The sequence below is a fragment of the Novosphingobium sp. 18050 genome, from assembly GCF_902706195.1.
In the GTDB taxonomy this organism is placed as follows: domain Bacteria; phylum Pseudomonadota; class Alphaproteobacteria; order Sphingomonadales; family Sphingomonadaceae; genus Novosphingobium.
This window is the reverse complement of sequence record NZ_CACSJO010000020.1, coordinates 1-95,095: the sequence shown is the minus strand read 5'-3', so window position 1 is coordinate 95,095 and position 95,095 is coordinate 1. Positions and strand designations below refer to the sequence as shown.

The 95,095-nt window shown below is 64.1% G+C and carries 87 protein-coding genes and 5 pseudogenes; 51 read left to right on the top strand and 41 right to left on the bottom strand.

Annotated elements, in window-relative coordinates; translation table 11 throughout:
- The 3 genes from istA to GVL61_RS18125 form a co-directional block, all read right to left on the bottom strand.
- A partial coding sequence (istA, locus tag GVL61_RS18135; protein ID WP_159982069.1) for an IS21 family transposase occupies positions 1 to 693 on the bottom strand: 693 nt, incomplete at its 3' end.
- Between the two features lie 320 nt (positions 694 to 1,013).
- Entirely contained in the window at positions 1,014 to 1,514 is a 501-nt protein-coding gene (locus GVL61_RS18130; protein ID WP_159982060.1) for a cupin domain-containing protein, read from the bottom strand.
- 100 nt (positions 1,515 to 1,614) lie between these two features.
- Positions 1,615 to 3,708: a catalase gene (locus tag GVL61_RS18125; RefSeq protein WP_159982059.1), complete on the bottom strand. Its 2,094-nt coding sequence runs from the start codon at positions 3,706 to 3,708 to the stop codon at positions 1,615 to 1,617.
- A gap of 248 nt (positions 3,709 to 3,956) precedes the next feature.
- Here GVL61_RS18125 and GVL61_RS18120 point away from each other — a divergent pair, with 248 nt between their 5' ends.
- Complete coding sequence (locus GVL61_RS18120) at positions 3,957 to 4,235, top strand: hypothetical protein (RefSeq protein ID WP_159982058.1); 279 nt, start codon at positions 3,957 to 3,959, stop codon at positions 4,233 to 4,235.
- A 28-nt stretch (positions 4,236 to 4,263) separates the two neighbouring features.
- Positions 4,264 to 4,551, top strand: a complete 288-nt coding sequence (locus tag GVL61_RS18115) for a UvrB/UvrC motif-containing protein (RefSeq protein ID WP_159982057.1) — start codon at positions 4,264 to 4,266, stop codon at positions 4,549 to 4,551.
- 19 nt (positions 4,552 to 4,570) lie between these two features.
- Here the strand turns inward: GVL61_RS18115 and GVL61_RS18110 are convergent, their stop codons facing one another.
- The 4 genes from GVL61_RS18110 to GVL61_RS18100 all read right to left on the bottom strand — a co-directional run bounded on the left by GVL61_RS18110 (position 4,571) and on the right by GVL61_RS18100 (position 8,257).
- Positions 4,571 to 5,083 carry a DUF1543 domain-containing protein gene (locus GVL61_RS18110; protein ID WP_159982056.1) on the bottom strand — a complete coding sequence of 171 codons (513 nt, stop codon included), beginning with the start codon at positions 5,081 to 5,083 and terminating at the stop codon, positions 4,571 to 4,573.
- Positions 5,080 to 6,750, bottom strand: a complete 1,671-nt coding sequence (locus tag GVL61_RS18105) for an FAD/NAD(P)-binding protein (protein WP_159982055.1) — start codon at positions 6,748 to 6,750, stop codon at positions 5,080 to 5,082. Before GVL61_RS18105 ends, GVL61_RS18110 begins: the two co-directional genes overlap by 4 nt.
- An 82-nt stretch (positions 6,751 to 6,832) precedes the next feature.
- Positions 6,833 to 7,009 (bottom strand): hypothetical protein, encoded by a 177-nt coding sequence (locus tag GVL61_RS24805; protein WP_200844846.1) that lies wholly within the window; start codon positions 7,007 to 7,009, stop codon positions 6,833 to 6,835.
- Between the two features lie 210 nt (positions 7,010 to 7,219).
- Entirely contained in the window at positions 7,220 to 8,257 is a 1,038-nt protein-coding gene (locus GVL61_RS18100; RefSeq protein WP_159982054.1) for a PHB depolymerase family esterase, read from the bottom strand.
- A 50-nt stretch (positions 8,258 to 8,307) separates the two neighbouring features.
- Here GVL61_RS18100 and GVL61_RS18095 point away from each other — a divergent pair, with 50 nt between their 5' ends.
- A complete protein-coding gene (locus GVL61_RS18095) occupies positions 8,308 to 9,084 on the top strand; it encodes a PepSY-associated TM helix domain-containing protein (RefSeq protein WP_159982053.1) in 777 nt (258 codons plus the stop codon).
- 207 nt (positions 9,085 to 9,291) lie between these two features.
- Here the strand turns inward: GVL61_RS18095 and GVL61_RS18090 are convergent, their stop codons facing one another.
- A complete protein-coding gene (locus GVL61_RS18090) occupies positions 9,292 to 9,525 on the bottom strand; it encodes a hypothetical protein (RefSeq protein ID WP_159982052.1) in 234 nt (77 codons plus the stop codon).
- Between the two features lie 220 nt (positions 9,526 to 9,745).
- On the opposite strand from GVL61_RS18090, the gene GVL61_RS18085 reads away from it, so the two are divergent.
- The 5 genes and pseudogenes from GVL61_RS18085 to GVL61_RS25460 all read left to right on the top strand — a co-directional run.
- A complete protein-coding gene (locus GVL61_RS18085) occupies positions 9,746 to 9,925 on the top strand; it encodes a hypothetical protein (protein WP_159982051.1) in 180 nt (59 codons plus the stop codon).
- Between the two features lie 99 nt (positions 9,926 to 10,024).
- Positions 10,025 to 10,288, top strand: coding sequence for a DksA/TraR family C4-type zinc finger protein (locus GVL61_RS18080; RefSeq protein WP_159982050.1), 264 nt, complete (start codon positions 10,025 to 10,027; stop codon positions 10,286 to 10,288).
- Entirely contained in the window at positions 10,288 to 10,542 is a 255-nt protein-coding gene (locus GVL61_RS25090) for a hypothetical protein (RefSeq protein WP_235037777.1), read from the top strand. Before GVL61_RS18080 ends, GVL61_RS25090 begins: the two co-directional genes overlap by 1 nt.
- Positions 10,487 to 10,840: an alpha-ketoglutarate-dependent dioxygenase AlkB gene (locus tag GVL61_RS25085; protein WP_235037775.1), complete on the top strand. Its 354-nt coding sequence runs from the start codon at positions 10,487 to 10,489 to the stop codon at positions 10,838 to 10,840. The genes GVL61_RS25090 and GVL61_RS25085 overlap by 56 nt, the downstream gene beginning before the upstream one ends.
- Before the next feature lie 30 nt (positions 10,841 to 10,870).
- Positions 10,871 to 11,014: pseudogene (locus tag GVL61_RS25460) on the top strand (transposase); the annotation flags it as partial.
- A gap of 134 nt (positions 11,015 to 11,148) precedes the next feature.
- Here GVL61_RS25460 and GVL61_RS18065 read toward each other — a convergent pair.
- From GVL61_RS18065 to GVL61_RS18055, 3 genes are all read right to left on the bottom strand, one after another.
- Positions 11,149 to 11,688, bottom strand: coding sequence for a lipocalin family protein (locus GVL61_RS18065; RefSeq protein ID WP_159982049.1), 540 nt, complete (start codon positions 11,686 to 11,688; stop codon positions 11,149 to 11,151).
- A 150-nt stretch (positions 11,689 to 11,838) separates the two neighbouring features.
- The gene (locus GVL61_RS18060) at positions 11,839 to 12,303 is read right to left on the bottom strand and encodes a hypothetical protein (RefSeq protein ID WP_200844845.1); all 465 of its coding nucleotides are present in this window, start codon (positions 12,301 to 12,303) and stop codon (positions 11,839 to 11,841) included.
- Positions 12,304 to 13,088: 785 nt separating this feature from the next.
- Positions 13,089 to 13,442 (bottom strand): hypothetical protein, encoded by a 354-nt coding sequence (locus GVL61_RS18055; RefSeq protein ID WP_159982047.1) that lies wholly within the window; start codon positions 13,440 to 13,442, stop codon positions 13,089 to 13,091.
- Positions 13,443 to 14,023: 581 nt separating this feature from the next.
- On the opposite strand from GVL61_RS18055, the gene GVL61_RS18050 reads away from it, so the two are divergent.
- The 4 genes and pseudogenes from GVL61_RS18050 to GVL61_RS25080 all read left to right on the top strand — a co-directional run bounded on the left by GVL61_RS18050 (position 14,024) and on the right by GVL61_RS25080 (position 17,632).
- Positions 14,024 to 14,764 carry a Crp/Fnr family transcriptional regulator gene (locus GVL61_RS18050; protein WP_159982046.1) on the top strand — a complete coding sequence of 247 codons (741 nt, stop codon included), beginning with the start codon at positions 14,024 to 14,026 and terminating at the stop codon, positions 14,762 to 14,764.
- A 255-nt stretch (positions 14,765 to 15,019) separates the two neighbouring features.
- Positions 15,020 to 16,906 (top strand): molecular chaperone HtpG, encoded by a 1,887-nt coding sequence (htpG, locus tag GVL61_RS18045; protein WP_159982045.1) that lies wholly within the window; start codon positions 15,020 to 15,022, stop codon positions 16,904 to 16,906.
- A gap of 59 nt (positions 16,907 to 16,965) precedes the next feature.
- Positions 16,966 to 17,467: pseudogene (locus GVL61_RS18040) on the top strand (histone deacetylase); the annotation flags it as partial.
- Positions 17,468 to 17,521: 54 nt separating this feature from the next.
- Positions 17,522 to 17,632, top strand: a complete 111-nt coding sequence (locus GVL61_RS25080; protein ID WP_235037776.1) for a 3-keto-5-aminohexanoate cleavage protein — start codon at positions 17,522 to 17,524, stop codon at positions 17,630 to 17,632.
- Here the strand turns inward: GVL61_RS25080 and GVL61_RS18035 are convergent.
- Positions 17,629 to 18,096 carry an Lrp/AsnC family transcriptional regulator gene (locus tag GVL61_RS18035; protein WP_159982044.1) on the bottom strand — a complete coding sequence of 156 codons (468 nt, stop codon included), beginning with the start codon at positions 18,094 to 18,096 and terminating at the stop codon, positions 17,629 to 17,631. The genes GVL61_RS25080 and GVL61_RS18035 overlap by 4 nt on opposite strands.
- 133 nt (positions 18,097 to 18,229) lie before the next feature.
- Between GVL61_RS18035 and GVL61_RS18030 the strand changes: the two genes are divergently transcribed.
- The gene (locus GVL61_RS18030) at positions 18,230 to 20,575 is read left to right on the top strand and encodes a transketolase (RefSeq protein ID WP_159982043.1); all 2,346 of its coding nucleotides are present in this window, start codon (positions 18,230 to 18,232) and stop codon (positions 20,573 to 20,575) included.
- Positions 20,576 to 20,578: 3 nt separating this feature from the next.
- Positions 20,579 to 20,746 carry a hypothetical protein gene (locus GVL61_RS18025; protein ID WP_159982042.1) on the top strand — a complete coding sequence of 56 codons (168 nt, stop codon included), beginning with the start codon at positions 20,579 to 20,581 and terminating at the stop codon, positions 20,744 to 20,746.
- Between the two features lie 400 nt (positions 20,747 to 21,146).
- Here GVL61_RS18025 and GVL61_RS18020 read toward each other — a convergent pair.
- Positions 21,147 to 21,408 (bottom strand): annotated as a pseudogene (locus tag GVL61_RS18020) (transposase); the annotation flags it as partial.
- 114 nt (positions 21,409 to 21,522) lie between these two features.
- Between GVL61_RS18020 and GVL61_RS25455 the strand changes: the two are divergent.
- Positions 21,523 to 21,660: a transposase gene (locus tag GVL61_RS25455; RefSeq protein WP_368667131.1), complete on the top strand. Its 138-nt coding sequence runs from the start codon at positions 21,523 to 21,525 to the stop codon at positions 21,658 to 21,660.
- A gap of 770 nt (positions 21,661 to 22,430) precedes the next feature.
- Here the strand turns inward: GVL61_RS25455 and GVL61_RS18010 are convergent.
- Positions 22,431 to 24,953 carry an ATP-binding protein gene (locus GVL61_RS18010; protein WP_235037770.1) on the bottom strand — a complete coding sequence of 841 codons (2,523 nt, stop codon included), beginning with the start codon at positions 24,951 to 24,953 and terminating at the stop codon, positions 22,431 to 22,433.
- A gap of 4 nt (positions 24,954 to 24,957) precedes the next feature.
- Positions 24,958 to 26,436: an ATPase domain-containing protein gene (locus GVL61_RS18005; protein ID WP_235037774.1), complete on the bottom strand. Its 1,479-nt coding sequence runs from the start codon at positions 26,434 to 26,436 to the stop codon at positions 24,958 to 24,960.
- Positions 26,437 to 26,957: 521 nt separating this feature from the next.
- Here GVL61_RS18005 and GVL61_RS25075 point away from each other — a divergent pair.
- Positions 26,958 to 27,185: pseudogene (locus tag GVL61_RS25075) on the top strand (IS481 family transposase); the annotation flags it as partial.
- On the opposite strand, the gene GVL61_RS17995 reads toward GVL61_RS25075, so the two are convergent.
- Complete coding sequence (locus tag GVL61_RS17995; protein WP_159982040.1) at positions 27,182 to 27,637, bottom strand: hypothetical protein; 456 nt, start codon at positions 27,635 to 27,637, stop codon at positions 27,182 to 27,184. The pseudogene GVL61_RS25075 and the gene GVL61_RS17995 sit on opposite strands and share 4 nt — an antisense overlap.
- 41 nt (positions 27,638 to 27,678) lie before the next feature.
- Positions 27,679 to 29,052 carry an SRPBCC family protein gene (locus tag GVL61_RS17990; RefSeq protein WP_200844843.1) on the bottom strand — a complete coding sequence of 458 codons (1,374 nt, stop codon included), beginning with the start codon at positions 29,050 to 29,052 and terminating at the stop codon, positions 27,679 to 27,681.
- Positions 29,053 to 29,201: 149 nt separating this feature from the next.
- Between GVL61_RS17990 and GVL61_RS17985 the strand changes: the two genes are divergently transcribed.
- The 6 genes and pseudogenes from GVL61_RS17985 to GVL61_RS17960 form a co-directional block, all read left to right on the top strand.
- A complete protein-coding gene (locus GVL61_RS17985; protein WP_159982039.1) occupies positions 29,202 to 29,900 on the top strand; it encodes a TetR/AcrR family transcriptional regulator in 699 nt (232 codons plus the stop codon).
- A 164-nt stretch (positions 29,901 to 30,064) separates the two neighbouring features.
- Complete coding sequence (locus GVL61_RS17980; protein ID WP_159982038.1) at positions 30,065 to 30,877, top strand: TauD/TfdA family dioxygenase; 813 nt, start codon at positions 30,065 to 30,067, stop codon at positions 30,875 to 30,877.
- A 43-nt stretch (positions 30,878 to 30,920) separates the two neighbouring features.
- Positions 30,921 to 31,673, top strand: a complete 753-nt coding sequence (locus GVL61_RS17975; RefSeq protein WP_200844842.1) for an SDR family NAD(P)-dependent oxidoreductase — start codon at positions 30,921 to 30,923, stop codon at positions 31,671 to 31,673.
- Between the two features lie 464 nt (positions 31,674 to 32,137).
- Positions 32,138 to 34,420 carry a TonB-dependent receptor gene (locus GVL61_RS17970; protein ID WP_235037769.1) on the top strand — a complete coding sequence of 761 codons (2,283 nt, stop codon included), beginning with the start codon at positions 32,138 to 32,140 and terminating at the stop codon, positions 34,418 to 34,420.
- Positions 34,421 to 34,446: 26 nt separating this feature from the next.
- Complete coding sequence (locus GVL61_RS17965) at positions 34,447 to 34,875, top strand: nuclear transport factor 2 family protein (protein ID WP_159982037.1); 429 nt, start codon at positions 34,447 to 34,449, stop codon at positions 34,873 to 34,875.
- Positions 34,871 to 35,769 (top strand): annotated as a pseudogene (locus GVL61_RS17960) (IS3 family transposase); the annotation flags it as partial. The gene GVL61_RS17965 and the pseudogene GVL61_RS17960, both read left to right, overlap by 5 nt.
- Positions 35,770 to 35,805: 36 nt before the next feature.
- Here the strand turns inward: GVL61_RS17960 and GVL61_RS17955 are convergent.
- Genes GVL61_RS17955 through GVL61_RS17930 form a run of 6 tightly spaced genes read right to left on the bottom strand, consistent with a single transcriptional unit; the run spans position 35,806 to position 42,312 of the window.
- Complete coding sequence (locus GVL61_RS17955; protein WP_159982036.1) at positions 35,806 to 37,083, bottom strand: Xaa-Pro peptidase family protein; 1,278 nt, start codon at positions 37,081 to 37,083, stop codon at positions 35,806 to 35,808.
- 13 nt (positions 37,084 to 37,096) lie between these two features.
- Complete coding sequence (locus GVL61_RS17950; RefSeq protein ID WP_159982035.1) at positions 37,097 to 38,071, bottom strand: hypothetical protein; 975 nt, start codon at positions 38,069 to 38,071, stop codon at positions 37,097 to 37,099.
- Between the two features lie 9 nt (positions 38,072 to 38,080).
- Positions 38,081 to 38,896 carry an alpha/beta fold hydrolase gene (locus GVL61_RS17945; RefSeq protein WP_159982034.1) on the bottom strand — a complete coding sequence of 272 codons (816 nt, stop codon included), beginning with the start codon at positions 38,894 to 38,896 and terminating at the stop codon, positions 38,081 to 38,083.
- An 11-nt stretch (positions 38,897 to 38,907) separates the two neighbouring features.
- Positions 38,908 to 40,311, bottom strand: coding sequence for an LLM class flavin-dependent oxidoreductase (locus GVL61_RS17940; RefSeq protein WP_200844841.1), 1,404 nt, complete (start codon positions 40,309 to 40,311; stop codon positions 38,908 to 38,910).
- A gap of 19 nt (positions 40,312 to 40,330) precedes the next feature.
- The gene (locus GVL61_RS17935; protein ID WP_159982033.1) at positions 40,331 to 41,503 is read right to left on the bottom strand and encodes a Xaa-Pro peptidase family protein; all 1,173 of its coding nucleotides are present in this window, start codon (positions 41,501 to 41,503) and stop codon (positions 40,331 to 40,333) included.
- Complete coding sequence (locus tag GVL61_RS17930) at positions 41,494 to 42,312, bottom strand: alpha/beta fold hydrolase (RefSeq protein ID WP_159982032.1); 819 nt, start codon at positions 42,310 to 42,312, stop codon at positions 41,494 to 41,496. The genes GVL61_RS17935 and GVL61_RS17930 overlap by 10 nt, the downstream gene beginning before the upstream one ends.
- Positions 42,313 to 42,471: 159 nt before the next feature.
- On the opposite strand from GVL61_RS17930, the gene GVL61_RS17925 reads away from it, so the two are divergent.
- From GVL61_RS17925 to GVL61_RS17915, 3 genes are all read left to right on the top strand, one after another.
- Positions 42,472 to 43,881, top strand: a complete 1,410-nt coding sequence (locus GVL61_RS17925) for an MFS transporter (RefSeq protein ID WP_159982031.1) — start codon at positions 42,472 to 42,474, stop codon at positions 43,879 to 43,881.
- 131 nt (positions 43,882 to 44,012) lie between these two features.
- Positions 44,013 to 46,418: a TonB-dependent receptor gene (locus GVL61_RS17920; RefSeq protein ID WP_159982030.1), complete on the top strand. Its 2,406-nt coding sequence runs from the start codon at positions 44,013 to 44,015 to the stop codon at positions 46,416 to 46,418.
- A gap of 32 nt (positions 46,419 to 46,450) precedes the next feature.
- The gene (locus GVL61_RS17915; RefSeq protein ID WP_159982029.1) at positions 46,451 to 46,960 is read left to right on the top strand and encodes a hypothetical protein; all 510 of its coding nucleotides are present in this window, start codon (positions 46,451 to 46,453) and stop codon (positions 46,958 to 46,960) included.
- Positions 46,961 to 46,983: 23 nt separating this feature from the next.
- On the opposite strand, the gene GVL61_RS17910 is transcribed toward GVL61_RS17915, so the two are convergent.
- Positions 46,984 to 47,871, bottom strand: coding sequence for a LysR family transcriptional regulator (locus GVL61_RS17910; RefSeq protein ID WP_235037772.1), 888 nt, complete (start codon positions 47,869 to 47,871; stop codon positions 46,984 to 46,986).
- Positions 47,872 to 47,956: 85 nt separating this feature from the next.
- On the opposite strand from GVL61_RS17910, the gene GVL61_RS17905 reads away from it, so the two are divergent.
- Positions 47,957 to 49,318 carry an MFS transporter gene (locus GVL61_RS17905; protein WP_159982027.1) on the top strand — a complete coding sequence of 454 codons (1,362 nt, stop codon included), beginning with the start codon at positions 47,957 to 47,959 and terminating at the stop codon, positions 49,316 to 49,318.
- A 48-nt stretch (positions 49,319 to 49,366) separates the two neighbouring features.
- Here the strand turns inward: GVL61_RS17905 and GVL61_RS17900 are convergent, their stop codons facing one another.
- Together GVL61_RS17900 and GVL61_RS17895 are read right to left on the bottom strand one after the other, a co-directional pair.
- Complete coding sequence (locus GVL61_RS17900; RefSeq protein WP_159982026.1) at positions 49,367 to 50,752, bottom strand: FAD-dependent oxidoreductase; 1,386 nt, start codon at positions 50,750 to 50,752, stop codon at positions 49,367 to 49,369.
- Positions 50,749 to 51,600 carry an alpha/beta fold hydrolase gene (locus GVL61_RS17895; protein WP_159982025.1) on the bottom strand — a complete coding sequence of 284 codons (852 nt, stop codon included), beginning with the start codon at positions 51,598 to 51,600 and terminating at the stop codon, positions 50,749 to 50,751. The genes GVL61_RS17900 and GVL61_RS17895 overlap by 4 nt, the downstream gene beginning before the upstream one ends.
- 137 nt (positions 51,601 to 51,737) lie before the next feature.
- On the opposite strand from GVL61_RS17895, the gene GVL61_RS17890 reads away from it, so the two are divergent.
- The 5 genes from GVL61_RS17890 to GVL61_RS17870 all read left to right on the top strand — a co-directional run bounded on the left by GVL61_RS17890 (position 51,738) and on the right by GVL61_RS17870 (position 58,002).
- Positions 51,738 to 52,124: a hypothetical protein gene (locus GVL61_RS17890; RefSeq protein WP_159982024.1), complete on the top strand. Its 387-nt coding sequence runs from the start codon at positions 51,738 to 51,740 to the stop codon at positions 52,122 to 52,124.
- Entirely contained in the window at positions 52,121 to 53,239 is a 1,119-nt protein-coding gene (locus GVL61_RS17885) for a class I SAM-dependent methyltransferase (RefSeq protein ID WP_159982023.1), read from the top strand. The genes GVL61_RS17890 and GVL61_RS17885 overlap by 4 nt, the downstream gene beginning before the upstream one ends.
- Complete coding sequence (locus GVL61_RS17880; protein ID WP_159982022.1) at positions 53,236 to 54,123, top strand: alpha/beta fold hydrolase; 888 nt, start codon at positions 53,236 to 53,238, stop codon at positions 54,121 to 54,123. The genes GVL61_RS17885 and GVL61_RS17880 overlap by 4 nt, the downstream gene beginning before the upstream one ends.
- A complete protein-coding gene (locus GVL61_RS17875; protein WP_159982021.1) occupies positions 54,117 to 55,133 on the top strand; it encodes a phosphotransferase enzyme family protein in 1,017 nt (338 codons plus the stop codon). Before GVL61_RS17880 ends, GVL61_RS17875 begins: the two co-directional genes overlap by 7 nt.
- 475 nt (positions 55,134 to 55,608) lie before the next feature.
- Complete coding sequence (locus GVL61_RS17870; protein ID WP_159982020.1) at positions 55,609 to 58,002, top strand: TonB-dependent receptor; 2,394 nt, start codon at positions 55,609 to 55,611, stop codon at positions 58,000 to 58,002.
- 132 nt (positions 58,003 to 58,134) lie between these two features.
- Here the strand turns inward: GVL61_RS17870 and GVL61_RS17865 are convergent, their stop codons facing one another.
- The 7 genes from GVL61_RS17865 to GVL61_RS17835 form a co-directional block, all read right to left on the bottom strand.
- Positions 58,135 to 59,085 carry an alpha/beta fold hydrolase gene (locus tag GVL61_RS17865; protein ID WP_159982019.1) on the bottom strand — a complete coding sequence of 317 codons (951 nt, stop codon included), beginning with the start codon at positions 59,083 to 59,085 and terminating at the stop codon, positions 58,135 to 58,137.
- 29 nt (positions 59,086 to 59,114) lie between these two features.
- Positions 59,115 to 60,002, bottom strand: coding sequence for a helix-turn-helix domain-containing protein (locus GVL61_RS17860; RefSeq protein WP_159982018.1), 888 nt, complete (start codon positions 60,000 to 60,002; stop codon positions 59,115 to 59,117).
- A gap of 236 nt (positions 60,003 to 60,238) precedes the next feature.
- Positions 60,239 to 61,111 carry a helix-turn-helix domain-containing protein gene (locus GVL61_RS17855; RefSeq protein WP_159982017.1) on the bottom strand — a complete coding sequence of 291 codons (873 nt, stop codon included), beginning with the start codon at positions 61,109 to 61,111 and terminating at the stop codon, positions 60,239 to 60,241.
- A gap of 110 nt (positions 61,112 to 61,221) precedes the next feature.
- A complete protein-coding gene (locus GVL61_RS17850) occupies positions 61,222 to 62,598 on the bottom strand; it encodes an FAD-dependent oxidoreductase (protein ID WP_235037768.1) in 1,377 nt (458 codons plus the stop codon).
- Complete coding sequence (gene leuD, locus GVL61_RS17845) at positions 62,595 to 63,209, bottom strand: 3-isopropylmalate dehydratase small subunit (protein WP_159982016.1); 615 nt, start codon at positions 63,207 to 63,209, stop codon at positions 62,595 to 62,597. The genes GVL61_RS17850 and leuD overlap by 4 nt, the downstream gene beginning before the upstream one ends.
- Positions 63,209 to 64,651: a 3-isopropylmalate dehydratase large subunit gene (locus GVL61_RS17840; protein WP_200844847.1), complete on the bottom strand. Its 1,443-nt coding sequence runs from the start codon at positions 64,649 to 64,651 to the stop codon at positions 63,209 to 63,211. The genes leuD and GVL61_RS17840 overlap by 1 nt, the downstream gene beginning before the upstream one ends.
- Entirely contained in the window at positions 64,651 to 65,820 is a 1,170-nt protein-coding gene (locus tag GVL61_RS17835) for a CaiB/BaiF CoA-transferase family protein (RefSeq protein WP_159982014.1), read from the bottom strand. Before GVL61_RS17835 ends, GVL61_RS17840 begins: the two co-directional genes overlap by 1 nt.
- Before the next feature lie 200 nt (positions 65,821 to 66,020).
- Here GVL61_RS17835 and GVL61_RS17830 point away from each other — a divergent pair, with 200 nt between their 5' ends.
- The 6 genes from GVL61_RS17830 (at position 66,021) to GVL61_RS17805 (ending at position 70,917) form a co-directional block, all read left to right on the top strand.
- The gene (locus GVL61_RS17830) at positions 66,021 to 66,824 is read left to right on the top strand and encodes a GntR family transcriptional regulator (RefSeq protein ID WP_159982013.1); all 804 of its coding nucleotides are present in this window, start codon (positions 66,021 to 66,023) and stop codon (positions 66,822 to 66,824) included.
- 128 nt (positions 66,825 to 66,952) lie between these two features.
- Positions 66,953 to 67,906, top strand: coding sequence for a hydroxymethylglutaryl-CoA lyase (locus GVL61_RS17825; RefSeq protein ID WP_159982012.1), 954 nt, complete (start codon positions 66,953 to 66,955; stop codon positions 67,904 to 67,906).
- Positions 67,903 to 68,613, top strand: coding sequence for an isochorismatase family protein (locus tag GVL61_RS17820; RefSeq protein ID WP_200844840.1), 711 nt, complete (start codon positions 67,903 to 67,905; stop codon positions 68,611 to 68,613). The genes GVL61_RS17825 and GVL61_RS17820 overlap by 4 nt, the downstream gene beginning before the upstream one ends.
- Positions 68,610 to 69,533 (top strand): polysaccharide deacetylase family protein, encoded by a 924-nt coding sequence (locus tag GVL61_RS17815; protein ID WP_159982011.1) that lies wholly within the window; start codon positions 68,610 to 68,612, stop codon positions 69,531 to 69,533. The genes GVL61_RS17820 and GVL61_RS17815 overlap by 4 nt, the downstream gene beginning before the upstream one ends.
- Entirely contained in the window at positions 69,530 to 70,447 is a 918-nt protein-coding gene (locus GVL61_RS17810) for a polysaccharide deacetylase family protein (protein WP_159982010.1), read from the top strand. The genes GVL61_RS17815 and GVL61_RS17810 overlap by 4 nt, the downstream gene beginning before the upstream one ends.
- Positions 70,444 to 70,917 (top strand): nuclear transport factor 2 family protein, encoded by a 474-nt coding sequence (locus tag GVL61_RS17805; protein ID WP_159982009.1) that lies wholly within the window; start codon positions 70,444 to 70,446, stop codon positions 70,915 to 70,917. Before GVL61_RS17810 ends, GVL61_RS17805 begins: the two co-directional genes overlap by 4 nt.
- 86 nt (positions 70,918 to 71,003) lie before the next feature.
- Here GVL61_RS17805 and GVL61_RS17800 read toward each other — a convergent pair whose 3' ends face one another.
- The gene (locus tag GVL61_RS17800; RefSeq protein WP_159982008.1) at positions 71,004 to 72,155 is read right to left on the bottom strand and encodes an MFS transporter; all 1,152 of its coding nucleotides are present in this window, start codon (positions 72,153 to 72,155) and stop codon (positions 71,004 to 71,006) included.
- 205 nt (positions 72,156 to 72,360) lie between these two features.
- Here GVL61_RS17800 and GVL61_RS17795 point away from each other — a divergent pair, with 205 nt between their 5' ends.
- The 8 genes from GVL61_RS17795 (at position 72,361) to GVL61_RS17760 (ending at position 82,153) form a co-directional block, all read left to right on the top strand.
- Positions 72,361 to 73,116 (top strand): SDR family NAD(P)-dependent oxidoreductase, encoded by a 756-nt coding sequence (locus tag GVL61_RS17795; RefSeq protein WP_159982007.1) that lies wholly within the window; start codon positions 72,361 to 72,363, stop codon positions 73,114 to 73,116.
- A 54-nt stretch (positions 73,117 to 73,170) separates the two neighbouring features.
- Entirely contained in the window at positions 73,171 to 74,538 is a 1,368-nt protein-coding gene (locus GVL61_RS17790) for a RidA family protein (RefSeq protein ID WP_159982006.1), read from the top strand.
- Positions 74,539 to 74,653: 115 nt separating this feature from the next.
- A complete protein-coding gene (locus GVL61_RS17785; protein WP_159982005.1) occupies positions 74,654 to 76,975 on the top strand; it encodes a TonB-dependent receptor in 2,322 nt (773 codons plus the stop codon).
- Between the two features lie 26 nt (positions 76,976 to 77,001).
- Positions 77,002 to 78,174 carry a class I SAM-dependent methyltransferase gene (locus GVL61_RS17780; protein WP_159982004.1) on the top strand — a complete coding sequence of 391 codons (1,173 nt, stop codon included), beginning with the start codon at positions 77,002 to 77,004 and terminating at the stop codon, positions 78,172 to 78,174.
- On the top strand, positions 78,171 to 78,491 hold the full coding sequence (locus GVL61_RS17775) for a hypothetical protein (RefSeq protein ID WP_159982003.1): 321 nt from the start codon (positions 78,171 to 78,173) through the stop codon (positions 78,489 to 78,491). The genes GVL61_RS17780 and GVL61_RS17775 overlap by 4 nt, the downstream gene beginning before the upstream one ends.
- 17 nt (positions 78,492 to 78,508) lie before the next feature.
- On the top strand, positions 78,509 to 79,894 hold the full coding sequence (locus tag GVL61_RS17770) for an MFS transporter (RefSeq protein ID WP_159982002.1): 1,386 nt from the start codon (positions 78,509 to 78,511) through the stop codon (positions 79,892 to 79,894).
- On the top strand, positions 79,891 to 81,363 hold the full coding sequence (locus tag GVL61_RS17765; protein WP_159982001.1) for an amidohydrolase family protein: 1,473 nt from the start codon (positions 79,891 to 79,893) through the stop codon (positions 81,361 to 81,363). The genes GVL61_RS17770 and GVL61_RS17765 overlap by 4 nt, the downstream gene beginning before the upstream one ends.
- A 16-nt stretch (positions 81,364 to 81,379) precedes the next feature.
- Positions 81,380 to 82,153: an SDR family oxidoreductase gene (locus GVL61_RS17760; RefSeq protein ID WP_159982000.1), complete on the top strand. Its 774-nt coding sequence runs from the start codon at positions 81,380 to 81,382 to the stop codon at positions 82,151 to 82,153.
- A 316-nt stretch (positions 82,154 to 82,469) separates the two neighbouring features.
- On the opposite strand, the gene GVL61_RS17755 is transcribed toward GVL61_RS17760, so the two are convergent.
- The 3 genes from GVL61_RS17755 to GVL61_RS17745 form a co-directional block, all read right to left on the bottom strand.
- Entirely contained in the window at positions 82,470 to 83,672 is a 1,203-nt protein-coding gene (locus tag GVL61_RS17755; RefSeq protein ID WP_159981999.1) for an NAD(P)/FAD-dependent oxidoreductase, read from the bottom strand.
- A 28-nt stretch (positions 83,673 to 83,700) separates the two neighbouring features.
- The gene (locus GVL61_RS17750) at positions 83,701 to 84,471 is read right to left on the bottom strand and encodes an arylmalonate decarboxylase (RefSeq protein ID WP_159981998.1); all 771 of its coding nucleotides are present in this window, start codon (positions 84,469 to 84,471) and stop codon (positions 83,701 to 83,703) included.
- Between the two features lie 113 nt (positions 84,472 to 84,584).
- Positions 84,585 to 86,048, bottom strand: coding sequence for an aldehyde dehydrogenase family protein (locus GVL61_RS17745; RefSeq protein WP_159981997.1), 1,464 nt, complete (start codon positions 86,046 to 86,048; stop codon positions 84,585 to 84,587).
- A gap of 164 nt (positions 86,049 to 86,212) precedes the next feature.
- Between GVL61_RS17745 and GVL61_RS17740 the strand changes: the two genes are divergently transcribed.
- The gene (locus tag GVL61_RS17740) at positions 86,213 to 86,500 is read left to right on the top strand and encodes a DUF1330 domain-containing protein (protein ID WP_159981996.1); all 288 of its coding nucleotides are present in this window, start codon (positions 86,213 to 86,215) and stop codon (positions 86,498 to 86,500) included.
- Between the two features lie 4 nt (positions 86,501 to 86,504).
- On the opposite strand, the gene GVL61_RS17735 is transcribed toward GVL61_RS17740, so the two are convergent.
- From GVL61_RS17735 to GVL61_RS17725, 3 genes are read right to left on the bottom strand one after another with little or no spacing between them, the layout of a single operon-like run.
- Positions 86,505 to 87,431 carry an alpha/beta fold hydrolase gene (locus GVL61_RS17735; RefSeq protein WP_159981995.1) on the bottom strand — a complete coding sequence of 309 codons (927 nt, stop codon included), beginning with the start codon at positions 87,429 to 87,431 and terminating at the stop codon, positions 86,505 to 86,507.
- Complete coding sequence (locus GVL61_RS17730) at positions 87,428 to 88,498, bottom strand: DUF3089 domain-containing protein (RefSeq protein WP_159981994.1); 1,071 nt, start codon at positions 88,496 to 88,498, stop codon at positions 87,428 to 87,430. The genes GVL61_RS17735 and GVL61_RS17730 overlap by 4 nt, the downstream gene beginning before the upstream one ends.
- A gap of 2 nt (positions 88,499 to 88,500) precedes the next feature.
- Positions 88,501 to 90,744, bottom strand: a complete 2,244-nt coding sequence (locus GVL61_RS17725) for a TonB-dependent siderophore receptor (protein ID WP_159981993.1) — start codon at positions 90,742 to 90,744, stop codon at positions 88,501 to 88,503.
- 198 nt (positions 90,745 to 90,942) lie between these two features.
- Between GVL61_RS17725 and GVL61_RS17720 the strand changes: the two genes are divergently transcribed.
- The 5 genes from GVL61_RS17720 (at position 90,943) to GVL61_RS17700 (ending at position 94,815) form a co-directional block, all read left to right on the top strand.
- Positions 90,943 to 91,986: a class I SAM-dependent methyltransferase gene (locus GVL61_RS17720; protein ID WP_159981992.1), complete on the top strand. Its 1,044-nt coding sequence runs from the start codon at positions 90,943 to 90,945 to the stop codon at positions 91,984 to 91,986.
- A complete protein-coding gene (locus tag GVL61_RS17715) occupies positions 91,983 to 92,279 on the top strand; it encodes a hypothetical protein (protein WP_159981991.1) in 297 nt (98 codons plus the stop codon). Before GVL61_RS17720 ends, GVL61_RS17715 begins: the two co-directional genes overlap by 4 nt.
- Before the next feature lie 127 nt (positions 92,280 to 92,406).
- The gene (locus GVL61_RS17710; protein ID WP_159981990.1) at positions 92,407 to 93,321 is read left to right on the top strand and encodes a polysaccharide deacetylase; all 915 of its coding nucleotides are present in this window, start codon (positions 92,407 to 92,409) and stop codon (positions 93,319 to 93,321) included.
- Entirely contained in the window at positions 93,318 to 94,190 is an 873-nt protein-coding gene (locus tag GVL61_RS17705) for an oxaloacetate decarboxylase (RefSeq protein WP_159981989.1), read from the top strand. Before GVL61_RS17710 ends, GVL61_RS17705 begins: the two co-directional genes overlap by 4 nt.
- Positions 94,180 to 94,815 carry an isochorismatase family protein gene (locus GVL61_RS17700; RefSeq protein WP_159981988.1) on the top strand — a complete coding sequence of 212 codons (636 nt, stop codon included), beginning with the start codon at positions 94,180 to 94,182 and terminating at the stop codon, positions 94,813 to 94,815. The genes GVL61_RS17705 and GVL61_RS17700 overlap by 11 nt, the downstream gene beginning before the upstream one ends.
- An 86-nt stretch (positions 94,816 to 94,901) precedes the next feature.
- Here GVL61_RS17700 and GVL61_RS17695 read toward each other — a convergent pair.
- Positions 94,902 to 95,095 (bottom strand): transposase (locus tag GVL61_RS17695; protein WP_159981987.1); only part of this gene is annotated, 194 nt, incomplete at its 5' end.

Here is a 95,095-nt window from a genome sequence, read left to right as displayed (position 1 = left end):
GAAGTCGGTCTCGAACAGATAGTGGCTGGCCATGGCGGCAAACCTCGCGTTGACCTGCCGTGTCTTCCCGGTCCCGATCTTGTCGACAGCGGTCCTCATATTGTCAAAGATCCCGCGCTGGGGCACGCCGCCCAGCACCCGGAACGCCTGTGTAAGCGCGTCGAACAGCATCTCATGGGTCTGGAGCAGATAGGCTCGCACGATGAAGGCGCGGCTATGCGCAAGCTTGGTGTGGGCGACCTGCAGCTTGGTCACCTTGCCGTCCAGCACGGCGTAATCCTCACTCCAGTCGAACTGGAACGCTTCGCCGGGCTGAAAGACCAGGGGCACGAATGTCCCACGCCCGCTGGTCTGCTGCTCATACTGCAGCTCGGTCCGCCATCGTCGGGCAAAAGCTGCAACCCGGTTATAAGAGCCATCGTATCCCAGCTTCACCAGATCGGCGTACAACTGCTTGGCGGTCCGCTTCTGCTTGCGGGATTTCTTGGATTCCACCCGCAGCCAGGCCGTCAGCTTCTCGGCGAAAGGGTCGAGTTTGCTGGGCCGAACCGGGATCTTGAAGGTGGGCTCAACAGCATCGGAACGCAGGTATTTACGGATGGTGTTGCGAGATAGGCCGGTCCGACGCTTGATCTCCCGAATGGAGATCTCCTGCCGAAAATGCCACCGGCGGATCACACTGAGTAAGTCCATGTCGATCACTCCACGACCCTCCGACTGGCAGCCGGAGGCGAGGGAAACATGGGTCAATTCTCAATGGTAATTTATACGCCCCCCGGGTCACATCTCAGTGGCAATCAACATTTGCACAGCAACGACAGCGCGATCGCCAAACCCTGCGGCCATGCCCGATAGGTCAGAGCGAGGGCGGGGCGGCGCACTTCCTCCTCTCCCTGGAGGCGTGCCATCTCATGAACGATCTTGATGAGCCTGCGCACCTTTCCTCGACGGCCTTCGTTTCGTCTGCGTCGAGTCCGGCTTGAAATCCGCCGTGTGAGAACTGTCGGTCCCGGTCATCGCCAGTGATCGACGAGAGGACCGCTTGTCCCCCAGACGGGATCACACGGCGGGAAGGCCAACGTGACCATACGGGCGCGGGCCTCGTCAGACGGTGCGTCGGGGCAGATGTCCCATTTCTGTCCGCCCGGATAGCCGCCGACGACGAGGAACTCTTCGGCGGCGGCGAGGCAGCGATGGCCCGTTCCCGCCGGCAATAGCACGGCATCGCCGGCAGTCACCTCGATCTCGCGGCCACCGGGTCCGCCTATGACCAACTGTGCCGAGCCGGACGCCACCCCGAGAACTTCATGGGCGGTGGAGTGATAGCGATCGTACTCATAGATGCCGCCGCGCCACTGGGCTGGCCAGCCGTTGTGCGCGAACGCTCCTTCAAATGCAGCGGCAATGTTCTCGCAACTGCCGGCATCCACGGCCTGGCGATAGACGATGACCGGAAGCCTGCCATTGTTTGGTACCCAATCGCGCTCTTCCAGATGAAACACTTCGATTTGCATTGCCGCTCCATTAGCCTTCGCGGATTGTCATTATGGTGGGGGACCGGTGAGTGAGCGACGCAGCTTGGTCGCAACCAGATGCCCCATCTTTGTTTGCGCTTCAGGCCAGCATGCGCACCTTGGGTTCGCGGTCCCAGTAGCGTTTGCCTGCGGCGCCAGCGAATTTAGCGGCATCGACTACGCCTTCGTCAGACTCGACGCCTGCCTTGTCCAGCAGCGGCGCGGCGCTTTCGCTGAAGCCGATCGCCTTGAGATGCGCGAACGCGTCCATCACGAACTGCACGGCTGCGCCTTCCTTGAGCAGCATCGCGCAGCCCTCGTCGGAAAGTAGCACAGCCACCGCATCGAACAGAACAGAGGGAGAGCCTGCGAGTTGGCCATCGGCGGCCATGACCTTGCCATCCGATAGCTTCGCACCGCCGACTTTGGGGGCGACGACGAAGGGCGTGCCGCCGCCTTTCTTGACTGCCGTGATGACGCTGTGGACGGCATTCGCATCCGATCCGTCGGCGATGAGAATGCCAAACTTTCGGCCCTGCAACGTGTCCTTTTCATGTGGACCACGCACGAGGCGCAGGGCAGGCGACAGTTCCATGTCCTTCACCGGGGCGGCCGGCTTCGAAGCCTGGGGCACCGGCATGGCGAGGCCGTCTGCCACGCGGCCGGCAAGCTCAGGGTCAACGTTCACAAGGTTTGCCAGAACGCGAGTGCGCACATGTTCGAGGCTTACCTTGGACAACTCGAACACGATCGCCGAGGCGAGGTGGGCCTGCTCCGCCGGGTCGAGCGAGCGGAAGAACAGCCGTGCCTGGCTGTAATGGTCAGCGAAGCTCTCGGGCCGGATGCGCAGCTTGCCGCCCTGCTCGCCCTGTTCGGGACGGCCTTCGAAGCTGGTGAAGCCGGTTGCGGGGCATTCGCGCGGACCGCCTTCCTCGCCTGCCTGCGCCAGACTGTTCGGCTCGTAATTGGCGCGGCCGGTGGGGGTGGTCATCTGCATCTGGCCGTCGCGCTGGAAGTTCCCGAACGGGCACTTGGGGGCGTTGACCGGGATCTGATGGAAGTTGGTCGAGCCAAGCCGCTTGAGCTGCGTGTCGAGATAACTGAACAGGCGGCCTTGCAGCAGTGGATCGTTCGAGAAGTCGATGCCCGGTACGATGTTGGCTGGGCAATAGGCTACCTGCTCGGTCTCGGCGAAGAAGTTGTCGGGGTTGCGGTCCAGCACCATGCGGCCGATCGGGCGGACGGGCAGCACTTCTTCCGGGATGATCTTGGTGGAATCCAGCACGTCATAGGGCAGGCTGTCGGCGAACTTCTCGTCGAAGGCCTGGATGCCCAGTTCCCATTCGGGGAAGTCGCCGCTGGCGATCGTCTCGAACAGGTCGCGGCGCTGGAAGTCGGGATCGGCGCCGGCGATCTTCACCGCCTCGTCCCATAGGGTAGAGGAGAGGCCCTGCTTGGGCTTCCAGTGGAACTTGACGAAGGTAGATTTGCCCTTGGCATTGACGAGGCGGAAGGTGTGGATGCCAAAGCCCTGCATGTGGCGCAGCGTGCGCGGGATCGCGCGGTCGGACATGGCCCACATGATCATATGCGTGGTTTCGGGCATGAGGCCGACGAAGTCCCAAAAGGTGTCATGCGCTGAAGCGGCCTGCGGGTAGCCGCGGTCGGCTTCCATCTTCACGGAGTGGATGAGGTCGGGGAATTTGATGGCGTCCTGGATGAAGAACACCGGGATGTTGTTGCCGACAAGGTCCCAATTGCCCTGCTGGGTGTAGAACTTCACCGCAAAGCCGCGCACGTCGCGCGGCGTATCGACCGAGCCGGCGCCGCCGGCCACGGTCGAGAAGCGGGTGAACAGCGGCGTCTTCTCGCCCGCGCGCTGGAACAGGTCTGCGCTGGTGATGTCGGAGAGGCTTTCGAACAGTTCGAAATACCCGTGCGCCGCCGAGCCGCGCGCGTGGACGATGCGCTCGGGGATACGCTCGTGGTCGAAGTGGAAGATCTTTTCGCGTAGCACGAAGTCTTCCAGCAGCACCGGTCCGCGTGCGCCGGCCTTAAGCTGGTTCTGGTTGTCGGAGACCGGGATGCCCTGATTGGTGGTGAGTATCGCATCGCTGCCTTTGCCGGCCTGCTGGTGGGTCTCACCGCCGTTGCCGTCTTTCGTCGAGATCCGGGCTTTTGGGGTCTTGGCCATGGTTCGCTCCTCGATTTTGTCTTTTCCCTTTTGAGAACCGGCAACGCGGCAGTGGGATGCAGCTAGATACAAATAATTGAAGCCAACCCACCGGCTGAGCCGGGAAGAGCGCGTGTTGCATCGCGCACCCACATGCCCACAGCAACGTTTCGTCCCTTGCCTGCCACGTGCGGTCGGCAAGGCATCTGGCTGCGGAAACACAAGCCTTGGCTCGCGGCTTTTCCGGGTGGCATCGTGGAGAAAGCATCATGAACAGTGACAGCGAATTCAAACCTCAGAATTCTCGCAAGATAACCAGTTCTGGCGGGACGCCCCGCAAGCTACCGAGAGAGCAGGAGGACGCCGAAGGTATCCGCTCGCTCGAGGAAGAGCGGCGCAATCCGGGCGCGAACCTCCGCGGGAGCGGCGGTGCGGGTGCAAATCCGGTGCAGGCCGAAAAGGGCTTAAAGGACGAACGTGCCTATCGGGAAAGCGGCGTCCAGGCCGGTACACAGCGCGACCCTGCGCATCGTGAGGAAGATGGCTGATATCTCCTCGCACGGAGAAGGTTGCGACATGGCGGACACTGTCGAAAACCTGCATTTACGAATGGAGGAGGCAGCCAAGGCGCTCGATTTCGAGGAAGCCAGCCGCCTGCGCGACCAGATCAATCTCATTCGCGGGGGTGCGTCAGCGGACGATGCCGCGCATTCCGATCTGTCCGGTCTGATCCGCCAGCAGCCGGGGGCAATGGGGCTGGGGACGAACCATCGCAGGTTGGCGCCCCCGCCGGACTGGAAGCCTCCGAGCAAACCCGACCCAATGACGCGCGTTTCTTCCCGCAAGCGCACCAAAGGCGCCTGATGGCGCGGCTAAGGCAGCGCTACGTCGCTTTGCGGATCGGGATATATTTGCTGGTGAAAGCCGGCTGGCCCTGTCCGACAATAGAGGTGAGGTGCACGAAGAGACGCTCTCCTGCCGGGCCATCGCTCAGACAGAAAGCCTGCTCGGCCTCGTAGAGATCGTCCTTGTGCGGGTCCGTCCAGGTTTTCACCGTTTTCACGGCCCTGTACTTGGCCTTGGATTCGCTTTCAGCGATCACGAAGATGTTGCGGTGCCGTTCTGCGAACTCTCCGGGTTCATAGCCGCCCAGATTGACGAAATAGAGCTTTTCGGGGCCATCGTACGGCTCGGGCCTTAGCGAGATCGCGTAGCCGTCGGCCTCGGTCACTTCCGCCCAGCAGTCGATGTGCAGGCTTCTGGGCACGCCCCACCATTGCTCACGCAGGGCAGGGTACGTATCCTCGATGCGCTGCGCCACTGCAAAGCGGACGTCGTGGACTTCGATGTTGGCGCCGGGATATTCACCCCCGATGTAAATCGCGAAAAGCTTCATCGGATGGTCAATTCCCCGGCGGTGTCGTTCGGCGCGCAGTGCCGGTCGATCGCGGCGGCGAGTTCATGGGCTACAATCTGGCCCAGTTCGTAGGAACTGGTGATGCCCTGCACGAACGGGTGCCGCCCCATGATGAAGGGCAGGCTGAGGCAGAACAGCTGGTCGATCGGGACCTCTGCCGAAACGAGATGAAACTGGTCGTCGATGGCGATACCTCTGGTCGGCGCACCTTCTGCGGCTGCGCTCACATCACGAACGATCCCCTGGTCGCGTAGCGACGGGAAGGGAAAATCCTTGGCGGCAAGCGCACGCTGGCCGGTAGCTTCGATGAAGACCGGAAAATGGGTTTCCAAAGTGCCTTGTTTCAGGATGGCGCCATCGCGGGGGGAATGCGTATCGATGGTGTAGTCCTCTCCCACTGCGATGACATCCAGCTTGCCGGCGCGGTGAAGCGCCAGCATTCGCTGAATGGATTCGTGCGGCACAGTGGCGTAGTCATCGACGAAGACCGTCTTCAGGTATCGCGAGAAGCGCCCGAATTCCTCGTCGCTCAGATGGGGGACAATGCCCTCGACGACTTCGTGCATGCGCAGGATGGCATAGCGCCACGCTACGACGTGATGATTTTCGTAGTTCCGCTCCGCTTCGGCGAGATTATCCCGCGCCCAGACGAATGGGTCACTGGTAAGGCGCTGGCTGAAATAGCCCTCGCAGAAATCCTCGAGGCCAAGGGACGCAAGGCCGGTCTGCTCTGCATAAGCCGGATCTGCCTCGGCAAGCTCGTGCTTGAACAGCTCGAACGTGTGGTCGAGGAGAGACGGGTCTTGCGACGTGATCAGCAGTTCGATTGCCTCTTTGGTACAAACTGTCAGTGGTTCGTAGGGGATGGGGAAGTAGAAGTCGGCCTCGGGCAGGAGGCCTTTGCGCGACAACATGGTCATGTGGAACGCGCCGGTATCCGGTCCCGGCATATAGGCGATGTCGCCGTCTTCCGTCTCCACGAAGTCACCATGAGCGACGGCGAGCGCGACGGCGGCATCGATCGCGGTGAGCGAGGAGCCGCGAATGCCGACCCGAGTGGCGGGGATCTTCTCGATCTCGGAAGCGGGCCACGGGCTGGCGAAATAGCCGGGACGAACCTCGGGATGCTCCGGCCACTGGTGGCCCGTCGCGAGGACGACGTGATCGAAGCGCGCTTCGAATAACTCACCGTTTTCGGGCCGGACGCGCAGGATCATGCCCTCGGGGCCGCTGACTGCGTCCTTTACCTCGCAGCGGGTGCGGACAGTCACGACGATGCCCTGCAAGGCCGCGTCTTCCAGCAGCGCCTGCATCTGATCCGAGAAGTATTCGCCCAGGACGAGCCGGGGGTAGAACGTGCGTTCGTCTATGTCCTCCCGCCCGATGTGCAACCGGGCAAGTCGCTCGTCGCTTTGGCCGTGCAGCCATTCCACCATGGTCGCGGCGAGTGGGGGAATTTCGATGCTGGCGATGTTGGAAAGCATCGCCGGATCGTTCCAGCCCGGCCGATAGGGGGTGCCTCGGCCAACGGATGGCTGCTTTTCAAACAGACTAAGCTCGAACGGGGCGGGGCGCTCCGTCAGCAGCGAATGTAACGTGTAGATGGTGGTGGGGCCAGCGCCCACGAATGCGACGGAGCAGGTCATGGGAGTCCCGCAAAAGTGATTGACGATGGCATCCTGTCGCCGGGATACGTGAAAACCCCCGCCGGAGCGGGGGTTCGTGATATCAGCGCCCGGTGCCGGGCTGGGACGGCTTGGGCGGCTTGCCGTCTTCGACCCGACCTTCATTGCGAAGATCGCGGCCTTCCTGCGCCTTCTTCTGGCTCTCTGGCGATTTGCCGTGCTCGTGCAGTTCTTCCTTCACGTAGCCGGCGGCTTCCTTGGCTTTGCCTTCGATGCTCATGATCGTCTCCTTGCTTGGTCTGCCTTTGCAGATCACTCTGGAGTCATAGCGCGCGACGGGCCGATACGGTTCCGACGCCAAAGGCCGATGTCGTGAAATCCAACTCTGGCATCGCAGCGAATTCGGCCATTCGGTCGTTTCGAAATTCGGTGGGCAAGGCAGAGGAGTTTTGCGCCCTCCGGCCCACATCCGCCGAGCCCGCAATGCCGGTTAGGCTTTTCGCCGCGACAGAAAAAAACGGAGCATCTCCCGGGATGCGTCCGGTCCTGCGGGGTCCGTATATGAGGCAAAGGCATTGCCGCCCGACCATCCATGGCCGCTGCCGTGAACCGTCCAGTCCTCCAGCAGGATTTCCCCGCTCGATGACCGATAGACTTTACGGGTAAAATCCCGGCCCTTGCCGGATTTTCCATAGACGGACTTAGACACCAGCCCGCCAGGCTGTGACCTTTCAAGAGTATCAAGGAATCCGGCGGCGTTGGACGGATGAACGACGCGGTCCCCGTCTCCGTGGAATACAATCGTTGGCAATGGCCGAGGCGCCTTTGTCGTCAGGCGGGCGCGACTTTCGCCGCGCATTGCGGCAAGCGCCCCAGGCAATGTACGGATGTTACCGCGGGCGACGCCGGAATGGACACCTACCGCAGTGAAAAGTGTTGGGTAAGCCGCCCCGATTATTGCAGCGGCAGTGCCGCCCGCCGAGATGCCGGCGATATAGACTCGTTTCGGATTCCCGTTGCCAAGCGCGGTCGCATGACGGGTGAGGGCTGCGATGAGCGCCGGCTCTCCCTCGCCCCGCGACTGGTTCTTCGGGCGATGCCAGTTCCAGCAGCGCGCAAGGTTCTCACGCTGAGACTGCTGCGGGTAGAGGATCAGGCAGCCCAATTCATCGGCCAGCGCGTTCATGCCGGTGCCGACAGCGAAGTCGGACGCGGTCTGCGAACAGCCATGCAGCATCACTACCAAGGGCAGGTTCTTGCGTTTCGGACCGCGCGGGGTGTAGAGCCGGTAAGACAGCTTTCCATGAGAGCAATGAAACTCATCGGTGATGAAACTGCCGGGTGCAGGGCGTGGCTGCCTTGCGGTGGCAGGTTTAGGCGTGCCGCTCCGGGCAGCGGCTTTGGGGGGCTTTCGTTTAGAGGTGCCTCCGCCCTTCAGGCTGCTTTGCAGGGCGACCATCGCCGACACCGGTCGCCCCTTTCGGGCCAAGCGTGCTGCCTTTGAAAGCGTCTTGAATAAATCAGCCATCGCGCTGTCAGTACTCGCCCTTCCTTGCACCGAGACGACAGTAGGCGCTTATGTGGAAAGCGTCATCATCGGCATTATTCTACAGCGCGGTCCAGCCTTTGGGTCATTGTTTCGCCCCCCGGGTCACGGGGCTGGTAGGCGAGCAGGGTGATCACCGGGAATGGAGCGCCGATGCCGCCGGCCACCTGGGTCCGGGGGAGGAGGTGCCATGGGTCGAATTCGTGCAGACGCTGCACTTCAACCTGACCCTTCCCGGTGCGTTGGACCGCTATCTTGTCGGGATCTTCGGTACTGTGCTGCTGGCCAGTCTGTTCACCGGTATCCTGGTCCATCGCCGGATCCTCAAGGACGTCTTCCGTCTGCGCTGGGGCGGTAGCAAACGCCTGACCAATGCCGACCTGCACAACCGTATGGCGGCAACGTATGGCTTGCCCGTCGCCGCGACAGGGCGTCCGGCGCCTCGCCTTGAACGACTATGGACCGGACTGCTGTGGGAGCAACCGCTGGCCCTGGCGGCCACCGCACTCGGTGAGATGACAGGTACAGCTTCGGCTCTGCCAGTCTATTGGGCCACGACATTGCTTGTCTGGGTGATAGTGTTGGCGGCGGGGCGGACGTCATCTTCGGCGCCGCTGTTACGGACTGCAAACGGCGCCGTGCTGTTGGCGTTGGGAGCGGTTCACCTCGTCACTTTCGGCCTGCCGAATTTGGTGTCTGTTGGTGTGGACCTGCTTTGGGTCGTGCTGGGACTAGCCCTTTGTATTCCATACTTTCGCGCTATGCTGCCAGCACGACCCAAAGCCGGAGAGCGCCAGCCAGCCGTTTAGGCGGAAAGGGTCTGATCGGCCGGTTCATTTCCTTTGTCAGACTACGGCTCTGTGCATTGCTGCTGCGTTCAAAGCAGGGCAGTCTCGCCGGCGAGTGAGCGGGAGGAGTGCCGATGCTGCGGTTTTCGATCCCGCTGTCGGCCTGGTCCTGCCGTTCGCCCGCGACACGGCTATCGGGCGGGTGACGATTGCCGTTACCGCTGGCGGCTATACCGCTGCGCCCGCCGCCCCTTCGCCGGCCAGCCCACCGATCTGGCCCGGAGCGGCGATATCTGGCACGGAAAGGCGCTGCTCGGCAAAGCCGTGGTGCGCGAATGGTTGACAGTTACCGGCGGCGCGCTGGCCGGGCTGATGATCGTCGCTCGGCATTCGAGCGGTGAGGTTTTCTGATACGGCGGCCAGCGAGCCGAAGCAGCCGGTGCCGGGTGGCCGGCTTCGCATCTATTGGGATCGCTCGCTTTTGTACCGTGAAGGCCGTACCGATCTGGAGGCGCAAGTGCTGGCGCGCCTTGCCGAACAGACTGCGCCTGTCGCAATCGACCTTGTGACCTTTGCCAGTGATCGGCCGCAAGCAGGAGCTGATGGCGCAGGCCAAGGCTTCGGGCCTCCCCAACGCCAAGCCAACGGCCGTCAACCTCATCGCCGCATAAGGAGGCAAGCCATGCAAGAAAGCGATCCGGAAAATCTGCACGGCCAGCTTGGCGACGCCAGGCCGGATGCCGCCGACCCGCATGTCCAGAATGAAAGTGGGCAGAAGCCCGAAAAGCTGGAGGGCCGGCCGATGGTCGGCTCGGTGAAGCCCGAGGATTATCCCGAGGGCCAGCGCGCCAAAGGAGCGTGACCAGGAATCCCCGGGAACGCCGCGCGTGCCGGGGTTTTCGGTGCCCGATGAAATCAGCGCGATAGTCCCCATCTTGAGGGTGCGGAAAGGAGACGTGCCATGGCCAATGGCTGGGCGCCCGACGGCGCCGTTCAGGACCAGATCGAGGATAGCCTCAAGGACGCGGTCATTGCGGCTCGAGCCCGCATGCCCAAAGGTGAGGGGCTGAACGAATGCGAGGAGTGCGGCGATCTCATCCCGGAAGGGCGGCGCCGGGCACTTCCCGGCGCGCGCACCTGCGTCGCGTGCCAGTCCCTGCGCGACAGGCAGGTCGCCCACTCGGCCATAAACCGGCGCGGCAGCAAGGACAGCCAGCTGCGTTGATGCCCCAGCGCGATCTTTTCGGCGGCCTGCCCGGCGATCCGGGCGAGACCTTGCCAGGTCCGCGCGGCTGGGACGAGGTGATCTCGGCCGGGAAGGAGGCGCAGCTCATTGCGCGGATCGCAGGGTGCGATTTCAGGCCGCTCCGCTTCCAGGGCTGGCTGGGCAAGCGGCTCACCTGCTCGTTCGGGTGGAGCTACGATTTCGACCACGGCGAGTTCCAAAGGCGCTGCAACTGCCGGACTGCCGGCAACTGAGCTCGAGCAGGCGCTGCTGATCCGCTATGATCCCGGCGCCGGGATCGGCTGGCGCAAGGATCGCCGTGCGTTCGAGCATATGTTGGGGGTGTCGCTCGGCAATCCGGCGACACTGCGCTTCCGGCGGCTGCGCGAGCGCGGTTTCGACCGCTTCGTGCACCAAGCCCGGCCGCGATCGGTCTATCACATTGCCGGAGAGGCAAGGCACGGATGGGAGCACAGTATTGCCGAAATGACGGTTCGGCGCTGGTCGATTACTTTCCGCAGTCTTGTGAGACAAGCGCTGTGCCCTTCCTGAGCACCACCGCCGGCGCCTGCGACCTCCAACCCGATCGAGCGCGCCGTCCAGCAGGAACTCAAGCGCCCTACCGTCAAGGTCAGGGTCTTCCCTAACGACCAGGCGCGCCTGCCCCTCGTCTCCGTCGTTCTCGTCGAAATCGACGAAACATGGGCCTGCGACAACAAAGCCTAAATTAAATGGGAATGCCGGGATGCGTGATCCCGACCCGATTCATTTCCCAGACGTGAGGTTGCTCAATCACAGTTTCTCATCTGTGACGGATTAAAACGACGATTTTTTTCGTCACCGAGCGTAGTTTCCAATGCCTATTGCTGCGTCTTTCGGACAAGACCCCAATCGTAACCGAGAGCCTTCACTCGCACCTCCAAACTCGACAGCAGATCGACGCTTGGGCGAGCTTCTCGGGTGAGGACCCACAAGTAGCGACCGGATGGTTCGCCGACGATCGACCATTCGTAGTCATCGCCGTGATCCAGCACCCAGTAATTGCCGTAGAATGGTCCGAAGAAGGAGACCTTCAATTTGGCGTTAGTTGCGGTGTCGACGACCTTGGCTTTGCCGATCGACTGCTTCCATTTGCCATTCTTGAGGCCGCGGTTGAGTACCTTCACGGTGCCGTCGTCGTTGAGTGAGTAATCCGCCATGACACCGTCCATGTCCTTCTGGAACGACGCCTCATAGCGGTATTGCTCGTACCAGCGGCCCATGTAGCGCTCTACGTCGACGGCCTTGCTCGGCTGCGGAACCGCATCATTCCCAACCGGGCCAGGCTTGGGGATCGAAGCGCAGGCGCCCAGCAAAATTGTTGCGCCTGCCAACGCTATGGCGATCGTCGATTTCCGCATGGACGCTCCTGTGATTGCATGGCTTATAAACCACTTGCCCGTATCTGGTTTCACCTAACCGGACAGGAAAACGTTTACCTAATCGAATTGGCACCCGTCTGCGGGCGGAATACACGCCGCAGCAAATGGGCCGAGACCTGATCCGATGAGTCAGGGGCCGGGCGGGTTTGCCAGCGCTCCGGCAAGTGGGTCGATCTCGTCGTTCGGGATGCGGCGGGTGATGACGGCCATCGTATTCTGGGGCTTATGCGCGTCGATAACGGTCTTCTCGCCCTGCCAGTGGCGCAGGCGGGCAGCCAAATAGTTTGCGCGCTGGTCCTCGATCAGCGGTGCGGCCTTCCCCGGCGCATGACAGCTGGCACAGGCAGGGAGCTGCGTATGCGGCTTTCCTTTGATGACGAGCGGGTGCGTGCGGGGTAAGGCAATGTCCGCGAGTCCGGGAAGCGCTGAAAAATAGTCGGCTGCTTTCTGCATTTCCGCTTCCGAAAGGCCCGCAGCGGCTACCTGCATGACGGCGCCAGCCCTTTGCCCGGAAGCATAGCGGCGCAGTGCGGCGACAAGGGCATCGGTCTTCTGGCCGGCGATGACGGGAATGTCGCCTTGGCTGTGTCCCATTCCGTCGCTGCCGTGACAGCCCATGCACTGCGAGGGTGCCGTGCCTCCAGCCCGAAAGGTGCAAGCGCAGATTGATGTGTGTTACAGCCAGCAAGAACAAGAACGCAGGCCGCGGCCGACTTTCGCAAATTCACGAATCCTCTGAAACCGTCTGATTGCAACGCGTGAACGGTGTTCAGGTTCTGGCCGAAGTGCGTCGGTTCCTGTTACAAATGGTTGCTGGCTGCCGAGGATTTGTCCGCCGCGCCGCCGCCGACGCGCGCCCAAGTGCCGAGACTGTAGCGCTCAAATCGGTGAGGGCATTTGCAATTCACCGTTATTGTGCGGGGATTGGACGCTCCCCGCGCGAACGGGCCGGACCAAAGCCAGTTCTCTGTCGATGACTTGTATGGCGAGTAAGCAATTTTGCTCCATGAACGCCCGTAACGAGGGCGGAAGTTCCAAGCAAAAGAGTTGATTCCTGCGGCTCCCGAACCATCTCAGCCTTGATGACTTTGTCGAAAAAGGCCGGCGGAGCGTTAACTCCGCCGGCAGATGGCGGCGGTTCAATGTGAACCGCCCTCTGGGTCGCCTGGTTGATACGAAAGACGATTGCTTTCGTGCATCTGACTAGGTTTTGAGCCGATTTGAGAATGCAATGGCGGTGGCTCTCCGAAGTAGCCGCTGAACGGGCCCGCGGCGACGAATTCACTGAGATTCCGCAAGTTGGCGCTTGCTTCTTCGATGGCACGCGAAGAAGTGCGTGCTGCGCGCAGCGGGCAACTCGCCCCCGTGTAAGCCGGGCATCAGGTCGGCGAGGAGGGATTCCCGGTTAAAGATCCGACCAGGCCAGTGTAGTGCCGCAAGTAGAGCCGCGCCCAGGTCGCCAGATTGTCGACGTGTGTCCGGGAACTTTCGGTAACGATGCTGGAAAGGATGTTCATTCGATCGGCAGTGCTAGTCGCACCTGACAGCCTCCCGACCGAATGGAAAATACGGTCGCAGCCAGATTGAGTTTGGCTTACAAAAAGATCCTGCAACGCTGCCGCGTGTTCATTGATCGCATTCCCGGCCGCCTCGGCGCGCTGGCCAAGGCGCGCACCTTCAGAAAAGGGCATAAAGGCATAAAGCCAGTCTGAATTGGGCTTGGTTTCAGTCATTGGACTCTCTTTCAATGGAGGGCAGAGCATCCACACGTGATGCTCGGTCGAACGGCACATAGAACCCGTGCAGGATCAAATTGTCCTATTCAGGAGTACCGTCGAAAACCGCCCAGAAGCGGCGACTAAGGTCTTCGATCTCGTTTGGCGCTAGAGGCGCACGACGCGCGGACGTAAGCTCGGACCATGATCGATGGGCAGGGCGCGGCAAGCGGAGACCGGCGCGCCGGTTCGGCGACGTGACCATCATGTACAGAATCCCTCCTGTCCGTTCCTAAAAAATGCCGATGGCTCTGGCATAGTGCGATCGGCTCGCCCCTTTGGAACCGCGCCTGAGCTCGGCTATCCAGCTGGGATGGCTTCAAATATCGCAAACAGCGGTGATTCGAGTAGTAAAAACAATGTACGTTACCGCACCATTCAGGAACAAAACCTTTTCCGTGAAATAATGGGGCGCCTCGTCTAACCCCTTCGTAAGTTTCAAGTGGTTGTCGTTGAGGAACGTCTCTCTCGTTGAACCGTTATCTTGGCAGGACAAACGGAGAAGCCTCAAGACAAGTCTCAGCTGGGAGGAATTGCCCATGAAAGCCGAAACGAGCTTTGGCAAAACAACGAATTTGCTGCTGCTGGGAATGGGAGTACAAGAACGCCTGCGTTTGTGGCCTCTGTGTTCTCGGCGCCGATTGCCAGCCCGCACGCTTCTCGAGCGCACCGGTTCACGTCTCGCCAGCGTTTGCTTCATCGAAAGCGGAGTAGTCTCAAGTCTTGAGACCGGCGATCTTCGTGAACCTATCGAGGTCGGCGTGGTCGGCCATGAAGGTATGATTGGCACTGCGGCCATCGCCAACCTGATACCCCAGCGAGACGCGTTTATTCAGATCGAAGGGGAGGCATTGTTCGTCGACATCGGCGATTTCCAGGAATGCGTACGTTCCAGTTTAAATCTACGAACGTACCTGTCCCGCTACGTCCAAGCTCAAATGGTTCAGATAAGCCTTGCTGCGAGCGCCGGCGTTCGCGCCAGTGTGCAGCAACGACTTGCTCGCAAATTACTGATGTACCGCGATCGTACGCCGACTGACGATCTCGCGCTAACTCATGAAAGCATGTCGCTTATGCTCGGAGTACGACGTGCCAGCATCACCCACGCCGTTCACAATTTGGAAGCAGATGGCTTCATCCGTGCGCAGCGGGGTTTGATCACCATACGGGATCGGCCGGCGCTGGAGAAATATTGCGGGCGATTTTATGGTGTCGCCGAGGCACGATATACTGAAATCATGGGGACCACGCATCAGGCTGCGGCGCTTTGCAGCATCTAATCTCACGCTTTGGCCCCCCGTTCACCCATGAACGTATGGCAAGTCTCGGCGAAGCGGTTTGTCCGAGGAACGCTCGTTATAGGGGCAAGGCAGAATATGCGCGGTGGCTTGCGATGCCGGAACATTGAGAGAGGTGGAATGCCTGCGGTAGCCGCGGATACCTTCCCTATGTCTGAGGGGGGTGACCTCTTGAACGGGGGAGCGAACCGCTCCATTTGACGGGCGCAAGTCCGAACCATGTGAGCAAAAGAGCCGATGACGACCGAAACAGTTAGCGCCCCTGAGATCCGTGCCTTCGAGGCGGATGTCTCTAAACTCCTGCACATGATGGTCCATTCGGTCTATTCTGACCGCGACGTGTTTCTGCGCGAGCTTATCTCCAACGCCGCCGATGCGTGCGAGAAGTTGCGGTATGAAGCGATCTCCAGTCCCGAACTGTTTGGCGACGATCCGCAGGCCCGCATTACAGTAAGTCTCGACCAGGAAGCCGGGATGCTTACCATCACGGACAATGGCATCGGTATGACCGCGGCCGACATGGCCGAGACCCTGGGCACTATCGCCCGCTCGGGGACGAAAGCGTTCATGGACAGGCTTTCCGCGGACAGGAACGGCGAGGGGCAGCAACTGATCGGCCAGTTCGGCGTTGGCTTCTACTCTGCGTTTATGGTCGCCGGAAACGTCGAAGTCGTCTCGCGCCGCGCAGGCGAGGCCGAGGCGGCAAGTTGGTCGTCCGATGGCTCGGGCACTTACACCATCGCCCCCGTCGATCCCGCCCATGCACCGGCGCGGGGGACGCGGGTTACACTGTCCCTGCTCGATGAAGCAAAAAGCTATGCCGAGCGCCAGACTGTCGAGCGGATCGTAAGGGCACAGTCTGGCCATGTGCCGGTCCCGATCTTCCTTGAGGACGCTGGCAGCGAAGACGAGGCGCGGCAACTCGCCGACGGCGTAGCGCTTTGGACCAAGCCGAAGTCGGACATCAGCGAGAACGATTATGCTGATTTCTATCGCAGCGTGGCCGGGCAGTTCGACAAGCCGGCCCTGACGCTGCACTACCGGGCCGAGGGGCGACACGAATATTCCGTGCTCACCTTCATCCCCGAAAACAAGCCTTTCGACCTGTTTGACCCTGCCCGCAGTGGCCGCATCAAGCTCTACGTGCGCCGCGTGTTCATCACTGATGAGGCGGAGATACTCCCACGCTATCTGCGCTTCGTCCGCGGTCTAGTGGATTCGGCCGATCTTCCGCTCAATATGTCACGCGAGATGATTCAGGAAAGTCCCGTGCTTTCCGCCATCCAGAAAGGCGTAAGCAACCGCATCCTCTCGGAACTGGATAAGCTCGCCGCGAACGAGGCCGACCGTTATGCGGCGATCTGGGAGAATTTCGGGGCAGTGCTCAAGGAGGGGCTCTACGAGGACTACGAACGCCGAGACCAGTTGCTGACGCTTGCCCGCTTCAAGACGACGGCATCGAGCGGAGAGTGGCGCTCGCTCAAGGACTACGTCGAGGGATTGAAGGAGAATCAGACGGCGATCTACTATGCCACTGGCGACGATCTGGACCGGATCGCGACGTCGCCCCACCTCGAGGGGTTCAAGGCGCGCGGTATCGAGGTCTTGCTGCTGCCCGACCAAGTCGATAATTTCTGGACGACGATGGGCGTCGATTACGACGGCAAGCCTTTCAGGTCGGTGACGCAGGGCGCTGCCGAACTCAGCCTGATCCCCTTGGCTGAGGGAAGCACGGATAATATGGTCCCTGCAGAGGATGTCAGCAGGTTCGTCGCCTTCGCCAGGGAGGTGCTGGCGGATCAGGTATCCGACGTCCGCATTTCGGACCGGTTGACCACCAGCGCCGTGTGCATCGTCGCTCCTGACAATGCCATGGATCTTCAGTTGGAGAAGATGCTGGCCTCGGCCGGACACGCGCCGGAACGCGCGAAGCCTGTGCTGGAAGTGAATGCCCGCCATGCACTTATCGCGGAACTGGAGCAGTCCACAGCCAGCGAGGACGAGCGGCGTGATATCGCATTCTTGCTGCTGGATGAGGCGCGCATCTCCGAGGGAGAAGCTCCTGCCGATCCGCGGGCGTTTGTGGAACGGCTGGAGAGGTTGATGGCCAAGTCTCTGGTATAACGTGGAGGGGGAGGGGGAGCCGACCGGCTTCTCCTCTCCCGCCCGGTGGGTTGCCGAACATGTTGCATGTCGTCCATCATCCCGAGTACGTCGAATAGGCCAGCGGCCAGAGCGCCTTCCGTCACGACAAGTATGGACTGGTGGTGGATGCACTTCGCAAGAGCGAGGTGTCCATGACGGAACACGTCTCGGACGTGATGCCCAGGGCTTGCTTGGAGGCGATTCATGATCCCGATTATGTCGAGGAAGTCATCGCTTGCACGTACGCGGCGGCGAAGAAGCGCAGGATTGGTTTCGCGATCAACGAAAGCATTCCGCGAAGATCGCAACTCTCGCCGGGCGGGACTTGGCTGGCCGCCAAGCTGGCATTCTGGCATGGCTATACCGCCAATAGCGCCGGTGGTAGCCATCTGCGCTGGCGCATACGGGGGGCGGATACTGCGTTTTTAACGATCTGGCGATCGCGGCGAACAGGCTGATCGAGGAAGGAGACCCTGCCCGCATCCTGATCCTCGACCTGGAAGTCCATCAGGATGACGGTTCGGTTTGACGGCCGGTCGCACTGGATCTTTGCTTTATCGCTGCACCCTGAAAAAGGACTTTCCGACGCGAAAAGTGCGCCCTACCCTCTACATGGCGTTGCTCGGCCTCGGCGGAGAGATCGCCACGCCTGCCGAAGCACGCGAAATCCTGAGCCTCAAGGGCGGCGACAAGGTCGCGTTTTAAACCGGAAGGTTGGTGCGATAGACCACGGGGCGCAGCGCGAAGCTGGTCGTTACTTGCGAAACGCCGTCGATCCGGGTGAGCTTGAAGCGCAGGAAATCCTCGAATGCGCCGAGCGAGGGGACCAGGACGCGCAATTGGTAATCGGCCTCGCCGGTCATCAGGTAGCATTCCATGACTTCGGCGAATTCGGTCACGGCTTTTTCGAACATCGCCAGATGGCGGTCGTCCTGCTGGTCGAGGCGGATGCGCACGAAAGCCGTGACCGGAAGATCGACGGCCGCCGGATCGACGAGGGCGACGTAGCCGGTGATTACCCCGTCGGCTTCCAGCTGTTTTAGCCGGCGAAGGCAGGGGGAGGGAGATAGTCCTACGCGGTCCGACAGTTCCTGATTGGTCACGCGGCCATCGGACTGAAGTTCCGCGAGCATGCGGCGATCTACCGGGTCAAGGATGCGTTTTGGCATAATCTGCCATAGATAGCACAATCACGGCAGAAAGTGCCATAAAATGCGCTTCGGTCGCGAAAGATAGCAAGGACATGCCCCGCAATGGCGAAGTAATTTCACACACTGACAATTTGCACAGGAATGCACGGGAATGTCGTCCGCCCAACTCCATGACCGACACGATCTCATCGATACGCTTGAGGCGCTTGAAAAGCGCTTGTTGTGGTTGTCGGCGTGGACGATCCACAATGCCAACCATATCCGGCCCAAGCGCGATGGCCTGAAGGTGGGCGGGCATCAGGCAAGCTGCGCCTCGATGACCGCGATCATGGCGGCGCTCTATTTCCATGCGCTGCGCCCGCAGGACAAGGTGGCGGTGAAGCCCCATGCCGGGCCGCTGCTGCACGCGATCCACTATCTGCTGGGCAACCAGTCGCGTGACAAGCTGGAGCGGTTCCGGGGCCTTGGCGGGGTGCAAAGCTATCCCTCGCGCACCAAGGATACGATCCCGGTGGACTTCTCGACCGGATCGGTCGGACTGGGCGTGGCGGTCACCGCTTTCACCAGTCTGGTGCAGGATTACCTCATCGCCCACGGTCAGGTCCGCGAGGAAGACGCCGGGCGTATGATCGCGCTGATGGGCGATGCCGAACTCGACGAAGGCAACATCTACGAATGTTTGATCGAGGGCTACAAGCACGACCTGCGCAATTGCTGGTGGATCGTCGACTACAACCGCCAGTCGCTCGACAGCACGACCGCCGACCGCATGTTCCGCCGTTTCGACGATATCTTCGAGACTTGCGGATGGCGCGTGGTCACGCTGAAGTACGGCAAGCTCCAGCGCGAGGCGTTCAAGCGGCCAGGCGGCAAGGCGATCGAGGAATGGATCGACCAGTGCCCCAATGCCGAATTCGCCGCGCTTACCTATCAGGGCGGCGCGGCATGGCGCACGCGGTTGATGGCCGATATCGGCGATAAACCGCAGGTCGCCAAGCTGATCGAGAGCTTCGACGACGAAGGCCTCGCTGCCCTGATGACCAATCTGGGCGGGCACTGCATCCAGTCCCTGATCGAGGCGTTCGACGCGTGTCAGGATGAGCGGCCTACACTGTTCATCGCCTATACCGTCAAGGGCCATAGCCTGCCGCTGGCCGGGCATAAAGACAACCATTCGGGGATGATGAACCCGCCCCAGATGGAGCAGTTCCGCACCTCCATGGGCGTGCCGGAAGGGCAGGAATGGGAGCCGTGGGGCGGGCTTGGCGACAATGTTGCCGCGCGTCTCGAAGCCTTCGTGAAGGCAAGCGCACTGGGCAGCAAGAACGGTGAACCAGCCGCGCCGCCGGTGCCCGTTCCGACACGTCTGGCCGCGCCTGAGGGCGCCGAACAATCGACGCAGGCCGCGTTCGGGCGGATATTGCTCGATATCGCCAAGTCGGGCGAGGAACTGGGCGACCGCATCGTCACCACCGCGCCCGACGTCACCCAGACGACCAATCTGGGCGGTTTCGTCAACCAGCGCGGGCTGTTCAGGCGGCGCGAACTGGCCGACGTGTTCCGCAAGGCGAAGATCCCGTCGGCGCAGAAGTGGCAGGCCCACGCGGCCGGTCAGCATATCGAACTGGGCATTGCCGAGAACAACTTCTTCATCATGCTCGCCTCGCTGGGACTGGCCGCGCCGCATTTCGGCACACGCTTGCTGCCGGTTGGCACGGTCTACGATCCGTTCATCGCGCGCGGCCTGGATGCGCTGAACTACGCCTGTTATCAGGATGCGCGGTTCCTGCTGGTGGGCACGCCTTCGGGCCTGACTCTGGCGGCGGAAGGCGGCGCGCACCAGTCGATCAACACGCCGCTGATTGGCATGGGGCAGCCGGGCCTGACGTATTTCGACCCGGCCTTTGCCGACGAAGTGGCGCTCATCATGGGCTGGTCGTTCGACCACATGCAGCGCGAGGAAGGCGGCGGTTCGGTCTACTTGCGCCTGTCGACCCGGTCGATCCCGCAGGTCGTGCGTGAGGACGACGGCTGGCGCGATGATGCGCTGAAGGGCGGCTACTGGCTGCGCAAACCCGCGCCCGGCGCAGAGGCGGCGATCGTGTTCTCCGGCGTGGTCGCGCCCGAGGCGCTGGCGGCATGGGAGCAGCTCGCCGATGACCTGCCGGGGCTGGGGCTGCTGAACGTGACCTCACCGGACCTGCTTCACCGGGGGTGGTCGGCACGGCTGGCGGCGCGGTGGAAGGGCATTCGGCCCGAGCCTTGCCATGCCGAAACGCTGCTGGGCGCGCTGGCGCCGGGGGCGGGGCTGGTCACCGTGCTCGACGGATCGCCGGGCGCGCTGTCGTGGCTGGGCGGCGTCGCGGGGATGCGCGTCAGTCCGCTGGGCACCGACCGTTTCGGCCAGACCGGCGACCTGCTGGACCTCTATCATGCGTACCGCCTCGATGCCGAAGCCATCATCGACGCCACCGCTGAACTCTTCTGCGAGGACTGACAGATGGCCACCGATATCAGGATGCCCGCGCTTTCGCCGACGATGGAGAAAGGCCCGCTTGCAGCAAAGGCGGGGCTTTTTGCTCTCCGCCAGCGTACGTTGAAGCTCCTTGGGGCGAGTTTCCATCTTCACCATGCGGGCGTTGATCTTGTCCGCTGCGCCGCCGCGTAGAATGAGGTCGACCATGGAGTCGAGGTCACGGTCGATCTTCTTGATCTCCGCCTCAGCCTGTTCATCTCCCCCGTGAATTCGGTGCAGAATTCCGAAAACAGCGATGGATCCATTAGGTGATGACGATCCGGAATCTCCTGGATGATCCATTCCGATTCTGGATTTGGGCGCGACTGCCGTTTGCCGGTGTCCGGATCCTTGATGAAGCGTTGGCGATTCCAGATCAGCTTTCCGACTTACATCTCATTGTTGAGTATGCCAGTCCCCCGCTTGGGATTGCCGTTAATGGTACTGCCGCCCCAGGCGCCTCCTGTCGGCGCGGCAATGCTGTCCTTGTTGAGGTCGGCCGCTATTCGTCTGCCGGATTTGAGCACCGCATCCCGCCGCTGGCTTGGCGTCAGGCTTTTCCCAACAGATCCTTGAGGATGACGTTGTCGAGCATGCTGTCCGCCAGCAAGCGTTTCAGCTTCCCGTTCTCATCCTCAAGCTGGCGCAGCCGGCGGGCATCAGACACTTCCATGTCGCCGTACTTGCCCTTCAACTCATAAAGCGTCGCCGTGCTCAGCCCAATGCTTACGGCAAATCTCGACCGTCGGCAGCCCGGTCTCCCGCTATTTGATCATCCCGATGATCTGCGCCTCGGTAAAACGGCTCTTCCTCATACGTCTGCTCCTTCTCATGTGCAGACTCTACATTAGAATGGGGGATTTTTCGGGGGGCAGGTCAACGGTTATAGCAAAACCACGCCCAAGCTCGCCACGTCGCTCGAAAACGCCATTCCCGAAGGGCTGGGTGTCTTCACCCTGCCTGAGTGCCACCGCCGGCGCCTGCGCACCTCCAACCCGATCGAGCGCGCCGTCCAGCAGAAACTCAAGCACCGTACCGTCAAGGTCAGGGTCTTCCCCAACGACTAGGCGCTCTTACGCCTCGTCTCCGCGGTTCTCGTCGAAATCGACGAAACATGGGCCTGCGACAACAAAGCCTACATCAAATGGGAATGCCGGGATGCGTGATCCCGACCCGATTCATTTTCCAGACGTGAGGTTGCTCAATCAGCTTCGATGCGATGTTGGCCAAGGTTTCTCTTCAGCCGCGCAATTGCCGCGACGTGGGTTCCATCCTTTTTGGACAAATGTACTCAACTCCAGCCAGCAAGTGGATGGTCAGTAGGGCAGAACGGCACCGTCCGGAGACCCACGTGAAAATAGCCATCCGGCCCATCAGGCTATCTGCTCGCAGGGCACTTGAACTGTTTCCGTTGCGGGGCCGATCTGGAACAGATTCGTTACACATTTCAGTGTGAGGACGCTTCTTCATCAGCGATCCACAAATCCCCCATTTGTGGATCGGCGCATGACACGGGATCCGTCCTATTGAGGGGGAAATCAGCTATATCCAGAGAGAAATCTGCAGTCGGGGCGAAAACAAAAGCTTGCGCTATCAGGCGCGGTTTTCCGAGTTTGGAGCCGATCCGCAGGTGCGATTTTGATGGTAACGCGCCATGCAGTCGGTGCGGCCAGTCGCGGCGGTGACAAAGCAGCCTAGGCTGATGCACTTCAGGCTGGAGATCGTGCGAAGCAGGCTCTGGGCGAGCGCGGACCGCCACGCACCCCACCCTCAATCGCCACCTTGCGCGAAACGGCCCCTATGCAGACTGGTATGCCGCGTTGATAGCCCAGATAGGTCATTCCGTAATCAGTGCCCGAATGCGGTTTGCCAACGCATCCATTGCAAAGGGCTTCGTCAGCACGTGCATGCCGGCTTCGAGCCGCCCGCTGCCGATCACAGCATTCTCGGCATAACCCGTAATGAACAGCACTTTGAGGTCGGGCCGATCGACGCGCGCGGCATCGGCAAGTTGTCGGCCGTTCATGCCCTTAGGCAGGCCAACGTCGGTGACCAGAAGTTCTATACCCGGCTGACTTTTGAGCAGCGCAAGACCAGCGATGCCGTCACTCGCTTCCAAAGCATTATACCCAAGTTCTGCGAGCACCTCGGTGATGAGGACACGAACTGCCGGTTCATCATCGACGACCAGTACCGTTTCGCCATTTGCAAAAGCGGCCGCTGCTAGCCGCTCTTCCTGCTCCGGGTCGGTGCACTCCTCAGAATGTACGCGCGGAAAATAGAGACACATCGTCGTGCCTTGTCCCAGTTCGGAATAAATCCGAACTTGACCGCCCGACTGCCTGACAAAGCCATAGATCATCGAAAGGCCGAGACCGGTTCCCTCTCCCAGCGGCTTGGTGGTGTAGAAAGGGTCGAATGCCCGCGCTGTCGTCTCGCGCGACATTCCCGTTCCAGTATCGGTCACGCATAGCGAGACATATTGACCCACAGGCAGATCGCGTTCCTTAGCGGCCGCCTTATCGAGCCACTTGTTGGCAGTTTCGATAGTAATGCGTCCGCCATCGGGCATAGCATCACGAGCATTGATGCAAAGGTTGAGCAGGGCGTTCTCAAGCTGATTAGCATCGATCAATGTTGTCCAGAGCCCGCCGGCACCGACAACCTCCATCTCCACTTGTGGGCCCACGGAACGCCGCAGAAACTCGTCCATGTTGGAGACGATCCGATTGATGTCCGAAGGCTTGGGATCGAGCGTCTGTCGCCGCGAAAAAGCAAGCAGGCGATGGGTGAGCGCGGCCGCGCGCTTGGTCGCGCTGCGCGCCATTTCGACATATTTATCGATTTCTCCAATCCGCCCCTGCCTGATGCGTATCTCCAGCAGTTCAAGGCCGCCGGAAATACCGGTAAGCAAATTGTTGAAGTCGTGCGCCAGGCCTCCGGTGAGCTGGCCCACCGCTTCCATTTTCTGCGCTTGGCGCAACTGTTCCTGGGCCATCTCACTTTCGCGCGTACGCTGTTCGACCTGACGTTCGAGTGATTCGGCAAACTCGGCCAGCGATGCTTCCGCATTGTGCCGCTCGATCGCGGCCTGGGTACGATCGGCGACATCTCGCACGAACACGAGCTCGTCATCACTCCAGGGTCGCGGTTTGCGATGGTTGAGATACAGCAGGCCAACGAATTTGCCTTGATCGAAGATTGGCATGTTCACAAACGACCGCGCGTCGATTTTCTCGAGCAGCTCCGCAGTGTCGCGAGTGCGCGGATCTGTGCGCGCATCGGCGCACGCCACCGTCTCTCCCCGCTTCAAATCTTCGATGTAAGAGCCATGGTCCCGAAAACGGAGAGTCCCGGCGATCGTCGTGATATCGGGGGCGTTCCAGTCACGTTCGACAGTAATCGTCTCGGCGACCGGATCAATGAACCCATAGCCCGCGCGGCTTACCTCGAGGGTCGCTCCCAAAATCTGCGCGGCAAGAAAAGACATGTCAGCAGGATCGGACGTCTGGCGAAGGCCATCACCTAGTGCGAGCAATGCCGCGCGCCGCGCCTCCGCCTCCCGTCGCGTCGTGATGTCCTGTGACACGCCGACCATGCGTAAGGGTTTGCCAGTCGCATCGGATTCCAACTGGCCGTTGACCTGTACCCAGTGGAGCGAGCCATCGGGCCAAATTGCCCTGTAGGCGATGTCGTAATTTTCGGCCGTCTGGATCGACCTGGCGACCGCTTGCTGCATGCGCTCGGCATCGTCGGGATGCACCGACGCACGCAAGTCCTCGTAGGTGAAGGGGTCTTGGCTCGCCCTGCCATAATGCGCTTTGCAATCGTCGGTCGCGTCCAGGACGTTGGCGGCCAGATCTAATGCCCACGCACCTAGCCCGCCTGCCGCCAGCGCGATCGTGAGTCGTTCTCGCCCATCGCGAATGTCCTCGAGCCGGACCCGGGCCTCATATTGGCGCAGGCGTCCCCGCCGCGCTGCGTGGGCCAGACTGGTCAATGTCGTCGGATGGAACGGGCGCTCGAGAAACGTCACATTGCCGAGCACCTCAAGGAGCCGCGCGGCCCCGGGATTGCGCTCAAGGCCCCCACCACGCGCAGTAAGCACAATGAACGGGAAGTCGGACCATTCGGCCTGATCAGCGATGAAACCGGCAAGGTTCCGCAGATCGGCCCCGCGCATCGCTTCCTCGGTAACGATCGCGAAGCCTGCGCCGCCTCGCAGCACAGCGACGAACTCTGTCAAATTGGCGACTACCGCGGCCTCTAGCCCAGCCTCGTGCATCATCGACTGCGCGACGATCGCATCGCGCCCGAGCGGCGCCAGGATGACCGCACCTTCGGAAAGTGTTCGGTTCAAAATTTCACGCCTTGGTCGCATCGAGAAGGCCGGTATCGCCGACAAGGTTGGGAACACCGCGTAATACACCCTGGAAGGCGGTAAGTGGTTCGCCAAGCGTAATGCCATTAGAACCGATCATGAATTCGCGGATCGTATCCTCATGCGAGCCGGTGCGCTTCTTGACGACCGAAATAGCGCGCCGCACACGGCCCATCGCTTCAAAATAACGCAGCAGGATCACCGTGTCGGCGAGATAAGTCACATCAACCGGCGATTTCATATCGCCGACCAGTCCATGCTGGGCGACCGTCAAGAAGGTCGTCGCACCCTGGCGGTTCAGATATTGCAACAGTTCGTGCATGTGCAGGATCAACGCCTGCTCTTCAGGCATGGCAGCCTGGTAACCGTTCAAACTGTCGACCACGACCGTTCGCGCTCCGAACTTCTCGACGCAGATGCGGACACGCTCGGAAAATTCGCCGGGCGTCAATTCGGCGGCGTCGATCTGCTCGATCACCAGCCTCTTGCTGTCCACCATCGCCTGCAAATCTATACCCAGGCCCTTCGAGCGATCGAACAGCAGCCCAAGCTCCTCGTCGAACACAAACATGGCAGCGGTCTCGCCGCGTTCGACTGCGGATTTGACGAAGCTCAGCGTCAGCAGCGACTTACCGGTGCCGGCCGGCCCCAGGATCAGATTGCTGGCTCCGCGCTCAAACCCACCGCCAAGCAGCTTGTTAAGCTGCGTGTCGCCGATCGGCACCGTTTCACGCTTGAAGTCCGAGCGATGCTCAGCCGAGACCAGTCTTGGAAACACACGGATGCCCCCGGTGTCGATTACAAAGTCGTGATATCCGCCGCGATATTTCCGGCCACGATATTTGAGTACCCGCATTCGGCGTCGTTCAGCGCCATAGGTGGGAGAGAGTTCCTCCAGCCGGATGACGGCGTGCGCCACACTGTGGACGGTCTTGTCCATTACGTCGGCCGTCATATCATCGAGCATCAGGACGGTGGACGCATGGCGCGAAAAATAATGCTTCAGCGCCAGGATCTGGCGTCGGTAACGCAGCGAACTTTGCGCGAGCAGCCGAATCTCGGACAAGCTGTCGAGTACCACGCGGGAGGGCTTGATCCGCTCGAACGCCTCAAAGATACGTTTTGTGGTCTCGCCCAGTTCAAGGTCGGACGAATAGAGCAGGCTTTGCTGCTGCTGCTCGTCGAGTAGGCTTTCAGGCGGGACCAGTTCGAATACCTCAAAGCCATTGCCAAAGGTCCAGCCATGCGAAGCCGCACCATCACGCAGCTCTTCCTCGGTCTCCGACAATGTGATGTAGAGAACCTTATCACCAGCATCGACGCCTGCCATTAGAAACTGGCTCGCGATGGTCGTCTTGCCGGTGCCGGGGCTTCCCTCGATCAGAAATAGCCGGCTTTTTGCGAGGCCTCCGGCGAGGATTTCATCGAGTCCGGAGACGCCCGTTTCACAATTTGCTTTCAAGTTCTCCGTGTCCTTTCCTGTCAACCCGTTCGCTTCGCCGCGCAAGTAATACATCGCCTATCACGCCGAGCGATCGCTCGCCGGATGCTGCGCGGCAGAGTGTTCGATCGAGTACCGGAGAGCGGTTTCGGCAAAATTGGTCAGTGAGCGACAGTCGGGCCGAGCAGGCTGCCGTGCCCGCTCAGAAAGGTCCGGATCAAATCTGAATGTCAACGCTTTGCGCAAGCTAACCTCCGTCGCCCATACTCGCCAACCGATGTATGTACGATTTCAATACGCTTTGCTCGATAGAGGGTTCCGGCAAAGGCGTGATGGAGGCCAAATGTACCCAGCTGTCTGGTTGGGGAATGTCATTGGGATCAGGTAGGCTGGGCTATCGCGGATGACGCGTGGCGCTTTACCCCCGTCAGCGATGAGGTGCTGTGATGATGCAGATACACCTCCAGGCGCGAACGACGCCTGCAATGCGAGCGGAGATCGCCCGATCCACTGAGCCGGCGAGTGTCGCCGCCAAGCGCTAAGGCCACCCCGATCTCGAAACGCTGCTTATCGGATTCAACCATGCTGCAACTGGCTACGAAAGCGCGTTCTTTCCGGACTTTCGCCGATCGATGCCATTTCGCCAGCGGATCGAGCGCAATGGCCGCCTCGCAAACCCCAGCTACAAGCCAGCGAACAACAACGACCTGCTACCCAAGGTCGATGAGATGATCAATTATGCCAATGAGGTTTCGCGACCGGACAGCTAGGTCATGGCTGCCTCGGCGGCCTCCATGATCCAGCGTCCGGAATCTTTCGCTTGCTCATAGATGTCGAGATGGACGATTTTGTTTTCATCGCTGAATACATAGAGAGCGATGACGTTTTTGCGGATGAACTCGTCGCCCCGATAATGCCGCTCTTCGATTTCCTGCACGACGATGCGGCCCGCCTCGGTTATACGGAAAACCGTCATTTCAAAACGGGTTCCGCCCGCCCAGTCAGTGAGAAACTGACAGTATTCTTTCCAGTTCAACTCCTCAAGATAAGCTCCGACCCGTTTGAACTGGGAGACGTCGATGTACTCACCCAGTGGAGCCCAATCGGAAGGTGAAGTGACGCCTTGTGCGGTCAAGCGAGCATGCGCTTCGCAGTAGGCGTCGACAATCTTTGTAAGCGCGCCCTTGTGGCTCCCGGTCTCGGTTGCAGTGATGATTTCCAAAACTATTCCCTCCCGTCTAAACTTCTGTTTGATGCTGCAGCTTATGCTTTGCGCTGCCCTTCGTGCTCCATCCAACTCGCCACCGCAGCGTGGAAGTGGGCGAGCCGCACTTCCTGCCGCGTCAGCGTGAGGAACTGCTGGCTTGAATTGCGCAAACCACGCTGCTGGTGTTGCATCTGCTCGTAGTCCTGCTCGAGAGCGAGGAAGTACGGGTAGTGTTCGCCTTCGGGAACCTGTGTCAGAGAAGTCCGCTTCTCGGCGCGCTGTTCCGGCGGGAACCACTGCAGGTTCTGCACATGCCAGTAGCAACGATTGGGATCGCCGCTCTCATGCGGGAACGACATGATGACCGTGCATTCACCCGCGTGGATCGTCACGAAGCAATTCGGGAACAGGATCCAGAAGTGATTGTCGCTTAGCTGGGTGTCGGTGAGCCCGCTGACGTCGAGCCCCTTGGCGCTCCAGGTTTCACGCATCGCTTGCTGGAGCAGCGATCGAAGCGGGACATCCAGCGCCGTAGGCAGCGCACCATCGGGGCCGCTGCAGGCGTTCACCAGTTCATCGAAGCGCGGCAAGGAATCTGCCACAGCCGGAAAGGTTGCTGGCAGGCTATGGATCGCGGCAATCTGCTCCCTCAAGTCGCTGTCGGCGAGATTGGAGGCACCGAACGGCGCCGTGGCAACGCTGTGATCGCCAAAGAACCGATAGCGTTCTTCAGATTCGTCCATGGCTGCCACGAGTTCGGGATGCACGCCCTGGATGTGGTAGCCTTCCTGAAAGGCGTCCATGATCACCTTCCAGTTGCAGGCGATAGTCTCACGGACGTTGAAGCCGTGCGGGATCATCTCCTCCATTCGGTAGGGCGCCAGCAGTTCGACGGCCTCACCCAGAAAGTCATGAAGCGGGCCTGCTCCGCGATCCGGATTCAGGAAGATGAAGCCGGCGAAAGCGGCCACGGGTACTTCGATGAGGCCCAGTTCGGACTTCTGGCCAACGAATTCTTCCAAAGAACCGTCGAAATCGGGCCGGGGCACTGCGAGCAGCTTGCCGTCCAGCCCGTACGACCAGTTGTGGTAAGGGCAAGTGAAGCGCGCGGCGTGCCCTTCGCCCTGGCAGAAGGCGTTTCCACGGTGTCGGCAGGCGTTTACGAAGCCGCGCAGTTTATGATCGCGGCCTCGCACGATGATCCACGATTGATCGAACAGCCGGTATTCGAACCAGTCCCCCGTATTGGGCAAATCATCGCAGCGACCGGCGATTTGCCAGGTTCGCATCCAAAGGCGTTCGCGCTCCTGCTTCGAGAATTCCTGTGAGTAGTAGCGGTCGCTGGGAACCTGCATCAGGAAGCCCGAAAAATCGATATCTGCGATCCGCGGACCTTCGTCCACCAGCCGGCCGGGCTTGTCCATGTCCATTGTTTTTGGTCTCCCAGGCCGGTCTCGCGTACCTGGCCAGACGCAAACATGCCACGTGGTCTCTTTATTCACAAGCCCCCGACTGCATCCAGAGGCCACGCGCGCCGCGCACCTATCGAGCCGCCGCTTTTTCCTGCTAGAGGTAGTGAATGGCAGAGACGACGCAGGCAGCGGCAAAGCGCGCCAATAAGATACAACCTACTCGTTCCGGACTGGCACCGGTCAGTGTGGCTCGGTCGCGTGGTCGCCCGACAAGTGAAGACGCGGTCGAAATAGAGAACGCTTTGCTCGCGGCTGCGCTCGCGGAGTTCATTCGCGAGGGCTATGGGGGCGCTTCGATGCGTAGGATCGCCAAGGAGGCGCAAGTTGCACGCACGACGCTGCAGGCGCGGTTCGCCACCAAGGAAGCCTTGTTCCAGGCGATCATGACGCAGCAGATCGATCGTATGGGGGCAATCACCTCGCTTGAGACGCGGGGTGTTCCAGACTTGAAGGGAGGCTTGGTCGCTTACGCGAACCGGGCCTTGTCCTACAGTCTTGAAGGCGATCTCCTGGACGTTAATCGCCTCATCTACGGGGCTGCGAACCTGTTTCCCGAAATCGCCCGCGCGGCCATGCAGAGCACGCGAGTCGGGATCGAGCAGATCAGCGCGTTCATCGCCGAATGTGCAGTAGCCGAGGGGATTGCGTGCCGGCGCCCGAACGTACCGGCGGAGTGCTTCATCCTGCTCCTGCGTGGGTGGTATGGCTACGCCTTCCTGCGCGACAATCCGGTGCCTCGAGTTGAGCGGGAAGATTGGGTTGAGGGGATGGTCGACACCTTGATCGCCGGGCGCGCGGCTTGGTGAATGTACGTGCGCTGCATGAATGGCTCAAGAATCTGAAAACGACCTGAAGGTTCAACGACTGACGACGCGTACTTGACAGCCTTCCTCTCGGCGCTATCAAAATAGGCCAAGTGGCATTATAAAAGTCGCAAGCAGGCAATAGCCGTCAGTGGGAGAGGAGCCAAATGGCCGTCCAAGCAGAAAATCTTACGCCCACGATTGGATCGCAGGTCTTTTGCAGGCCGAATGATCTGCTCGACCCTGTCGTGGGCGGACAGCTTCGGCAGCTTCTCGTCGAGCGAGGTGTGCTGGTGTTCCGGGCTTTGCACCTCGAAGACGAGCAGCAGGTGCAACTCGCAGGCATGATGGGCAAGCTGCGCCCGGAAGGTCAAAAGGGCATTTTCAAGGTAACTCTGGACAACGAGGTAAACGCACAGGCCGAGTACCTGAAGGGCTCGTTCCTTTGGCATATGGACGGAACGCACGATGACGTCCCGGTCTTCGCTTCGCTGCTTACCGGGCGCAAGCTGTCTCAGGTGGGCGGACAGACGGGCTTCGCCAACTCATATGCAGCCTACGAGGCATTGCCGAGGGACATGAAGGTGCGGCTGGAAGGGCTGCGGGTGGTACACAGCTTCGAGGTATCGATGATGCGCGCGGATGTCGGGCGCACCGATGCCAACGTGGCATATTGGCGCAGCATTCCCGAAAAGACGCATAGCTTGGTCTGGACGCATCAGTGCGGCCGCAAGTCGTTGGTCATAGGCTGCCATGCCTCGCACGTGGTCGGCATGAACAGAGAGGAGAGCGACGCTCTGCTCGCCGAGTTGCTTGAATGGGTGACCCAGCCCCAGTTCACTTACTGGCACGAGTGGACGCCGGGTGATCTGCTGATCTGGGACAACACGGGTGTTCTGCACCGTGCCGAACCCTACCCGTTCGATAGTGGCCGGGTCATGCATCGCACAACGCTGCTGGGTGAAGAAGCCTTCGCCTAGTGGCATCCCGGCGAGGGCCCGGCATGAGAGAGGATGGGGACTGATGGTACGCAAGGTTGCACTCGTGACCGGCGCCGCGGCGGGGATCGGCGCCGCGAGCGCCCTGCGATTGGCGCGTGATGGGATAGCGGTCGGAGTACTCGATCTGGACGTGGATCGCTGTTCCGGAACCGTAGACTCAATCGCTGAGGCGGGAGGCGAAGCTATCGCGCTTGGCGCCGATATTACTGATCGCGACCAGGTCAGGGGAGCCGTCGCCCAGCTGCACGACAGGTTCGGGCCCATCGCGATCACGGTGAACAACGCCGGGATTCCAGGCTTCAAACCGTTTCTCGAGATCGATGACGCCCTGTGGGATCACATGATGAGGGTCAATCTCACGGGCGCCTTCATTGTCACGCAGGCCGTATTGCCAGGCATGATCGCCGCGCAATGGGGGCGCGTGATCAATATATCCTCGATGGCAGCGCAGGCCGGCGCCAAGGATATGGCGCACTATGCGGCATCAAAAGCTGGCATGATCGGCATGACGCGCGCACTCGCACATGAGTTCGGTCCGGCCGGGATCACGTTCAATGTGGTTCCGCCGCGATTCATCACCGGCACCATCATGTCGGACAACTCTTTCGCGGCCGGCAAGCAGCCCATGGCGCGCGAGGCGGAAGTGCAGGCGGGGCCGATCCGCCGCGAGGGCCGTCCTGAGGATATCGCGGGCGCTGTCGCTTGGCTCGCGTCGGAAGAGGCCGGTTTCGTGACGGGCCAGGTTATAGGGGTGAATGGCGGGCGCTACATCTGACTGCACGGAAAAAGCCTTTCAGGCCGCTTGACGACTGCTCCAATTAAACATACCAAGTGGACTATATAAAACAAAACATGTAAGCATGTACTTCACGGGAGCTTCAGAAAGGGGAGGGCCAGAAGGCTTCGACTTTGTGGCTCAGTTCTTTCAGATCGCAGGCCATCACGAGTTCGTTAAGCCGCACTGCAAGTCGCTGCCGAGCTTCGCCGCGTACGCCTGCATAGGCGGGATGTCGGCCACGGCCGGTGGCCCGGACAAGGCGCACAAAGGACTACGTCAGCAACTACGAGATCATCGCCAATGTCAGCTTCGGCGGCATGCCTTGCGGGGGTGTCTACGAGCAAACGGAGCCTTCGCAGAAAAGGTGATGCCGCTGCTAAAGGCCGAAAAGTCGGTGCTGGCTCAGGTCGTTAGCTGTTCGAGTTCGGGAGCAACTGCAAAAGAAGCCCGTCAAAGGAAACATGGCCCGCACCAAGCGGGCAGTCTTTGCCGGGGCACAAGGGAGAGGGAAAATCATGACGAATTCCAAACTGCTCGGCAGCTCGGCCCTTCTGGCCGTATCGTTCCTGATCGTGCTGGCACCGACCGAGCTTTTCGCGCAGGAAGATAGCTCTGGCGGTAGTGCGAAAGCTTCTACGGCCGGAGAGATCGTCGTCACTGCGCAGCGCCGGCAGGAACGTTCGGTTGACGTACCGATCTCGGTGGCGACCCTCAGCAGTGAACAGCTTGAGACTGCCAGAATCGCCGAGATTTCCGACATATCCAAGATTACTCCAGGCGTTCGCTTCGACTTTTCCAGTGGCTTCTTCCAGCCCACTATCCGCGGTGTCGGCACTTCGAACGTGACCTCGGGCGGCGGCAGCAACGTCGGTATCTATATCGATGGCTTCTACTCGCCCAACCCCCTGGCTGCCGATTTCGACCTTCTCAATCTGCAGAGCATCCAGGTTCTAAAGGGACCACAGGGAACCCTGTTTGGACGTAACACCACGGGCGGCGCAATCCTGGTTCAGACATCCGAGCCGAGCGAGAATACGTCCGCCCTGTTCAAGACAAGCTACGGGCGCTTCGACGAGCTCAAGCTGCAGGGTTATGTAACCACAGGGCTCGCCGAGGGGGTCGCTGTCGATGTCGAGGGTCTCTACAGGTCCGGCAACGGGTGGCAGCGTGATATCCAATCGGGCCAGAGAGTGGGCGACTACGAAAACTGGGCAGTCAGGGCCGGTCTCAAGATCGATCCTATCGACGGCATCAGCGTCCTGCTTCGTTATCAGCACAGCGACGTTGACGATCCCTCCTCGGTGCTTGCCAATAGCTGGAATGACCGGGAGTTCGGTGCGGGGCAGCCAGCCTATGCTCTGCCGGGCCAATACACCTATCGTCCGAATGAGATTGCGTCCGGCTCGGTTCCGGAGTTCTTCCGATCAAAAAGCGACGTCTATCAGATGACAGTCAAAGCCGACCTCGGCATCGCTGATCTGACTTCCTATACTCAGTATCGGCATGAGAATACCGATTCGTCACTCGATCTGGATTATTCCGGTGTCGATCTTCTGCAGTTCGGGCTGCCCAACATCAACCGGACCAAAAGCCAGGAATTGCTTTTCACGTCCAAGCCGGGAACGCCGTTGCAGTGGACTGCGGGCTTGTTCTATTTCAGCAACAAGGATCGCTACATTACCTACCTCGATAACTTCGGCAATTCGGACGCGGCGCGCATCCGGATTGGAGGATCGAGCACGACCACGAGGAGCTATGCGGGATTCCTCGACGCGACTTATGAGATCAACCCGCAACTGTTCGTCACAGCCGGCGCCCGCTACGCGAAGGACAAGGTGGTCGACGCATACTGGAATCCGCCCGGCGGCGGCACCGATGTGGCGGTTCCCAGCATCTCAAGCAACCGGCTCACGCCGCGCTTCGTACTGCGGTATAAGCCTAGCGATGAAGCCAGCCTCTACGCCTCATTCACGAAAGGCTACAAGGCGGCGATCATCGATGTGGGCGGCTCGTGCCAGAACGCACCCTTCGTATGTAACAACATCAAGCCAGAAACCATCAAGGCATTCGAGATCGGTGGCAAGTACGCCATCGGCGGCCTGAGTATCGAACTGGCCGGCTTCTATTACGACTACAAGGACCTGCAGGTCTCGCTGTACAAGGCAGGGACGGCTGAGGTCGTCAACGCGGCGAAGTCGCAAATCTATGGCCTGGACGGGCAGTTCCGTTACGAGATCGTAGAGGGCCTGCAGCTGAACGGCGGCGCGGCGTGGACGCACGCGCGTTACAAGAAATTCGCCAATGCGCCCATCTACACGAACTGCGCTGCGCTATCGCAGGCGATCCAGAGTGCCTGTGCCGCCAGCTTCACCACCTTCGTCATAGTCAGCACCGATCTCGACAACGTTCCGATGCAACGCACGCCGGCGTTCACCGCGAACCTGGGCGCGCGCTATGCCGCGACGGTGGCGGAAGGGGAGTTGGCTCTCTCGGGCAATTTCTATCACTCCTCGGAATTCCATTACGGACCTTCCGGGATACAGTTTCGTCAGGGAGGCTATGAGACGCTCTCGCTGCGAGTTCAATGGACGGACCCCAGCGACAGGTACACTTTTGCCCTCTGGGGCGATAATGTCACCAACGGCCGGTTCAAGGTCGGGGCTCAGTATACCAACTACGGTATCGGCGCGAACTGGAACAAGCCCGCAACTTATGGGGTGGAAATCAGCGCCAAGTTCCAGTGAGCCGCATGTATGGGGAGTGATTCATTATGGTGTCGATCAACAGGGCCGCCGCGCTACAATTCATAGAAGCAATGTCCAAGGCCGATCGCTCGCTTGCCGATCCTGTCCTTGCACCGGAGGCGTACACGATCTCAAAAGGGTTCGGACACTTCGCCGGTGTTCGATCTCGAGAGGTCATGGTGGGGACGATCGAGGCGTTCAACGATCTGCTGCCCGGCGGCCTGCGCCTTGCAGTCTCGCGCGTCATCGAGGGTGATGATTGCGTGATTGTGGAGTGCGAGGGCAATGCGACTACACCCGATGGCACAGCCTACCACAACCAGTACTGCTTCATTTTCACCATGCAGGATGGACTGATCGCGCGAGTGGACGAGTATTTTTGCAACGTACTCGCCGACCGCGTGCTCTGGCCCTTGGTCGCAAGCTATCCGGACGAAGCTTTGCTGGCGCAGTGATGCGTTTCGGCGGATCGCGGTTACCGAGCAGACTGATTATCGCTGGTGCAAGGAATATGGCGGGCTGAAGACCGACCAGGCTCGGCGGATGAAGGATCTGGTGAAGGAGACTCTGCGGCTGCGGCGAGCGATCTCGACCTGACGTTCGACAAGCTGATCCTGCAGGAGGCTGCCCGGAGAAACTTCTGAGCCCCGCGCGGCGACGGCGCTGCTGCGCGATGCGGGATGGACGGTTAACCGCAAGCGGGTCGAGCGTATCTGGCGGCGCGAGGGCCTGAAGGTGCCGCAAAAGCAGCCCAGGCGGGGCCGGTTATGACTGAATGATGGCTCGTGTATCCGGCTGCGGCCGGAGTATTCAGGACATGTCTGGGCATACGACTTGGTTGAGGGCCGCACCCATGATGGCCGTAAGTTCCGCATCCTGACTATCATCGTTGAGGCCAGCCGCGAATGCCTCGCTTTGATCGTGGCGAGGTGGATCAAATACGAAGCCGTGTTGGCGGTCTGGCGAACCTGTTTATCGCGCGCGGCCCGCCTGCCAATATCAGATCCGGTAACGGCAGCGGATTTATCGCGACGACCGTCCAGAAATGGCTGGCGCAGGTCGGTGTGACGACGCTCTACATCACCCCGGCATCACCCTGGGAGAATGGCTACAACCAAAGCTTCAACGGGTCCCTTCGCGACGAACGACTTAACGGCGAAATCTTTTACAGCCTTGCTGCGGCACAGGTGCTGATCGAGGCCTGGCGGAAGCACTACAACACGGTCCGTCCCCTCAGTACTTGGCTACCGACTGCCGGCTCCGGAAACAGCTTCTCCGCCATGCCGCCTTCCAGTCCCGCTTCGCTCCACTTTCAGGTGGCAATGGCAACGGAGGCAACAATGCACTAACAATCAGTACGGACCATTCAGTGGGGGCCGGTCAAATTAAATCGGCTTGATGCGTAAATTTGTATTGAGCGAAGTAATGGCTTCGCATCCATGATTGCGAACTATCATCATGTCCTCGACATGGGTCGTTCCCCATCCGAATTCGTGATAGGGCATGTCGAGAGTGAAGACCATATTCTCTTCGAATACCAGTGGGTGATGGCCGGGCATTTCGGCACCGACGGAGACCGGATGGTCTGTGTGTTCCAGGCCGACGCTGTGCGGCCCGGCGATGACGAATCCAGGAAAGCCCTCACGGTGAACGGCAGCGAGAGTGAGATCGACGATCTCCTTGAAACTGCGCCCGGGGCGGATCTCGGCATAAGCGATCTCCAGCGCGCGGCTGACGGCTTCGGAGCGGCGGAGCATCTCGGCATCCGGCTCGCCGAAGAATACAGAGCGGCCGACATCCCCTCTATACTGCTTGTAGCTGACAACGCTGTCGAGTTTGATCAGTTCGCCAGCCTCGACCGCGCCCGTCGCCAGCCCGCGGATATTGGCGATGATCCATTCCGACCGGCATTCGCGTTCGGCCGCAAGCCGGGCATGGATGTCGCCGATCGCGGCGAGCGGCATGCCAACTTCCATACGCTCGATCACACCGTCGAGCACCTCCTCGCCCCTCTGCCCGGCGATGCGAAGGAGGTCGATTTCCGCAGGGCTTTTCACCATGCGGATTTCCTTGAAAATGTTGAGCGCGTCGATTCCGGTAAGAGCGGTCTGGCCGATGTCGTGCAGCCAGCCCAGTACGCGCGGATCGTCGAAGCCGAGCCTGCCGTGAGTAAGGCCCGCGTCATCGATGGCGCGGGCGAGCGCGCGGGTGGCGGTGGCCTCCGACCTGCCCTGATGCTCCGCGTAACGCTCCAGTAATTGCAGGTCGCGTGGGGCCATTTCGGCGCCGGGGCGCGTGGGATAGGGGGTGAGTGGGGTGTTCGTATCGACTGCCGTCACCATCCGGTCGAGATCGAGTTCCTCGGTCGAGAATTCAAAATCGCGCGGGGTACGAGGCGCAACGCGGGTTACGAACGTCGCAACATTCGGCATCCACGTAGGGCAATGTTCGAGGTGATAGACCCCGGTGCCGGGTATGATCAGCGCCGCCGGTGCGCTCTCGTCGCGCGGAAGAAACGCATAGAGCGTGTAGTTGCGCGACATGAGGAACATCGGTCCCCAATAGTCGGACAGGTAGTACACGTTCTCGGGAAAGGCGGCGACCAGGCCGTCAAGGCCGTGTCGGTCCATCACGAGGTTGGCGCGTTCCCGATTCAGTAGCATGCTTGCGCCCTTCTTACTTGCAGGTGAGGCCGTTGCGTAGCTCCGGCCACGCTCGCCCGGCCGCGGTCTGGCGATCCAGTGCGTGGTCGAGGAAGGCTACGGTTGCGCTCAATACCGTCGCGCGGCGATCGGCAGTGGTGTCGCCGGCCGGTGGGCGCAGCGCGGAATCGATACCACCGAGATAATGCCCGGCGCCTTCGATATGCATGAGACAGGTGTTCCTGCCCTTGCCCGAGAGCCTGAAGCCATCATCGTGCCAGGCCGCGCCCAGATTGCTCATCGGGCCGGTATCGGCGGTACCGTTCACCATAAGAACGGGGCCGCGCATCGCCGACCAATCGACTTTGAGGTAGGTCGCACGCGCTTGCCAGGTCGGCGTCAGGCCTTCCCAGTTGCCAGGCGCCGAGAGCAGCACCGCTGCGCGGTAGGGCAAAGCTGGTTCAGCCGGCATGCCCTCGACGCGTGCGCCCATCGCCAGCGCCGCCGAATGGCCGCCGAAGCTGTGGCCGGCGACGGCGGTGCGGGTAAGGTCAGCTCGGCCTGGAAGGCCGGGAACTTGCTTCAGGATGCCGGGCAGGTGGGTGCCGATCCAGGCGAGAGTATCGTAGCGTATGCGCCAGGTGTCGGCAGGCCATCCTGCGGGAGCGATGCCGTCAGTTGAGGCGTCGGGGAAATCCGGCTGGACGACGATGTAGCCAGCTCGTGAAATGCCCTCGACGAGCGGACGGTAATCGGATCGACCGAGAGCGGCGCCGTGGGCGAAGACTAGCACCGGGAGGTCCTTGCCGCCTGCCGGTGCGGTGATGCGCATGACGATGGCGCCGGGCGGTCCCTGAATGGTAACGGGATCGGTTGAGACGATCGTCGTCAATTGGAACGGCGCTGAATACGTATCGGCAAGGGCAGGTTGCATGGCGCCCGTCACCGCGCAGGCGAGGCCAAGCACGGCGAACGCCGGAACGAGAAAGAAGCGAAAGGGGGATGGCATGGCAGGGTTTCAGCGCTCTTTCAGGAAGCTGTCGATGCGGGCGGCGATGGCCTCCGCATCGACTTTCAGGAAGCCGTGAGCAGCGCCGTGCAGTTCAACAAGGCGGGCGTCGGGGATACGATGCGCCTCGCGGTGCGTCACGTCCCACAGGTCGTCCTGCGGGCACAGCAGCAGCGTCGGCTGGCGCAGGTTCTCCAGCGCGCCGATGAAGTCGTATTCGTACACGGCGCGGAAGCCCCAGGGCAGCCGCTTGCCGGGCCGGAGGTGTTCCGCCAGTGACGCATGCTTCCAGTCGAGATCGACGCGGGTGTCATGCATCGATTCCATGAGCTTCCACAGGTCTGCGACGTGGCCCGCGTCGGGGCGCGGCACCGGGAAGCGGTCGATCGAAGCGAGGCGGCGGATGCGTTCCTCCGCCTCGTAGGCGGCGAGGCTGACCAGCACGAGGCGGCGGATCAGACGCGGCCGGGAGACCGCAAGCTCGGTCGCGGTGACCGAGCCTGTGTGATAGCCCATGACGTCGACCGGACCTTCGCCGATCACGCCGTCAGCGCGCATCGTTTCGAGGAAGCCGGCCATGACCTGGCCGAAATCGCGAATTCCGATCGGTGCGGGCGGGGCGTCGCTGCCGCCGTAGCCGGGGGTGTCCGGGGCCAGCACGACACGGCCCTGCGCAGCCAGCAGCGGCATGACCGGCTCGTAGTCGAAGCCGGACTTGGGCGTCTGGTGCAGGCACAGCAGCGGGGGCAGGGCGGCGGGGCCTGCCGGCCGCGCGACCCGGTAATGAATCTGGCCGTATGGCCCGTCACAATAGGCGCGTTGCATGAGGGGCGCGCTCATTGCGCAGCCACGTGGAGCGGCTTCCAGATGTCAGGTTCGCCGCCGAGCGTGGGGTCGGCGACGAACATGTTTTCCGGGCGCGGCAGGCCGAGGTTGTCGCGCAGGGTGCCTTCCTCGTACTCGGTGCGGAACAGGCCGCGTGCCTGGAGGATCGGGACCACAAGGTCGACGATGTCGTCGAGGTTGCCGTCGAGGTAGTTGGGTGAGATCGAAAATCCGTCGCCGGCTTCTGCCTCGAACCACTCCTGGAACATGTCGGCGACCTGCTCGGGCGTGCCCGCCATCGTGAAGCTGGCGCGCGAGACCGACACGCGGCGGGCGAGCTGCTCGACGGTGAGGTTCTCGTCGTGGGCCATGGCGATGATCTGCTGCTGCACCCATTGGCCGGCGTTGGTGAGGCCGATGTCGGGAAGCGGACCGTCGAGGGGCGCGCCGGAAAGGTCGATGTCGCCGAGCAGCATCTCCAGCTTGCCGACTGCGAGTTCGAGCGGGATGAGGTCAAGCAGCGCCTGCGTATCGCGCCGGGCTTCCTCCTCGGTGGCGCGCACCAGTATCTGCATCGAGGGGATGATCTTCACATGGTCGGGGTTGCGCCCGAAGCCGCGCGCGCGGGATTTCATGTCAGCGTAGAAGACCTGCGCCTTCTCCATCGATGGCTGCGCGGTGAACACGAGGTCTGCCGTACGCGCTGCCAGCCCGCGACCGGGCTCTGACCCGCCGGCCTGCACAATCACCGGATGACCCTGCGGCGGCCGGCCGACGTTGAGCGGGCCGCTGACGTTGAAATGGCGCCCCTTGTGGTTGAGCGCGTGAACTTTTGCCGGTTCGAAGTAGCGGCCTGCCGCCTTGTCGCGGACCATCGAGCCGTCCTCCCAGCTATCCCATAGCCCGCGCACGACATCGACAAACTCCTCGGCGCGCTCATAGCGCTGGTCGTGGTCCATGTTGAGGTCGCGTCCGAAGTTGCGCGCTTCGTTCTCGGTGGCGGAGGTCACCACGTTCCAGCCCGCGCGGCCAGCGGTCAGGTGGTCGAGGGAGGCGAAGCGGCGGGCGATCGCGTAAGGCTCGTTGTAGGTAGTCGAGGCAGTGGAGACCAGGCCGATCGAGCTGGTCACCTGCGACAATGCAGCGAGCAGCGTCGTCGGTTCCAGCTTGCCTGCGTTGTCGGTGGCCGAGAACGCACCGCTCCCCGAAATGTGGTGATAGCCCTGCGCGTCGCCGGAGAAGTAGCAGTGGAACTTGCCGCGTTCCGCTGTTTTGGCAAGGCGGGCATAGACGGTGAAGTCGTGCAGGTCTTCGGCGGCGCCGTCGCCGAAGCGCCACCCGCCGGGATGGGCGCCGGCGTTGTGGATGAAGGTCGCGAAGATCATCTGGCGGCGGGGAGCGCTTGTCACGGGCATGCCTATTTCCTTCCTGCGGTCATCCGACGTGCTCGGTGCGGCCGTCGATGCAGGCGATGAGCCGGTTGTCGGCCCGGTTGAGTATCTCGACGCCGTCCTTGCCGAGGAGGATGAGGTCCTCGAAGTGGAACTTGCCCACTTCAGGGCCGATCCAGGGCAAGTCGCAGCTCAGCACCATGCCGGTTTCAAGCGTGAACGGTGCCATGGCATTGCCGGGATGGGGGTGGTCGGTGTGTTCGAGGCCGACCGAATGGATGTTCGATGCCTTGTACGCGGGATTGCCCGCCGCTTGGATCGCGGCAGTGACGCTGGCCTCGACTTCGGTGGAGTGCGCGCCGGCGCGGAATGCGCCGAGCGAGGCGAGCCAGCCCTTTCGCGTCGCGTTGTAGCAGCGCAGCTGCTCCGCGCTCGGCTCGCCGATCACCAGGGTACGGCCGATGTCGCTGGTGTAGTGAGCGTATTCGGCGGTGGCGTCGAAAGTGACGGTGTCGCCGGGCAGAAGCTGCGCGGTCTTGGGCAGGCGGCCCTGGCCGGGCCGGTAGGGTGTGATGAGCAGGAACATCGGCCGCGCGCCCGTCATCGGAACCCCCGCCCAGAACACCCGCTCGGCCTCGGCGCAGGTGGCTCCGGCGGCGATGGCTTCGGCGCAAAGGGCGATGGCGGCGTCGGTCTTGCGTGCCGCCGCTCGCATGAAGGCGAGTTCCTGCGGCGTCTTGACCATGCGAATCTCGCGCAGGAGATCCTTTGCATCGGTGATCCTGAGCCCCGGCATCTGCACGGCTACATCGGCGCCCAGGCCGCGGTCCTCGAACCCGATGGCGGCGTTGCCAAGCCCCAGTTCTGCAAACCATGCGGCGATGGCGGTAGCGTGGTCGGAGGGCAGGCCACTGGTATCTGCACCGGCCTGGGTGCCGCCGGGGCCGATTCCGGGGCGGCGGGCGTAGCCGCGCACGATTTCCATCCAGGTGCCGTCCCGCTGCTGTGGCTGGCCGGCGTCGACCTCCACGGTGATGACTGCCGGGGGCAGTGCACGGTCGCGCGGCAGCACGCAGAGCGCCAGGTCGCCAAAGCCCCAGCTGGCGTCGGTCGCCCAGGAACTGAGGTAGTAGGTGTTGATCGGGGTCGAGGCGACGATCGCCGCCAGTCCGTCGCGATCCATGATCATGTCGGCGCGGTCGCGGTTTAGCAGCATGTCGGCTCCGTACTCAGGAAGGCGCGCATTTCAGCTTCGACTCGGTCGGTCTCCAGTTTGAGCACGCCGTGCTTTACGCCCGGTAGTTCCACAAGCCGCGCATCGGGGTAAGCGCGCCAGTGCGCATGGGTCTGCGCCCACAGGTCGTCCTCGGGGTTCATCACCAGCACGGGTTGTGCGACCCGGCGCATTGCGGCGATGAAGTCGTGGTCGTAGACCGCCATGAAGCCCCACGGCAGGCGGGCGCCGGTCCGCAGGCTGTCGGCCATCGCGATGTGCCTTTCCTCGGGCTGGAGGCGCGGGTCGGCGAGTTCCGTCAATCTGGCCCAGAGCTTCTCGATGTGGACGAGGTTTGCGGCGGGCTCGGGAAAGAACTCGCGTATTCGCGCCAGGCGCTGGGCACGGGCATCAGCGTCGTAGGCGGCAAGTCCGAAGGCGACGACGCGGCGGACGCGCGTGGGATGCAGGTTGGCCAGTTCGGTGGCGATGATAGAGCCGGTGTGGAACCCGGCGATGTCGAACCGCTCAAGGCCGAGATCGTCGCAAAGCGAGGCTAGCGCCTCGGCATAGTCGCGGATCGTCACCGGGGCGGGCGGCGGATCGCTCATGCCGTAGCCGGGCGTATCGGGTGCGATCACCAATCGGTCGCGGCCGAGGCGCGGCAGGAGCGCGTCCCACATCGCGCCGCTGCTCGGCGTGGAATGGATGCAAAGGAGCGGCGGCGGGCCGTCGCTTCGCGCCTCTCCGCAACTGCGCAGATGCACTTGTCCCCAGCGCCCTTTCGCGTAGCTGCGGATGATCTGCACCATGGATTTGCTGAATGCCTCCTGCGGCGCTCGGTTGCCGTGTCAAAAGCGAGGTAGCAGGCTCGGTCGTTCAAGGTCACGGATCGGATCGCGACTGACCGACAGTCGATAAGTACTGCCGGGAGGGCTGGCGCCGGAACCGATTGCAGCACTTCATGCGGCATGGCTGCCAAGAACCCCTCGTCGCCCGCTCATGCGCCCGTCCGCACTCCCGCTCGCAAATCGGAACTGCCGCTTTCGCTTTCGCTCGCCTTCGGGATCGGGACGGTGGGGGTTTCGTGCATGCTCAACCCGATCTCGATGTACTTTCCGGCGATGCTGGCGACGGTACTGGGGCTGTCTCCCGCGATCGCCGGGATGCTTCTGACCGGGTCCAAGCTCTACGACATCGTGGCGGACATTCTCATCGGCGCCGCCAGCGATCGGACAAAGTCGCGCTGGGGGCGGCGCCGTCCCTACATGTTCGTGGGCAGCCTGATGGGCGCGGGCGCTTTCGCGCTGATCTTCAATCCGTGGCTGCTGCCGACGGGGACCGGCCTGATCGTTAGTCTCGCGGTTTTGCTGGTGATCTATTCGACCGGCTATTCGCTATTCAACATCCCCTATATCGCCATGCCCGCCGAGATGACTGACGATGCGTCTTCGCGCACCGGACTGATCTCGTGGCGCAGCTTCTTTATCGCGGTGGGGCAGCTCGTCTCGGTGGCCGGGGGCGCCCAGTTGATCGCGCTGTTCGGGCGCGGGGAGCGGGGATATGCGGTGATGGGGTTGACCCTTGCGGTCGTCATCGTCTGCAGCACGCAGCTCACGGTCGTGTTCACCGCCAAGGCGCGGCGGCAGGAGCGGGTCGAGACGGGAACACGGATCCGCCCGCTCGCGCACGCGCGCATGGTCCTTTCGAACCGGCCGTTCGTCCTGCTGATGAGCGCCAAGCTGTTCCTGCTGTTCGGGCAGGCCGCGACGGCCAGCACGCAGCTCCTGTTCCTGCTCAACGTCGCGCGGGTGGGCTATGTCGGGCAGGTGTGGTTCAGCGTGGCGGAGAACATCGCGCTGGCCGGTACGCTGGCGCTCTGGGTCAAGGCGATCAACCGCTGGGGCAAGCGCCCGATCTATATCATCGGTCTGTTAGCGCAGTGCCTGATCTACCTCGCCTGGCTGCTGCCCGGTGTCGAGGAAACGGCATGGACGCTTGCGACGCGTGGCTTTATGCGCGGCGTCTTCAGCGCGGGCATTCTACTGGCTGGGACGGCGATGCTCCCGGACACCATGCAGTTCGACTTCTACCGCACGGGGCTGCGCCGCGAGGGCATGTTCGCCAGCGTATACGCAATTGTCGAGAAGATCGCTTTTGCAGTCGCGCCCGCACTGATCGGCGGGTTCCTGGCCTTCAGCGCCTATATCCCGACCACCGGCGGCGCGATCGTCGACCAGCCCGAGAGCGCTGTGCTGTCGCTTTACGTGCTGTTGGTCGGTGTGCCGATCCTGGCGAATCTGACCGCGGCGGGGCTGATCTGGTTCTACCGCCTCGACGCAGCAGCGCTGGAAAGGGCAGGGCAGGAGGCCGCAATCTGATCGCAGGGTGGAAAGTCTGCGCTGGAAGGCCCCTCGTTCATCGCACAGTGACCAGCCGCGATTGGCTGCTTATGCAACGGTCCCGCCCGCGTCACCTGTTCTGCAAACAAGGCAAGGAACAGGGAAAAGCAATGGACCGCAATTCTTATCTCAGGATGCTGCTCGCCACCGCCGCGGTAGGAGTGATCGGGCAGGGGCTCGCTGCAGCCCCCGCGCTCGCGCAGGAAGCACAGGCCGGAGTGAGCCTGCCCGGCGATATCGTCGTCACTGCTCGCAAGCGCGAGGAATCGCTGCAGGACGTGCCGATCGCCATCACCGCGCTCGATTCCGCCTCGCTTGAAAAGCGCAACATCGCCAGCCTCAACGACGTGGCAGACGTCACGCCGAGCATGTATCTGTCGAACTCGGGCTCGGGCCGCGCTGATCGTTCCAACCAGCAGATCATCATTCGCGGCATGACGCCGTCCTCTTCGCCGACCTCGAACGGCAACGTCTCGGTCTTCATCGACGGCGCGCCGGTTACCGGCGGCTTCGTCGAAGGCATCGGCGACCTTGCCCGCGTCGAAGTGCTCAAGGGCCCGCAGAGCGCCTATTTCGGCCGAGCGACGTTCGCCGGTGCGGTGAACCTCGTCACCAAGGACCCGACGAACGAGCTGCGCGGTTCGGTGGAAGGGCAGATCGCCTCCAACAGCTGGACCAACTTCACCGCCTCGCTGGAAGGCGCGATCATTCCCGACAAGCTGCTGTTCCGCGTCAGTGGCCGGCATTTCTACACCGACGGCGACTTCGACAATCCCGGCGGCGCGTCGGAGACGCTCGGCCAGCAGGAATCGACCAGCCTTGCGGTAACGCTGATCGCCAAGCCAACGGAGAACCTGACCCTCCGCATCTTCGGATTGGGTTGGCATGACGATGACGGCCCGGGGCCGCTCGGCAAGTTCGCCAGCCCCGACTACAACTGCGACGCCGGGCTGGGCCGCGGGCTCAATTACATTTGCGGCAAGCTGCCGGGCAGTCCCACGCTGACGCCCGCCAGCAATGTCATCATGGATCCGCTGTTCCGCAGCCAGGTCATCGACAATCCCAATGTCCCGCTGCTGTTCGACAACCTGGTACAGACCGAGGCAGGCATGAAGCGCCGGGCCTATCACGTCCACGGCGGGCTGACGTGGGATGCACCGTTCGCGCCGGTCAGCATCTCCGCGCTCGTCGCCTGGAACCAGAACCACTACGCGACGCTTAACGACCTCGACCTTGAGGATACACGAAGTGTCGCTAACCCGAACTTCAACGGCACCAACGCGAACCTGGTGCGCCCCTTCGTCGATTACGAATCCTACGTGGAATACATGTTCGACGACTGGTCGGCCGAGCTGCGCGCTGCCTCCACCGGCAAGGGCCCGTTCACCTGGACGGTCGGTGCAAATTACACCGAGGCGCTCAGCACGCCGAACGCCAACGCCCTTTATCCCACCGGCTACCGCGTCTCGACCGGATCGGTCATTAACCAGGCGAAGACGTGGAGCGGTTTCTTCGGGCTGGGCTACACGCTGGGGATCATGAATCTCAGCTTCGACGGTCGCTACCAGATCGACAACATCTATTCGCGCCGCCGCATCTTCGACAAGCCGACCGACACGCTGCTCAAGGCGACTTACAAGAACTTCCTGCCGCGCGTCAGCCTTACCATCGAGCCGACCCGCGACCTGACGATCTACGGATCGTGGTCGAAGGGCATGAACCCCGGCGCGTTCAACTCCTCGCTCGCCACCGCATCGCAGGCGGTGCAGGACGCGGCGTTCCAGCAGACCGGCGCGCAGACGACCGTCAGGCCCGAGACGCTCGAACAGTGGGAACTGGGCGTGAAGGGCCGGCTGTTCGGTACGCTGAGCTATGACGTGAGCGCGTACTACGGGACCTGGAACGACCAGATCATCTCGGTCAACGCGGTGGTGCCGGCCGGAGGATCGGGCAATCAGACGCAGGTACAGACGTTCTCGGCCAACGCCGGCAAGACCCGGCTGGCGGGCATCGAGGGCCAGCTCGACTGGCGCGCGAGCCAGAACCTCGCGTTCAACGGCGGCATCGGCTACAACTACAGCGAGATCGTCGATTATGTCTGTGTGACATGCGCCGTGTCGATCACGGGCAGCACGGACGTTTCCGGCAACAGCCTGCCGCGCGTGCCTTCGGTCAATGCCACGCTGGGCGCGCAGTACACCGCGGACCTGCCGTCGCCGATCCTGGGCGGCATGCTTGACCAGTGGTATCTGCGCGCGGACTACATCTACAAGAACCGCATGTATGCGACCGAGGCGAACCTTGCGTACACGCCCGATACGCATCTGGTGAACCTGCGCGCGGGTCTTTCGTCCGACCGTGCACGGATCGAGGCCTTCGTGCTGAACCTTACCAACGAGCGGACCTATACCAGTATCGTGCGCAACGTGGACGTGCTGCGATCCAACACCAACGACATCCTCGTCGGGCTGCGTACCGGGCGTCAGATCGGCGCACGCATCCGGTACAACTTCTGATGAGGGGCGCTTCAACGGGGATTGCGGGGATCATGCGGCGCATGGTCCCCGTGGGGGCCGCTCTGGCGGCATCGCTGGTTCCACCCTCGGCGATCGCGGCGGCGGACAACCTGTTCGGCGATTTCGCGGAGCCGGTGCGCTGGTATCACCTCTATTCGGCGGATGACGGGCTCACCCACGTCGAGGAAATGGCCGTGCCGGTCTCGCAGGGCAGCTACGGCATGAACGTGCTGTTCGACCGGCAGGTGCGGCGGGTGGTGATCGCCTACTGGCCGGACGGGTTCCAGTCTGAATGGCACTATGCGACTAATACCAATGTCCTGCTCTACCTGCAGGGCAACCAGCTGATCGATACCGGGGACGGCAAGACCTACCGCCTGAATCCGGGTGAGGCGGTACTGGCCGAGAACTGGACCGGCAAGGGCCACCGTTTCCGCTGCGAGGCGAAGACCGGGCGCAAGGTCTGCCTGGTGGTCCAGATCACGCTAGGCGATCTCGAAAAGACGCTGCCGCTGCGCAAGGCGCCTGCAGCGCAGCCGTGAAGGGAAGGGCGCTGCGGCGCCCTTCAGTCCAGTGCGGCGCGCACCAGGGCCCGGAACCGCGTGGAGACCGGGGTGGCGCGCACGCCCCGGCGCTCCATGAAGCCGAACACGAAGTCGAAGCGCATCGCTTCGATATCCAGCACCGCAAGCCGCCCCGCGGCGACATCCGCTGCGGCGTAGCGGGCCGGGAGCAGCGCGGCCATGTCGCTCTCCAGCGCGGAGCTTCGCAGGAGCGACAGCGAGGTGGCGTTGAGCGACTGCGGCGGCACCGGCAGCCGGTTGCGGTAGAACGCGCTCTCGAACCGGTAGCTGACGGAAACCTGGTGCGGAACCGCCCAGCGTATTCCCGCCGTGTCCTCAAGCCGGGTTACGGCGGCATAGGGATGGTCCGGCCGAACATAGGGCAGGATCAATTCTTCCCCGAGCGCCTCGAACTCGATCTCGTTGAGTTCGGTGCTGCGGGTATAGAAGAAGCTGGGGATCAGGCAGAAGCCAAGATCCATTTCCTTGCGGCGCAAGTCCTCAGCAATCTGCTCGCGGGTCGCCGAGATGACATGGATGTTGAGAAGCGGGTTCTCCTGCACGTGCCGGTTGATCGCTCCCGGTATCAGGTCGAAGTGGAAGTTGGGCGATATGCCCAGCTTGAGCGTCGCCTGCGCCCCTTCCTCGTCGATTTCGCTCAGGGCCCGTTCGAGACTGTTGAGCAGTTCCTCGGCGCGCGGCAGGAAGCGGTCGCCCGCTGGCGTCAGCATCGTACCCGAGGGGCCACGCGCGAAGAGGCGTGAGCCGAGGTCTGTTTCGAGCCCGCGCATATTCCGCGTCAGCGTCGGTTGGGTCATGCCCAATTCAATAGCGGCTTTCCCGAGACTACCCGTGCGCGCAACCGCTACGAACTGCTCGAGTCTCCGCATGTCGATAGAACGGCTCAACCCGGTATTCCTGTCTGTGATCAAATGTCATGGTGATGGAACATTTGAACGAAGGCAAGGGATGTCCATGACCGATGACGCCGCCGGCCCGATCGCGGTCCAGCCCTATCCCCCGCGATTGCGGTCATGGGGCGTGCTGGTGCTGTTCTGCATCGCCTCCATCATCTCGGTCATCGACCGGGGCATACTGACCCTGGTGGTCCAGCCGGTGCGCGCCGAGCTGAATATCACCGACCTGCAGATCAGTCTGCTGCAGGGTCTGTCATTCGGCATCTTCTACGCGGTCATGGGTATTCCGCTCGGTCTTCTCGCCGACCGCGTTTCGCGCAAGCGGCTGCTGATCTTTGGCATCTTCGTATGGAGCCTCGCTACGCTCTACGGTGCCGAGGCATCGAGCTTCGGCGAATTGTTCGCCGCACGACTGCTCGTAGGGCTGGGCGAGGCGGCTCTGGCGCCGTGCGCCATATCGATGATCGGCGACATGTTCCCCGCCGACCAGCGCGGGCGGCCTATCAGTGTCTACCTGCTGGGGCAGGCGGTTGCGCCGGGGATCGGCCTGTTTCTTACCGCGCAGGTGCTGGCGGCGGCGCCGCGCGGGGTATTTGACCACCTGCCGTTGCTGGGCGGGATGGCCCCATGGCGCATAGTCTTTGCGATCTGCGGGGTGATCGGTCTTTTCGTGGCCGCGCTGATGCTGGTCTACCGCGAGCCTGTGCGGCGGTCGGTGGCCGCGCCCCAGGGCATGAGCGGTTTCGCGGAGTCGTTCGGCTATCTCAGGCGGAACTGGATCGTGTTCCTGCCCTTCTACGTCGGCTTCGCGGTCGCCACGATGCACACCTATGGGCTCGCCGGGTGGAACGCTACCTACCTGATCCGTACTTTTGAGCGCAGCCCGGTGGATGTGGGTGAGTGGCTCGGTACGGCGGCGGTGATCTGCGGAGGCGTGGGGGCGCTGACCGCGGGCTGGGTGAACGATCGGATCGCGCGGCGCGGCAGGCCGGGCAGCAAGCTCAGGTTGCTAATGGCAATCTGCCTCTTCGCGCTGCCCAGCACGATGTTGGCCTTCGCGCCGTCCTTCCCGGTGGGGCTGGCAATGGTGGTCCTTTCCATCGCGATCATGCCGATGCTGGGGACGACGATGATCTCGAGCGTGACCGAACTGGTGCCGGGCAACATGCGCGGTTTCGCCACATCGATGCTGGGGCTGACAAATACACTGCTGGGCGCGACGATGGGGCCCCTGCTGATCGCCTTCTCCACCGAGCACGTCTATCGCGACCCGGCCCTGATCGGCGCCTCGATGACGACGGTAGGCCTGCCGGTCATCGCGCTGGGCCTGATCCTTTACGGACTGGCGGCCAGGGGTATGAAGCGGCGACTGGGCACCGATGCTGAATTCCGCGACGTCGTTATCGTCCGCGCGGCTTAGGGGACGAAAGGGGCGCTCTGTTTACCGGAGCGCCCCTTTCGTTTTGGTTCAGTTCACCGCCTGCGGTTGAAGGATCGCCGCGACTTCGGCGGCAGCACGTTCACCCGATTGCAGCGCTGCTTCGATGCCTACTTCCGTGCTCTTGTGGTGCTCGCCGGCCCAGTGCAGCGCGCCGACGGGCGTCGCCATGTGGCGGGCATAGCGCGTCACCTGTCCGGGGCCCATCACGTACTTCTCGCCGCCGATGAGCTGTTCCGCGGCCCATGATACCTGGTGCACGACTTCCAGCTTGCCATCGGTCGAGGGGCGGATACGTGCCAGCGTCGCGATCAGTTCCTCGCCTGCCGAGGCGCCCATTTCATCGACCCGCTTGGCGTTGTCGCCGTTGATCCAGATGCGCAGGTGATTGACGCTGTCATCCTCGTTGAACTCGACGAAGAGGCGTTCGAACAGCGTATCGCTCCACAGCGACGGGGCAAGGCCGTCCTCTTCCCAGAACCGGCTGCTCGTCTTGAGGATGAACTGGGTGTTCCCCGAACTGGCAGCGCAGCCGATCGCCTCGCCGAGCGGCTCGGGCAGCGGCGGGTCGAAGATGACATGCTTGAGCGCGACGAACGGCACGGTGATGATCATACGGCCGGCGATGATCGTCGAGCCGTCGTCGAAAGTCGCGGTCGCGCCGCTCTCGCCATGCTCGATCCGCACGACCTTGCGGCCGAGCATCGGGGCACGGCGCAGCGAGGAGGCCATCGCTTCGGGCAGGCGTACCATCCCGCCTTCGAGGCGGATCGGCTTGTACTGGGCATCGCCGTACTGGTCGAAATTCTTCGGATCGTCGAAGCCCACCGAGCGCCATTTGATGGCGTCGCGGAACATCGACAGTGCCGAAACCGTCTCGATGTCGTTGGTGTTGATGCACATGTTGACGAGGCGCAGCGCTTCTTCGGACAAGCCTTTGCCGCGCAGATATTCCGCAAAAGGAATATCGTACTGCGCGTTCGCCGGGTCGAGCCAGCCTTCGATCTCGAAGAACGGCAACAGCGTCTGCATGTAGTAGCTGTCCATCCGTGCGGGCAGGATCTCGCGCTCCTCACCGACACAGCGGTTGGCGGGATGGTTCTCCCAGTCTTGGGCATCGAACAGCGCGCCGTTGATCGAGAACGCGGTCTTGCCGCGCCGGGTCAGCGGACGCGAGGGCAACCCGAAGCGCTCGACCATGGCATGTGCGCGAAGGTGCGAGGGGCCAAGGCCGGTACCGCCGATGTCGATCGGTTCGCCGTCCACCACAATCGTGCGGATACGCCCGCCGAGGACAGGCGCGGCATCGACGATCTGCGCCTCGATCCCCTGCTTTTCCAGTTCCATGGCGGCATAGAGCCCGGCAAGGCCGGCGCCGATGATCAGCACGGGCACGTTGGTCGCGGGAAGGGTCATTGGCAGAAGCTCCTGATGGATCGGGCGAATTCGGGGATGCCTACAGCGAAGACGTCGCGGCTGAGGCCGGGGAGTTCCTCGCATCTGGCATCGGGGAAGAAGGCGGCGGCCTCGCGGCTGGCTTCGAGCAGTGGTTCGTGGGGCTGAACCACGAGGACCGGCTGGGTCACCAGCGGCAGACGCTTCGCCGCATCGTAGGACCACACGCCGATATAGGTCCAGGCGCGGCGATGCATGGCGGCGGCCTTGTCGCGGAAGGTCCAGACCGCCTGTTCGAAGTCGGCGCCGGGAAGCCGCTCGGTCACGGTGAAGTTCCAGAGCCAGCGCATCCAGTCGAGTATCTCGTCGCCGTCCTCGCCCGGCAATGTAACCGCGCGCGCCTTGGCGAGATTGACCTCGCGCTCCTGCACCGATCGCATGGGTAGCCCCGACAGGACGAGGCGGCCGACGCGCAGCGGGGCGGCGATCGCCAGTTCGGTGCACAGGTAGGTGCCAGAATGATAGCCGAACAGGTCAACGGACCGCTCCTCGCCCAGTCCGAGCGCCGCTATGCCGTCCGCGAAGGCGCCTGCAAGCTGGTCCAGCGGTTGCGGCTCCGGCGGCGTGTCCGACATGCCGTTTCCGGGGGTGTCGAAGGCGTAGACCTCCCGGTCCTTCGCCATTTCCGCGATCAACGGTAGATATTCCTGCGAGGATGAGGGGTTCTGGTGCAGCATGACGAGCGCGGGCTTGCCGCTTCGCACTGCTGGTGCGGCATAGCGATAATGGAGCTGGCCAAAGCGGCACTCGGTATAGGCGCGGCGCACTTGCGGACCGCCGCGGTCGGATGGGGGCATGTAGTCTGGCATGCTGCAAGCTCTACTCGGTGGAAGGGGGGCGACTAGGGCCTTCGCGACCGCGATGTCATACGCTTCATGCATGAGTCCCAGCGTGGCTTTGGGATTGGCCGCGTTCGTTCCTGCGCTCACATGGAAGCAACGATCCGATGAGTGGACTTATGACGTACAGCCCTGCCAAATATTTTGCCGAACCGCGCCGGAGCATTCCCGGAGAAGCGCCTGAGATTGCCCGCCTGACCGCGATGACCGTCGCCCTGCTTCAGGAGTTGGCGATCACGCGCGAGCGTCTCGACACGGTCGAGCGCATGGGCGAGGCGGCGGGCTGGCTGGATCGCGGCGCCCTCGACGCCTACCGCGCCGAAGGTTCCGCCGAGGCCGAGCGCAACGCGACCCGCAAGCGGCTGATCGAGGTGGTCATGCACCCGTTCAAGGCCGATGCCGGGCGTGCCCTTGAACAGACGCGTGAAAATGCCGAACAGGCGGACCGGACCCGGGCCGCCGATGCCATCCTCGAAAAGGAGCAGTTGTCATGAGCCATCCGATGATGCCCGAAACGACGCACGACGAGCATGTCGAGCAGCTCTTCGTCCGTGACTTCAAAGTCTGGCTGGGCGAGGGTGTCGGCGCGCAGATGCGCGGCGTGGCGGAAAACGTCGCCGAGGTCTCGGGCTCCGAACGCATGGCCGAGGTCCGCCGCCAGCTCATGGACACCGAGGTATTCCGCAGCTGGATCGCCTACCGGCGCCTTTCGCAGGAAATGATGTGGGACGCGGTCGGCCGCTCGATCGACCGCCAGATCGACGACCTCCAGGCGCGCGCGCGCATCGCCGAGCCCAAGGGTTCGGTGACGCTGGACCCCGACTTCACCCCGCCGCCTTATATCGCCGCGCTCGACGTGCACCTGATGCCGGGCGGCTATCACCACGATCAGGGCCAGGGCGACGTGCGCCAGGGCGCGCTGATCGACCGGGGCGGCGCGGTGTATATGCTGGGCCGCAATGGCGGCCTCATGAACGACGTGCGCGGCCACACCACGGTGCAGCATCTCTGGGAAGTCTATCCCGATCTCAAACCCAAGCGCATCCTCGACCTCGGCTGCGCGGTCGGGGCCAGCACGGTCGCGGTGGCGAGCCACTTCCCCGATGCGGAAGTCGTCGCAGTGGACGTGGGCGGTGCGATGCTGCGTTATGCCCATGCGCGCGCAGAGCACCTTGGCGAGCGGGTCCATTTCGTTCAGGCTGACGCCGAGAAGACCCCGTTCGAGGACGAGAGCTTCGACGTCGTCTACTCCTGTGTCCTGCTGCACGAGACCTCGAACGCAGCCGCGCGCAACATCTTCCGCGAATGCCATCGCCTGCTGCGGCCAGGCGGAGTGATGATCCATAACGAAGTGCCCGGTCGCACCGACGAACTCGGCGTATGGGGCAATATCCAGGGCGATTTCGAGGCACTCTACAACAATGAGCCCTTCTGGCGTGGCATGCAGAACATGGACTTCGCACAAGTCGCGCGAGATGCGGGCTTTGCGGAATCGACGATCGGATACCAGCTGGCCGCGCCCACGCCTTCGCGGCGGGCGACCGGCGGGTTCTCTGCGGAATCCTCGGGGCCGTTCCGGTCCTGGTTCATGATCTCCGCGCGCAAGTGAACGCGCAGATCGATCGCGGCTTCGTACGCATCGCCGAGGGGCAGGTGCACTATCGCAGCCTGCCCGCGCTGCCGGGAGCGCAAGGCGCGCGGCCGCTGGTGATGCTGCATCTCTCGCCTGCGTCCTCGCGCAGTCTCGAGCCGCTGATGGCGGCGCTGCGGGGCGCAGGGCACGAGGGCGCGATCCTGGCGCCCGATACGCTCGGCAACGGCGATTCCGCCCGTCCGGCCCATGCAGACGCCGATATCGCCTACTTCGCGGGCAGCACGGTCCGCATGGCCGATGCGCTGGGCCTGGGCGCTTTCGACCTCTACGGATCGCACACCGGGGCGCGGATCGCCTGCGAGATCGCGGTGTCGCGGCCCGACCGTGTCGGCGCGCTCGTCATGAGCGGTATCACCGAATACGACGATGCGACGCAGGCGCTCTATACCGAGAGCTACGTGCCGCGCGTCGAGCCGGACGAATACGGCCGCCAGATGGTCTGGGGCTTTCACTTCGTGCGCGACCAGCACCTGTTCGCCCCCTATTTCCGCCGCGAGGCCGCGTTCCGGCTGGCAAAGGACGTACCCCCGCCCGAGGTTCTGCACGAAGGCGCGCTGGATATCCTCAAGGCGCTGGACACCTATCACATCCCCTATCTGGCGGCTTTCGGCTACCGCACCTATGCCCGCGCCGCGCTGGTACGGGCTCCGGCCCTGCTGATGCAGCCGGAGTGGGGGCCGCCCAAGCTCAACGCCGCCGCCGCCGACATCGCCGCTGCCATGCGCGATGGCCGGGTCGCGGCGCCGACAGGGGGGCTGGAAGGCTACGCTGCAAGCGTCGCCGCCTTCCTTGCCGCCTGCGCCGCCGCACTGCCTACCGGAGAACAGATTCCATGCTGACAACGACCCAGGAACGCCCCGAAACGGCCGCGCACGGCCTTGTCGCGCACTCCGTGCTCGATGCCCATGCGCTCTCCCGCGAGGTTGCGGCGCGCTACGACCTGCCCGAAGGCGTGCGTGCCTCGCTGCTGTTCCGCGGCATGAACGACGTCTATGTGGTGACGGCCGGTGACCAGCGCTGGGCGCTGCGGGTCTGGCGCGGGACATGGCGTGGGCTGGACGAAGTAGAGAACGAGCTGTCGTTTCTCAACTTCCTCAAATCACGCGAGTTTCCGGCATCGTTCCCGCTGCATCTGCGGGACGGCAGCTGGTACTTCACGCTGGATGCACCCGAGGCCCTGCGCGCCGTGGCGCTTTACGAATGGGCGCCGGGCGTCAAGGTGTTCGATGCGCATACGCCGGAAACCGCCGCGGAAGTGGGCCGGCTGCTGGCGCGGATGCATGTCCTGGGTCGCGAGTACGTGCCCGCGCACGATGTGGACCTCAGCCGGGGTCACCTGATGCGCGACCTGCCGGACCTTCTGGATCTGGTCGCCGACCGGCCCGGAGAGGCGCAGGATTACGCCCTTTTCGCGCCCAGGGTGCAGGCGGTGATCGACGGCTTCGACCGCTACGACCTGCCCACGGGTGCCTGCCACGGCGACCTTCACCCGAGCAACGCCCATGTCGCCGATGACGGGCGGATCACCATCCTGGATTTCGACGGATGCGGCACCGGCTACCTGCTCAAGGACATCGCGAACTACGTTTTCGGAAGCGATTTCTACGGGTTCGCGCCGGAATTGGGCGAGGCCTTCGTGCGCGGCTACAACGAAATCCGGCCGATGACCGAGGATGAATTCGCCTTGCTCGACTTCTTCGTCTTCGTGAAGACGTTCCAGCTCGCGGCCGGCATCGCGCACAACGTCAACTCGGTGGGCCGCGCATCCCTGCGGTTTCGCGGGCTGGGATGGTTCGCGTCGCAGATCCGCTCCGGGATGGAGCGTCACGCCCGGTTGCTGGGTGACTGAGCCCGGTCCGAGGGTGGCCTGAACCTGTTCGGAGGGTGATCCGAACGGCTCCTAACCGCACATTGACTGTACTGAAAATTGAGGACGTGCCTACCGGCGACGGCGGGCGCGTCCTTTTGCGCGTCGATCGCGGACGAGCGCATCCAGCTTTCGGGGACCACGGCAACCCCGGCAAGGCAAGCGCGAAGTGCCACCTTACCCATACACGATGCGTATGAGTCCGATTTGCGAAATGCCGGCTAAAAACGATAAATGTCTAATACTTCAATGTTTTAACACGTATTTCCGTAGGGCGTCCGGCCCGGTCCGGCACGACATTGATCGACACGTGGTCAGGCCGCATTGCGGTCTGGCCTGAGGTGCCCCCGCGGGCGAGGTTCCTGTCCGCTGCAACCATGACTGCGGGCCGAAAGTCGCCCGCCGCGGCCGCCCTGGCGGGTCGGCGCAGCGTCTTCAGCCAAGGGGGGCCAAACGAATGAGAAGATCCACGAAGCTTTCGCGCGCCGCGCTGCTCATGACCAGTGCGCTGCTCTTTCCGCTCGGAACCGCGCAGGCCCAGGATGCACAGGCCCCGGATGCACGGGCCGACGACAAGGCATCGCCGGTTGGCGACATCGTCGTCACCGCGCGCAAGACCAACGAGAGCATCACCGATGTTCCGGTCTCGATCACCGCGCTGACCGCCGATGCGCTTCAGGCGCGCGACGTCAAGGACATGAGCGACGTCGCCTCGTTCACGCCGGGACTGCGCAACCAGAACCAGTCGGTCGGCCGCAACGACCGCGGCTACAAGCAGTACATCATCCGCGGCGTCGTCCCCGGCAGCGCCTCGTCGTCGCGCCAGAGCGTGACGCTGTTCGTCGACGGCGCGCCGGTTCCGGGCGGCAACTTCGAGGGTGTCAGCAACATCGACCGCATCGAAGTGGTCAAGGGCCCGCAAAGCGCCTTCTTCGGCCGCGCGACGTTCGCGGGTGCGATCAACCTCGTCACCCGTCCGCCCGCCTACGACTGGGGCGGCGACCTCGACGTCAGCTATGCCAGCTTCAACACCTACGACGCCAAGGCGAGCGTCGAGGGGCCGATCATCGACGACGTGCTGGCGTTCCGGCTGGGCGGCCACATCTACCACACCGATGGCGCCTACAAGGACGTGAACTACCCCGGCGAGCGGCTGGGCGAGCGCGGCACCAAGTCGATCAGCGGCAGCCTGCGCTTCGATCCCACGCCCGACCTGCACTTCCGCGCCTTCGGCGTGTACTGGGAGGACGACGACGGGCTGCCCGCGAACGGGCGCTACAACCAGTCGACCTGGAACTGCAACGGCGGCGCGGCACCGGCGGGCTCGCTCAATTACACCTGCGGCAAGCTGACCGGCTACCCCAAGGATACGGTGACCTGGATCCAGGACCTGAACCCGACCGCCTACGCCGCGCTTCAGGGCGGGCAGACTTCGTTCGGTCCCGGCTTCATCGACCACCTGGGCCTGCACCGCGAGGCCGCGCAGGCGCGCCTGAGCATGGACTGGGACATCGGCGAATGGAACGTCAGCGCGCTGGGGTCCTATGACGTCAACAAGTGGAATTTCCTGCAGACCCTGTTCGGCGCCGATACCCGCGACATCCCCAGCATCGGCGCGGCGAACCTGCCTTACGCCTACAACCTGATTCAGGGCGGGCCGCGCGATGAAAGCTACTACGGCGAAGTGCGCGTCTCCACGCCCAAGAGCCGGCCGATCTGGGCGACGATCGGGGCCAACTACCTGAACCAGGATTACGACGTTATCACCACGTCCTATACCGGCGCGGGATACGGCATAGTCACCCCGCGCCTGCTCAACAACACCGAGACGATCGGCCTGTTCGGCTCGGTCAACTGGGACATCACCGATAGCCTCACCTTCTCGGGCGAGGCGCGCTACCAGTGGGACAAACAGTACCAAAAGACCTTCGCGGGCACGAACCCGACCTTCGAGAACACCTTCCGCTCGTTCACGCCGCGCGCGATCCTGCAGTACGAAGTGGCGCCGGGCAGCATGGTCTACGGCTCGTTCTCGGTGGGCAACCGGCCGGGTGAGTTCAACTCCTCGTACTATTCGCAGTCGCCTTACGTACAGGCGCAGATCGACCAGCAGGCCAGCGTGACCGGCACTGTCCCCGAGGACAAGCTGTACATGTACGAGGTGGGCTACAAGGGCTGGCTGATCGACCACAAGCTGCGGGTGCTGGCCTCCGCCTACTACGGGCAGTGGAAGAACCGCCACATTCCCAGCACCATCCTGTACTATGCGAACGAAGCCGCGCAGGCCTCGGGCGTGCTGAGCCAGATCCAGGTCACCGCGCCCTCGGGCAAGGTCGACCTCTCCGGCGTCGAGCTGGAACTGCTGTACATCCCCCACCCCGACTGGACCGTCGAGGGCACGTTCAGCTACGCGCGTACCGACATCAAGCGGACCTACAGCGCCGATGCGCTGGCGATCACCGGCAATGGCAGTCCGGTGGGCACGCAGCTGCCCTACTACCCGGAGAAGTCGGGCAGCCTGGGCATCAGCTGGGAGCATGCCTATACCGAGCATCTCTCGCCCTTCGTGCGGATGGACGCTATCTACACCGACCGCATCTATGCGACCGAAGCGAACCTCGCCTACATCCCGCAGAACGTGAAGGTGAACCTGCGCGTAGGCGCGAAGCTCGACAAGATCCGGCTCGAGGCCTTCGCCACCAACCTGTTCGACAACCGCACCCCCAGCAGCCTCGCGCGGGTGGGCTACAACGAATACGGCGCCACCGGCACCAGCCGGAGCGTCAGCGGGATCGTCGTCTCGCTGGCCGATCCCCGGACCGTGGGCGTGCGGGCCAGCATCGACTTCTGATCCGGCGGGCGGGGAGCGATCCCCGCCCGTTCCTTCGGGCAATCACGCACGTCACCCGGTATCGTGGGCGCAAAGAGAAACCCGGAGCGGCGTCCAGCCGCTCCGGGTTTCTCTACGCCGGCAACGAGGGTGTCAGTGCGCTGCGGTCTCGCTGAGAAACTGCCTGACCAGCGCCAGGCTTTCGGCCGACTTTTCGACGGGCACCATGTGCGAGGCGTGGTCGATCACTGCCATGCGCTTCTGCGCGGCCCCCACCCTGGCGAAGGCGTCCTGCCCGCTTTTGACGGTCAGCAGCGGATTGTCGCGGCCCCAAATCAGCAGCGAGGGCATGTGGATGGCGGCAAGGTCGGCTTCGCGCTCGGCTTGCGTATAGCCGTGTGCGCCCGCTTCCAGCCGGCGCCGGTCTTCCAGAACGCCCGGCCGGTTGGCTTCGTCCGTCAGCCGGGCCACCATCTCGGGCGAGGCGGCAGCGTTGTCGGTCAGGTTCTGGTTGAGCATCCAACGCGTCAGCCATGCGGGCTGGTAGTTGAGCAGCACTTCGTCGCGCAGCCAGATCGAGAGTGCATAGGCGCGCTCGGGCTTGATATAGCGCCGGGCGAGCGGGAAGTTGATGAGCACCAGCCGCGAGACGAGGTCGGGACGGCGGGCGGCAATGCGCGCGGCGGTGGTTCCCCCGCTCGACGCGCCGACCAGCACCGCGCCCCTGATCCCTAGCACATCGGCAAAGGCGGAGACAACTTCGGCCTCGCGTTCGTAGCCTGCGGCGGAGTGCGGGTCGTGGCCGGTCAGGCCGAATGCCGGGCGGTCAAGCCGGACGACGCGGTGATCGCGGGCAAGTACGCGCGCCCAGGCGTCGTAGGCGTGGACGTCGAGGTACGATCCGTGGAGCAGCAGCACCGGCGGGCCTGCTCCCTCGTCCAGGTAGTGGATCCGCACGCCCTTCACGGTCAGGAACCGCGAGCCGGGCGTTTCGCGGTGGGCAAGGACTGCGGCGTCGTCCCGCGAAAGCCATCCGGCGCGCGCGGCGGCGACGAAGCCGATGCAACCCGCAGCCGCCGCAGCAAGCAGTCCCACGGCGACCATGCTGCGCTTCCGGCGTTTTGTGCGCGGCATCAGACTTGACGCAGCGGCGGCCGGATGGACGCGGCCCAGGCATCGCTGCGCGAACGGGCCATATCGCGGCCGATCGCGGCGGCGCATTCCCGCAGCGGTTCGAGCAGCTCGCGCACGGCCTTGCGGACCTCGATCGTCGCGGCGAAGAACGCAACGGTGAGCGCACTTTCGATCTTGCCCTCCACCATGACCGGCACCGCGATCGACGAGGTCTTGCCGGGATTGCGGGTGAAGCGGTTGTACCCGCGCGCGGCGTAGCCGCTGGCGCGCACGGTGGCGAGCAGCCCGCCGTCGCGGGCAAGTTGCAGCATGTGCTGGGTGTCCTTGTCGCCGAAGCGCTCCAGCATACCGAGCGTCTTGTCGCGCTCCTCATCGGGGCAGAAAGCTAGGTGGACGAGGCCCGCAGCGCAGGCGAGGATCGGGATCGAATAGCCCGGGTGGTACTGATTAAAGGTCAGCGTGGTCAGCGAATGGGTGGAATCGCGCAGGACCATCGTGCCGCCGACCTGATTGGTCAGGGTCACCGGCCAGCCGATCCGCTCGGTCAGCGCGGTGATGTGCGGGCGCGCGATGTCGACCAGAGCACTGTCACCCTGGTAGCCATGCGAAAGGGTCTGGACGAGCGCCGTGGGGCGGTAGAACTTGCGCTGCGGCTCGCGCTCGACGAGCCCTTCGTGGATCAGCGTCTGCACGATGCGGCAGGCGGTCGGGTAAGGCACGTTGGATGCCTGCGCGACCTGCATCATGCTCAGCGAGCCGTTGCGGTTGATCGCCTTGAGCACCGCCACTGCGCGGGTGACAGAGCGGATCGGAATGCCGCGCTCGGTATCGCTCTCGGCCTCCGGGGCGTGATCCTCGTCCAACGGAATGAATGCGCGCGTAGCCATCGGTCCAGTCCCCACTTAAGAGTACGAGAGGGGAGGCTAACTGAATTGGTATATTGTCGCAACAATAGTGCAAAAGGGCCGGTGTAAGGGGCATGACCCCGAGGTTTGTGACTAAATCGTGTTAAATCAGTGATTTGATAGATTTCGCGTGGTGCGCCCGCGATTCTCGAAACCGGATACCATCGCAGGCCATGCGCATAACGTATGACCTGCGAGCAGCGCTTCGGGCCTGCCCGTCAGCCGACCGGACCGCTGCCCAGCTGGCTGGCGATATCGCTTGCGCAGGCTTTCAGGCGCGGGGCCAGTTCGCGCACTGCCTCGCGAATCTCCAGCGCGGTCGAGAAGAAGGCCACTGTCAGGCATCCGTGCACCTGGTTTCCGCTCAGGATCGGGACTGCGATCGACGATGTCTTGCCCGGATTGAGCGTGAAGCGGTTATAGCCGCGCGCGGCGTAGCCACTGGTGCGGATACCGTCGAGCAGCGCGCCTTCGCGCAGCACGCCGAGCACATGACGGATCTCGTCGTCGCCGAAGCGCGAGAGACTGCCGATCACCGTCTCGCGCGCATCCTCGGTGCAGAATGCAAGGTGGACGAGCCCGGCGGCGCAGTCGAGGATCGGCATCGCATAGCCGGGGTGATATTCATTGAAGCAGAGTGAGGTCAGCGCGTGCGTCGAATCGCGCAGCACCATCGAACTGCCGACGTGCGTGGACAGCGAGATCGGCCAGCCGATCTCCCGCGTGAGCGCAGAGATGTGCGGGCGGGCGACGTGGACAATTTCGCCATGCCCCTCGAAACCCTGCGACAGCGTGCGCACCAGCGGCGTCGGGCGATAGTGCTTGCGCGTTTCCTCACGCTCGATCAGCCCTTCGTGGAGCAGCGTCTGAACGATCCGGCAGGCGGTAGGGTAGGGCACCTGCGAGGCCTGCGCGATGTCCATCATGTTCAGCGAGCCGGCCCGGTTGATTGCCTGCAGCACGCTGATCGCGCGGCTGATAGCCCTGATCGGAATGCCGCGCCCGGCGGCGCTGTCTTCGCCTTCGCCATCGAAGTCGTTGGCGGGCGGGGTCTTGTTCTTGCCGAGAGGAATGATCGCGCGTGAAGCCATGACCTAGCGTACCCTTGCTTTGCGAATCCCGATGAGCCTGCTGCCCATTTGTCTGCAATGTAGTACATATGCAGGGCCCGGAACAAGCGATTGTTCGCAGAGCGGTCAAATCATCCGCGCGTGACCAATGCCGCCGCGCTGCGGCCCGCGATCTTGCCCAAGGTGGTGGCCGTCAGCAGTCCGTTGCCGGCAAGGTAGCCATAGGAGCCGTCTCCCGAGATGCCGCGCGCCGCGCCGCCGCCTGCAAAGACGTTGGGCAGGGCGCTCCCGTCCTTGCGCAATACGCGCGCCTCGTCGTCGACCACAAGTCCGCCCTGGGTGTGGAACAGCGCGCCGGTGACCTTCGCGGCATACCATGGCCCTGCCAGTTCCGGCTTGCCGGTGAAGTCGCGCCCGAACGCGTCCTCGCCTTCTCCGCGGGTGAGCGCGGCGACCTGCATGACGGTTTCGGCCAGCGCCTCGGGCGGGAGCCGAATTGCGAAGGCCAGCGCATCGAGGTCGTCCGCCGTCACGATCGCTTGCGCGGACAGGGCATCGCGGTAGTCCTCGAACTCGCACATCAGGGCATGGAGCCGCGCGTCGAAGATCGACCATGCGACGTGGCCCGCCTGCGCGTTGACCTTGGCGGCCTGCTCGGAATAGCCGGCGGCCTCGTTGCTGAAGCGCCTGCCATCCAAGTTCACCTGGAAGCCGCCTTGCATGATCAGCGGCCAGAGGATCGGAATACCGTAGCCGTGCGCCAGTCCGCCGTGGCCCTGATAGCCGGTGAGGTCCGCGGTGGCGGCACCCAGCTGTTCGCCCCAGCGCAGCGCGTCGCCCTTGTTGCCTGGGTGGCCGTGGAAGGTGGCCTCGGCCATTTCGGGAATGTGCCGGGCGACCAGCGCCGCATCGCCTGCGAAGCCCGAGCAGGCGAGGATGAGCGCGTCGCAGGAAACGTCCTCGACACTGCCGTCGGGGCGCGAGAAGCGTACCAGCGTGACGCGGCCGGTATCATCGGCGACCAGCTCGGTGACGGCGGCGTCGGTCAGCAGCATGGCGCCTGCATCCTCCGCCGCGCTCTGCAGGCAGCCCATGAGTTCGCCGCCGGAGCGCTTGGGCGTGCCGTACATGCGCCGCGCGCTGTGGCCGGGGTACGTGAAGCCGTCCAGCAGGTCGAGCGGGATGGAGTGGTTGCTCCGCATCCACGCGATCGTTTCGGCCGAGTGCCGCGCGAGGTTGAGCGCCATCGCTGGGTCGGCATGGCCCTTGGTCTTGCGGGTGATGTCCTCGGCGAAGAGTTCGGGCGAATCGACCAGTCCCTGCGCGGCCTGCTCGGGCGTGCCTGCGGCGGGGATCAGCCCGGTGGACATCGCGGTGGAGCCTAGCGGGGTCACATCGCGTTCGATCACCAGCACTTCGACACCGGCGTCGCAAGCGGCCAGCGCGGCGCAGAGGCCCGTGGCGCCTGCGCCGATCACCACGACAGGAACGTGCATTGTCTCGGTCATGCGGGTTCTCCTTGGGAAAGTACCGACCAGGCCCAAGGCCGGGATTGGCGGTCTGCGCTTTCGTGAGCGTCGATCATGGGCCCGTCGAGCAGCGTCAGGGCGATCGGGTCAAGACCCTCGGTCAGCATCAGTTTCGCTTCCTCGTCGATGTCGAACGGCCAGGTCTGGCCGGCTGCACGGATTTCCTGGGCGGGCAGATCGATCTCGATCTGGTGGCCGGGTTCATTGAACGGCCGGGGGTCCAGGACGATCGGCAGGACGCCGTTGCGGATGCAGTTGCCGCGGAAGATCGGGCTGAACCCTGCCGCGATCACCGCGCGGAAGCCGTATTCGGCAAGCGCCCAGACGGCGTGTTCGCGGCTCGATCCGCTGCCGAAGTTGGCGCCGCCCAGCAGGATCCGGGCACCTGCGTATTCAGGCCGGTTGAGCACGAATTCCGGGTTCGGCACGCGGGCATCGACGTCGGTGTAGCGCCAGCCCGCGAACAGCCCGGCAGAGAGGCCGCGCTTGGACACCGACTTCATCTCGCGCGAGGGGATGATGGCATCGGTATCGACATTGTCGCGGATCAGCGGCGCGGCGATGGAAGTGAGGGTGAGGAAGGGTTCCATCACAGCGCCTCCAGTTTGCGCGGGTCGGCGATCCGGCCGGCGATCGCCGATGCCGCGACCGTGGCGGGAGAGGCAAGGTGGGTGCGCGTGCGCGGGCCCTGCCGGCTTTCGAAGTTGCGGTTGGTGGTGCTGATGACGCGTTCCTCCTCGCCGAAGCTCTCGCCGCCGGAGAAGAAGCACATCGAGCAGCCCGCCTCGCGCCATTCGAACCCGGCGGCGAGGAACACCTTGTCGAGCCCCTCCGCCTCGGCCTCGGCCTTGACGCGGGTGGAGCCGGGCACGCAGATGGCGCGTACTCCTGCGGCGACCTTGCGCCCGGCAAGGATGCCCGCAGCCGCGCGCAGGTCAGGAAGGCGGGCGTTGGTGCAGGAACCGATGAAAGCGGCGTCGATCGCAAGACCGAGCAAGGCGGTGTCTTCGGCAAGGTCCATGTAGACAAGCGCGCGCCCGTGCGCCTCGGGCGTGGTCGGGGCAGCATCGGCGGCGGGCTCGGCCAGTCTCGGCACGCGGCCAGCGAGCGGCGCGGACTGCTGCGGCGCGGTGCCCCAGCTGACCATCGGCGCGACATCCGCGGCGTCGATGGCGACTTCGCGGTCGAACACCGCGTCGGCGTCGGTCGAAAGCTGGGCCCAGGCGGCGAGCGCGGCCTGCCAGTCCTCGCCGCGCGGGGCGTACGTGCGCCCCTCCAGCCACGCGGCGGTGGAGGCGTCGGGAGCGATGACGGCGGTGAAGGCGGCCAATTCGGTGGCCATGTTGCACAGCGTCATGCGCGCTTCGATCGGCAGGGCCTCGATGGTGGAGCCAGCGTATTCGATGACATGCGCGCGGCCCCCGCCCGACCCCAGCCGGGCGACGACGTACAGCGCGAGATCCTTCGCAGTTACTCCCTCGGCCAGATCGCCGGAAATGGTGACGCGCATCTGCTTCGGCCGGTTCACGCGCAGCGTGCCGGTGGCGAGCGCGTGCTCCGCCTCGCTGGAGCCGATACCCCAGGCCAGCGCACCGAGGGCGCCCTGCGTGCAGGTATGGCTGTCCGGGCAGACCAGCGTGAGGCCGGGCAGGACGATGGCGTTCTCAGGCGAGATCACGTGGACGATGCCCTGGCGCGGGTCGCCGATGTCGAACAGCGTCGCGCCGGCGCGCGTTGCGGCCTCGCGCGTGGCCAGGATGAAATCGGTGCCGGTGGGCATGATCGTACGGTCGCCGCGCCCTGGCAGGGTGTCGACCACATGGTCCATGGTCACGAATACGCGGCTAGGGTCGCGCACATCGCGTCCGCTTTCCTCCAGCGCCTTGAGAGCGATGCCGCCGGTCCGCTCATGCAGCAGGATGCGGTCGATCGCGATGAGGCCGGTGCCGCCGTCCCCATCTTCGCCGCTGGACAGGTTACGCACCAGGTGTGCGTCCCAGAGCTTGTCGAAAAGTGTGCGCGCCATGCGGATCAGTTTCCGGCCGCCGCGAGGCGTTCGCGCAGTTCGGGGCCGTGCTCGTCCGGGCGGGGCAGGTCGCGGAACAGGCCGGGGCGCATGCCGTCGATCTCGAGCGGCAGCGCGGGCAGGCGGGCGACGGTGCCGTCCGCCAGCGTCACGTCGAGCAGGCCCCCACCGGCGTTGAGGTGCTCGTCGTCGACAAGCTCATCCGGCCGGACGATAGGCGCGAAAGGCAGGCCACTCTTCTCCAGCTTCGCCACCAGTTCCTCGCGCGGCATCGAGCGGAACAGGGCCGAGACGATCGGCATGATCTCGTCGCGCGCCTTCACGCGTTCGTTGTTGGTCTCCCACTGCGTGCGGGAAGCCAGTTGGGTGAGGCCAAAGTCGGCGCAGAAGGTCTTCCACTGCCCGTCGCTGACGACGCCGACGAACAGCTGTTCGCCCTCGCTGGCGGTCTCGAACACATCGTAGATCGCCCAGGCGGAGATGCGCACCGGCATCGGCTGGGCGGCAGCGCCGGTGACGGCCTTCTGCGCGATGTGCTGGCCGACGAGAAACGCGGTGGTCTCGTAGAGGCTGCACTTGATCTCGGCGCCGCGTCCGGTGCGGTGGCGCTGTTCGAGCGCGGCGAGAATGCCGATCACCCCGAACATGCCGCCGGTGATGTCGATAACCGAGGACCCCGCGCGCAGCGGGCGTCCCGGAGGGCCGGTCATGTAGGCGAGGCCGCCCATCATCTGCGTCACTTCGTCAAGCGCGGTGCGCTCCTCGTAAGGGCCTTTCAGGAATCCCTTAGCCGAGCAGTAGATCAGCCCCGCATTGTCCTGCGAAAGCGCCTCGTAGCCAAGGCCGAGGCGGGCCAGCGTGCCGGGGCGGAAGTTCTCGATCACCACGTCGGCATCGGCGCAGAGGGCCCGTGCGTGCCGAAGGTCATCGGGGTTCTTGAGGTCGAGGCAGATGCTGCGCTTGTTGCGATTGAACATCGGGAAGTACCCCGATCCCGATCCCAGCAACGTGCGCGTGCGGTCGCCTTCAGGCGGTTCCACCTTGATTACGTCGGCGCCCAGGTCCCCCAGGATCACGCCGACCGAGGGCCCCATCACCATGTGGGAGAACTCGACGACGGTGATTCCCGCCAGCGGTGCCGGGCCCGCGCCTTCGTTTTCCTGTGTTGCGCTCAATCTGCTGCCCCTACCACGTCGTATGTCATAGCGATGAAATTGCTATATGGATAATACAATTGAGGGTGATCTAGCAAGCAAAGGGCGGGCGTCGTCGCCTGCCTATCGCGCGACTGATCGCACGGCGGACAGAGGGGCACGGCTATTGGCCAAAGGGCATTGGGCGCGCTAGGTAGGAGAACAGAATTGGGGAAATCGGGATGACGGCAGTGAAACGGGTGGCCTCCATTGCGCGGATTGGAGCGCAGGGGCAGCTCGCGCGGGATGCGGCGATCCCGCTCTATCACCAGATCTACCTGACCCTGCGCGACGAGATCACGCGCGGCGACCGGCCCTTCGGCTCCGCGGTTCCGACCGAGATGGAGCTAGCTGAAAACTACGAGGTTTCGCGCATCACCGCGCGCCGCGCGCTGGACGAACTGGCGACTGGCGGCTTCGTCGCGCGGCGCCGCCGGCTGGGCACGCACGTAATCTTCCGCACGGCCAACAAGCCGATCGAGGCGAACATCGACCAAGCGGTCGAATCGCTGATCGCCTTCGGGCAGAACACCGCGGTCAAAGTGCTTGAAGTAACCACGGAGCCTGCCGTCGATGCCATCGCGCAGAAGCTCGGACTGGTCGAGGGTGAGCCGGCGATCCGCGCGGTACGCCTGCGCTCCACCAGCAACGGGCCGCTGGGCCTGATCGTCAGCCACATGCGCGCTGGCCTCGGCGTGTCGGTGACGCCCGAGCGGCTGACCGAGCGCCCGATCCTTTCGCTGCTGCGCGAGGCGGGGGTGAAGATCGGCGGCGCCGTGCAGACCATCGAGGCGATGGTGGCCGATCTCGACATGGCCGAGCAACTCCAGTGCGAACCGCGCGCGGCGGTGCTCCATGTCGAGCGTCTGGTCGAGGATGTGAGCGGGCTCACCGTGCTGGTGACCAATGCCTACTACCGCGCGGATCGCTACCGGATCACGCTCGACATGCACGAGCAGGGGCAGTTCTCGCCGACGTTCGGCTGAACCGTTCCGTCTATCCGTCAGGCGATCACTGCGCCGGGCAGAGCGCTTGCATCGGAACTTAATTGCTATACATCTAGAACAAATATTCACGCCCGCCATGGCGGGGCGATGCATGAAGGTCAGTTCTGATGGACATTCTGGTTAGCGAAGTGGGGCCACGCGACGGGCTTCAGAACGTCAAGCGGGTCATGCCGACCGAGGCCAAGAAGGTCTGGATAGACGAACTGGTCGCCGCCGGGGTCAAGGAAATCGAGGTCGGCAGCTTCGTTCCCGCCAAATTGATCCCGCAGTTGGCGGACACCGCCGAGATCGTCGCGCATACCCGCCGTCACGAAGGGGTGACGTTGGCGGTGCTGGTGCCAAACCGGCGCGGCGCTGCGGACGCGCTGGCTGCGGGGGTACACAAGCTGACGCTGCCGCTCTCCGTTTCCGAAACGCACAGCCTCGCCAACTTGCGCAAGACGCATGAGCAGGTGCTGGAGGAAGTGCGCGCGATCAGCGGGATGCTCTCGCAGATCCCGCCCGAACGCCGCCCGCACTTCGAGGGCAGCCTTTCCACCGTGTTCGGCTGCACGCTGGAGGGCGCCATCCCGGACGCGACGATCCTGCGCCTCGCCTCGGAACTGATGGCGGCGGGCTGCGACGAGGTCGGTCTTTCGGACACCACCGGATACGCCACGCCCGGCGAGGTTCGGCGCCTCGTGAAGATGGTGCGCGGCGAAGTGGGCGACGGTGCCGTCACCGGCCTGCACCTGCACAACACGCGCGGCCTCGGCCTTGCCAATGTGCTGGCCGGGCTGGAAGCGGGGATCACCACGTTCGACGCCTCGATCGGCGGCCTCGGCGGCTGCCCGTTCGCACCGGGCGCGAGCGGCAACATCGTCACCGAAGACCTCGTCTTCATGCTGGAGGCGATGGGCTGCCGTACCGGCATCGACATCGACCGCCTGAAGGAATCGCGCCGCGTGGTCGCAGCCGCGCTTCCGGGCGAGCCGCTTTACGGTTTCGTCGCAGACGCCGGCGTGCCGAAAGGCTGGAGCCCGGCCAGACAATCTCCCGAGAACGTGAGGACATTCGCATGAGCATTGCCGAAACCATTGTGGGCACCCGCATGGTGCGCGAGGACAAGACTGCGCGTCAGATCTTCGAGGACGTGATGGCGAACCCCGCCCGCGCGAAGTTTGGCTTTGGCGAGCGGCTGGCGATCGTCAATGTCGACTTCCAGAATGCCTACACCCGGATCGACCGCTACAAGACCGCGTACGAGACCGACCCGCGCCAGATCGAGCATACCAACACGATCTCGAAGCTGGCCCGCGATGCGGGGATGCCGGTGATCTGGACCCACGTCGCCTACATGGACAGCGCCGCTGACGCCGGCATCTGGGGCACGCGCACCAACACCCCGGATTCGCTCCAGAACATCAAGGTAGACAGCGATCGCCACGAATTCGATGAACGCTGCGAGATCGATGCCTCGGTTGATGCGATCTATACCAAGCGCATGCCGTCCGCGTTCTTCGAGACGCCGCTGCAGAGCCTGCTGATCTGGCACAAGATCGACACGCTGGTGATCACCGGCGGTTCGACTTCCGGTTGCATCCGCGCCACGGCGGTGGAAAGCCTGAGCCGGGGCTATCGCACGATCGTCCCGATCGAGACCTGCGCGGACAAGCACGAAAGCTACCACTTCGCCAACCTCACCGACCTTCAGCTCAAGTACGCCGATGTGGTGCCGGTGCAGGACGTGGTGGACTGGTTCGGAACGCGGGGGGGACAAGGCGCATGAGAGAGGGCGAACGCGACCCCGGCCTCTACGGGTTCCGCCCGTGGCGTGATCGTCCGGCGATCGAATGGCCGGACGGCAAGAAAGTCGCGGTCTGGGTTTCGCCCAACCTCGAGTTCTACGAGATCGATCCGCCAGCCAACCCGCACCGCAAGTCCTGGCCGCGCGCCCATCCCGATGTCGTCGGTTACGGCCACCGCGACTACGGCAACCGCGTCGCGCACTGGCGCATGGCCGAAATGATGAGCAAGCACGGCTTCCCCGGCTCGGTCAGCCTGTCGGTGTCGATGTGCCAGCACATGCCGGAAATCGTGGCGGACGCGAACGCGCGGGGCTGGGAATTCTTCAGCCACGGCATTTACAACACCCGCTATTCTTACGGCATGGACGAGGCGCAGGAGCGCGCGATCATCGAGGATTCGATCCGCACCGTGCGCGAGGCGACCGGCCAGACGATCAAGGGCTGGCTCGCTCCCGCGCTCACCCACACGCCGCGCACGCTCGACCTGATTGCCGAATACGGCCTCAGCTACACTTGCGACCTCTACCACGACGACCGGCCGAACCCTGTCGAAGTGAGCGGCGGCAAGCTGATCTCGATGCCCTACAGCCTGGAAGTGAATGATCACTACGGCTTCTTCGTCTACAACATGAGCCCGCGCGAATATGCCGACACGCTGATCCGGCAATACGACAGGCTGGCGGAAGAAGGCGGCACCGTGATGTGCATCCCGCTCCACGCCTACCTGATCGGGCAGCCGCACCGCATCGGCCCGTTCGAGGACGTACTGCGCCACATCGCCGCCGACGGCCGCGCCTGGATCACCCGCAGCGGCGACATCGCCGACCACTTCCTGTCGACCGGGGGCTACGAGGCCGCCGAGGCCGACTGTGCCCGTTACGCCAAGGAGGACAGGGCATGAGCCTCGATCCCGGCTATCTCGAATATCCCATGCGCCGCAAGGGCATGGACCATGACCTCTACCCTTGGTCCAACATCACCGAGCGTCCGCCGCTGGCGCTGCCGGGCGGCGCGAAGATGGCGGTCGGCCTGCTCGTCAGCCTCGAATGGTTCCCCATCGTACCGGGCGAGGCGCCGTTCCGTGCGCCGGGGCACATGCAGACCGCATACCCCGACTATCGCCACTACACCGCGCGTGAATATGGCACGCGGGTGGGCTTCTATCGTCTGCTCGACGCGTTCGAGAAGGCAGGGGCGAAGGCCACGATTGCGGTCAACGCGGCCATTGCCGAGCGCTATCCCTCGATCGTCGCGGACATTCTGGCCGCAGGGCATGAGATCGTCGCCCATGCCACCGACATGGACGCGACCATCGACAGCACCGTGCCCGAGGAGCAGGAGCGCGCGATGATCGCCTCGGCCCGCGATACGCTCACCGCTGCAATGGGCATGGCGCCGACGGGCTGGATGTCGATTGCGCGTCAGCAAAGCTGGAACACGCCGCGTCTGCTGGTGGAAGAAGGCTTTTCCCACTGCCTGGACTGGGTCAACGACGACCTGCCCTATGTCCAGACGACTGCGTCCGGGCCGCTGGTGGCAGTGCCTTATAATCACGAGCTGTCCGACCGGCAGGTCATCGTGGTGCAGCAGCATTCCGCCGAGAGCTATGTCGAGCAGATGAAGGATGCCTTCGCCTGGCTCGCAGCCGAAGGAGCGCCGCGCGTGCTGCCGCTGCATCTGACGCCCTACGTGATGGGCCTGCCGTTCCGCATGGGCGCTTTCGAGAGCCTGCTCGAATGGCTGGCCGCTCAGCCGGATACGATATTCGCGACGGCCGGCGAACTCGCGGCTGCGCTGCCGGGAGAGGATGCATGAAGGTGCTTTCGAGTATCACGCTGGCTTTCGCGCTCGGCACTGCCGCAGCGGCGGGGGCCAATGCGCCCGCCGGGCACGACGCGCGCTGGGAAGCGGCACGGGAGGCGATCTGGGCTAAGGAACTGGCGATCTACGAGGGCCGCGGCCGGGGTGATCTCTCGCTTTACCTCGGCAATACCGCCACCAACTACGTCGCCTGGCCGCCTTTCAACGAAGTGCCCAAGGGCAACGACGGGCTGCGCGCGACCGGCGCCCAACTGGCGGGCAAGACAAAGGAGCATCTGGAGATGACGTTCCTCGACCTCGCGCTCAACGGCGATACGGCGGTGGTCTATTACAAGACCCACCGCACGATGCGCGCCGACGGCACGCCGTCCGACGAGCGCTTCGAGGTCACGCATACCTGGGTCATGCAGGACGGGACGTGGAAGGTCCTGGGCGGAATGGCGCGGGCACGCCCCGACCGCTGAGCCAGTAACCTCACCGGGACCGGCAGGAACGCGCCGCTCCGATAGCTTGAAGCCGTCCGCGCTCACATGCGCGGACGGCTTTTTCGTCAGACCCGCGCTGGGCGTCGCTCGGTCGCGAAAGCGAGGAATGCGGCGACCGCCATGCCCGTCCCCGCAGCCGCACAGGCGGTCCAGCCTCCGCGCACGTAGAGCAGCGGCGCGATCGCCGAGCCCAGTGCGCCGCCGACGAACATGAGCGACATGTAGATCGCGTTGATGCGCCCGCGTGCGTGGGGGCGCAGTGCATAGACGACATTCTGGCTGACCACCTGGTTGCCCTGCGTCCCCGCGTCGAGGAGGATGGCGAGTACCGCCAGCGCCAGTACCGAACCCATGGCGACCGCCGGCACCGTGAGCGCGAAGCTCAGCCCCAGCGCGGACATGGCGATGACGGTGCCACGGCGGATCAGTCCCCGGTCCGCCATGCGTCCGGCGATCGGGGCAGCCAGCGCGCCGCCGGCGCCGGCGAGGGCGAACAGAGCGATTTCCTCGTGGCTCAGGCCGAATCGGCGCTGAAGCATCATCGGGCCAGCGGTCCAGAACAGGTTGAAGGCGCAGAACAGGCAGGCCTGGTAGAATGCCCGGCGGCGCAGCAGTGGCTCCTCGCGCAGCAGCACGGCCATCGAGCGCAGGATCGCCCCATAGCTGCCGGTGCCGACACCCCGATGACGGGGCAGCATGAACCAGAGCGCCACCGCCAGCACTGCCAGCAATCCCGAAGGCACGAGGAACGCGAGCCGCCAGTCGCCGAGCCCGGCAAGCGCGCTCGATACCGGGCGGGCGAGCATGATGCCGGTGAGGAGGCCGGCCATGACCGTGCCGATCACGCGGCCCTGCCGCCCCTCCGGCGCCAGATGCGCGGCGAGCGGCACCAGGACCTGCGCGCCTGCCGACGACAGGCCCGCCACCGTGACAGCAATGAAGAACGGCTCCACGCCCCGCGCCAGCCCCGCGTATGCCATCGCCACTGCCGAGACCGCGACCATGCCGCACACCAGCGTCCGGTTCTCCACCCGGTCGGCGAGCGGCACCACGAAGAGCAGGCCGATGCAGTATCCGATCTGGGTCACCGTCACGATCAGCCCCAGCGTCGCGTCGGGCACCTGAAGGTCCGCGCCGATCGCCGAGATCAGTGGCTGCGCATAGTAGAGATTCGCCGCCAGCAGGCCGCAGGCAATGGCGATTATGAAGGTGCGCATTGCACCGTTATCCGCACTGCGAATAGTCCCACTATCGCGCGAACCATCATTAAAACCACGGTTTTTCAAAGTTTTGCCCTCAATCGTGTGGTTGTGGAGAGGCCGCGCTCCGGCCTTGGGAACCGTCTGTCGCCACTTGCGATCTGGACGGTCTCGGATATGTATTATAGCTATATCAAAAGATCAAATGAGCGGGGGTTTTTCGATGGCTTTCCAGTCCCATGATTCCAGCTTTCCCCGCGGTGCGGCCATCGTTACCGGAGCGTCCGGCGGCATCGGCGGAGCTATCGCACGCGCGCTGGCCGCGCGGGGCATGCCCGTGGTCGTCCATGCCAACGGCAACATCGAGGCGGCCCGCGCGCTGGCGGCCGAGATCGAGGCTGCCGGGGGGCAGGCCCTCGCGCTTGCCGCCGATGTTACCGACGCCGGTGCGGTCGACGCCATGGTCGCTCAGGCGATCGAGCGGTTCGGCAGCATCGGTGTGCTGGTCAATAACGCCGGCATCTGCACTTCTGCCCCGATCGGGGGCATGGATGCAGGCATGATCGACCGCGAACTGGGCGTCAACGTCAAGTCCGTGGTGCTCGTGACCCAGGCCTGCCTGCCGCACATGGGCAAGGGGGCGGCGATCGTCAATCTCAGCTCCAACCTCGCTGTTTCGCCGCTTCCGGGCATGACGCTCTACTGCGCCGCCAAGGCCGCCGTGGCCTGCCTGACGCAGGGCTTCGCAAGGGAGCTGGGCGCACGCCGGATCCGTGTGAACGCGGTGGCTCCGGGCGCGACACGCACGGCGATGACCGCCTGGATCGACGATGCGGCGCTTGCTGCGATCTGCGGCCAGACCCCGCTCGGCCGCATCGGCGAGCCGATGGATATCGCCGGCGCCGTGACCTTCCTCGCCTCTCCCGAGGCAAGCTGGATCACCGGGCGCACGCTGGTGATCGATGGCGGGCTGGCCTGATTCGGCCGGCACCTGACAGCACCTGAACCACACCTTCGAGGGACCTAGAAGACTATGATCGATCCCAAGGCACCCCAGGCAATCTGGCCTGATATTCCTCAGCCGCTGATGCCGTATTCGCCCGCCGTGAAGGCTGCCGACTGGATCTTCGTGTCCGGCCAGCTCGCGAGTGATTTCAAGACCGGCATCGCCGCCGAGGCGCGCCCGGTGAACCCGAACCTCGAATCCGATCAGGCGCTGCAGTCGCGCTTCGTGATGGAGACGCTCAAGCGCACGCTTGCTGCCGGCGGGGCGGATTTGTCGAAGGATGTGGCGCGCATCTGGCAGTGGCTGCCCTGGGAAACCCCCTCGATGCCGGACTTCGCCAAGGGCGACTGCTACCCCGAGGGCCTGCGCATCACGCCGTACCTCGACGTACGCAACGACTACATTTTCGAGCCGCGCCCGGCATCGACGGCAGTGAGCATCCGCGACCTGCCGGTGCGCGACGCGCGCATCGAGATCGACGTAATCGCCATCGTCGACGGGAACGAGCCGCAGGGCTTCGCGGCGCCCGAGGGCGTTCCTGCCCCGCTCGCCGGTTATTCGCCTGCGCTGCGCCGCGGCGACTGGATCTTCCTTGCGGGTGAAGTGCCGACCGACTGGCAAGGCGACTACGGCGAGCACCGCAGCATGGGCGCGCCTGGCGCGCTGGCCCGCGAGGCGCGCACCAACCCGCACGTCTGGTATGGATCTGACATCGAGGCGCAGACCGACTACACGCTCTCCAAGCTGGAGCGCATCGCTGAAGCGGCGGGTGGTTCGCTGAAGAACGTGGTCAAGGCCGACGTCTACATCGGCGATCCGTCTGACTACGCCGGCATGGACCGCGCCTGGAAGCGCTGGTTCAAGGACAGCCCGCCCGCGCGCTGCGTGATTCCCTACATGGGCCTCGGTACGCGCGGCAGCCGCATTGAGATCGCGCTGACCCTGCTGGCCGACGACGCCAAGCTCAGGGTCGAGCGCATCGAGACGTCCGAGGCGCCAGAGCCGTTCAGCCACGAGCCGCAGGCGGTAAAGGTGGGCAACTTCCTGTTCCTGTCGCAGCAAATGGCCTGCGATTCGAAGGGCGTGCTGGCAGACGGCATGGTCCGCCACGAGAATTTCCCGTGGTACGGCCTGCCGGGCAAAAACCAGATGCGTTACATGCTGAAGAACGTAGCAGCCATCTGCGAGGCCGGTGGCACCAGCCTCGAGAACATAGTGCGCCGCGCCTGCTTCCACGACGAAGGTACGCATTTCGCAGACTCGATCGAGGAGTGGGCATCGCACTTCCCCGGCGTCAAGCCGGCTTCCACGACCATGCGGATCGGTGGCCCGCTGGTGGTCCCGGGCGCCAACGCGCTGCTCGACCTGATCGCCTATGTACCTGATAAAAAGTGAAAAGATCCGCTCCTGTGCGCCGTATCCCGGCGGCAGGAGCGGCAATACGATGAATAAAAAAGGGAGGTGCCCGGGGCCAGGCATCATGAGATTCAGACACAAGATGGGGGTTTTTATGAACACAGATTTCGCGTTCCGCGCCAAGGCGCTCCGGGTCGTTCTGCTGTGCGGCGCTGTCGTCGCCGCGTCGGGCGCCGCGCCTGCATTCGCACAGGATGCCGCTCCGGCCGCCGCCGGAAGCCTGAACGATGAAGGCGGCAACGTCATCGTCGTGACCAGCCGCAAGCGCGAGGAGCGCCTGCAGGATGTGCCGCTGGCGATCACCGCCTATTCGGGCGAAGAAATGCGCGCCAAGGGCATCTCGTCGCTGGCAGACCTTGCCGCCCAGACCCCCGGCCTCGCGTTCCAGGACGTGAACGGCGCCTATGCCGCGCCGGTCCTTCGCGGCGTCGCCCAGATCGACCAGACCGGGCCCCAGGGCAACGTCGGCATCTTCATCGACGGAGTCTATCTCAACAACCGCTCCGCGCTGGCCTTCGACCAGTACGACCTCGAGCGCATCGAAGTGGTGAAGGGCCCGCAGAGCGCGCTCTATGGCCGCAACACCTTCGCGGGCGCGATCAACTACGTGACCGCCGCACCCAAGCCGGACGAGTTCTCGGGCCACGCCACCTTCACGCTGGGCAACTATGGCCGCCACGAGGCCAAGGGTTCGATCAACATCCCGCTGACGAAGGGCGTGGCGTTGCGCGTGTTCGGCGGCTTTTCCGAATTCGACGGCACCATCAAGAACGACCTCAGCGGCAAGTACCTTGACGGCTGGAAGGATCGCTGGAGCGGCGGCGCCGCGCTGACCGGCGAGATCACCGACAACCTGACGCTGGACCTGTTCGGGGTGCGTTCGGAAACCTCCAACGACCACCCGGCACTTTACGCGATGCCGACCTCGATGAACAACTGCGGTTCGGTTACAACCGTGCGCGGCCAGCAGCTCAACACCTTCTACTGCGGCAAGGTGCCGTACCCGACCAACTTCCAGATCGACGACAAGACCGGCTACGGCCTGACCGGCTCCAACGAGATCTATTACGGCAAGCTCAACTACTCGGGCGAGGCGCTCGATCTGACGGCCGTGGTCAGCTACACCACCGCCAAGTTCGGCCTGCTGATCGACACCACCGGCAATCCCGACGCGGTCAATACGCCCAACTTCGGCGGCCTCTCGCGCCAGCTATACACCAACGCCGCGACCGACCGCAGCACCGACTGGAACTACGATATCCGGGCCAGCTCCAAGGCGGGCAGTGCGGTATCGTGGATGCTCGGTATGAATTACTACGATTCGCTGGTCTCCGACATCCTGACGCTGAACTTCCAAACCCTGGGCGTCGAGCCGGGCACCACCCTGCCGCCGGTATTCTCCAACCGCGGCGGCACGCTCAAGACCAAGGGCCATGCGCTTTACGGCATGCTGGGTTACGAGATCACGCCGCAGTTCAACGTCCAGGCCGAATTGCGCTACACGATCGACGATCAGCACTTCGTCGGCGGCGGTTCAGCGGCCGGCGCCACGGGCCGTCAGACCTTCAAGTACCTGACGCCGCGCTTCTCGCTGAACTGGAAGCCGGCCGACGAAGTGCTGCTCTACGCCACCGCCGCGCGCGGCGTGAAGACCGGCGGTTTCAACGCCAACGCCGTGAACACCGACTACTTCACGTATGGCTCGGAAACCAACTGGACCTACGAGGCGGGCGTCAAGACGACCTGGCTCGGCGGCGCGCTGGTCGCCAATGCCGGCGTGTTCTACGTCGACTGGAAGGACATCAACGCACAGAAGCAGCTGCCGTTCTCGACTCTTGCGGTCGTGGGTAACAATGGCGACGCAGAAGTGAAAGGCATCGAGGCACAGATCGCCTTCAACCCGACCCGCACCATCTCGCTGACCGCAAGTGGCGCGCTATTGGACCCGAAGTACAAGTCGGGTGTGATCGACGGTGAAGTCTCGTACATTTGCGGCGAGCTGGCCAACTCCACCGTCACCAGCAGTAACTGCACCTCGGACGTGGGCGGCAACCAGATCGCCCGCACTTCCGACAAGCAGTTCGCACTGGGCGCCGCCTGGACCGTGCCTGACATCGTCGAGGGGTTGGACGGCTACATCCGCGCCGACTATTCCTGGCAAGCAGGCAAGTACTCCACCGGCCTGAACCTGCAGGACCAGGGTTCGATCTCGCTGGTGAATGCCCGTGCGGGTCTCAAGTTCGGCAACTACGAACTGGCGATTTGGGCCAAGAACCTGCTGCAGGATAAGTATATTTCGCGTACGACGGTGGTGTCCTCGACCGCTGACAGCGGCCCGGTCTCGGGTGTGAGCTATACCCGCGTCTATCCGGGCGAACGCCGCACGATCGGTGCGGACCTTTCCGTTCGATTCTGAGTGAGAAAGCATTAGGAGCAAGTCCCATGACATTCCTGACCAATCTCGATGACACGACGCTGAAGGCGGGCGCGGTGCCCACCTTCGCGCTTTCCCAGCGCGGGCGCGCGGGCATGCAATTGCTCGGCGCCGTGCAGAAGTACTCTTCGGGCGTGCTGCGGCCGATGGCGGCGGAGGCCTTCGAGGCCGACAAGCGCGGCAAGGAACTGGCGGCCCAGCACGCCGCTGCAGAGCCGGGCACCAGCGCGCGCGAGCGCATCAACGCTGCGCGCGAAGTCTGCGAACGCGACAACGTCTACCGGCTCGAGCGTTTTATCCAGCGCTGGGTCGCCGAGGAGAACTTCAATCGCGGCATCCCCGCGATCGAGGAACGCCGCGAGAAGTTCGAGGCGTTCAACGCTGCGCAGGGCGAGACCGAACTGCTCGGCACGCTCGACCTCGCAGCGGAAGTCTCGGTGCCCAAATACTACGACCAGGTCGAATGGCATCTCGAGCCGGGCGGCTGGGACGGTTACGACCTTTACGGTGCGCTCTTCGCCTACGGCGTCGGGCCCTATGTGTTCAGCCATGGCGGCTATGCCGCCGTTGGCGTGGGTGATGACATCACCAAGCAGCGCGTCAATACCATCAAGCAGTTCCCCAAGGCATCCTACGCGCGGATCTACGAACCGGGCTGCGGCGGCGTCTCGACGCTGAAGGCGGTCAATGCGGTCTTCCCCGAGGCAGAGCTGCACGGCTCGGACCTGTCGCCGCTGCTGCTCAAAAACGGACAGAAGATGGCCTCGCGCTTCGGCTTCCCGGTCCACCTCAAGCTGGCCGATGCGGCGCATGACACCGGCGAGGCCGATGAGAGCTTCGACGGCGTGATCACCTATGCGCTGCACCATGAGCTGCCCCCAAAGGCCAACCGCGAGATGTTCCGCGAGATGTTCCGCATCATGAAGCCGGGCGCGGACATCGTCCTGTCCGATCCGCCGCCGTTCCGCGCAGTCTCGATGTTCCACGCGGTCATCCTCGACTGGGACACCGAGCACCGCGAGGAGCCGTTCTTCTCGGCCGTGCTGCACGACAGTCTCGATGCGATGCTGAAGGAAGCGGGCTTTGAGAACGTCGAGTCCTACGCCATCGGGCAGGACCAGTACCCATGGGTCACGCGGGCGATGAAGCCGGCCTCGGCTCCCCAGGCGGAGGCCGCGTGATGGAACCGACCGGCAAGGACTATCTTGGCCCTGACAGCGTCACCGACGTGGCGCGCATGCTCATGGCGCTGGTTTCCGAAGTGTGGATCATGCGCGATCGCCAGATCGTGACCGAGCACCTTCTGGAAACCAACGGTTCGGTCACCCGCGAGGAGCTCGACGAGTTCGTCCCCTCAGGTGACCTCGCCGCGCAGATCACCGCCGAGCGCGATCGTTTCGCGCGGCTGGTGGCCGGTGCTCCGATCGCGGCGGTGCGCCGCTCGGTCCCGGAAATACTCGAACGCGCAGGGCTAAAAGCCCAGGCCGCGGCAAACTGACAAGGTACGCAAACAGCATGACCGCCATGACCGGAACTACCGCCGAGACCGACCGAGAGGCGTCCCCAGGTCAAAGCGGCGCGCTTCCGCTGCAGACTTGCCTCGCCTGGGGGCTGGGCACTGTAGCAGTGGCCGCACTGTTCAATTCGGTGAACGTGCTGCTGCTGCGGTACGTCGTCGACTATGCGGGCATCAGCGCGGTGCTGGCCGGCGGCCTCATCGCCGCCTCGAAGCTCTATGACGCGGTGATCGACCCGCTCATCGGTGCAGCCAGCGACCGCACCCAGTCGCGCATGGGACGGCGCCGTCCGTTCCTGCTGGCTGGCGGCGTGCTGCTGGCGTTCGCGGCGCTCATGCTGTTCAACATTCCTGCCGGCGGCGGCGCACTGTCCGTCGGCTTCCTCGTGCTCTCGCTGCTGGTCTACGCGACCGGCTATGCGGCGTTCTCGGTTCCCTATATGGCAATGCCGGCGGAGATGACATCTTCGCTGCATGAGCGTTCGCGCCTGATCTCGTTCCGTGTTTCGGCGGTTGCCGTGGCTTCGTTGCTGGCGGTCTTCGTCGGCCCGCAGATCATGACGTACGCAGGCGGCGGCCGTGCCGGCCACACCGCGCTGTCGGTTTTCCTTGCAGTCGTGGTGCTTGCGGCCGCGGCGGCCTGCTTCCGCGGCACGCGCAATGCGCCCTTCCACTACAGCCCCGCAGTGAAGGCCACCTGGAGCGAGAAGCTGCGCTCGCTCGCGGGGAACAAGCCCTTCGTCGTGCTGCTGGTCGTCAAACTGTTGCAGCTCATGGCGCTGGCGGTGACGCAGGCGGCGATGCCGTTCCTGTTCCAGCGTGTTCTCAAGCTCGGCGATGCGCGCATGGGCATCTACTTCTTGGTGTTCTACGCGACGATGATCCTGGTCCAGCCGGTCTGGGTCCGCCTTGCCCGCATGCGCGGCAAGCGCTTCATCTACATGGCAGGCACGTTCCTCTACGGCGCGATCTACCTGAGCTGGTACTTCGTCGGCCCGGATGAGGCGCTGGCGGCGGTCTATGGCCGGGCCGTGGCGCTGGGCGCGATGGGCGGCGCGGTGCTGCTGTTCGGCCAGTCGCTGCTGCCCGACACGATGGAGTGGGACTATCGCTGCACCGGCATGCGCCGCGAGGGCATGCTCTCGGCGGTCTATACGCTGGTCGAGAAGCTGGCCTATGCACTCGGCGCGGCGCTGACCGGGATCGTTCTGGGCAAGACCGGCTATATCCAGAACGCGGCGCATGGCGAGCAGCCCGCCTCGGCGATCGAGGCGATCTACTGGCTGGCCTCGTTCATTCCCTTCGCCTTCCTTGTCGCCAGCATCGTGGCCCTGTGCTTCTACGATCTGGACGAGGACAAGTTCGCGAAAGCCGTTGCCCAATGACCGATGAAGGCCTGGCGCCCGCGGATACCCTGATCCGGGGGGGCTACCTCGTCACGCTGGATGCAGGACGCAGGGTCTTCACACACGGCTACCTGGCTATCACGGGCGGCAGGATCAGTGCCATCGGCCCGATGGATAAGACCATGCCGCCCGCGCGCGAGGTGATCGACGCGGGCGGCATGGTCGTCATGCCGGGCATGGCGAACGGCCATAACCACCTCGTCCAGAATGCCTTCCGGGGCTACAATGACGATCGCTGGCCGGTACTCGACATTCCGGCGGCGGTACGCAGCCTGCTGGAGCAGCTTTTTGCCGCGAGCGCCCGCATGGACGCCGAACGCACTTATGCGATCGTGCGCCTCCATGCGCTGGAAATGCTCAAGGCCGGTTACACCGCCACTCACGACGAGCACTTCACCAATGCCCGCAAGGATTCGGTGGATGGCAGCTGGCAAGCGCTGGCCGACAGCGGCATGCGCGGTTTCCTGTGCCGCTGCATCATCGACGACCGCATTCCCGAGGACGGCCGCGAGAGCGTGGACGAGGGCCTTGCCGAACTGGAACGCCTGCGCGCTTTCACCAGCGAACGGCTCACCGTGGCGGGCAGCTTCGTCAATTACAGCTTCCGCTCCGACCCGCAGGACATGCGCCGCATTCACGAGGGAACGCTGGCGCTGGGCCTGCCTTTCGGCGTCGACATGACGGACAACAGCCGGGGCGCGATGCTCAAGTCACGCGGTTTCCAGGGCGGCCAGGCGGATTACTACCGCGATTTCGGTCTGCTCGACCACGGTCCGATCTATGTGGGCAAGGGCGTCAATCTGATGCCGCACGAATACGCGCTGCTGGCCGAACACGACGCGCGCCTCGCGCTGGTGCCGACGCTGCGCTTCTTCGACGGGCAGGGGATTCCAGTCCACGATTTCCTCGGCGCGGGAATCCTGCCCGGCCTTGGCACCGATGCGCCGCTCGTCAGCGACAGCCAGGACCCCTTCGAGAACATGCGCCACGCGATCTTCGGCCAGAACCTGGCGGTCAAGGCGCGGGTCGCCGCCGGCGGCGAGCGGCCGGATACCGCGCTCTGGCTCAATGCCGAGAGGGCGATCGAAATGGCGACGCTGGGCGGCGCCCGTTCGCTGCTGATCGAGGCAGACTGCGGTTCGCTCGAGGTCGGCAAGGCTGCGGACATCGTTATGATCGACGTCGCCCGCGCCGAGATCGCGCCCACCTGGGACGACCGCCGCTTGCTCGGCTCGCTGGTATGGGGCGGCAAGGGTTCGCAGGTCCATTCGGTGTTCGTCGCCGGAGAGCGCCTGATCGAATCCGGTCGCTCGACCCGTTGGGACGAAGACGAAGTGATCCGCGAGGCCGACGCCGCGCTAGCCGCCATCGCGCGCGAGGCGCAGCTCGACCGCTTCCTGCCAAGCCGCCGCGCGGGTGACAGCTACCGCGGCTGGACCTATCTCTGACCCGAGGATCGCCGAAATGACAGCAGAACCAGGCCGCGTCGCCGTTGTGACCGGCGCCGGGCAGGGCCTTGGCCGGGCCATCGCGCGCGAACTGGCGGCAGCGGGGCACACCGTCTTCGGCTGCGGCGCGAAAACTGCGGACGACTTCGACGGGGTGCGGATGGTCGCCTGCGACATCACCGACGAGGCGCAGGTGCAGGCGCTGTGGGACCGCGTGCAGGCCGAGGCGGGCCGGGTCGACTGGTGGATCAACAACGCCGGGCTCGCGCTCACCGGCCGTCCGCTGGCGGGCATGGCAGCGGACGAGTTCAGCCGCATGGTGGGTATCAACCTTGTCGGCACGATGACCGCTTGCCGCGTCGCCATCGCCGGAATGACCGGGCAGGGCGGCGGCGAGGTCTGGAACATGCTTGGAGCAGGGGCGGACGGGCAGCCGGTTCCGGGCATGAACGGCTATGCCACGACCAAGGCGGCGCTGACTTTCCTGACCCGCGCGCTCGCAAGCGAGGCGGAAGGAAGCGCCTACAAGGTTGGCGGGCTGAGCCCCGGACTGGTGATGACGGAAGGTTTTTTCCGCGAACATGCGCGCGTACCGGAGGCGGAACGCGCCGGACGCGAAGCCGTGGTCAACCTGATTGGCGACCATCCCCAGACGATCGCGACGTGGATCCGCGAGGCGCTCGAGGGCGGGCAGGACAACGGCGCGATCCTCTCGTGGCTGACGCCCGAAAAGATCGCCGAGCGGCGCGCAGAGCAGCCGCCGAGGGATATATTGTCGGCTTATCGATAACCGCCGATGCGCCAGGCGATGTGGACAGATTAGGTCGATTCAACTGGGTGAGTTTTCGTCCCAATTGCCGACATTTTCGCAATTGCCTTCGCGTGCCGAAGCCGTCGGTCTTTCAGGGTGGAATGTGTCCACGCCGCCTAGAGTGTAATGAAATCGTCTCGAACCACCGTTGTCTTTGCGAGCGTAGCTTCTTTAAGTTCGCAAAGACAACGGTGGTTCAAACGGATGTCATACTGACGCATCACGCCCTGGAAATGCTCAAGCCCCCCAAGGGCTTAATCGAGGCCCGATAAGTCAAGCTCATCGGGCCTCGGGATCAGCCGATCGCGGAGGCCTGATCCAGGCTTTCGAACATCGCCTGACGCAGCAGGTACGCCCGGCGCTTTTCGTCATCGCCGAGCAGCGCGCGCATGGCGGCTTCGCGCTTGACGTGGGTCTCGCCCTGTCCGGCGCGCATCGCTTCCATGTTCTCCATGGTCTGGCGCTGGGTGAAGTCGAACGTCACCTTGCGGCGCTGGCGGTCATAGAGGTCGAGCAGGTCGGTGCTGGCGCCGCCCTTGATGATCTCCACCAGCTTGCTGCACGCGTTGAAGGCGTCATGGATACCGCTGTTCATGCCGAAGCCGCCGAGCGGGTTGTTGAGGTGGGCGGCGTCGCCCACCAAAAGCACGCGGCCGTTGCGGAACTGCTTGGCGACGCGCTGGTGGACGCGGTAGATCGTGCGGTGCTCGGTTTCCACCGCCGCCCCGTCGCCCATGATGCCGTCGAACACGGCGTTCTTCTTGGTGTCCGAGCGCAGGAACTCTTCGCTCTCCTCATGCGCGGGGACGAGCACGCGCCACACCGAAGGCACGCGCAGCAGCACCATCCACTCGTCCGGATCGGACACGTAGTTGACATGGGCGAGACCGGGCATGGCCTCTTCGATCGGCCAGGTGGTGCTGAGCGTCAGGAAGCGTTCGGGGTAGGTGAAGCCGTCGAATTCGGTGCCCAGCCACTTGCGCACGATCGAACTCGCGCCGTCCGCGCCGATCAGGTAGTCGGCCTTGACGGTCTCGATGCCCATCGGGCTTTCGAGATGCACCTCGACGCCGCTGTCGTCCTGCGCGAAGTGGACGACGCGGTGGTTGAACAGCACTTCGGCGCGGTCCAGCGTGGCGAGCCGCTCGGTCAGCATCCGGGCAAGATGGTACTGCTCGCACTGGATGCGGAACGGATAGCGGGTGACGTCCGAAATCTCACCTAGGTCGAAGGCAAGGATCTCGCCGCTGCGGCGGTCGCGCCAGTGGTAGACCGGGGCCTTGAGGCCCTTTTCGATCAGCGCCGGGGTCACGTCCAGTTCGTCGAGCATTTCGAGCGTCGGCGGGTGGAAGGTGCTGGCGCGAAGGTCCTGGGCACAGTCGGCGCCGGCTTCGGCAAGCACGACGTCGATGCCGTGGCGGGCGAGATAGGCGGCGGCGACCGCGCCGACGGGGCCGCCGCCGGCAACGACGACCTGGGTTCTGCGGGTGGTGGTCATGTCTGTCCTGTCGGGAAGGGAATGGAGATCAGAAGTCGGTGAGGAGGCGGCCGAATCCGGGCATCCGGTCGGCGATCCCGTTGGCGCGCAAGGCGTGCCAGTAGGTGGCGGCGTTGATCGCGATCACCGGCTTACCCAGCCACAGCTCCGCAGCGGCGGCGAAGGCGACGGTCGAGAGGTTGGTGCCGACCTGCACGATTGCCTCGATGTCGTCCCCGTCCAGCGCGTGGAACCCTTCGCGCATCCGGGTCTCGGGCACCTGAGCGATCTGCGTCCACGAGCGGCACTGCAGGGGCAGGTCGCGCACCACTTCGTAGCCATGGTCGGCGAGGTAGGTCTTCACTTGTGCATTGGCGCTCGGCCAGTAGGGCGAGATCACCGCGACGCGGCGGATGTTGCCATATGCCTTGAGCGCGGCGACTACGGCTTCGGCCCCGGTCGATACGCCGATACCGGCGATGCCCTCGATTTTCTCGCGCCATTTGCGGCCGCCCTCGGCGCCGCCGTAGAAGGTGACGGCGGACATGCCCATGACGAGGTAGTCGGGGCGGCAGCTGAGCACCCCCGTGACCGCGGCGGCGGTGTTGGCGTCGATTTCCATTGTGCCAGCCATGAAGGTCTCGTCCGAGACCGCCTGTGCGTCATCGACCACGATGCGGCTGTAATGGTTGGTCACGCCGTAGGGGCGCATGGCGTCGAAGTCGGGCTGGACCACGGTGTTGGTGGATGGGCCCAGAACGCCGAACAGGCGGCGGAAGCCGAGGCTGTCGGGTCCGCGCGAGGGGTGTTGCACGGTCATCGGATGTTCCTTGCTGCGATGTTCTTTTGTCGGTTCACGCTAAGGCGCGCGGTGCGGGCGGGCGAGGATTTGAACGGGCGATGATCGACAGGCGACAAGGCCCGCCGCCCGGCTCAGACCCGCGCGTTGATCAGCATCGCGCGGGCATGTTCGAGCACGCCGAAATGCGCGTAGTCCATGCCCAGGCCCGACTGCCTGGCGAAGGGCAGCGGCAGTCCCGCACTGTAGGCGCCGTGCTGGTTGACCCATGCCGAGCCGCACTCCAGGCGCGAGGCAAGGGCGATCGCGCGCTCGACGTCGGCACTCCACACCGATCCGCCGAGGCCGTATTCGCCGGCATTGGCGAGAGTCAGCACGTCTTCGTCATCGGTGAAGGGCATGATTGGCAGGACCGGCCCGAACTGCTCCTCGTCCACCAGCGGCATTCCGGCAGAGCATCCTTCGACCAGCGCGGGGGCCATGAAGAAGCCCCTGGTGGTTTCGGCAAAGGGCTCCTGGTGGACGGTGCAGCCGCGGCCGGCGGCGTCCTGCGCAAAGCCGGCGACGCGGTCCAACTGGGCCTGGCTCTGGAGGGGGGCCATCGTCGAGGCGGGGTCGAAGGGCGATTCGGCGGTGGCGTTCTCCATCAGCATCAGCAGGCGGTCGCGCACCGCGCTGTAAAGGCTTTCGTGGACATAGAGACGCTTGATCGCGGCGCAGAACTGGCCGGCGTTCTGCAGCGAGATGGCATAGGCGCAGGCCGCGACGTCGGCAGGGTCGGCATCGTCCAGCACGATCGCCGCATCGTTGCCGCCGAGTTCCAGCGTCAGTTTTTTGAGCGTCGGCGCAGCGGCGGCGGCAATCAGGCGGCCGGTGCCGGTCGAGCCGGTGAACGAGATCTTGGCGATGCCGGGGTGGGATGCCATCGCGGCGCCGACAGCGGCGTCGCCGGTGATGGTGTTGTAGACCCCCGCCGGGAAAATCTCGCGCGCGAGCTGCCCCATGAACAGCGCCGAGAGCGGCGTCTGCGGCGCGGGCCTGAGGACCAGGGTATCGCCCGCGAGCAGCGCGTTGGCGATCTTGGCGACGGCGAGGATCACCGGCGCGTTCCACGGCGCGATGGCGCCGACGACGCCGAGCGGCCGGTGGACGAGGCGGGCCCGCAGCCCGGCGCGGTCATAGACGGTTTCGGGCAGTTCCTGCGCGGCGATGGTGCGCACGAAATCGACCGAAAAGAACACCTCGCTCCAGGCGCGGCGCAGCGGGCGCCCGGTTTCGGCGGCGATGATGAAGGCGAGCGCCTTGCGGTTGCGGTGGAGTGCGTCGGCGAAGGCTTCCAGCCGCTCGCGCCGGGCCCCCCACGACAGCGCGGCCCAGCCGGGGTAGGCGGCGCGCGCGGCGTCCACGGCGGCGTCCACGTCCGAGACTTGCGCCTCGGGGCACTCGGCGATGACCTCGCCGTCGGCGGGGTGGATCACGGGCCGCCGCCCGGCGGCGACGTCGCGGTTGCCGATGGTCTGTTCCAGGCGCAGCGATGCGATCCAGCCCGAGACACTGGCGGGCACTTCGCTGTAAATCGTCTCGGCTTCCTGCATCATCGTCGTCGCACTCCCGGTTGATCCGGTCGGCCTATCACGGCGGCGGGAGGCGTGGCGCTTGCCAGAACGGCGACTAGTCGCACCGCGATTAGCGCGGGCAACGGCGGTCTGGAGGAGGGGGCCGTGCTGCTAGGGCAGGCCGGGCGAAATACAGGAGATCCAGCATGCACGGCGCCTTCATCCTCACCACCGTCGTCGTCAACGACATCGCCGCATTCGCCGAATACCGCGCTGCGGTGGCGCACGTGAACGCGAAGCTGGGCGGCGACCTGCTGGTGCGCGGCTCCGTCAGCGAGGTGCTGGAGGGCGACGCCGAGGCGGGGGAAGTCGTTGTCGCGCTAGGATTTTCGGACGCGGAGACGGCGCGTGCCTACATCGCTTCGTCCGAATACGCCGCGCTTGCGCCGCTGAGGGCGAAAGCGGGGCGCTTCGTCATCCGGGTGGTGGGCTGAGGCTTCAGGCGTCCGCGTCGAGGAAGGCGCGCATCGCCGCCGCCACCTCGACCGGGCGTTCCTGGTGGACGAACGACCCGGTTTCGGCGAGTTGGACGATCTGCGCGTCGTGGCGCATCGCTTTGCCCGTCTCGACATACTTCACGTAATGGCCCCGGTCGCCGTAGACGAACAGCAGCGGAGCGATCGTGCGGCCCAGCGCGGCCTGCGTGTTGAGCAGGCCGACGCCGCGCTCCGAAGGGCGGATCCAGCGGTCGGCGCGGGCGCGGCTGGCGTCCTGCTCCACGTCGACCGAGGGGACCAGCGTGCCGAACCCGGCGGCGCCGCCTTCGCGGGCGCGGGGAACCGGGCGCCAGTCGGCGGTGTAGACCTTGGCGTCGCGCTTCTTCTCCAGTTCGGCGAGCGCGGCGCGGTCGTAGCCCGAGAACAGGCTGACGCTGGCGAGCACCAGCTTGTCCACCCGCTGCGGCCACAGTGCGGCGATTTCGGTCGAGACCACGCCGCCCAGCGAATTACCCGCGAAGCTGGCGCGCTCGATGCCCAGTTCGTCGAGCGCAGCCAGCAGCATGGCCGCGGTTTCGGGTACGGTCTGTACGTAAGGCGGCGGGGTTGCCATCGCCGAATCGCCGTGGCCGGGGAGGTCGAAGGCGATCACCCGGCGCTTGTCACCGAGGAGCGGGGCGACGCCCCGCCAGTCGGCCGCCCAGCCGCCCAGCTTGTGCAGCAACACCACCGGCGCGCCGTCCTTCGGCCCTAGCGCGCGCCAGGCGAGGCGGCCCCCGCCGCGCTCCACGAAACCGCTCTGCGTCCAGGGGCCTTGCGGCTCGACCGGAGCGGCGCGCGCGGTGCTTGCCAGCATCGGCGCGGCAAGCGGCAGGGCAGCGGCGGCGCCTATCAGGGTCCGGCGGCTGAGGTAGGGCGTGCTGGTCATCGGTGCTCCTTGCGCCAATTGAGGGCGCGCAACGTGGCATTCGCGGAAATGTCACCCCAGAACAGGGCGATATCGTGCATGTGAAGACTGCCGTTCGGAAGCGGCGGCGTCTCGACGCCGGGCGAGGGCTGGACGCGCAGCACGCCGTCCTGGCACCGTGCGGCGGCGGGATGGGCCATCATCGGCGCTGGTGGCTTACCCTGCTGTGCGGTGGGCAGCATTCCCTTGCCCTCTGCGGCAAGGGCAGCAGGGCGGGCGGCGTCGAAGGTGATGGGATTTACACAAACGATGGCCGGGTCGCGGCCGGGCACGGCATAGTCCGCTACCGAGCGGGCGGTCCACGCAGTGACGTCGGCGTCCTGGGTAAAGCCGTTCCACGAGACGAGGCAACGCGTCTGGGCAGGCGTCAGGCAGGGTTGCACGTCCAGCGGCAGCGCCCCGGCCGGGATGCCGATGCCAGGGAGGTAGGCTGCGACCAGCCGCCCGGCGAGCGGGGTTCCGGCGATCTCCTGCTTCAACAGCCGCAGGCCTAGCAGGGCGCCCTGGCTGTGGCCGGCAAGGATGAAGGGGCGGTCGGGGTTCTCCGTCAGCCATGTGCGAAAGGCGCGGCGCACGTCGTCGTAGGCGATATCGTAGGCCGCCGCGCCGCGTCCGTCGCGCTCGACGAAAGCGCGGCTGGAGGCCTGCCGGTAGAACGGCATGAAGCGGCGGCAGCAGGCGGCGAAGGCATTAAGCTGCCGGTCGGTGACACTGTCGCGCGTCCAGGCGCGGGTCGCCTCGTCGTCCATCCGCTGGTTCCATGCCTGCGACAGGAACGTCGTGGGATGGATATAGAATACATCCACATCGCGCGGCGGCGACGCAGGCGAAGCGGCGCCGCGAAGCGCCCAGCTTTCGGGCCGGGCATAGTCGGGCGCCGGCCCCGCATCGGCGCCCGGCCCCCCGGGAGCGGCCACCGATGCGGCCACCGATGCGGCCACCGATGCGGGCGCGGATGCGGATGCAGCCGGTGCGAGGCACAGGGCGAGCGCTGCGCCCAGGACCGCCCTGATACCTCGCCTCGTCACGATCAGAACGCTGCCTCGAGGCTGGCACCGATAACCCGGCCGTTCCCGATGAAGCCTGTGGTGAAGCTGGTCGAGGGATAGAACTCCGGCTCGTTGACCGAGGACATCACATACCGTTCGTTGAACAGGTTCTTGGCGAAGATCGCCAGTTCATACCCGTCCTTCTTCCAGCCGATGCGGCCGTTCACGAAGGTCTGCTCCGGCACCTTCTGAAGCGCGATGGCGTTGGTCGCCTGCTCCGAGCGGTACGACATGTCGGCGTGGAGGTAGATTTCCGAGGTCGCCAGCGGGATCGTGTAGGTGCTGGCCGCCGAGATCTGGTGCGCCGAGATGCGCGGGATCATGAACCCGCCCACGTCGATGCCGGTGCCGACCTGCGTCAACCCGCAGACCGCCGCCGTCGGGCAGATCCGCGACGAACTGTAGTCCACCGTGCCCTTGTCCCACTTCGAATTTGCGTAGTTGTAGCCGAACGAGACGTCCCAGTCCGGCGTCGGGCGGAGCGCTGTCGAGAACTCGAAGCCCTTGACGCTGGCCGATCCGATGTTGGTGACAGGGTTGGTCTGCCCGATGACCGAGGACGGCACCGCGATCTGAACGTCGGTCCAGTCGATGTAGTACGCTGCGACGTTGATGATCACCCGGCCGCCGAGGAAGGTGTTCTTGCTGCCGATCTCGAAGCTGGTGTTCTTTTCCGGCCCGTAGGACTGCTCGCTCACCACCGAGGTGTTGTTGAAGCCGCCCGACTTGGTGCCGCTGGCGACGACCGCGTAGAGCATCCTGTCCGGGTTCCACTCCCAGTTGCCGGTCACGCGGTAGGTGCCGTAGGAGAAGTCCTGCTCGGGCGCGAGGACCGCGCCGGTCAGGCGGTTGGTGTAAGTTCCGTCCTTGTCTTCCCAGGTCCAGCGGCCCTGCGCTTCGATGCTGAGCGTCGGCGTGATCTTGACGTTGGTGAGACCGAACACCGACTTCATCGTCGTGTTCTCGATGTTCACGAGATCCAGCGACGGGGTCACCTGGTCGTAACCGTAGCCCACCTTTACCGACTGGTTGGCCTTACGGTCATAATAGTAGCCGCCCAGGGCCCAGTCGAAGACCTTGTTGCCGTAGGATTCGAGCCGCAGTTCGCTGCTCGCCTCGCGCACCGGGCCGACGTAGGGCTGGGTGAATCGACGCTGCGCCGTGGTCAGCGTGCCGCCGTAGGAATTGAGGTGCTGATCCTGCAGCGCAAACGTGTCGTACTTGGCATAGGAGCCGGTGTAGCGCAGCGCCACGGGGCCGAAGTCGTAGCCCATGCGGCCGATGACGAGGTTGGTCTTGCGCTTGGAGTAGGAGCCCGGATCGACGTTGACGGCATCGGGCGCCTCCAGCGTGCCGCAAGCGAAGCGGCGGTCGCTGCCGCCCCGGTTGGGCAGGACGACCGGCGAGATGGTGCCGCCGCAATCGTTCGTGAACATGTAGTTCGCGCCGCCGTCCATCTTGTCCTGATAGTGGTAGTAGAACAGGTTGGCGGTGAAGCCGGTGCCCGGATCGAAGTCGACCATGCCCGAGCCGGAAACCTTGTAGTCCCAACCGCCAAGGTTCGATCCCTGCACGTTCTTGATCGTGCCGCCGAAGTGGGAATAGGTGCCCACGCCCATGATGCGCAGCGAGTTGGTGATCGGCACGGAAATCTTGCCGGCTACTTCATACATGTTGTCGGTGCCGACCGAGGCCTTGATCCGGCCCGAGAGGTGATCGGCCGGGCGGTCGAGCACGTAGTTGATCGCGCCGGCAAAGGCATTGTTGCCGTAAAGCGCGCTTTGCGGACCCTTGATGACCTCGACGCGGGCGAGGTTGAACAGGTCGATGTCGAGGTTCGACTTGGCCGAGAGGTACACCCCGTCAAGGAACACGCCGACGTTGTTGTCGAACGTGGTCGAGGTGATGTTGGTGATGCCGCGCATGGCAGGGGCCGCGAGGCCGCCGGCGTTGCCCGAGTTGAAGGTGACGCCCGGCGTCATGCGCACCACGTCGTCGAGCGACTGCGCCCCGGCCTTGACCAGCGCGTCCTGGGTAACGGCGGCGACGGCGGCGGGAATCGACTGGATCGTCTCCTCACGCTTGCGGGCGGTGACGACGATGTCACCTCCGGTCGAGGTATCTGCCATGGCGGGGGTGGCAGTGTCCTGGGCCATTGCCGGCATGGCGAGGCTGGTGGCGAGTGCGATGGCGACAGCCGATCCGGCCATCCAAATGGTTTTCATGATATGCTTCCCCCCTAACGGGCTATTGTGCCGGCTTCATCGACCGGTGTTGATCTGGCCGGCCCTTGCTGTCACACCTCCGGGCCGAGCCAAACGGCCGGACATGCGGATTGTCGCACTGCGAATATGTGGTGGTGGATTGCTGGCCCCATTGCCTCGGGCATGCCAACCGGCAGACAGCTAGATGGAGAGCGAGCTATGCAGTTCAGCCTCGGTCAGCGCGGCCGCGCGCTGATGGATTTCGAAGTTACGACGCGGCTTGCCGCCTCGCGTTTGCAGCAGCAGGTCGAGGGCGAACTTGCGGAAAAGGGTTTCGTCGCCGAAACGCTGCCTGAGGATATGGAGCAGCGCCACCGTGTGATCGATGCGGCTCTTGCCGCCTCGCCGGCTTTCCAGGCCCGTGCCCTGCTGGGCGAATGGACGGCCAAGCAGCACGGCAGAGCAGCCGAGCAGGCCTTCACCGAGGTCGAACACACGCTCGTGCCGCAGTTGGAAGCGCTGCGCGAGGGCGGTACAACGATCACCGCACACGATTTCACGCCGCCGCACTACTGGTCGAAGGTATGGTTCCACCGCACGCGCGGCGGCTGGGACGCGGGACCATGGAACGGTTTCATCCACGGTGAACTGGTCCACAAGAAATATGTCTCGAAGATATTTCCGGGCGACATCTATGGCAATCGCCGTGCCATTCTGCGCGCCCTCCCGCGAGGCGACTATTCCCGCATCCTGGAAATCGGAACGTCCTCGGGACATCATTCCTCGGCCATCGCCGAGGTATTCCCCGATGCGAAGCTGACCGGCATCGATCCTTCGCTCCGCATGCTGGAGCAGGCACAGCGCGTCGCCAACGAGAAGGGCCTTGCCTGGGACCTGCATACCGGGATGGGCGAGGACATGGCGATGTTCGGCGATGCCAGCTTCGACCTCGTCACCGCCTATGCCATCCACCACGAGATGCCGGTGAAAGCGATCGAGGCAATTTTCGCCGAGGCATTCCGTGTGCTGGAGCCCGGCGGCGACATGGTCATGGCCGATGTCGCGCGCACGCAGAGCCTGGACAGGATGACCGCGTGGCGCTTCGACTGGCTGGCCCGATGGGGCGGCGAGCCGTTCTGGCGCTCTACCGCCAAACTGGACATGGAACCGATGGCCCGCGCTGCCGGCTTCGCCGACGTACGCGGCTGGCAGCCCAATCCGGGGCGCGACCCCTACATCATCTACGGACGCAAACCGGCATGAGCGACGATACCTTCACCCTGCCTGCCGCCGCGACCGGCGGCGACGTCACCGCCGAACGGCAGATCCTGCCGCCCGCCCGCATCGATGACGTGGCCGAGGCCGTGCTGGCGCTTGCCCGCGAACTGTGGGTCGTGGCGGACCGTCAGATCGTGACCGAAGCGCTGCTCGCCAGGCACGGCATCACAGCGCGGGACATAGACGCCTTGCAGCCCGATCCCGAAACACAGACGCGGCTGGACACGCGCCGGCACCAGATCATCGACAACCTGCTGGTCGCCCTCAAGGCCGGCTGACAGCCCTCGCAGCGTTGCTCGACACGCGAGCATCGCGGCATCGATCGTTAGCTGCCGGCCTGCGGCCAGTCCTACTCTGGCTTCTCGCCCGCACCCGACTCGTCCAGAACGCACGGAGATTCTTGCGATGGAATACGATTACGTCCCGCTCCCGCAGCGCAAGCCGCTCAAGTGGCCAAACGGCGCACGCGTCGCGCTTATGCTGACGTTCAATCTCGAAACCTGGGACATCACCAAGGACACCGACAAGCCCTATTACGCGGGCGGCCCGGCGATCCTGCCCGACATCCTGCCCGGCAACGTCGCCGATTTCCCCAATTACAGCTGGCGCGAATATGGCCAGCGCGTGGGGATCTGGCGCCTGTTTGACCTGTTCGACGAACTGGGCGTGCCTGCCACCTGCACAACCAACGCCGTCACGTTCGAGCGCCGCAAGGCGATGACCGACGCCGTGCTCGAACGCGGCTGGGAACTGCTTGCCCATAACTGGGAACAGGGCGAACTGCTGACCGGTTTCGCAGGCGATCCCGCCAAGGAGCGCGAGATCGTTCTGCGCAGCCTCGAGCAGTACGAGAAGTTCACCGGACGCAAGGCCAAGGGCTGGCTCTCGTCTTCGCTGCGCGGCACGATGCAGACCGCCGGCATCCTCGCGGGAGAGGGCTGCACCTTCTACTGCGATATCATGAACGACGACCAGCCGTACCTGCTGCGCACGGACAACGGCCCGATCGTCTCAGTTCCGTACTCCAACGAGATCAACGATTTCACCTTCATTACCCGCAAGAACTTCACCACCGACCAGTTCCGCGATGCACTGATCGAAGAGCTCGACGTGCTCTATGCGGAAGGCGCCAAGACCGGGCGGATCATGAACGTGGGCCTGCACCCTCACGTCTCGGGCCGCGCGCACCGCGTCCGCGCCCTGCGCGAGTTCATCGAACACGCGAAGTCGCTTCCCGGCGTGTGGTGGGCGACCCGCGAGGAGATCGCCGCGTGGTACCTCGAAAACCACGAGGACCATATTCCCGGACAATTGGGATGAGCCATGTCGCGCGTCTCCGCACCCGGTTGGCCGAACGGACAACACGCGGCATCGTTTCGATGCCGGGGTGCTGGGACGCGCTGACGGCGCTGTTGGTCGAGCGGGCCGGGTTCGAGGCGGGGTTCGTCTCTGGCGCAGGACTGTCGATGGCGATGCTCGGCCGCGCGGACCTCGGCCTCGTGCCTGCGGACCGTGTGGTCGATACGATCGCGCTGATGCGCGATGCTACCGAGTTGCCGCTTCTCGCCGACGGTGACACCGGCTTCGGTAACGCGCTCACGCTCCAGCGCTTCGTGCGGATGCTCGAGCGCGCCGGGGCGAGTGCGGTGCAGATCGAGGACCAGACCTTCCCCAAGCGCTGCGGCCACATGCCCGGCAAACAGGTGGTAGCACTTGACCAGGCGGTAGGCCGCGTGCGCGCCGCGCTCGATGCGCGCGGCGAGATGCTTGTCGTCGCCCGCACCGACGCGCTCGGCGTCGAGGGCCTGCCCTCGGCTATGGAACGCGCCGAAGCATTTCTTGCGGAAGGCGCCGACGCGGTATTCATTGAGGGGCCGCGCACCATGGCAGAACTTGCGCAAGTGGCGCAACTCTTCGCCGGGCGTGTGCCGTTGGTCCACAATCTGGCGGCGGGCGGGATTTCTCCGACCGATGATGAGGCAGTGCTGGAGGAGCTTGGCGTGGCGGTTGCCTTGCACCCGCTGCTGCTCATGGGCGGCCTCGCGACTTGCGGCCCGCGCTGGCTGGCCGGGTTGGCCGAGGCGCGTTCCTCACGCAGGCTGCGCGCCGAAACCGGCGAACTTCACGATCTCAACGAACTGACCGGCGCCAAGGCGCTGCTTGACCAGGGAGCACTTTATGGCTGCTGAGCCGCACGATCTCGACAGCGACTATGTGGGCGCCGGCTTTGGCGGCGGACTGGAGCCGGGTAAGCGGCCGGCATTGCTGCTGGTGGACATGGTCATGGCCTACCTCGACCCGGCCTCTCCGCTCTACGCACACGGTGAGGCGGCGCTCGAGCGGGCCGTGCAATTGGCCGCAGCGGCGCGTGCGGCCGGGGTCCCGGTGATCCTGACCAATGTCGAGTACCGCGACGGCACCGAGGGCGGCATGTTCTTCCGCAAGGTGCCGGGCCTGAAAAACTTCATGGCCGGCTCCCCGCTCGGCGCTTTCCCCGAGGCGCTGACCCCGCAGCCGGGTGACCGGGTGCTCACCAAATTCTATCCCTCGGCCTTCTTCGGAACCGCGCTGGCGTCGATGCTGGTGGCCGAAGGCGTGGATACGCTGCTGATCGGCGGCTATTCGACCTCGGGCTGCGTGCGCGCGACGGCGCTGGATGCCCTGTGTCACGGCTTCGTCCCGCTCGTCGTCGGCGATGCCTGCGCCGACCGGGCGGCTGGCCCGCACGAGGGCAACCTGTTCGATATCCGCGCAAAGATTGGCGAAGTCGTCAACAGCGAGGCTGCCCTTGCAGTGATTGCGGCCACGGGTTGATGAAGGTCACCGCACCGCGTTGACCACGGCGCCATGATGCCTTTGCTCGGCCCGGGCGAGCGGGAACTAGGCTCAGGACTCGTTGATCAGAGCCAGAAGAGCACTGTGGCAGCGAGAGCGAGGGCGGAGAAGAAAACTGTTGGGCAGCGGTCGTAGCGGGTTGCGATGCGGCGCCAGTCCTTCAGGCGGCCGAACATGATCTCGATGCGGTTGCGGCGTTTGTATCGGCGCTTGTCGTATTTGACGGGCAAGGAGCGGGACTTGCGGCCCGGAATGCAGG

Coding starts and splice junctions, on each gene's coding strand:
- GVL61_RS18130 (WP_159982060.1), bottom strand. CDS start 1,514: ATGCAAATCGAAGTGTTTCATCTGGAAGAGCGCGATTGGGTACCAAAC.
- GVL61_RS18125 (WP_159982059.1), bottom strand. CDS start 3,708: ATGGCCAAGACCCCAAAAGCCCGGATCTCGACGAAAGACGGCAACGGC.
- GVL61_RS18120 (WP_159982058.1), top strand. CDS start 3,957: ATGAACAGTGACAGCGAATTCAAACCTCAGAATTCTCGCAAGATAACC.
- GVL61_RS18115 (WP_159982057.1), top strand. CDS start 4,264: ATGGCGGACACTGTCGAAAACCTGCATTTACGAATGGAGGAGGCAGCC.
- GVL61_RS18110 (WP_159982056.1), bottom strand. CDS start 5,083: ATGAAGCTTTTCGCGATTTACATCGGGGGTGAATATCCCGGCGCCAAC.
- GVL61_RS18105 (WP_159982055.1), bottom strand. CDS start 6,750: ATGACCTGCTCCGTCGCATTCGTGGGCGCTGGCCCCACCACCATCTAC.
- GVL61_RS24805 (WP_200844846.1), bottom strand. CDS start 7,009: ATGAGCATCGAAGGCAAAGCCAAGGAAGCCGCCGGCTACGTGAAGGAA.
- GVL61_RS18100 (WP_159982054.1), bottom strand. CDS start 8,257: ATGGCTGATTTATTCAAGACGCTTTCAAAGGCAGCACGCTTGGCCCGA.
- GVL61_RS18095 (WP_159982053.1), top strand. CDS start 8,308: ATGTGGAAAGCGTCATCATCGGCATTATTCTACAGCGCGGTCCAGCCT.
- GVL61_RS18090 (WP_159982052.1), bottom strand. CDS start 9,525: ATGCGAAGCCGGCCACCCGGCACCGGCTGCTTCGGCTCGCTGGCCGCC.
- GVL61_RS18085 (WP_159982051.1), top strand. CDS start 9,746: ATGCAAGAAAGCGATCCGGAAAATCTGCACGGCCAGCTTGGCGACGCC.
- GVL61_RS18080 (WP_159982050.1), top strand. CDS start 10,025: ATGGCCAATGGCTGGGCGCCCGACGGCGCCGTTCAGGACCAGATCGAG.
- GVL61_RS25090 (WP_235037777.1), top strand. CDS start 10,288: ATGCCCCAGCGCGATCTTTTCGGCGGCCTGCCCGGCGATCCGGGCGAG.
- GVL61_RS18065 (WP_159982049.1), bottom strand. CDS start 11,688: ATGCGGAAATCGACGATCGCCATAGCGTTGGCAGGCGCAACAATTTTG.
- GVL61_RS18060 (WP_200844845.1), bottom strand. CDS start 12,303: ATGGGACACAGCCAAGGCGACATTCCCGTCATCGCCGGCCAGAAGACC.
- GVL61_RS18055 (WP_159982047.1), bottom strand. CDS start 13,442: ATGACTGAAACCAAGCCCAATTCAGACTGGCTTTATGCCTTTATGCCC.
- GVL61_RS18050 (WP_159982046.1), top strand. CDS start 14,024: ATGAAAGCCGAAACGAGCTTTGGCAAAACAACGAATTTGCTGCTGCTG.
- htpG (WP_159982045.1), top strand. CDS start 15,020: ATGACGACCGAAACAGTTAGCGCCCCTGAGATCCGTGCCTTCGAGGCG.
- GVL61_RS18035 (WP_159982044.1), bottom strand. CDS start 18,096: ATGCCAAAACGCATCCTTGACCCGGTAGATCGCCGCATGCTCGCGGAA.
- GVL61_RS18030 (WP_159982043.1), top strand. CDS start 18,230: ATGTCGTCCGCCCAACTCCATGACCGACACGATCTCATCGATACGCTT.
- GVL61_RS18025 (WP_159982042.1), top strand. CDS start 20,579: ATGGCCACCGATATCAGGATGCCCGCGCTTTCGCCGACGATGGAGAAA.
- GVL61_RS17990 (WP_200844843.1), bottom strand. CDS start 29,052: ATGGACATGGACAAGCCCGGCCGGCTGGTGGACGAAGGTCCGCGGATC.
- GVL61_RS17985 (WP_159982039.1), top strand. CDS start 29,202: ATGGCAGAGACGACGCAGGCAGCGGCAAAGCGCGCCAATAAGATACAA.
- GVL61_RS17980 (WP_159982038.1), top strand. CDS start 30,065: ATGGCCGTCCAAGCAGAAAATCTTACGCCCACGATTGGATCGCAGGTC.
- GVL61_RS17975 (WP_200844842.1), top strand. CDS start 30,921: ATGGTACGCAAGGTTGCACTCGTGACCGGCGCCGCGGCGGGGATCGGC.
- GVL61_RS17970 (WP_235037769.1), top strand. CDS start 32,138: ATGGCCCGCACCAAGCGGGCAGTCTTTGCCGGGGCACAAGGGAGAGGG.
- GVL61_RS17965 (WP_159982037.1), top strand. CDS start 34,447: ATGGTGTCGATCAACAGGGCCGCCGCGCTACAATTCATAGAAGCAATG.
- GVL61_RS17955 (WP_159982036.1), bottom strand. CDS start 37,083: ATGCTACTGAATCGGGAACGCGCCAACCTCGTGATGGACCGACACGGC.
- GVL61_RS17950 (WP_159982035.1), bottom strand. CDS start 38,071: ATGCCATCCCCCTTTCGCTTCTTTCTCGTTCCGGCGTTCGCCGTGCTT.
- GVL61_RS17945 (WP_159982034.1), bottom strand. CDS start 38,896: ATGCAACGCGCCTATTGTGACGGGCCATACGGCCAGATTCATTACCGG.
- GVL61_RS17940 (WP_200844841.1), bottom strand. CDS start 40,311: ATGCCCGTGACAAGCGCTCCCCGCCGCCAGATGATCTTCGCGACCTTC.
- GVL61_RS17935 (WP_159982033.1), bottom strand. CDS start 41,503: ATGCTGCTAAACCGCGACCGCGCCGACATGATCATGGATCGCGACGGA.
- GVL61_RS17930 (WP_159982032.1), bottom strand. CDS start 42,312: ATGGTGCAGATCATCCGCAGCTACGCGAAAGGGCGCTGGGGACAAGTG.
- GVL61_RS17925 (WP_159982031.1), top strand. CDS start 42,472: ATGGCTGCCAAGAACCCCTCGTCGCCCGCTCATGCGCCCGTCCGCACT.
- GVL61_RS17920 (WP_159982030.1), top strand. CDS start 44,013: ATGGACCGCAATTCTTATCTCAGGATGCTGCTCGCCACCGCCGCGGTA.
- GVL61_RS17915 (WP_159982029.1), top strand. CDS start 46,451: ATGCGGCGCATGGTCCCCGTGGGGGCCGCTCTGGCGGCATCGCTGGTT.
- GVL61_RS17910 (WP_235037772.1), bottom strand. CDS start 47,871: ATGCGGAGACTCGAGCAGTTCGTAGCGGTTGCGCGCACGGGTAGTCTC.
- GVL61_RS17905 (WP_159982027.1), top strand. CDS start 47,957: ATGACCGATGACGCCGCCGGCCCGATCGCGGTCCAGCCCTATCCCCCG.
- GVL61_RS17900 (WP_159982026.1), bottom strand. CDS start 50,752: ATGACCCTTCCCGCGACCAACGTGCCCGTGCTGATCATCGGCGCCGGC.
- GVL61_RS17895 (WP_159982025.1), bottom strand. CDS start 51,600: ATGCCAGACTACATGCCCCCATCCGACCGCGGCGGTCCGCAAGTGCGC.
- GVL61_RS17890 (WP_159982024.1), top strand. CDS start 51,738: ATGAGTGGACTTATGACGTACAGCCCTGCCAAATATTTTGCCGAACCG.
- GVL61_RS17885 (WP_159982023.1), top strand. CDS start 52,121: ATGAGCCATCCGATGATGCCCGAAACGACGCACGACGAGCATGTCGAG.
- GVL61_RS17875 (WP_159982021.1), top strand. CDS start 54,117: ATGCTGACAACGACCCAGGAACGCCCCGAAACGGCCGCGCACGGCCTT.
- GVL61_RS17870 (WP_159982020.1), top strand. CDS start 55,609: ATGAGAAGATCCACGAAGCTTTCGCGCGCCGCGCTGCTCATGACCAGT.
- GVL61_RS17865 (WP_159982019.1), bottom strand. CDS start 59,085: ATGGTCGCCGTGGGACTGCTTGCTGCGGCGGCTGCGGGTTGCATCGGC.
- GVL61_RS17860 (WP_159982018.1), bottom strand. CDS start 60,002: ATGGCTACGCGCGCATTCATTCCGTTGGACGAGGATCACGCCCCGGAG.
- GVL61_RS17855 (WP_159982017.1), bottom strand. CDS start 61,111: ATGGCTTCACGCGCGATCATTCCTCTCGGCAAGAACAAGACCCCGCCC.
- GVL61_RS17850 (WP_235037768.1), bottom strand. CDS start 62,598: ATGACCGAGACAATGCACGTTCCTGTCGTGGTGATCGGCGCAGGCGCC.
- leuD (WP_159982016.1), bottom strand. CDS start 63,209: ATGGAACCCTTCCTCACCCTCACTTCCATCGCCGCGCCGCTGATCCGC.
- GVL61_RS17830 (WP_159982013.1), top strand. CDS start 66,021: ATGACGGCAGTGAAACGGGTGGCCTCCATTGCGCGGATTGGAGCGCAG.
- GVL61_RS17825 (WP_159982012.1), top strand. CDS start 66,953: ATGGACATTCTGGTTAGCGAAGTGGGGCCACGCGACGGGCTTCAGAAC.
- GVL61_RS17820 (WP_200844840.1), top strand. CDS start 67,903: ATGAGCATTGCCGAAACCATTGTGGGCACCCGCATGGTGCGCGAGGAC.
- GVL61_RS17815 (WP_159982011.1), top strand. CDS start 68,610: ATGAGAGAGGGCGAACGCGACCCCGGCCTCTACGGGTTCCGCCCGTGG.
- GVL61_RS17810 (WP_159982010.1), top strand. CDS start 69,530: ATGAGCCTCGATCCCGGCTATCTCGAATATCCCATGCGCCGCAAGGGC.
- GVL61_RS17805 (WP_159982009.1), top strand. CDS start 70,444: ATGAAGGTGCTTTCGAGTATCACGCTGGCTTTCGCGCTCGGCACTGCC.
- GVL61_RS17800 (WP_159982008.1), bottom strand. CDS start 72,155: ATGCGCACCTTCATAATCGCCATTGCCTGCGGCCTGCTGGCGGCGAAT.
- GVL61_RS17795 (WP_159982007.1), top strand. CDS start 72,361: ATGGCTTTCCAGTCCCATGATTCCAGCTTTCCCCGCGGTGCGGCCATC.
- GVL61_RS17790 (WP_159982006.1), top strand. CDS start 73,171: ATGATCGATCCCAAGGCACCCCAGGCAATCTGGCCTGATATTCCTCAG.
- GVL61_RS17785 (WP_159982005.1), top strand. CDS start 74,654: ATGAACACAGATTTCGCGTTCCGCGCCAAGGCGCTCCGGGTCGTTCTG.
- GVL61_RS17780 (WP_159982004.1), top strand. CDS start 77,002: ATGACATTCCTGACCAATCTCGATGACACGACGCTGAAGGCGGGCGCG.
- GVL61_RS17770 (WP_159982002.1), top strand. CDS start 78,509: ATGACCGCCATGACCGGAACTACCGCCGAGACCGACCGAGAGGCGTCC.
- GVL61_RS17765 (WP_159982001.1), top strand. CDS start 79,891: ATGACCGATGAAGGCCTGGCGCCCGCGGATACCCTGATCCGGGGGGGC.
- GVL61_RS17760 (WP_159982000.1), top strand. CDS start 81,380: ATGACAGCAGAACCAGGCCGCGTCGCCGTTGTGACCGGCGCCGGGCAG.
- GVL61_RS17755 (WP_159981999.1), bottom strand. CDS start 83,672: ATGACCACCACCCGCAGAACCCAGGTCGTCGTTGCCGGCGGCGGCCCC.
- GVL61_RS17750 (WP_159981998.1), bottom strand. CDS start 84,471: ATGACCGTGCAACACCCCTCGCGCGGACCCGACAGCCTCGGCTTCCGC.
- GVL61_RS17745 (WP_159981997.1), bottom strand. CDS start 86,048: ATGATGCAGGAAGCCGAGACGATTTACAGCGAAGTGCCCGCCAGTGTC.
- GVL61_RS17740 (WP_159981996.1), top strand. CDS start 86,213: ATGCACGGCGCCTTCATCCTCACCACCGTCGTCGTCAACGACATCGCC.
- GVL61_RS17735 (WP_159981995.1), bottom strand. CDS start 87,431: ATGACCAGCACGCCCTACCTCAGCCGCCGGACCCTGATAGGCGCCGCC.
- GVL61_RS17725 (WP_159981993.1), bottom strand. CDS start 90,744: ATGAAAACCATTTGGATGGCCGGATCGGCTGTCGCCATCGCACTCGCC.
- GVL61_RS17720 (WP_159981992.1), top strand. CDS start 90,943: ATGCAGTTCAGCCTCGGTCAGCGCGGCCGCGCGCTGATGGATTTCGAA.
- GVL61_RS17715 (WP_159981991.1), top strand. CDS start 91,983: ATGAGCGACGATACCTTCACCCTGCCTGCCGCCGCGACCGGCGGCGAC.
- GVL61_RS17710 (WP_159981990.1), top strand. CDS start 92,407: ATGGAATACGATTACGTCCCGCTCCCGCAGCGCAAGCCGCTCAAGTGG.
- GVL61_RS17705 (WP_159981989.1), top strand. CDS start 93,318: ATGAGCCATGTCGCGCGTCTCCGCACCCGGTTGGCCGAACGGACAACA.
- GVL61_RS17700 (WP_159981988.1), top strand. CDS start 94,180: ATGGCTGCTGAGCCGCACGATCTCGACAGCGACTATGTGGGCGCCGGC.